120 protein-coding genes, 4 tRNA genes, 3 pseudogenes and 1 CRISPR repeat array (1 of these 128 running past the window's edge) are annotated in these 113,843 nt (G+C 52.2%); of the genes and pseudogenes, 109 read left to right on the top strand and 18 right to left on the bottom strand.

The features are described from left to right. The 6 genes from C1713_RS03080 to C1713_RS03055 all read right to left on the bottom strand — a co-directional run. Nucleotides 1-804: the 5' portion of a DNA methyltransferase gene (locus tag C1713_RS03080; protein ID WP_102493010.1), read on the bottom strand. Its footprint begins 354 nt before the window's first position; the window shows 804 of its 1,158 coding nt (coding positions 1-804); its start codon is at nucleotides 802-804; its stop codon lies beyond the left edge, outside the window. An 86-nt stretch (nucleotides 805-890) separates the two neighbouring features. Further along, nucleotides 891-1,943: a 4Fe-4S binding protein gene (locus C1713_RS03075; protein ID WP_102493009.1), complete on the bottom strand. Its 1,053-nt coding sequence runs from the start codon at nucleotides 1,941-1,943 to the stop codon at nucleotides 891-893. After that, a complete protein-coding gene (locus tag C1713_RS03070; RefSeq protein ID WP_102493008.1) occupies nucleotides 1,930-3,645 on the bottom strand; it encodes a hypothetical protein in 1,716 nt (571 codons plus the stop codon). Before C1713_RS03070 ends, C1713_RS03075 begins: the two co-directional genes overlap by 14 nt. 146 nt (nucleotides 3,646-3,791) lie before the next feature. Further along, on the bottom strand, nucleotides 3,792-6,074 hold the full coding sequence (locus C1713_RS03065) for an AAA family ATPase (RefSeq protein ID WP_102493007.1): 2,283 nt from the start codon (nucleotides 6,072-6,074) through the stop codon (nucleotides 3,792-3,794). Nucleotides 6,075-6,090: 16 nt separating this feature from the next. Then, nucleotides 6,091-6,735, bottom strand: a complete 645-nt coding sequence (locus C1713_RS03060) for a hypothetical protein (RefSeq protein WP_102493006.1) — start codon at nucleotides 6,733-6,735, stop codon at nucleotides 6,091-6,093. 8 nt (nucleotides 6,736-6,743) lie between these two features. Continuing rightward, nucleotides 6,744-7,301 carry a hypothetical protein gene (locus tag C1713_RS03055; RefSeq protein ID WP_102493005.1) on the bottom strand — a complete coding sequence of 186 codons (558 nt, stop codon included), beginning with the start codon at nucleotides 7,299-7,301 and terminating at the stop codon, nucleotides 6,744-6,746. A 444-nt stretch (nucleotides 7,302-7,745) separates the two neighbouring features. Here C1713_RS03055 and C1713_RS03050 point away from each other — a divergent pair, with 444 nt between their 5' ends. The 14 genes from C1713_RS03050 (at nucleotide 7,746) to C1713_RS02985 (ending at nucleotide 19,152) form a co-directional block, all read left to right on the top strand. Next, the gene (locus tag C1713_RS03050) at nucleotides 7,746-8,402 is read left to right on the top strand and encodes an RNA polymerase sigma factor (protein WP_102493004.1); all 657 of its coding nucleotides are present in this window, start codon (nucleotides 7,746-7,748) and stop codon (nucleotides 8,400-8,402) included. An 86-nt stretch (nucleotides 8,403-8,488) separates the two neighbouring features. Next, nucleotides 8,489-8,785 (top strand): NAD-dependent DNA ligase, encoded by a 297-nt coding sequence (locus C1713_RS03045; protein WP_102493003.1) that lies wholly within the window; start codon nucleotides 8,489-8,491, stop codon nucleotides 8,783-8,785. Further along, on the top strand, nucleotides 8,775-9,899 hold the full coding sequence (locus tag C1713_RS03040; RefSeq protein ID WP_102493002.1) for a DUF2800 domain-containing protein: 1,125 nt from the start codon (nucleotides 8,775-8,777) through the stop codon (nucleotides 9,897-9,899). The genes C1713_RS03045 and C1713_RS03040 overlap by 11 nt, the downstream gene beginning before the upstream one ends. A 12-nt stretch (nucleotides 9,900-9,911) precedes the next feature. Continuing rightward, nucleotides 9,912-10,472 (top strand): DUF2815 family protein, encoded by a 561-nt coding sequence (locus C1713_RS03035; protein WP_102493001.1) that lies wholly within the window; start codon nucleotides 9,912-9,914, stop codon nucleotides 10,470-10,472. 68 nt (nucleotides 10,473-10,540) lie between these two features. Further along, entirely contained in the window at nucleotides 10,541-12,466 is a 1,926-nt protein-coding gene (locus tag C1713_RS03030) for a DNA polymerase (RefSeq protein ID WP_102493000.1), read from the top strand. Nucleotides 12,467-12,572: 106 nt separating this feature from the next. Continuing rightward, nucleotides 12,573-12,776 (top strand): hypothetical protein, encoded by a 204-nt coding sequence (locus tag C1713_RS03025; RefSeq protein WP_006696234.1) that lies wholly within the window; start codon nucleotides 12,573-12,575, stop codon nucleotides 12,774-12,776. Continuing rightward, complete coding sequence (locus tag C1713_RS03020; protein ID WP_102492999.1) at nucleotides 12,773-13,171, top strand: DUF7768 domain-containing protein; 399 nt, start codon at nucleotides 12,773-12,775, stop codon at nucleotides 13,169-13,171. The genes C1713_RS03025 and C1713_RS03020 overlap by 4 nt, the downstream gene beginning before the upstream one ends. Then, a complete protein-coding gene (locus C1713_RS03015) occupies nucleotides 13,168-15,477 on the top strand; it encodes a virulence-associated E family protein (RefSeq protein ID WP_102492998.1) in 2,310 nt (769 codons plus the stop codon). The genes C1713_RS03020 and C1713_RS03015 overlap by 4 nt, the downstream gene beginning before the upstream one ends. 241 nt (nucleotides 15,478-15,718) lie before the next feature. Continuing rightward, a complete protein-coding gene (locus C1713_RS03010) occupies nucleotides 15,719-16,000 on the top strand; it encodes a VRR-NUC domain-containing protein (RefSeq protein ID WP_102492997.1) in 282 nt (93 codons plus the stop codon). Next, a complete protein-coding gene (locus C1713_RS03005; RefSeq protein WP_102492996.1) occupies nucleotides 15,993-16,670 on the top strand; it encodes an ORF6N domain-containing protein in 678 nt (225 codons plus the stop codon). Before C1713_RS03010 ends, C1713_RS03005 begins: the two co-directional genes overlap by 8 nt. Nucleotides 16,671-16,701: 31 nt before the next feature. Further along, nucleotides 16,702-18,045 (top strand): DEAD/DEAH box helicase, encoded by a 1,344-nt coding sequence (locus C1713_RS03000; protein WP_102492995.1) that lies wholly within the window; start codon nucleotides 16,702-16,704, stop codon nucleotides 18,043-18,045. Then, the gene (locus tag C1713_RS02995; protein ID WP_102492994.1) at nucleotides 18,042-18,254 is read left to right on the top strand and encodes a hypothetical protein; all 213 of its coding nucleotides are present in this window, start codon (nucleotides 18,042-18,044) and stop codon (nucleotides 18,252-18,254) included. Before C1713_RS03000 ends, C1713_RS02995 begins: the two co-directional genes overlap by 4 nt. After that, nucleotides 18,251-18,691, top strand: coding sequence for a hypothetical protein (locus tag C1713_RS02990; protein WP_245870947.1), 441 nt, complete (start codon nucleotides 18,251-18,253; stop codon nucleotides 18,689-18,691). The genes C1713_RS02995 and C1713_RS02990 overlap by 4 nt, the downstream gene beginning before the upstream one ends. Before the next feature lie 107 nt (nucleotides 18,692-18,798). Continuing rightward, complete coding sequence (locus C1713_RS02985; RefSeq protein ID WP_102492993.1) at nucleotides 18,799-19,152, top strand: HNH endonuclease; 354 nt, start codon at nucleotides 18,799-18,801, stop codon at nucleotides 19,150-19,152. Nucleotides 19,153-19,174: 22 nt separating this feature from the next. Here C1713_RS02985 and C1713_RS02980 read toward each other — a convergent pair whose 3' ends face one another. Together C1713_RS02980 and C1713_RS02975 are read right to left on the bottom strand one after the other, a co-directional pair. Further along, nucleotides 19,175-19,447 (bottom strand): type II toxin-antitoxin system RelE/ParE family toxin, encoded by a 273-nt coding sequence (locus C1713_RS02980; RefSeq protein WP_102492992.1) that lies wholly within the window; start codon nucleotides 19,445-19,447, stop codon nucleotides 19,175-19,177. Then, nucleotides 19,440-19,733 (bottom strand): type II toxin-antitoxin system RelB/DinJ family antitoxin, encoded by a 294-nt coding sequence (locus tag C1713_RS02975; RefSeq protein ID WP_006696279.1) that lies wholly within the window; start codon nucleotides 19,731-19,733, stop codon nucleotides 19,440-19,442. Before C1713_RS02975 ends, C1713_RS02980 begins: the two co-directional genes overlap by 8 nt. Nucleotides 19,734-19,903: 170 nt before the next feature. Between C1713_RS02975 and C1713_RS02970 the strand changes: the two genes are divergently transcribed. The 30 genes from C1713_RS02970 (at nucleotide 19,904) to C1713_RS02825 (ending at nucleotide 43,650) form a co-directional block, all read left to right on the top strand. After that, nucleotides 19,904-20,464 (top strand): P27 family phage terminase small subunit, encoded by a 561-nt coding sequence (locus C1713_RS02970; protein WP_102492991.1) that lies wholly within the window; start codon nucleotides 19,904-19,906, stop codon nucleotides 20,462-20,464. Nucleotides 20,465-20,477: 13 nt separating this feature from the next. Beyond that, nucleotides 20,478-21,743, top strand: a complete 1,266-nt coding sequence (locus C1713_RS02965) for a site-specific DNA-methyltransferase (RefSeq protein ID WP_102492990.1) — start codon at nucleotides 20,478-20,480, stop codon at nucleotides 21,741-21,743. Then, complete coding sequence (locus tag C1713_RS02960; protein WP_102492989.1) at nucleotides 21,743-22,282, top strand: N-acetylmuramoyl-L-alanine amidase family protein; 540 nt, start codon at nucleotides 21,743-21,745, stop codon at nucleotides 22,280-22,282. The genes C1713_RS02965 and C1713_RS02960 overlap by 1 nt, the downstream gene beginning before the upstream one ends. Before the next feature lie 2 nt (nucleotides 22,283-22,284). After that, the gene (locus tag C1713_RS02955) at nucleotides 22,285-22,566 is read left to right on the top strand and encodes a prevent-host-death protein (protein WP_102492988.1); all 282 of its coding nucleotides are present in this window, start codon (nucleotides 22,285-22,287) and stop codon (nucleotides 22,564-22,566) included. Between the two features lie 119 nt (nucleotides 22,567-22,685). Further along, a complete protein-coding gene (locus tag C1713_RS02950) occupies nucleotides 22,686-23,495 on the top strand; it encodes a virulence protein (protein ID WP_102492987.1) in 810 nt (269 codons plus the stop codon). Then, nucleotides 23,479-23,715, top strand: coding sequence for a DUF4314 domain-containing protein (locus tag C1713_RS02945; RefSeq protein WP_102492986.1), 237 nt, complete (start codon nucleotides 23,479-23,481; stop codon nucleotides 23,713-23,715). The genes C1713_RS02950 and C1713_RS02945 overlap by 17 nt, the downstream gene beginning before the upstream one ends. Continuing rightward, entirely contained in the window at nucleotides 23,712-23,888 is a 177-nt protein-coding gene (locus C1713_RS02940; protein ID WP_102492985.1) for a DUF5049 domain-containing protein, read from the top strand. Before C1713_RS02945 ends, C1713_RS02940 begins: the two co-directional genes overlap by 4 nt. Nucleotides 23,889-24,047: 159 nt before the next feature. Then, nucleotides 24,048-24,326, top strand: a complete 279-nt coding sequence (locus tag C1713_RS02935; protein WP_102492984.1) for an Nmad4 family putative nucleotide modification protein — start codon at nucleotides 24,048-24,050, stop codon at nucleotides 24,324-24,326. A gap of 95 nt (nucleotides 24,327-24,421) precedes the next feature. After that, nucleotides 24,422-26,530 carry a terminase TerL endonuclease subunit gene (locus C1713_RS02930; RefSeq protein ID WP_102492983.1) on the top strand — a complete coding sequence of 703 codons (2,109 nt, stop codon included), beginning with the start codon at nucleotides 24,422-24,424 and terminating at the stop codon, nucleotides 26,528-26,530. A 115-nt stretch (nucleotides 26,531-26,645) separates the two neighbouring features. Beyond that, nucleotides 26,646-26,972 carry a hypothetical protein gene (locus C1713_RS02925; RefSeq protein ID WP_102492982.1) on the top strand — a complete coding sequence of 109 codons (327 nt, stop codon included), beginning with the start codon at nucleotides 26,646-26,648 and terminating at the stop codon, nucleotides 26,970-26,972. A 98-nt stretch (nucleotides 26,973-27,070) separates the two neighbouring features. Beyond that, the gene (locus C1713_RS02920) at nucleotides 27,071-28,321 is read left to right on the top strand and encodes a phage portal protein (protein ID WP_102492981.1); all 1,251 of its coding nucleotides are present in this window, start codon (nucleotides 27,071-27,073) and stop codon (nucleotides 28,319-28,321) included. After that, a complete protein-coding gene (locus C1713_RS02915) occupies nucleotides 28,311-29,006 on the top strand; it encodes a head maturation protease, ClpP-related (RefSeq protein ID WP_102492980.1) in 696 nt (231 codons plus the stop codon). The genes C1713_RS02920 and C1713_RS02915 overlap by 11 nt, the downstream gene beginning before the upstream one ends. Nucleotides 29,007-29,022: 16 nt before the next feature. Continuing rightward, nucleotides 29,023-30,198, top strand: a complete 1,176-nt coding sequence (locus C1713_RS02910; protein ID WP_102492979.1) for a phage major capsid protein — start codon at nucleotides 29,023-29,025, stop codon at nucleotides 30,196-30,198. A 34-nt stretch (nucleotides 30,199-30,232) separates the two neighbouring features. Then, a complete protein-coding gene (locus C1713_RS02905) occupies nucleotides 30,233-30,508 on the top strand; it encodes a head-tail connector protein (RefSeq protein WP_006306686.1) in 276 nt (91 codons plus the stop codon). Further along, nucleotides 30,509-30,847 carry a head-tail adaptor protein gene (locus C1713_RS02900; RefSeq protein WP_102492978.1) on the top strand — a complete coding sequence of 113 codons (339 nt, stop codon included), beginning with the start codon at nucleotides 30,509-30,511 and terminating at the stop codon, nucleotides 30,845-30,847. It begins immediately after the preceding gene. Then, a complete protein-coding gene (locus C1713_RS02895) occupies nucleotides 30,840-31,238 on the top strand; it encodes an HK97 gp10 family phage protein (protein ID WP_102492977.1) in 399 nt (132 codons plus the stop codon). Before C1713_RS02900 ends, C1713_RS02895 begins: the two co-directional genes overlap by 8 nt. Next, nucleotides 31,235-31,597, top strand: coding sequence for a tail completion protein gp17 (gene gp17 / locus C1713_RS02890; RefSeq protein ID WP_102492976.1), 363 nt, complete (start codon nucleotides 31,235-31,237; stop codon nucleotides 31,595-31,597). The genes C1713_RS02895 and gp17 overlap by 4 nt, the downstream gene beginning before the upstream one ends. Nucleotide 31,598: 1 nt before the next feature. Beyond that, entirely contained in the window at nucleotides 31,599-32,198 is a 600-nt protein-coding gene (locus C1713_RS02885) for a major tail protein (RefSeq protein WP_102492975.1), read from the top strand. An 11-nt stretch (nucleotides 32,199-32,209) separates the two neighbouring features. Then, complete coding sequence (locus tag C1713_RS02880) at nucleotides 32,210-32,524, top strand: hypothetical protein (protein WP_102492974.1); 315 nt, start codon at nucleotides 32,210-32,212, stop codon at nucleotides 32,522-32,524. Between the two features lie 186 nt (nucleotides 32,525-32,710). Continuing rightward, on the top strand, nucleotides 32,711-35,251 hold the full coding sequence (locus tag C1713_RS02875; protein WP_102492973.1) for a hypothetical protein: 2,541 nt from the start codon (nucleotides 32,711-32,713) through the stop codon (nucleotides 35,249-35,251). After that, nucleotides 35,223-35,564 carry a phosphoribosylformylglycinamidine cyclo-ligase gene (locus tag C1713_RS02870; RefSeq protein ID WP_420852647.1) on the top strand — a complete coding sequence of 114 codons (342 nt, stop codon included), beginning with the start codon at nucleotides 35,223-35,225 and terminating at the stop codon, nucleotides 35,562-35,564. The genes C1713_RS02875 and C1713_RS02870 overlap by 29 nt, the downstream gene beginning before the upstream one ends. A 2-nt stretch (nucleotides 35,565-35,566) precedes the next feature. Next, nucleotides 35,567-35,980, top strand: a complete 414-nt coding sequence (locus tag C1713_RS02865; RefSeq protein ID WP_102492972.1) for a hypothetical protein — start codon at nucleotides 35,567-35,569, stop codon at nucleotides 35,978-35,980. A gap of 10 nt (nucleotides 35,981-35,990) precedes the next feature. Further along, nucleotides 35,991-36,899, top strand: coding sequence for a hypothetical protein (locus C1713_RS02860; RefSeq protein WP_102492971.1), 909 nt, complete (start codon nucleotides 35,991-35,993; stop codon nucleotides 36,897-36,899). After that, nucleotides 36,896-38,587 (top strand): hypothetical protein, encoded by a 1,692-nt coding sequence (locus C1713_RS02855; protein WP_102492970.1) that lies wholly within the window; start codon nucleotides 36,896-36,898, stop codon nucleotides 38,585-38,587. Before C1713_RS02860 ends, C1713_RS02855 begins: the two co-directional genes overlap by 4 nt. Continuing rightward, entirely contained in the window at nucleotides 38,584-38,805 is a 222-nt protein-coding gene (locus C1713_RS12315) for a hypothetical protein (RefSeq protein WP_102492969.1), read from the top strand. Before C1713_RS02855 ends, C1713_RS12315 begins: the two co-directional genes overlap by 4 nt. Nucleotides 38,806-38,810: 5 nt before the next feature. Next, nucleotides 38,811-39,884: a hypothetical protein gene (locus C1713_RS02845; RefSeq protein ID WP_102493141.1), complete on the top strand. Its 1,074-nt coding sequence runs from the start codon at nucleotides 38,811-38,813 to the stop codon at nucleotides 39,882-39,884. Nucleotide 39,885: 1 nt separating this feature from the next. Continuing rightward, nucleotides 39,886-40,278, top strand: coding sequence for a phage holin family protein (locus tag C1713_RS02840; RefSeq protein WP_102492968.1), 393 nt, complete (start codon nucleotides 39,886-39,888; stop codon nucleotides 40,276-40,278). A 108-nt stretch (nucleotides 40,279-40,386) separates the two neighbouring features. Then, nucleotides 40,387-40,572: an SHOCT domain-containing protein gene (locus C1713_RS02835; RefSeq protein WP_009438368.1), complete on the top strand. Its 186-nt coding sequence runs from the start codon at nucleotides 40,387-40,389 to the stop codon at nucleotides 40,570-40,572. Nucleotides 40,573-40,606: 34 nt separating this feature from the next. Beyond that, nucleotides 40,607-42,106, top strand: coding sequence for a recombinase family protein (locus C1713_RS02830; protein ID WP_102492967.1), 1,500 nt, complete (start codon nucleotides 40,607-40,609; stop codon nucleotides 42,104-42,106). Beyond that, nucleotides 42,085-43,650 carry a recombinase family protein gene (locus C1713_RS02825; RefSeq protein WP_102492966.1) on the top strand — a complete coding sequence of 522 codons (1,566 nt, stop codon included), beginning with the start codon at nucleotides 42,085-42,087 and terminating at the stop codon, nucleotides 43,648-43,650. The genes C1713_RS02830 and C1713_RS02825 overlap by 22 nt, the downstream gene beginning before the upstream one ends. Before the next feature lie 164 nt (nucleotides 43,651-43,814). Here C1713_RS02825 and C1713_RS02820 read toward each other — a convergent pair whose 3' ends face one another. After that, entirely contained in the window at nucleotides 43,815-44,234 is a 420-nt protein-coding gene (locus C1713_RS02820) for a pyridoxamine 5'-phosphate oxidase family protein (RefSeq protein WP_102492965.1), read from the bottom strand. A gap of 82 nt (nucleotides 44,235-44,316) precedes the next feature. Between C1713_RS02820 and C1713_RS02815 the strand changes: the two genes are divergently transcribed. Beyond that, nucleotides 44,317-45,255 (top strand): helix-turn-helix transcriptional regulator, encoded by a 939-nt coding sequence (locus tag C1713_RS02815; protein ID WP_102492964.1) that lies wholly within the window; start codon nucleotides 44,317-44,319, stop codon nucleotides 45,253-45,255. Here C1713_RS02815 and C1713_RS02810 read toward each other — a convergent pair whose 3' ends face one another. Further along, nucleotides 45,256-46,053: an SDR family NAD(P)-dependent oxidoreductase gene (locus C1713_RS02810; RefSeq protein WP_102492963.1), complete on the bottom strand. Its 798-nt coding sequence runs from the start codon at nucleotides 46,051-46,053 to the stop codon at nucleotides 45,256-45,258. 66 nt (nucleotides 46,054-46,119) lie between these two features. Between C1713_RS02810 and C1713_RS02805 the strand changes: the two genes are divergently transcribed. From C1713_RS02805 to C1713_RS02790, 4 genes and pseudogenes are all read left to right on the top strand, one after another. Beyond that, entirely contained in the window at nucleotides 46,120-46,491 is a 372-nt protein-coding gene (locus tag C1713_RS02805) for a MerR family transcriptional regulator (protein ID WP_102492962.1), read from the top strand. A gap of 151 nt (nucleotides 46,492-46,642) precedes the next feature. Next, nucleotides 46,643-47,653: a hypothetical protein gene (locus C1713_RS02800; protein ID WP_102492961.1), complete on the top strand. Its 1,011-nt coding sequence runs from the start codon at nucleotides 46,643-46,645 to the stop codon at nucleotides 47,651-47,653. A gap of 136 nt (nucleotides 47,654-47,789) precedes the next feature. Next, nucleotides 47,790-48,224 (top strand): annotated as a pseudogene (locus tag C1713_RS02795) (magnesium chelatase domain-containing protein); the annotation flags it as partial. Between the two features lie 122 nt (nucleotides 48,225-48,346). After that, nucleotides 48,347-48,865: pseudogene (locus C1713_RS02790) on the top strand (recombinase family protein); the annotation flags it as partial. Nucleotides 48,866-48,990: 125 nt separating this feature from the next. On the opposite strand, the gene C1713_RS02785 reads toward C1713_RS02790, so the two are convergent. Continuing rightward, a complete protein-coding gene (locus C1713_RS02785; protein WP_009442089.1) occupies nucleotides 48,991-49,599 on the bottom strand; it encodes an SAP domain-containing protein in 609 nt (202 codons plus the stop codon). A 144-nt stretch (nucleotides 49,600-49,743) separates the two neighbouring features. On the opposite strand from C1713_RS02785, the gene C1713_RS02780 reads away from it, so the two are divergent. The 6 genes from C1713_RS02780 to tadA all read left to right on the top strand — a co-directional run bounded on the left by C1713_RS02780 (nucleotide 49,744) and on the right by tadA (nucleotide 53,237). Next, entirely contained in the window at nucleotides 49,744-50,082 is a 339-nt protein-coding gene (locus C1713_RS02780) for a transposase (RefSeq protein WP_006696190.1), read from the top strand. Then, nucleotides 50,079-50,987 carry an IS3 family transposase gene (locus C1713_RS02775; protein WP_006696189.1) on the top strand — a complete coding sequence of 303 codons (909 nt, stop codon included), beginning with the start codon at nucleotides 50,079-50,081 and terminating at the stop codon, nucleotides 50,985-50,987. Before C1713_RS02780 ends, C1713_RS02775 begins: the two co-directional genes overlap by 4 nt. Before the next feature lie 150 nt (nucleotides 50,988-51,137). After that, nucleotides 51,138-51,611, top strand: a complete 474-nt coding sequence (tnpA, locus tag C1713_RS02770) for an IS200/IS605 family transposase (RefSeq protein ID WP_050342360.1) — start codon at nucleotides 51,138-51,140, stop codon at nucleotides 51,609-51,611. Nucleotides 51,612-51,832: 221 nt separating this feature from the next. Continuing rightward, nucleotides 51,833-52,204, top strand: coding sequence for a hypothetical protein (locus C1713_RS02765; RefSeq protein ID WP_102492960.1), 372 nt, complete (start codon nucleotides 51,833-51,835; stop codon nucleotides 52,202-52,204). Between the two features lie 303 nt (nucleotides 52,205-52,507). Further along, complete coding sequence (locus tag C1713_RS02760; RefSeq protein ID WP_009442475.1) at nucleotides 52,508-52,786, top strand: hypothetical protein; 279 nt, start codon at nucleotides 52,508-52,510, stop codon at nucleotides 52,784-52,786. Further along, nucleotides 52,776-53,237 carry a tRNA adenosine(34) deaminase TadA gene (gene tadA, locus C1713_RS02755; protein ID WP_009442474.1) on the top strand — a complete coding sequence of 154 codons (462 nt, stop codon included), beginning with the start codon at nucleotides 52,776-52,778 and terminating at the stop codon, nucleotides 53,235-53,237. Before C1713_RS02760 ends, tadA begins: the two co-directional genes overlap by 11 nt. 74 nt (nucleotides 53,238-53,311) lie before the next feature. On the opposite strand, the pseudogene C1713_RS02750 reads toward tadA, so the two are convergent. Beyond that, a pseudogene (locus C1713_RS02750) lies at nucleotides 53,312-54,383 on the bottom strand (IS30 family transposase). A 170-nt stretch (nucleotides 54,384-54,553) separates the two neighbouring features. Here C1713_RS02750 and C1713_RS02745 point away from each other — a divergent pair. From C1713_RS02745 to C1713_RS02590, 32 genes are all read left to right on the top strand, one after another. Beyond that, nucleotides 54,554-54,630, top strand: a tRNA-Pro gene (locus tag C1713_RS02745). A 67-nt stretch (nucleotides 54,631-54,697) separates the two neighbouring features. Then, nucleotides 54,698-55,981 carry a M18 family aminopeptidase gene (locus C1713_RS02740; RefSeq protein ID WP_102492958.1) on the top strand — a complete coding sequence of 428 codons (1,284 nt, stop codon included), beginning with the start codon at nucleotides 54,698-54,700 and terminating at the stop codon, nucleotides 55,979-55,981. Nucleotides 55,982-56,057: 76 nt separating this feature from the next. Next, nucleotides 56,058-56,501 carry a D-aminoacyl-tRNA deacylase gene (gene dtd, locus C1713_RS02735; protein ID WP_039981473.1) on the top strand — a complete coding sequence of 148 codons (444 nt, stop codon included), beginning with the start codon at nucleotides 56,058-56,060 and terminating at the stop codon, nucleotides 56,499-56,501. Nucleotide 56,502: 1 nt separating this feature from the next. After that, nucleotides 56,503-57,735 carry an aminopeptidase gene (locus tag C1713_RS02730; RefSeq protein ID WP_102492957.1) on the top strand — a complete coding sequence of 411 codons (1,233 nt, stop codon included), beginning with the start codon at nucleotides 56,503-56,505 and terminating at the stop codon, nucleotides 57,733-57,735. A 25-nt stretch (nucleotides 57,736-57,760) separates the two neighbouring features. Continuing rightward, nucleotides 57,761-58,423: a hypothetical protein gene (locus tag C1713_RS02725; RefSeq protein ID WP_102492956.1), complete on the top strand. Its 663-nt coding sequence runs from the start codon at nucleotides 57,761-57,763 to the stop codon at nucleotides 58,421-58,423. Beyond that, entirely contained in the window at nucleotides 58,420-59,340 is a 921-nt protein-coding gene (locus C1713_RS02720; protein ID WP_006689568.1) for a YitT family protein, read from the top strand. The genes C1713_RS02725 and C1713_RS02720 overlap by 4 nt, the downstream gene beginning before the upstream one ends. A 6-nt stretch (nucleotides 59,341-59,346) precedes the next feature. Continuing rightward, nucleotides 59,347-60,063, top strand: a complete 717-nt coding sequence (locus C1713_RS02715) for an MBL fold metallo-hydrolase (protein ID WP_170950755.1) — start codon at nucleotides 59,347-59,349, stop codon at nucleotides 60,061-60,063. A 23-nt stretch (nucleotides 60,064-60,086) separates the two neighbouring features. Continuing rightward, nucleotides 60,087-60,695, top strand: coding sequence for a peptidylprolyl isomerase (locus C1713_RS02710; RefSeq protein WP_102492954.1), 609 nt, complete (start codon nucleotides 60,087-60,089; stop codon nucleotides 60,693-60,695). Beyond that, on the top strand, nucleotides 60,692-60,988 hold the full coding sequence (locus C1713_RS02705; RefSeq protein ID WP_102492953.1) for a GIY-YIG nuclease family protein: 297 nt from the start codon (nucleotides 60,692-60,694) through the stop codon (nucleotides 60,986-60,988). The genes C1713_RS02710 and C1713_RS02705 overlap by 4 nt, the downstream gene beginning before the upstream one ends. A gap of 13 nt (nucleotides 60,989-61,001) precedes the next feature. Further along, nucleotides 61,002-61,472: a transcription elongation factor GreA gene (gene greA, locus C1713_RS02700; RefSeq protein ID WP_009441980.1), complete on the top strand. Its 471-nt coding sequence runs from the start codon at nucleotides 61,002-61,004 to the stop codon at nucleotides 61,470-61,472. Nucleotides 61,473-61,483: 11 nt separating this feature from the next. Further along, nucleotides 61,484-62,989 (top strand): lysine--tRNA ligase, encoded by a 1,506-nt coding sequence (lysS, locus tag C1713_RS02695; protein WP_102492952.1) that lies wholly within the window; start codon nucleotides 61,484-61,486, stop codon nucleotides 62,987-62,989. A 56-nt stretch (nucleotides 62,990-63,045) separates the two neighbouring features. After that, nucleotides 63,046-63,131 (top strand) — tRNA-Tyr (locus C1713_RS02690). Between the two features lie 2 nt (nucleotides 63,132-63,133). After that, a tRNA-Met gene (locus tag C1713_RS02685) sits at nucleotides 63,134-63,210 on the top strand. A 156-nt stretch (nucleotides 63,211-63,366) separates the two neighbouring features. Continuing rightward, the gene (locus C1713_RS02680; protein ID WP_102492951.1) at nucleotides 63,367-65,805 is read left to right on the top strand and encodes a CRISPR-associated helicase/endonuclease Cas3; all 2,439 of its coding nucleotides are present in this window, start codon (nucleotides 63,367-63,369) and stop codon (nucleotides 65,803-65,805) included. Between the two features lie 12 nt (nucleotides 65,806-65,817). Continuing rightward, entirely contained in the window at nucleotides 65,818-66,537 is a 720-nt protein-coding gene (gene cas5c, locus C1713_RS02675) for a type I-C CRISPR-associated protein Cas5c (RefSeq protein ID WP_102492950.1), read from the top strand. Continuing rightward, nucleotides 66,534-68,393 carry a type I-C CRISPR-associated protein Cas8c/Csd1 gene (gene cas8c / locus C1713_RS02670; RefSeq protein ID WP_102492949.1) on the top strand — a complete coding sequence of 620 codons (1,860 nt, stop codon included), beginning with the start codon at nucleotides 66,534-66,536 and terminating at the stop codon, nucleotides 68,391-68,393. Before cas5c ends, cas8c begins: the two co-directional genes overlap by 4 nt. Beyond that, nucleotides 68,393-69,358: a type I-C CRISPR-associated protein Cas7/Csd2 gene (gene cas7c, locus C1713_RS02665; RefSeq protein ID WP_102492948.1), complete on the top strand. Its 966-nt coding sequence runs from the start codon at nucleotides 68,393-68,395 to the stop codon at nucleotides 69,356-69,358. The genes cas8c and cas7c overlap by 1 nt, the downstream gene beginning before the upstream one ends. 1 nt (nucleotide 69,359) lies before the next feature. After that, a complete protein-coding gene (gene cas4 / locus C1713_RS02660) occupies nucleotides 69,360-70,019 on the top strand; it encodes a CRISPR-associated protein Cas4 (RefSeq protein ID WP_102492947.1) in 660 nt (219 codons plus the stop codon). Continuing rightward, nucleotides 70,016-71,044: a type I-C CRISPR-associated endonuclease Cas1c gene (gene cas1c / locus C1713_RS02655; protein WP_102492946.1), complete on the top strand. Its 1,029-nt coding sequence runs from the start codon at nucleotides 70,016-70,018 to the stop codon at nucleotides 71,042-71,044. The genes cas4 and cas1c overlap by 4 nt, the downstream gene beginning before the upstream one ends. A gap of 9 nt (nucleotides 71,045-71,053) precedes the next feature. Then, nucleotides 71,054-71,344: a CRISPR-associated endonuclease Cas2 gene (gene cas2 / locus C1713_RS02650; RefSeq protein WP_102492945.1), complete on the top strand. Its 291-nt coding sequence runs from the start codon at nucleotides 71,054-71,056 to the stop codon at nucleotides 71,342-71,344. 173 nt (nucleotides 71,345-71,517) lie between these two features. Then, a CRISPR array of direct repeats spans nucleotides 71,518-74,011; the repeat unit is 33 nt; unit sequence GTCGCGCCCCGCATGGGGCGCGTGGATTGAAAC. 209 nt (nucleotides 74,012-74,220) lie between these two features. Further along, nucleotides 74,221-75,168: a hypothetical protein gene (locus tag C1713_RS02645; RefSeq protein ID WP_102492944.1), complete on the top strand. Its 948-nt coding sequence runs from the start codon at nucleotides 74,221-74,223 to the stop codon at nucleotides 75,166-75,168. A gap of 297 nt (nucleotides 75,169-75,465) precedes the next feature. Further along, on the top strand, nucleotides 75,466-76,416 hold the full coding sequence (locus tag C1713_RS02640; RefSeq protein ID WP_009441983.1) for a malate dehydrogenase: 951 nt from the start codon (nucleotides 75,466-75,468) through the stop codon (nucleotides 76,414-76,416). Between the two features lie 136 nt (nucleotides 76,417-76,552). Continuing rightward, nucleotides 76,553-76,628 (top strand) — tRNA-Lys (locus tag C1713_RS02635). A gap of 79 nt (nucleotides 76,629-76,707) precedes the next feature. Continuing rightward, nucleotides 76,708-77,469: a 5'/3'-nucleotidase SurE gene (gene surE / locus C1713_RS02630; RefSeq protein ID WP_009441984.1), complete on the top strand. Its 762-nt coding sequence runs from the start codon at nucleotides 76,708-76,710 to the stop codon at nucleotides 77,467-77,469. A gap of 140 nt (nucleotides 77,470-77,609) precedes the next feature. Next, nucleotides 77,610-78,272 carry a precorrin-2 dehydrogenase/sirohydrochlorin ferrochelatase family protein gene (locus C1713_RS02625; protein WP_006689389.1) on the top strand — a complete coding sequence of 221 codons (663 nt, stop codon included), beginning with the start codon at nucleotides 77,610-77,612 and terminating at the stop codon, nucleotides 78,270-78,272. Continuing rightward, nucleotides 78,226-79,587 carry a glutamyl-tRNA reductase gene (gene hemA, locus C1713_RS02620; RefSeq protein ID WP_050343690.1) on the top strand — a complete coding sequence of 454 codons (1,362 nt, stop codon included), beginning with the start codon at nucleotides 78,226-78,228 and terminating at the stop codon, nucleotides 79,585-79,587. The genes C1713_RS02625 and hemA overlap by 47 nt, the downstream gene beginning before the upstream one ends. Further along, a complete protein-coding gene (gene hemC, locus C1713_RS02615) occupies nucleotides 79,505-80,440 on the top strand; it encodes a hydroxymethylbilane synthase (RefSeq protein ID WP_102492943.1) in 936 nt (311 codons plus the stop codon). The genes hemA and hemC overlap by 83 nt, the downstream gene beginning before the upstream one ends. After that, nucleotides 80,437-81,957 carry a uroporphyrinogen-III C-methyltransferase gene (gene cobA / locus C1713_RS02610; RefSeq protein WP_102492942.1) on the top strand — a complete coding sequence of 507 codons (1,521 nt, stop codon included), beginning with the start codon at nucleotides 80,437-80,439 and terminating at the stop codon, nucleotides 81,955-81,957. The genes hemC and cobA overlap by 4 nt, the downstream gene beginning before the upstream one ends. Continuing rightward, nucleotides 81,954-82,925 (top strand): porphobilinogen synthase, encoded by a 972-nt coding sequence (gene hemB / locus C1713_RS02605; RefSeq protein ID WP_102492941.1) that lies wholly within the window; start codon nucleotides 81,954-81,956, stop codon nucleotides 82,923-82,925. Before cobA ends, hemB begins: the two co-directional genes overlap by 4 nt. A gap of 12 nt (nucleotides 82,926-82,937) precedes the next feature. Next, nucleotides 82,938-84,257, top strand: a complete 1,320-nt coding sequence (hemL, locus tag C1713_RS02600; RefSeq protein ID WP_102492940.1) for a glutamate-1-semialdehyde 2,1-aminomutase — start codon at nucleotides 82,938-82,940, stop codon at nucleotides 84,255-84,257. Nucleotides 84,258-84,404: 147 nt separating this feature from the next. After that, nucleotides 84,405-86,060, top strand: coding sequence for a putative polysaccharide biosynthesis protein (locus C1713_RS02595; RefSeq protein ID WP_039980707.1), 1,656 nt, complete (start codon nucleotides 84,405-84,407; stop codon nucleotides 86,058-86,060). After that, nucleotides 86,057-86,941 (top strand): diacylglycerol/lipid kinase family protein, encoded by an 885-nt coding sequence (locus C1713_RS02590; protein WP_102492939.1) that lies wholly within the window; start codon nucleotides 86,057-86,059, stop codon nucleotides 86,939-86,941. Before C1713_RS02595 ends, C1713_RS02590 begins: the two co-directional genes overlap by 4 nt. Nucleotides 86,942-86,952: 11 nt before the next feature. Here C1713_RS02590 and C1713_RS02585 read toward each other — a convergent pair whose 3' ends face one another. Together C1713_RS02585 and C1713_RS02580 are read right to left on the bottom strand one after the other, a co-directional pair. Continuing rightward, nucleotides 86,953-88,191 carry an ATP-binding protein gene (locus C1713_RS02585; RefSeq protein ID WP_170950754.1) on the bottom strand — a complete coding sequence of 413 codons (1,239 nt, stop codon included), beginning with the start codon at nucleotides 88,189-88,191 and terminating at the stop codon, nucleotides 86,953-86,955. A 22-nt stretch (nucleotides 88,192-88,213) separates the two neighbouring features. Further along, a complete protein-coding gene (locus C1713_RS02580; protein WP_102492937.1) occupies nucleotides 88,214-89,461 on the bottom strand; it encodes a tRNA(Met) cytidine acetate ligase in 1,248 nt (415 codons plus the stop codon). Nucleotides 89,462-89,608: 147 nt separating this feature from the next. Here C1713_RS02580 and mnmA point away from each other — a divergent pair, with 147 nt between their 5' ends. The 22 genes from mnmA (at nucleotide 89,609) to C1713_RS02470 (ending at nucleotide 112,020) form a co-directional block, all read left to right on the top strand. Beyond that, the gene (mnmA, locus tag C1713_RS02575) at nucleotides 89,609-90,694 is read left to right on the top strand and encodes a tRNA 2-thiouridine(34) synthase MnmA (RefSeq protein WP_170950753.1); all 1,086 of its coding nucleotides are present in this window, start codon (nucleotides 89,609-89,611) and stop codon (nucleotides 90,692-90,694) included. A 28-nt stretch (nucleotides 90,695-90,722) separates the two neighbouring features. Then, nucleotides 90,723-91,772 (top strand): hypothetical protein, encoded by a 1,050-nt coding sequence (locus C1713_RS02570; protein WP_061943301.1) that lies wholly within the window; start codon nucleotides 90,723-90,725, stop codon nucleotides 91,770-91,772. A gap of 11 nt (nucleotides 91,773-91,783) precedes the next feature. Next, nucleotides 91,784-92,665 carry an NYN domain-containing protein gene (locus C1713_RS02565; protein WP_102492936.1) on the top strand — a complete coding sequence of 294 codons (882 nt, stop codon included), beginning with the start codon at nucleotides 91,784-91,786 and terminating at the stop codon, nucleotides 92,663-92,665. A gap of 13 nt (nucleotides 92,666-92,678) precedes the next feature. Then, nucleotides 92,679-93,080, top strand: a complete 402-nt coding sequence (locus tag C1713_RS02560; protein WP_061943295.1) for a DUF3783 domain-containing protein — start codon at nucleotides 92,679-92,681, stop codon at nucleotides 93,078-93,080. Further along, nucleotides 93,077-94,018 (top strand): ABC transporter substrate-binding protein, encoded by a 942-nt coding sequence (locus tag C1713_RS02555; RefSeq protein WP_102492935.1) that lies wholly within the window; start codon nucleotides 93,077-93,079, stop codon nucleotides 94,016-94,018. Before C1713_RS02560 ends, C1713_RS02555 begins: the two co-directional genes overlap by 4 nt. After that, nucleotides 94,018-95,472 carry an aminotransferase class I/II-fold pyridoxal phosphate-dependent enzyme gene (locus C1713_RS02550; RefSeq protein ID WP_102492934.1) on the top strand — a complete coding sequence of 485 codons (1,455 nt, stop codon included), beginning with the start codon at nucleotides 94,018-94,020 and terminating at the stop codon, nucleotides 95,470-95,472. The genes C1713_RS02555 and C1713_RS02550 overlap by 1 nt, the downstream gene beginning before the upstream one ends. 3 nt (nucleotides 95,473-95,475) lie before the next feature. Next, a complete protein-coding gene (gene speE, locus C1713_RS02545; RefSeq protein WP_006689405.1) occupies nucleotides 95,476-96,336 on the top strand; it encodes a polyamine aminopropyltransferase in 861 nt (286 codons plus the stop codon). Then, a complete protein-coding gene (speB, locus tag C1713_RS02540) occupies nucleotides 96,317-97,198 on the top strand; it encodes an agmatinase (RefSeq protein ID WP_061943286.1) in 882 nt (293 codons plus the stop codon). Before speE ends, speB begins: the two co-directional genes overlap by 20 nt. 144 nt (nucleotides 97,199-97,342) lie before the next feature. Next, nucleotides 97,343-97,633 (top strand): Asp-tRNA(Asn)/Glu-tRNA(Gln) amidotransferase subunit GatC, encoded by a 291-nt coding sequence (gene gatC, locus C1713_RS02535; protein ID WP_061943283.1) that lies wholly within the window; start codon nucleotides 97,343-97,345, stop codon nucleotides 97,631-97,633. 12 nt (nucleotides 97,634-97,645) lie between these two features. Next, complete coding sequence (gene gatA, locus C1713_RS02530; protein WP_102492933.1) at nucleotides 97,646-99,112, top strand: Asp-tRNA(Asn)/Glu-tRNA(Gln) amidotransferase subunit GatA; 1,467 nt, start codon at nucleotides 97,646-97,648, stop codon at nucleotides 99,110-99,112. Then, nucleotides 99,109-100,548 (top strand): Asp-tRNA(Asn)/Glu-tRNA(Gln) amidotransferase subunit GatB, encoded by a 1,440-nt coding sequence (gene gatB / locus C1713_RS02525; protein WP_102492932.1) that lies wholly within the window; start codon nucleotides 99,109-99,111, stop codon nucleotides 100,546-100,548. The genes gatA and gatB overlap by 4 nt, the downstream gene beginning before the upstream one ends. 59 nt (nucleotides 100,549-100,607) lie before the next feature. Continuing rightward, entirely contained in the window at nucleotides 100,608-101,276 is a 669-nt protein-coding gene (locus C1713_RS02520; protein ID WP_102492931.1) for an HAD family hydrolase, read from the top strand. Then, nucleotides 101,273-102,682 (top strand): 23S rRNA (uracil(1939)-C(5))-methyltransferase RlmD, encoded by a 1,410-nt coding sequence (gene rlmD / locus C1713_RS02515; RefSeq protein WP_102492930.1) that lies wholly within the window; start codon nucleotides 101,273-101,275, stop codon nucleotides 102,680-102,682. The genes C1713_RS02520 and rlmD overlap by 4 nt, the downstream gene beginning before the upstream one ends. Nucleotides 102,683-102,770: 88 nt before the next feature. Beyond that, entirely contained in the window at nucleotides 102,771-103,826 is a 1,056-nt protein-coding gene (locus C1713_RS02510; RefSeq protein ID WP_102492929.1) for an ABC transporter substrate-binding protein, read from the top strand. 19 nt (nucleotides 103,827-103,845) lie between these two features. Further along, the gene (gene rimO / locus C1713_RS02505; RefSeq protein ID WP_009442010.1) at nucleotides 103,846-105,174 is read left to right on the top strand and encodes a 30S ribosomal protein S12 methylthiotransferase RimO; all 1,329 of its coding nucleotides are present in this window, start codon (nucleotides 103,846-103,848) and stop codon (nucleotides 105,172-105,174) included. Then, nucleotides 105,174-105,665, top strand: a complete 492-nt coding sequence (locus C1713_RS02500; RefSeq protein ID WP_102492928.1) for a CinA family protein — start codon at nucleotides 105,174-105,176, stop codon at nucleotides 105,663-105,665. The genes rimO and C1713_RS02500 overlap by 1 nt, the downstream gene beginning before the upstream one ends. Then, the gene (locus C1713_RS02495; protein ID WP_102492927.1) at nucleotides 105,662-106,312 is read left to right on the top strand and encodes a hypothetical protein; all 651 of its coding nucleotides are present in this window, start codon (nucleotides 105,662-105,664) and stop codon (nucleotides 106,310-106,312) included. Before C1713_RS02500 ends, C1713_RS02495 begins: the two co-directional genes overlap by 4 nt. A gap of 37 nt (nucleotides 106,313-106,349) precedes the next feature. Next, a complete protein-coding gene (locus C1713_RS02490; protein ID WP_009442013.1) occupies nucleotides 106,350-107,450 on the top strand; it encodes a hypothetical protein in 1,101 nt (366 codons plus the stop codon). Between the two features lie 37 nt (nucleotides 107,451-107,487). After that, nucleotides 107,488-108,552 (top strand): tartrate dehydrogenase, encoded by a 1,065-nt coding sequence (locus tag C1713_RS02485; RefSeq protein WP_009442014.1) that lies wholly within the window; start codon nucleotides 107,488-107,490, stop codon nucleotides 108,550-108,552. A 66-nt stretch (nucleotides 108,553-108,618) separates the two neighbouring features. Continuing rightward, complete coding sequence (galU, locus tag C1713_RS02480) at nucleotides 108,619-109,494, top strand: UTP--glucose-1-phosphate uridylyltransferase GalU (RefSeq protein ID WP_102492926.1); 876 nt, start codon at nucleotides 108,619-108,621, stop codon at nucleotides 109,492-109,494. Between the two features lie 10 nt (nucleotides 109,495-109,504). Then, complete coding sequence (locus C1713_RS02475; RefSeq protein WP_102492925.1) at nucleotides 109,505-110,734, top strand: DUF445 domain-containing protein; 1,230 nt, start codon at nucleotides 109,505-109,507, stop codon at nucleotides 110,732-110,734. After that, complete coding sequence (locus C1713_RS02470) at nucleotides 110,734-112,020, top strand: DUF445 domain-containing protein (RefSeq protein ID WP_009442017.1); 1,287 nt, start codon at nucleotides 110,734-110,736, stop codon at nucleotides 112,018-112,020. The genes C1713_RS02475 and C1713_RS02470 overlap by 1 nt, the downstream gene beginning before the upstream one ends. Here C1713_RS02470 and C1713_RS02465 read toward each other — a convergent pair. The 4 genes from C1713_RS02465 to C1713_RS02450 form a co-directional block, all read right to left on the bottom strand. Further along, nucleotides 112,013-112,456 carry an RrF2 family transcriptional regulator gene (locus C1713_RS02465; protein ID WP_039980717.1) on the bottom strand — a complete coding sequence of 148 codons (444 nt, stop codon included), beginning with the start codon at nucleotides 112,454-112,456 and terminating at the stop codon, nucleotides 112,013-112,015. The two genes, C1713_RS02470 and C1713_RS02465, sit on opposite strands and share 8 nt — an antisense overlap. A gap of 117 nt (nucleotides 112,457-112,573) precedes the next feature. After that, a complete protein-coding gene (gene rpsI / locus C1713_RS02460) occupies nucleotides 112,574-112,966 on the bottom strand; it encodes a 30S ribosomal protein S9 (protein WP_006689594.1) in 393 nt (130 codons plus the stop codon). Between the two features lie 26 nt (nucleotides 112,967-112,992). Further along, nucleotides 112,993-113,418, bottom strand: a complete 426-nt coding sequence (gene rplM, locus C1713_RS02455) for a 50S ribosomal protein L13 (RefSeq protein ID WP_009442019.1) — start codon at nucleotides 113,416-113,418, stop codon at nucleotides 112,993-112,995. A gap of 221 nt (nucleotides 113,419-113,639) precedes the next feature. Further along, a partial coding sequence (locus C1713_RS02450) for an IS30 family transposase (protein WP_138774471.1) occupies nucleotides 113,640-113,843 on the bottom strand: 204 nt, incomplete at its 5' end.

The raw sequence follows: 113,843 nt of genomic DNA, 5'->3' as shown, positions 1-113,843 counted from the left end.
AGTAGCTAAGTTGTTCGCTAAGCGCTCTTTTTTTACTTTGTAGTCGGCTTTTTTATTTAGTATTGACCAATAAGGCGGGCTAGTTACCATAAAATCGAACGAACAGGCATCTAGTTTTTTTAGCTCTGCTCGAGTATCTCCAAGAATAAAAGTATGATTTTTAGATGTACTTGTACCTATTTCTACTTCAAGACGCTCAAGTGCTAATTTATGCCATTTCTTTTGTAGTTCAATACTTGTGCATATACGTCCTTCTAGCGCACAAGCTTTTGCGGTCGAACCAACTCCACCAAAGGGATCAAGTACCTTCATTCCTTTTTTTGTAAAGAAGGAAATAAGGTGTGTAATATCTTGAAATGAGAAGGGGGCAGGATGCTGGCGTTCAATTTGTGCATGTGGATGTTTAGCACCAAGTCCTTTCTGATAAAAGAAACTTTTTGTTTCAGGAAGCCATTGTGAACCATTTAAATCATTTAATGTATTTCTTGGATCTACTGGTTTATTATCAAAAAGAGAGTCAGTTATTTCGGCAACATCAGTTTTTCTAAGCGTAGCCCCGGAGGGCGGGGGCTCCACTATTTCTTCTGATTCCGTACTGAATCGCATCTGATATGGATTTTGCGGAGCAATAATACCACGACTTTTTTCTCTATACTCCTCCAGTTGTTTTACAGAGAATCTTCGCTGTCCTCCAGGTGTTTTTGAAGGTTGAAGAATTCCTTGATCCACCATTCTATAAATAGTTGAAGTGCTGATCCCAAGCAGTTCTGCTGCCTGTTTTGTTCCTACTATGTTTTTAGACATACAGTTTCGCCTTTCTGCGTAATAATAACTATTCCACATGATACTCTAAAAGGCAATACTTATCAAGACTATTCAACACTTGAACTTTATTTCATGGGCTCCATAATTCCCAGTGCTTTGTCACTCAATGGAATACCATCACAATAACTTTGAACACATAGAATTTCCCGTAAATTTCTATTGTCGTAGTCTATGTAGTATCGATCATTTTCAGGCTCAAATTTGCAGCCATTCCACAAAAGATACATCAAAGCGCCGATGGTAATAGTTCCGATCTTGATTCCGACTACATTTTTTATATCTTTTACGACTTGCCAATATCCCTGTCGTATATTTGGCAATTGTAGACAAATCACGATAGGCTTATTATTGTGCTTATTTACTCCATATCTACTGTTGAGTACGGCTATATCATCAAGAATCCCTCTGGATGCATCCAAGGTATCTTTTCCAAACTCTATTTCTACGACACCAAATGAACCGGACGGAGAACAGTATATAGCATCCATGCGTGTATATACGTCACCCATTCTTGGCATTGAACATTTGCAGCCCAATGCAATAAGTAAGTTTCTTCCAATAATATTATGATAATTACTTTTGATATGCCGAAGTTTTTTATAGATAATTTTGAATAGCTCATCAGATATTTTTTGTGATACTCCGAATCGTTGAACCTTTAACAACTGCTCGATTTGATGAGCGTGCTTAATCTGTATCAAGTCGTTAAGTTTTTTATATTCAACAATATCGCTTTGCGTGGTATCGACCATCAAACTCTCATGACTTGAAAAGTAGAGCGCACCAACGGGGCAACGGCTAACACAGATTCCGCATAGGATACATTTTTTTGAATCAATTATAGGAGTATGGCTTAAATCATCCCATGTGATAGCTTCCACAGGACAAACATTAACTGACTTATCGTTTGCAAATGTTCCATTGCAATTACACTCTGTTTCATCCTCAAAAAAATACATACATCTTGGATTTAGACATCCAATACAACCAATATGATCTTTTTTTTCATTTTTGAAATGAGCAGTAGCGGAGGTTCCATGATCTATTTCAAATGCAGTAGGTATTTCTTCGAGGATGAGAACACTCTGTCTGTTCACTTTTTCTTTAAATATTTGCACTTGCTAATCCCTCCAATTTATATAGTTTTTCTTTATCAAATCCCTTTTTATCTACGAGAATGCTTATTGCAAGTGAGAGTAAGGTCTTTAAGTCAATTATTCCGACGTTAAATCCATACGTATCCTTAAAGTACGAAATCAATCTAACCACCTCAGCACGCTCGTTGGGCATATAATATCCTACAGCTAAAGTGGAAACATCAGGTGTGGTTATGTGCGTCTTGCGGGACAAAAGGATAATTTTATTTTCGAGTGCCTGTCTCACTGCTTTGATGGAGAGGTGTTGTTCTTCGGTTGGTGATTTTATTTCAATGGGAATGCTTCTCGTAGGATCGTCAATAATTGCATCCCAGCGAGCGCCGTTGTCACCTTGTCTGGAGGAAGAGCAATTAAATCCCATAATTTTAAATAATGTAGCTACTAAAGGATAAAAAGTCTCCTGTGTAGCATTGAGGTAATCATCAAAAAGAATGTTTACAATCATGCGACTGTTTTTTCCTGCTCCAAGCATCTGATTAATTCGCTGTAAGAAATCTCGATCCTCGGATGCCTTAAGTAGATACTTGGCTGCACTATCTGGAATGCTAAGCTTCCAAACTTGTGTGTTATTTAGGCGCTCACGTTCTTTGACGGTACTTTCAAATGCATCAATATGGTACTGAGAATCAATACCTAGTCCAAGCTTTAAATCAAGGGCCTCCTCAATCTGACTGCGTCGAATCGTTTGGGCAGGAGAGAAAAGGAGTTCTTTATCGCCTATTATTTCTTGGCATTGAACTTTGTCAGATTCCATTAAGTGTAGAACGTCTGACATATCATAGCCTGACCGCATTAACATGGAGTATGTCCCCAGACGAATCATGGAGTGTTGTGTATGGGGATCCAAATCTATGTACTGATCAAGTCGTAGATCATACATATCTTTTATGTGTTCATAAGTTTCAATTCCGTGGTTTGTTATTTTTAAACAATCCAAGGATTTTCCGTATAAAGATTTATCTCGAATGGATTCAATCCAACTACAGCTTTTCATGAAGGCAATAGGGAGCCTTGTGCAATTGTCAACGGGTGTTGGCTTCATACCAAGAGTTGAAGCTAAATCTTCAAAGGCTTTCTTTAATCTTTTATGATCACCTCTCAAGGATTTTATACACTGAATCATGCTTTGATATTCTCGTTCGTCCTCATCATTGATGCTCATAGGGCCAAGACAGAGTTCATGCTTATACATAATACCATCTAAGTCGATAAAAGAACGTAATGCACATTTAAAAAAACGCAGCTTTTCACTGTATCGCATTTTTCCACTTAACTGTGTTGGGGTGTTTATACCAAGAACACATTGCTCGTAGAGCCTAGAGCATTCTCCTTTTGATAGGGCTATGTGAATACCAATGTAGGTAAATACTAGAGGATATGACGATTTTTCGCTGTAAGGTGTTACCCAGCCAAGCATACGAAAAACTTCGGCATACATCTTTGCGTTCATTAAAGCTGAATTCATACTTTCTTGATCTGTATTGCTTAAGCGGAGAGCATCATCGCCTGCGTATCCATAAGCTGTCATTAATCGACCTTGTGCAATTACGACAGCCATATCTTCAAGGGTGAAATAAGTTTGATGGTGTAGAGCTTTATATAGTTGTCTGATAACTTGAATTTGTGTTGTATACTGTGTTCCAGGATTTCTAAATCTTATCATGATAAGCTCCTTTTTCTATGTGGTTCAATTTGGGGATCACTGATAAAATGAAGTCCATTAGATTGATACAGATTTTTGTTCTGTCGTCGATAAATGGTCGAAAAAGATATACCAACAATTATTTGGATGCCTTTTTTGCGGATTTCTTAATTACCAACTCCTGTCATCATCTCAAAATGTTGCTCCTGTCCCATGTGCCGGAAGATCATTCTGAATGTATCGCGACACATATCGGTGTCAGAGCAATCATCCACATAATGCATATCATCATTGATGCCACGTGCTGTGCTTGAAATATAGGACAGCATGGAAGAAGCCATATCGAATTTCGTGTAATCATCATCGCATATGAAATCTTCCTTATGATCCTCGAGAATGCGCTTTCGCAGAGATTCTCCTTCATATCCGCAAAGCTGAAGGAAGTAATACTCCAAAATTCGACGGATGATATTCATCAACGGGATGGGGGAGGAGACCTCTTTGTATTCGTCCCACAATGCTGCATAGGAATTTTTGACCGGGTTTACATTCATCTGCTCTGAAGGGCAGTTGGGATTTTGGCATTCACACAGACGGATGGCTGATTTTCCGTCCCGCTTCTGAATGAGATAGAAGGATACGAAGGCATAATGCTTCACATGAGAGTAGGAGACCTCCCTGTGAAAATAGGCATTATGCGTGAGTATAAAGATTTGTTTGATGAAATTACCCGTAACAAGGGCATTCCTGTTATCCGCATTGTTTCGGCAAATCTCGATCATCTTTCTGACCAGTGCGCCCACGACAAACAGAGCCTTGCTGTCCATACTGGAAACGGGATCATCAATAACAACGATCTTATCCTTGAACTCTCCGTCCGCATTGGAACTACCGAATACGAGTTGCTGAAAATACAGGAAGGCAATGAAGTTCTTCTCTCCTTCACTGAGACTCTCTGCAATTTCGCCAGTATCGGTGCGGATGACCTCATAATTGATGGTTGCCTTATTGGCTTCCTTATGGGGGCGCACTTCAAATCCTTGGAAGCCGGTATCACGGAGCATCATATTGATGGTGTTCATGGCGGTTTCGGTTTCCACGGTCTTGCTGCTGAGCGTTCGATATTCTGTTCGCAGGTCTCGCAGAACGGCTTGCTGTTCGTCAATAATTTTTTCCTGTTTTTTCAGCTCAAGATCAAGGTTTTTCTCGCTTCTGACATATGCTTCAAGGACATCTTTGAGGATAAAGGAAATATGCTCAAAGACGGCTTTTGTGCAGTCTGCCTTCTTTTGGGGACCTGCAGCAACAAGTTCATTATTTGCATCTATGAGTTTGTTGTAGCCTTGAATGATTTCCGATAATTCACGGAGCAGGGGAGCTGTTTCTTCAAGAGTAACGATCAAGGAGGGGGATTCTATTTTCTCTTTGATCTTGTCAATGTTTGATTGAATCCTCGCTTGTATAACTGAGAGCTTCTCATTATAGGGCTTTATATCAATCGAAGGATATACTTCGGTCGGCAACGAACTTAATGGTACGAAGAGTTCCTTTGCGGACTCCCTGTATGCCGATAAGAAGGTGCTCAGCTTTGAGAGGCTTTCGTTGTATTGGTCATCAAAACTTGCGGACAGCAGCTCTTCAAAATTTGCGGGAAGTTCCTGCATACAATAGGGGCAACATCCCTCGGCTGCCGCATGATATTCATCATGTCCCTGACGAACCCACTGTATGGAACCTACCTTTTTCAGAAACTCTGCAAATTTTGTATTTGATGTGTTTACAATGGCTTGGCTGAGAATTTCACATCCCGTTACAGAATCGAGGACAGCAGGATCATTGACCTCTTTGAAGCGTTCATATTTCTTTGCGGATGCCGAAAACACAGATTTATACATTCGCCTCATCTCATCAATATCATGCTCGACTGGAGAATGTGTTTTTACGGCATCGGTGAACAGTTTTGCTTTTTTCTTTCCTTCCTGTGTCTTTTCAAAAGAGGTTCGAAGCTCTGCTGTTTTTTTCCAACAATCCTTATGCAGCCGAGTGATTAGCTCATCTTTTTGCTTGGTATATTCCTCTTTCTTTTTTGCAGCAGTAGAAATGAGATCGTTTGCGGCAGTTTGTTTTTTTGTATTTTGATCGAGCTGCTGTTGTATTTCAACATTGATTTCATTGATCGTGAAAACGCCCGGAAGGTTATGGTAGAGATTCATATTTTTGTTGATGAAGTTCTGGTCAAACACATAGGTCGTATAATCAGAGGAATCCCTTCCGGCTCTGTAAGAGAGACCGCGTCCTTTTCCGATTACATCCGCAAGCGTAGATTTTCCCGTTCCGTTGTTGCCAAAAAAGTAGTTGATATATGTGGGAACAACCTCTACCTTTGTCCCTTTGTAGCTCGCATCATCCAACACTATTTTGGTAATCTCACATGGAAGTTTCGTTGACATAACTCTTCCTCCCTCATCAATACGGTCTCGGCATATTTGAAAGATTGGCGATAGCAAATGCTTCAAAAAGATTGACCTTGTGGACTGACCACGCACTGTGATTCAGATCTGTAATGGCACATTCCATATTAAGATCAAAGTAAACAGATGTACTCTTTTTGCAGAGCTTATGTTGGGGAAATACAGCTATGGGACAAAATGATATTTTGATATTTCTGCCTTCTTTTTTTATTCGTTTGATATAGCTGTATATGGCATGTTGTTTGTCATCTGTCAGACCGTGGTAGTCTGTGTTTTGGTTGCATATCAGAGCCGGGAATGTTTTTAATTCATCAATGCCAGTCTCGGATAAGGATGAACAGCGGTCATATATTTCTGAAGGAGCGTGGTTTTGTGTCAAAGCTTGGTCGATGGGAATGATGACTTCGTTGCTCGTAAAAATATCTTCTGCCACTGTGACAATCAACTGATAGTAATCTTTGCTGAAGTTTTGTATGGCAATGAGCTGCTCCGTATTATGCTCTGGAAGCTGTAACGGAGCTGGGGATACAAGATTAATCACACCATCGGCATGATTGAATATATTGATGTTTTTATCACCGGGTTGGTTCACGTTATAGGAAATCTGTTGCACGGGAGAAATGCGTGACAGTTCGTTCATAGACAACCTCACAGATTAAAAGTCATCGTACCGTTATTTGTCAGATTGATATTGTTGGTTCCGCTTTGAACCACATTTGTCTGATGATGAATGACGGTTATTTTATTGTCCCAATCATCCAGAATAGTTGTCTTTCCGTTATTCGAAGTTTCTTTCTGCTCTTCAGAGATTTGTCTCCGAGGGGCTTTTCTTTTTGTTGAGGCTTCTACTCGGAGAATATCGGCAAACAGGGAAGAAAGTTCTTTGTCAATAGTGAAGGGGGTTGCATCGGGGAGTATATCCAAGAACTCTTTGCACAAAGTCTCTCTCAATGCATCCGAGGGAAGATCTGCGATGAAGCTGGCAAATACCTCCGGTTCAATGTAAGGTGCGAGCTCCTTCGCAAAATTGCCGATGGATCTATTTCCGTTGAAATACGACTTATAGGCATCATTTTTATATTTTTTGAGGAGCTCATCAGCCTCCTCTGTAGTGATGGCATCAAGTATGGATCTTGTAAATGCAACAGTGTTCTCGCCTCCTCCAATAATGCCATGAAGGCGATTTACGAATTCTGAAAACGTCATATTCGAGCCTTTCTGCCGAAGCGTACCATAGCGTCCCCGCTTGTACCGAGCGCATTGTTTATACTTGAGGCAACTCAAGAGCAGTTGATGTCTAAATTATAACACGAGCAAGAGTTTCTTTTCTCGCTTTTGTGAGAAAAAACCAGAAAAATTTCTAATCAAGCAAGAAATTCGGTGACCAAATCGGATGTATGTGTCCGCTTCGATGTAGAGAAAGATTTTTAAGGTGGTGGTAGGAAGAGACAAATTCGGTTTCCCTAGGTAAGTCAATCTGTTGTCCAAGATGGCCATAGGACGGCGGGATGCGAATAGGGATACTGACAGGTAACGAGCTTGTCAGTATCTCTATGCTCCCACCGTGCTTCTTTATGCCCATTTTCGGACTGAAGCCCGTGCGTAGTTTTGCATCCCGCCGTTCGGCAAGAACGAAAGGAACGCAAAACTATGAAAATCCAGCTTAACGGTATCATCAAAGACTACTCTGCGCAGGAGGTCAAGGCTCTCCAACAGCAAGGGCATCGTTTTCAGCTCAGTAAGAAGCTGGGCGTGTATGTCCCCGTCCCGATTCAGATCCACGAAAACGGAAGAATCCGGGATACGGGCATGGATGAACTCGTCCGGCGGAAAACTGCCGGAGAAAAGTTCCTCAAGGCGTCGGGGCGGGCAATTTATGCACCTGTCGATGCTAATCAATACTCCGTCGTCATGTGCCCAATCTGGCGGGAGGATAAGCGGGAAAAGCGCGAGCAGCACTGTATGTATGAAGGAAAGCCCTGCTGCGCCAACCGCAGCTGTGATGGATGCTCACATCCCGTGTATCGGACAATCTCTTTGGAACGTGCGGTGGATGTCAATGACCCGGCACTTCCCGTCCACGAGGATGTTGCCGACACTGCAGCACGCGAGGAGCGTAATCGCAGGCTGTACGAGGCTCTCTCCAAACTCGATCCCATCGACCATGAAATTCTTATCCGCAGGGCTTCGGGACAGTCGGAGCGTGCCATTGCCGCCGCTGTCGGTTTCAAATCTAAGGAAAGCATCCGCAAGCGCATGAATAAGTTCATGCCCGGGCTTCAAGCACAGCTCAAAGATTTTATGTAAAAATTGGTGACCAAAACATACGGCGGTGTCCTCTTCTTTATAGGAAGGTGAAAATCCCCGCAGTCAATTGAAAGGAAGTGATCTCCATGCGGGAGGAAAACGAAGCAATAGCCGAGCTTATCGGCGTTCTTCACCGATTGGTCGATGTCTTGGAGGAATTCGTGCAGAGCACTCCAAGCGATGAGCAGTCGAAGGTGTCGGAATCGGAGGAAGCCTCACCGACACTTGAAGAAGTACGCACCGTGCTTGCACGACTCTCTGTCGAAGGGCACAGCGCAGCAGTCAAGTCTCTGATCTCCAAGTTCGGCGTAGACAAACTCAGCGAGCTTGCGCCGGAGCACTATGCGACACTCCTGAAGGAGGCTGAGAAGATTGGCTCGTAAACACGCCATCCTCTCGGCATCCTCTGCTGCACGTTGGATCGCCTGCCCGCCGTCAGCTCGCCTCAATGCGGAAAAGTCTGATGCGCCAAGCGAGTATGCCGCCCAAGGGACAGATGCGCACACGCTCTGTGAGTACAAACTCCGCAAGGCACTTGGTGAGCGAGTGCGCGATCCGACCAAGAAGCTGTCCTCCTATGACAGTGAGATGGAAGAGTGTGCAGACTTTTATGCCCAGTTCGTTATGGGGCTTGTGTCGCAGTTCCGCGAGGAGTCGAAGGATACGATGGTGTCCGTGGAGCAGCGTGTGGACTTCTCGGACTTTGTACCCGATGGGTTCGGCACAGCCGACACGCTCATCATCTCCGGCAAGACTGTCTGCATCGTGGACTACAAGCACGGAAAGGGCATTGAGGTCAGTGCTGAGCGCAATCCGCAGATGATGTGCTACGCGCTCGGCTGCATCCAGATGTTCGACGGACTGTACGACATCGAGTCGATCTGGATGATTATCTTCCAGCCGAGACTCAGCAATATCTCGGAGTATACCATCTCGAAAACTGACCTTCTGGCGTGGGCGCAAGACACGCTTGTACCCGCAGCAAAACTGGCACACGAAGGAGAAGGAGAGTTCTGCGCCGGAGCACACTGCCAGTTCTGCAGGATTAAGGCAACGTGCCGCAAGCGGGCAGAGTACAATCTGGAACTGGCTCGGTATGACTTTGAGATGCCTCCGACATTGGAAGATGCCGAGGTGGAAGCGGTGCTTGCAAAAGCCGATATGCTCGCCGCATGGGTCAGCGACATCAAGGAATACGCCCTGCAGCGGGCAATCCAAGGAAAACAGTGGACGGACTGGAAACTGGTGGAAGGCCGCTCGAATCGGAAATACACCGACGAGGCGGCGGTCGCCAAAACAGTCAAAGAAGCGGGCTATGAGCCATATGAGCAGAAACTGCTCGGGATTACGGCAATGACCAGTCTGCTCGGAAAAAATAAGCTTGAGGAACTGCTCGGAGGCTTCATCGTAAAACCGCAGGGGAAACCAACCCTCGCTCCCATGAGCGACAAGCGGCCTGCGATGAATACCGCAGCAGAAGATTTTGAAGAAAGTTGAGGAAAACACATCATGGCAAAAGTTATCAATCCGACAAAAGTGATCACGGGTGTCAAGACACGTTGGAGCTACGCCAACGTCTGGCAGCCAAAGTCCATCAACGGCGGTACGCCGAAGTTCAGCGTCTCGCTCATCATCCCGAAGTCCGACACCAAGACCGTGACCGCAGTCAAGAACGCCATTCAGACGGCATACGAGGAAGGGCAGTCGAAGCTCAAGGGCAGCAGCAAGTCCGTGCCCGCACTCTCGGCGATTAAGAACCCGCTCCGTGACGGAGACGTGGAACGCCCGGACGATGCGGCGTATCAGGACAGTTACTTTATCAATGCAAACTCTGCGACGGCTCCCGGCATCGTGGATGCTGCCCGCAATCCGATCATCGAGCACTCGGAGGTCTACTCCGGCGTTTACGGACGCGCAAGCATCAACTTCTACGCATTCAACTCGAACGGCAACAAGGGCATAGCTTGCGGGCTGAACAACCTGCAGAAGATTTCCGACGGTGAGCCGCTCGGCGGCAAGACCCGTGCCGAGGATGACTTCGCGGATGAGGACGAGGACTTTCTCAGCTAAATAACGGCTGACAGACATGGGCAGTGGGGATTCTTCCTCGCTGCTTTTGTCACGGAAGGAGAAGTGACATGAAATCATTGTCCGTTGATCTCGAAACGCGGAGCAGTGTGGATATTGGGAAAAGCGGCGTATATCGTTACACCGAGGCAGAGGATTTCGCGATCCTGCTCTTTGGATATTCCGTGGACGGAGGCGCGGTGCAGGTCATTGACCTCGTGCGTGGTGAGCGGATTCCGCAGGAAATTCTGGATGCGCTGGCGGATGATAGCGTCATCAAGTGGGCATTCAACGCCAACTTTGAGCGTGTGTGCTTGTCGCGATACTTGTCGGACTTGGGGATGCTTCACACTACCGAGCGCGCTTGTTTCCTCAGTCCCCACAGCTGGCGATGCACGATGGTCTGGTCTGCCTACATGGGACTTCCGCTCTCACTTGCCGCCGTCGGACGGGTGTTGGGATTGGAAGAGCAGAAAATGAACGAGGGCAAGGCACTCATCCGCTATTTTTCAACGCCTCCGTTCCACGAACCCACGGGAGCGAAGTGGGAACTCTTCAAGTCCTACAATCGCCGTGATGTCGAAGTGGAGATGGCAATTCAACAGCGTCTGTCCAAATATCCTGTGCCTCCGTCGGTATGGGAGGAGTATGTGCTAGACCAGGAGATCAATGACCGTGGGATACGTCTGGATATGCCCTTGGTGGAGAATGCCGTCCAGATTGACGAGATTACGAAAAATCAACTGTTGGACAGGATGAAGTCTCTGACGGGGCTTGAGAATCCGAATAGCGTGATGCAGATGAAGGCATGGCTCAAGGAGCAGGGCGTTGAAACCGAGTCGCTCGACAAGAAGTCCGTGACTGCCCTCCTTGCCAATGTTCCCACTCCGCTGAGGGAAGTGCTGGAACTTCGGCAGCAGCTTGCAAAGTCCTCGGTGAAGAAATATCAGGCAATGCAGAATACCGTTTGCTCGGATGATAGAGCGCGCGGGATGTTTCAGTTTTACGGTGCGAACCGCACCGGGAGATTTTCGGGACGGCACATTCAATTGCAAAATCTTCCAAGAAATTATCTCATCGACCTTGAGTGTGCCCGTGACCTCGTGCGCCAAGGGAATTATGCGGCACTCGAAATGCTCTATGAATCCGTGTCGGATGTCCTGTCACAGCTTATCCGTACTGCTTTTATCCCCAAGGAGGGCAGAAAATTCATTGTCGCGGACTTCTCTGCCATTGAAGCACGGGTACTGTCATGGCTTGCCAAGGAACGATGGCGTATGGACGTTTTTGCAAATGATGGCGACATCTACTGCGCTACAGCGGGCAGGATGTTCCATTGCAATGTGGTCAAGCATGGAGAGAACGGGCATCTCAGGCAGTACGGTAAATTAGCAGAATTGTCGAGTGGATACGGCGGCTCCGTTGGTGCGCTGAAAGCATTCGGTGCATTGGAGTCCGGGATGAAGGAAGAGGAGCTGAAACCGCTCGTGGATGCATGGCGTGCAGCAAATCCGAACATCGTGGACTTCTGGTGGGCGGTGGATCGCGCCGCGAAGGACTGTATCAAGGAGCGCAGCACAAAGGTCACACACGGCATCCGGTTCATCTATCGGGGCAGCATGATGTTCATCGAGCTTCCGAGCAGTCGCAGGCTCGCCTATGTGAAGCCGCGCATCGGGGAGAATCGGTTTGGCGGCGAATCCATCACCTATATGGGACTCGACCTATCGAAAAAGTGGGCGCGGATCGAATCCTACGGCCCGAAGCTCGTGGAAAACATCACGCAGGCAATCAGCCGTGACATTCTCTGTTATGCCATGCAGACGCTGCGAACGATGGACATTGTCGCGCACGTCCATGACGAACTCATCATCGAATGCGACGAGCGAGTCTCTCTTGTTGCCGTGTGTGAGCAGATGGCGCGAACTCCGCCTTGGGCAGAGGGGCTTCTGCTCCACGCCGACGGTTTCGAGTGCCAATTCTATCAGAAAGAGTAATTTCCATCCTCCCAGAAAATTGGGAGGATTTTTGGTGACCAAAACCTCCCTGTTCGTCCTCTTACTGATGAGAGGAACTAATCAGTTTTCAAAGGGAGGAAATCTTATGTTCTATGTTAAGGAAAACATCAATGACACTCTGGAGGTCACGGTGGAAATCAATGACGAGAATGTCTTCTGCCGCTGTCCGCGCTGCGGAGCGGAAGTGCCCGTCGATTTCAACGAGTTCTTCGGCGATGCGGAGTTTGACCTCTTTGGTACGGCGATCTGCTGCACGGAATGCAGCAGGAAGATGAGGTGCGAGAAATGATTGAGAGAAGAAACCACGAGGGCTACGCCGACCCAACGGCGTATGCCGCTCTTACCAGGGTATTCCGACAAAATCAGTTTACCTATATCTGCTCTCCCTATCGGGACAATCCGCGCGTCAACGTCATGCGGGCGCGGCAGTACTGCAAGTTTGCTGTGGGCAGGGGGCGGATACCACTCGCGCCGCATCTGTACTTTCCTCAGTTTCTGTCGGAGGTAGATGAGCGGGAGAAAGCGATGGATATGAATTTCGAGCTTCTGAGGCTGTGCGGCGAGGTCTGGGTGTTCGGCGAGAAGATCACCGAGGGCATGGAAACGGAGATTGCTCATGCCGGGAGACTGCGGAAGAACATCCGTTATTTCACAACCAAATGCGAGGAGGTGCTTGCTCCATGAAAATCGCGGTCTGTAATCGTAATACCGAGAAGCGGTACAAAAACAAAGAAATGAGCTGGGAGGACATCAAAGAGCGCAACCGTCATCCCATCCGTACCTCGGAAACCGTGGAAGAGTATCCGAAACTGCCGAAGGCACAGCGGGATATTGCCAAAGACCAGGGTGGCTTTGTCGGCGGCTGGCTGAGAGGCGGCATTCGGAAGAAAGGTCATGTCATCAGCAGGGAGTGCGGTGCGCTCGATGCTGATCACATTCCCGACGGGGAGGATTTTCTCGGTAAAGCAAAAGAAGTCCTCGCGGGCGTACGTTTCTTCATCTACTCCACCCACAGTCATGCGCCACAACATCAGCGGTATCGTCTCGTGATGCCGTTCTCCCGCGAAGTCAGTGAGGAAGAATATGCACCATTCATGCGTATGGTCGCAAAACAGATCGGCATGGAGTATTTCGATGACTCCACCTATCAGGCAAACCGCATGATGTACTGGGCTTCCTGCCCGTCCAACGGCGAGTTCATATTTGAGGAGCAGGACGGTGATCCGCTGGATGTGGATGCCTATCTCGCAAAATACGATGACTGGCGGGATGTGACACAATGGCCGGTATCTTCCCGCCAGTCCGAAGCCGTAAAGCACAGTGTCAGCACACAGGCAGATCCACTTCAGAAAAGTGGCATCGTCGGAGCCTTCTGCCGTGCCTACAGCATCGAGGAAGTCATTGAGAAACATCTCTCCGATGTCTATACACCGTCGGCGGTAGATGGGCGTTATGACTACATCCCCGGCGAAGGAACGGCGGGTGTGGTCGTCTATGACGGCAAATTCGCATACTCGCATCATGCAACCGATCCTGCCTCCGAAAAACTCCTGAACGCATTTGACCTCGTTCGAATCCATAAGTTCGGTGACGATGACTCCAAGAAGTCCTTTGCGGCGATGGCAGAACTTGCCAGTCGCGATGAACTCGTTTCCTCCTTGCTCCTCGCCGAGCGGAGGGAGACGGCGGCACAGGATTTTGAGGGCAGTGATTGGGAGACGGCACTCGTTCGTGACAAGAACGGCGTACTGGTCAACTCCCTGCGCAATTTGAAACTCATCATGGAGCATGATTCGGTCTTGAAGGGGATCGTATTCAACCAACTGGCGGACAATATGGAAATTCGGGGAGAAGTCCCGTGGAAGCATCCGGGGAGGTTCTGGCGGGATGCAGATGACGCGCAGCTCATCTGCTATGTAGACGATCACTATGGAACGTTCTCGGCACGAAACTATGAGATTGGTGTGACCAAGGTCGCCGACGACCGATCCTATCATCCCATCCGTGAGTTTTTAGACAGTCTGCCGCCGTGGGATAAAGTCCCGCGTCTGGACACCCTGCTCATTGATTATCTTGGAGCGCCGGATAATGCCTATGTACGTGCAGTCACGAGAAAGACACTCTGCGCCGCTGTTGCAAGAGTGCGGAAACCCGGCATCAAGTTTGACAACATTCTCGTTCTGAACGGACCGCAGGGTATCGGAAAGTCCACGATTGTGGCACTTCTGGGCGGCGAGTGGTATTCCGACAGCCTGTCTCTGACCGACATGAACGACAAGACCGCAGCCGAAAAACTCCAAGGCTACTGGATCATGGAAATCGGAGAACTTGCGGGAATGCGGAAAGCCGACATCGACAAGGTCAAGGCGTTCATTTCGCGGCAGGATGATAAATACAGAGCCAGTTTCGGGCGGCGTGTTACCCCGCATCCGAGACAGTGCATCTTCTTTGGCACGACCAACTGCGAGGGTGCATATCTCCGTGACGGTACAGGAAATCGCCGCTTTTGGACAGTCAAGACACCGGGCGGGAAAAGGAAGCCGTGGGATCTCTCTTTGGAGGAGATCAAGCAGATCTGGGCAGAGGCAGTCGCAAGATACGATGCCGGGGAATCCCTCTACCTTGACGCAGAGTTGGAGTCCGTGGCGAAAGCCGAGCAGGATGCCGTTACGGAGCAGGATGAGCGTGAAGGATTGGTGCGGCTCTATCTGGATGAACTTCTGCCTGCCAACTGGAATCAGATGGGGCTTTATGAACGGCGGGACTTCCTGAGCGGCGACGATCTTTCCGCACGAGGGACAGAAAAGCGGCAGACCGTCAGCAATATGGAGATCTGGTGTGAATGTTTTGGCAGACGGAAAGAGGATCTGCGTCCCATCGACAGCTATGCCATCGCTGCCATTATGGCAAAGATCCCCGAATGGCAGAAACTGCCCGAGCCGAGACGCATCCCGATCTATGGCAAGCAGAGAATTTACAGCCGCTTGTGACTTGTGCCGCAGTTGTTCCACGTTCAAAGCTTTGCTGTATAAGGCTTCGGTACAAGGGAACAATATTTATATATTAAATAAAATATATAAAAAATAAATAGTGAGCGCGCGGGTATACACATACGCGCGTAAAGCAAAATTTCCTGTGCAGTGTTGTTCCGAAAACTATCGGAAGCCTTGCTATGACTGGATGAAAGGATGGAACAAGCACATGGAACGGAGTGCGGAACAGGAGAACAAGATGCGGGAGAAGGACATTGAGAAGGAACTTGCAGCAAGAACCAGAGCGATGGGCGGCATCGCACCAAAGTTTACCTCACCGGGATTCGATGGAATGCCCGACCGACTGGTACTTTTGCCCGGCGGCAGAATGGGTTTTGTGGAACTGAAAGCACCGGGGAAGAAGCCGAGAGCCTTGCAGCTGGCACGGCACAGGCTGCTTCAGCGGCTTGGATTCAAGGTGTATGTGATTGACGGCATCGAGCAGATTGACGGCGTATTGGAGGAAATCGACCATGAATGAACTTACGGTATTGGAACACAACAGCATCCGTGTCATGACCACGGAGCAGCTTGCCGAGGCGTATGGATGCAGGGCAATTCATATCCAGCAGAATTTTAAGAACAACAGGGAGCGATTCGTTGAGGGGAAGCATTACTTCAAACTTGAAGGTGCTGATCTCAAGGCTTTCAAGGACTCACTCGAAAATATCGAGTCAGTTGTCGGGAGTCGCGCACCGTCTCTGATTCTTTGGACGAAACAAGGGGCGGCGCGCCACAGCAAGATGCTGGGAACCGAGCGGGCATGGGATGTTTTCGATGAGCTGGAAGAAAGCTACTTCAACCCTATGAGGAACATGACCCCCGAGGAATTCCTGCTCTACAGTGCACAGCGAATGGTGGAACAGGCGAAGGCAATCAAGGCGGCAAATGCACGGATTGACAAGGTGGACGAGCGGCTTCTTGAGGTCGAGTCCAAGCAGATGACCATCGATGAGCACCACTACACCATCATCGGCTATGCAAACCTCACGGGAGTTCGTGGCGTTGGTCGGGATGTCGCCGCAAGACTCGGACGCAAAGCCTCGGCAATGTCCAGAAAGCAGGGCTACCACATCGGCAAGGAGTACGATGCCAAATATGGCATGGTGAATACCTATCATGTGGATGTGCTGCAGGAAGTGTTTCGGTAATGAATTCCGTTGAGATTGGAGGTGATGCCCCATGAAGTTCATACCGCATGATTACCAGCAGTACGCCATCGACTTTATCGCAAGCCATAAAACTGCCGCCGTACTCCTCGATATGGGACTTGGAAAGACGGTAATTACGCTTACAGCCCTCAATGACTTGCTCTTTGACCATTTTGAGATTTCTCGCGTTCTCGTTATCGCACCGCTTCGTGTGGCACGGAACACATGGCCGCAGGAGATCGGTAAGTGGGAGCATCTGAACCATATCCGTTATTCCGTTGCAGTCGGAACGGAGAAAGAGCGTCGGGATGCGCTTCGCAAGCAAGCCTCCCTCTACATCATCAACCGCGAGAACGTGCCGTGGCTCGTGGAGAAAACGGACTTCTCCTACGATGCCATCGTGATTGACGAACTCTCGTCCTTCAAGAATTGGAGCAGTAAACGCTTCAAGGCACTCATGAAGATTCGCCCTCTGGCAAAGAGAGTCATCGGGCTGACGGGAACGCCGTCCGGCAACGGCTTGATGGACTTGTTCGCAGAGTTCAAGGTGCTCGACATGGGACAGCGTTTGGGGCGGTTCATTACGACGTACCGGCAAGATTACTTCGTGCCGGACAAGCGAAACGGACAGGTGGTCTTCTCCTACGCTCCCTTGCCCGGAGCCGAGGAGCGGATTTACGAGAAGATTGCCGACATCACCATCTCCATGAAAGCCGCCGACCATCTGAGAATGCCGGAGCTGATCGAGAGCGAATACAGTGTTCGCATGAATGAGGAAGAGAAGAAAATGTATGCCGAGATGTGCGAGCAGTTGGTTTTGCAGATGAAGGGCGACGAGGTGACGGCGGCAAATGCCGGAGTCCTGTCCGGGAAACTCGCGCAGATGGCAAACGGTGCAGTCTATACGGACGATGGAACTACCCTGCATATCCATGACCGCAAACTTGATGCCTTGGAGGACATCGTCGAGAGCATGAACGGCAAGCCTCTTCTCGTGACATATTGGTTTCGGCATGATGCGGAGCGCATCGAAAAGCGCGTGCCGTGCGTCCGACTGGATACGGATGACGCAATCGCCCGATGGAATCGCGGAGAGATCCCCGTTGCTCTCATCCATCCGGCGAGCGCAGGTCACGGGCTGAACCTTCAGAGCGGCGGTTCGAGCTTGGTGTGGTTTGGCATCACATGGAGTTTGGAATTCTATCAACAGACCGTGGCGCGGCTCTATCGGCAGGGACAGAACTCAAACACTGTGGTGGTGCAGCACATCATCGCCGAGGGCACGATTGACGAGAGAATCCTTCGCGCTTTGAAGCAGAAGGACAAGACACAGGCGGCTCTGATTGCTGCCGTCAAAGCGGAGGTAACATCATGAACTATGAAATTCTGGCAAACGCCATCGTCGAACAGGCGGCGAAAGACTATCGGTGGGCACGAACGACTCTTGCCAAAGACGCAGGGAATGTTGCAGCGGCAGCGATGCGCAGCGAAACTGAGCGGTTCTTTCGTTCCGCATGGTTTGGTCAGTTGACGAGTATAAACGGAGAGTGGCTTCTCCAACAGTTAGAGGGGGAATTTGTGTGACAGCAAAGGAATATCTCAGTCAGGCATGGAACATTGACAATGAAATCCAGAGTATGTTGGAGGAGGTCTCAGTTCTTCGCAGTATGGCAGAAAAGACTACCGCCGTGATTACGGGAATGCCGAGCAATGCAACGAGGAACACGTCGCAGCTTTCCGACACCATTGCAAAAATCATCGAGCGTGAAGAGAAGATCGACGCTGAGATTGATCGGCTTGTCGATCTGCGCTCCGAAATCTACGAAACGATACAGCAGGTGGAGGACAAAGAGGCACGGCGTGTCCTGTATCTCCGTTATATGGGTTACCGCTCGTGGGCAGAGATTGCGACGGAGATGAAACTTGGTCTTCGTCAAATCTACCGTCTGCATGGCGTTGGACTGAAAAATATTTCTCCGATGTCACTAAATGTCACTAAATGGCAGTCGATGTCGTCTTGATGTCACTACATTGACAGTGATATGATATACTCAGCGAAAATAGGATATGGAATCAGCCTTCTTGGAGAAGCAATTCTCCGTGAGGGCTTTTTTGATGGAGAAACGCAATGCCGAGAAAACCAAAGCGCCCTTGTCGAATGACAGGCTGTCCGAATCTTACAGACCGGAAAAGCTGTTACTGTGAGGAGCACGAGAAAGTCATGCAGCGACATTACGACCACTTCACGCGCGGCTATGATCAGCACGAGAGGTATGGCAGCGCGTGGCGCAGGATTCGCGACCGTCACTTGTCAGCGCATCCGCTGTGTGAGTGTTGCAAGGAGCGAGGCAGATACGTTCTCGCGACGCTTGTGCATCATATTCGACCTCTCGCCGACGGCGGCACGCACGATGAGAGCAATTTGATGTCGCTCTGCGTGTCTTGTCATGAGCGGATTCATCAACGGAAAGCACCAAAATAAAAAGCCGACTCCAATGAATCGGCTAGAAGAGATCGCTATGTGAACCCGTGCGGGAAGCGGTCAGAATCAGTTTTCCTTTGTCGATGGCATATACGAGTAGCCAGTCCGGCATGATGTGGCATTCGCGAAAACCAATGTAATCACCAACGAGTGCGTGATCCCGATACCTTTCGGGCAGTTGTTTTTCCGCGCAGAGCATTTTCAGAACATCATCCAGCTTTTGTATATCTGCCCCACGTTTGCGCAGTTTCTTTAAATCCTTGCGGAACTGCGTGGTGGTGACGAGATCAAGCATGGGCATCCTCCGCATCCAGATCATCCATCAGTGCGGACAGCGACGGATAACGCTTCGGCTCAATTTTACCATCCATGATGTCGCGTGCTTCCTGCATGGCAAGAAGTGTTTCCCTATTATAACGGGGCTGTTTCGGTTGGAAGGGAAAGCCTCCCTCCATGATGGATGCGTGCAGGAAGATGTTAATGGCGTCGGTCACGGAGATACCGAAACTGGAAAAAACGGTTTCAGCTTGCGCTTTGATTGTCGGTTCGATGCGCATATTGATTGTTGCGGTCTTGGACATGATGCATAACCTCCTTTTGGTTATTGTAACGCGAAAGTGAAGCAAATGCAATACGCTAGACCCCCTAGGGGCGGTCAAATCTCTAAAACCGCGCCGTTAGTGGACCGGGGAGGGGGCGCACGCACAAAAACGTCGGTTCAAACGGGGTATTAAAGGAAGGGGGCGGGAAGATGGCGCGTGACGGTACAAATCGCGGCGGACGGCGCATCCGGGCGGGAGACAAACCCGAAGCACTCGCAGATAAAATCGCGGGCGGGCGCACAGCACACATGATGGAGTTCCCGATGATGGAACTGGACGGCACAGACCTTGTGGATGCCGCCGACCTCTACGGCGAGGAGATGCCGAATCCGAGCGAGTACCTGTCGGCGCGTCAGCGGAATGGAAAGCCGCTCGGTGCAGACGAGATTTTCCGCGAGACGTGGCTGTGGCTCAAGGAGCGCGGCTGTGAGCGTCTCGTGAATCCTCGCCTCATTGAAAGCTACGCGCAGGCATTTGCCCGCTTCATCCAGTGTGAGGAAGCAATGAGTCAATACGGGCTCATTGGCAAGCATCCGACGACAGGTGGAGCGATTGCAAGCCCCTTTGTTCAAATGGGACAGGCGTTTCAGAAGCAGTCCAATCTGCTCTGGTATGAGATATTTGACATCGTAAAGCAGAACTGCACCACCACATTCAGCGGATCGCCGCAGGAGGATCGGATGGAGCGGCTGTTGCGCTCGAGGAAGTAAGGAGGGAAGTCATTTGAACAAAACAACATCGGAGATGAAGCTCGTTCCAATTGAGAGACTCGTTCCGTATGCCAACAACGCACGGACGCATTCGCCCGAACAGATCAACAAGCTGCGCGGCAGTCTGCGTGAGTTTGGATTCGTCAGTCCCGTCATCATTGACAAGGACTACGGCATCCTCGCAGGACATGGGCGCGTTATGGCCGCACGGGCAGAGAACATCGAGCAAGTTCCGTGCGTATTCGTCGACCATCTGACCGAGGCGCAGAAGAAGGCATACATCCTCGCAGACAACCGTTTTGCACTAGATGCAGGATGGGATGAAGATATGCTGCGCGTTGAGATGGAAGCGTTGCAGGGGATGGACTTCGACATCTCACTCACGGGCTTTGACGAATTCGAGATTGCCGACCTGCTCTCACTGGATGATGGGGAGGTGCAGGAAGATGACTTTGATGTGGATACAGAACTCGTAAAGCCTTGTGTCGCACGGTCGGGCGATGTATGGCATCTTGGTAAGCACCGTGTCATCTGCGGAGATTCCACACTGCCGGAGACATACGAGCGTCTGCTTGGCGGCGAGAAGGTCAACCTCGTATGCACGGATCCCCCATACATGATCCAGCTTGAAAGCACATCGGGGAAAATCAAGAACGACGATCTGAATGACAAGGATGCCTACGAGTTCCTGAAATCCGCCTTTACCGCCTTCCACTCGGCGATGGCAACGGACGCTTCCATCTACATTTTCTACGCAACAGCAAAAGCCCGCATCTTTCATGACGCTTATGAGGATGCGGGCTTTAAAGTTGGCGCAGGTCTGGTGTGGAAGAAAGACCGCCTCGTCCTCACACGGACGGACTGGAAGTACATCCACGAGCCGATTATCTGGGGATGGAGAAAGGATGGGCGGCACAGATGGTACGGCGATCAGAAGCAGACTACGGTGTTCTCTTTTGATCGTATCAAGGACTCGAAGAAGGACGGCTGCGGTCATCCGTCCTCGAAGCCCGTGCCGCTTATCGCGTATCTCGTCAAGCAGTGTACGCAGACGAATGGTATCGTTCTCGACGGATTCCTTGGCTCGGCATCAACGCTGATCGCCTGCGACCAGTTGGGGCGTATCTGCTATGGTGTGGAACTTGAGCCGAAGTTCGTGGATGTCGCTGTTGAGCGGTACATCCAGAGCAAGGACGGCAATGCAGAAGATGTATTTTTGGAACGTGATGGTGAGCGCATTCCGTATGCGGATGTACCGAAACCAAAGGAGGAAGCATAATGCGTGTGTTTTTGAATCCGGGTCATGCCCCGGACGGGAATCCCGACCCCGGCGCGTGCGGCTATGGGCTGCGAGAATGTGATGTGGCAAAGAATGTCGCTGACCTTGTTGCAGGCTATCTCACTGCCGCAGGTGTTGAGGTGGTCGGAAAATTGCAGTCCGACAGTCTCCGTGAAGTTGTCTCAGCTTCCAACTCTGCGGATGCCGATGTGTTTATCTCCATCCACTGCAATGCGTGCAACGGCATGGCGCAGGGGACGGAGGTTTGGCACTACTACGGAAGCGGCGCAGGGGAGAAGCTGGCACAGTGCATCCAGAATCAGATTGTGGATGCGCTCGGAACTGTGGATCGCGGCACAAAGGGCGCAAAGCCCGGTGTCAACGGTTTGTACGTTCTGAGCAACACCGATGCGGTCGCTGTGCTCGTGGAGCTTGCGTTTATTGACCATGCGGGCGATGCAGAATTGCTCCGCAGCCGGCAGGATGGATTTGCCCGCGCCATTGCGCGTGGGGTAACGGATTATGAAGGAGCGTGTTGAAGATGAAACTGGAACACATTCAAAACGAGCTGAAGAACCATGTAGGGGACTTTGTGCGCACGGAAGCGAAGGAAGCGACCGTTCTCTGGCTGCATGAGAAGGGGCTTCCTGTGGCGCGTGAAGTGTCGGCGGCGTATACGGCGGCACTGAAAGAGAGTGCCGAGAAGGAGTCAGGATGGTGCAGATTCCGTGACCGCATCTTCCTGCCGCTTGTCATTGACGGGGCGATCTGGATGACGGGCAAGATGCTCGAGCGGATGACTGCTCCTCATTCTGTGAAATGATGACGCTCTGCGGTTTATCTCTCTAGATGGCTATGGTGTATACAACAGATTCTGCTTGCTAATTCTTCCCATACGAGTGATGAATGTAATGACCAAAGTACATGAAGGAGGAAACCACCATGAAGGTCAATTACAACATCCAAAAGGAAGAGCGCAAGGCGATGGTCGCGGCAGTCAGCAAGGCAGTCGGCGAAAAGCCCGTCTATTGTGGCGCACCGAGCTTTTCCTACAAGATCGGAGCATTCGAGATCACGAAGGACGGCGGTCTTTGCTTCGACGATGCCACCGACGAAGCGACACTTGCGCGTGTGCGCACGGCACTGCGCGAGGAGGGCTTCATGTCCGAGGGCGGGGAGAACGAGGGCATCTGCGCAGACACAGGGGCGAAGGAGCCGAGCACAACGGAATCCGCGACGAGCGAGACTCCTTGCGAGGACACGGCGCAGAACGATTCCACCCCGACGGAAACGGCAGATGCAGAAGCTGACTCCTCCGAAGATACCCTTTCCATCAGTCTCCCACGCAGCCTTTTCACCGAGACGGCACTGCAGAATCTGGACGCGCTCCTCCTGAGCAAGGGGCGGCTCATTCGGCACGCCTTTGACATTCGCGAGGCGACCTACACGCTGACCGATGACCGCATCACCTTCGCATGGCTGCACGGCACGATCACCGATGAGACAGCAAAGGCATATGCCGAGTTCATCAGCAAACTCTGCCTGATGGCACGGACGCAAAAGCGTGTCACGGCAAAGGAGAAGATCGTGGACAACGAGAAATATGCATTCCGCTGCTTCCTCCTGCGCCTTGGCATGATCGGGAGTGCCTACAAAGAGTCGCGCAAGATTCTCCTGCAGAACCTCACGGGCAGCAGCGCGTTTAAGAGCGGACATCGGAAAGGAGATGAGCGTCATGCATTTTCCGAGTAGGGAGCAGATCGCTGCACTTCAGCGGCAGTACCAACGCGGGACAAAGGTGGAACTCCTCGGCATGGACGATCCGCAAGCCCCAACGGTGGGAACGAGGGGCGAGGTCCTGGGCATTGATGACGCGGGACAGCTTCTCGTCCGATGGGCGACAGGCTCCTCGCTCAGTTTGATCCCCGGCGTGGACTCCTTCCGCATCGTGCAGAAAGGCGGTCAATCATGAACGAGAAGGTTGTTTCCCAAATCATGGATATCCGTGATTCGGGGCAGGTGAATATGTTCGATGTTCCTGCGGTTCAGCGGATAGCGTTTGAGAAGGGATTCTACGAGCTGGTCTGTTACATCGAGGAGGACCGCGCAGCGTATGTGCGCTTCATCCTCACGGGTGAACAATAGGCGATAGTTTCAGCGACTCAGCACAGCCTTTCGGGGCTGTGTTTCTCTCGAAAAATAAGTGTAGTTTATCCGAAATATGACTTGCTATATTCTGTGTTTAGAGGCATATATACACATGACGAAGGGAACAACCTACACACAGAAAGCGAGGAACACAAAATGAAAAGCGTAGAAGCAAGATGGCCGAAGACCACCACGATGGAGCACCTTGATGAGATGCGGTTCGGGACGAGCGGCGCGATCCTGCGGTACGGCGAGCAGATCCTTGTCGTCGGGATGGAATGTTGGGGCTTCCACGCAGCCGTCTACGAGATGGTCGAAACGCCGGAGGAGACGGGATTCGCGGACATTGAATGCCGCTTGAACCTTGTCGAAGCCGCCACCGAGCTTTTCGAGGACGGCGGGCACGCGATGGCTTGGTGCATGAAGCGCATCTAAGCCACGCCGAACAACAAAACAGCCCTTCGGGGCTGCTTCTCGTTACAGATATTTCGAGTCGCTGACAGCGGCTCTTTTTTGATGGGGAGGATTGCTTGCGAAAACTTACGGACTACAAGCCGACAAAGTTTATGGCAGAGAACGCGCATTATGACAAAGCCGCTGCGGACTATGCCGTGGGATTTATTGAGTGCCTGTGCCATACGAAGGGGACGTGGGCAGGAAAGCCCTTCGAGCTGATCGACTGGCAGGAGCGCATTATCCGAGACATTTTCGGAATTCTGAAGCCGAACGGCTATCGTCAGTTCAACACGGCATATGTGGAGATTCCCAAGAAACAGGGAAAACAGCTTGCTCTCGATACGAAAATCCCGACACCGAACGGATTCACTACGATGGGCGATATTCGCGTCGGAGATACCGTTTTTGACGAAAACGGGCAGCCCTGCCGTGTTGTTGCCAAGAGTGATGTGGATGATACCGAGCAAGCCTATCGGCTGACTTTTCGTGACGGCTCGTCCATCGTCGCAGGGGAACGGCATCTCTGGAATGTGGAGCACATCATCGGCGAGCCGCGATCCATGCTTTGGACAACGGGTGAAATCTACAGCCGAACGATGAGGTACAGAGAAAAATATCGGGATAACGATAAAGAGGCACGCCGCTCCATCATTCGTATCCCTGCGGCAAAGACGCTGCAGATCGAGGGAAGGAACCTGCCCGTTGCTCGCTCCTGTTTTCATTATCTGACAGACATCGTGCTGCTCTCAGAGAGAGTCCCCATGCAGTGCATTCAAGTGGACAGCAGGAGTCATTGTTATCTGGTAGGGGAATCCTTCATTCCAACCCACAACAGTGAACTTGCCGCCGCTGTTGCACTCCTCCTTTGCTGCGGCGATGGGGAGGAACGCGCCGAGGTGTATGGCTGTGCCGCTGACCGTCAGCAAGCGAGCATCGTATTCGAGGTCGCAGCAGATATGGTCCGTATGTGTCCTGCACTCAGCAAGCGAGTGAAGCTCCTCGCCTCCCAGAAGCGGATGGTGTATCTGCCGACGAACAGCTTCTATCAGGTGCTTTCGGCAGAGGCGTATTCAAAGCATGGCTTCAATATTCATGGCGTTGTGTTTGATGAGCTGCACACGCAGCCGAACCGCAAGCTCTTTGACGTTATGACGAAAGGCTCCGGCGATGCGCGAATGCAGCCGCTTTACTTCCTCATCACCACGGCGGGGACGGATACACAGTCCATCTGCTACGAGACGCACCAGAAAGCGAAAGACATTCTGGAAGGTCGAAAGATTGACCCGACCTTCTATCCCGTGATCTATGGAGCGAAGGAAGATGAGGATTGGACAGATCCCGAGGTCTGGAAACGGTCGAATCCGTCCCTCGGCATCACGGTCGGCATCGACAAGGTACAGGCGGCGTGTGACTCTGCACGGCAGAATCCCGCCGAGGAGAACAGCTTCCGTCAGCTGCGTTTGAATCAGTGGGTGAAGCAGTCTGTACGGTGGATGCCGATGGATAAGTGGGATGCGTGCGCCACACCTGTGGATGCCGAGTCCTTGGAGGGGCGCGTCTGCTACGGCGGTCTTGACCTTTCCTCCACGATGGATATTACGGCATTTGTTCTTGTATTCCCTCCGACGGAGGAAAATGAGCCGTTTGCCGTGCTTCCGTATTTCTGGATTCCCGAGGAGAACATTGACCTGCGTGTGCGGCGTGATCATGTGCCGTATGACGTGTGGGAGAGGCAAGGTTTCCTGCAAACGACAGAGGGAAATGTGGTTCACTACGGATTCATCGAGATGTTCATCGAGAAACTGGGTGAGAAGTACAATATCCGCGAGATTGCCTTCGACCGATGGGGCGCGGTGCAGATGGTGCAGAACCTTGAGGGCATGGGATTCACCGTTGTTCCATTCGGGCAGGGCTTCAAGGATATGAGCCCGCCGACCAAGGAACTGATGAAGCTGACCTTGGAAAAGACAATAGCGCACGGCGGGCATCCCGTCATGCGCTGGATGGCAGACAACATCTTCATTCGCACCGACCCTGCGGGGAACATCAAGGCAGATAAGGAGAAATCTATGGAGAAGATCGACGGTGTGATCGCACTTATCATGGCACTGGATCGTGCGATCCGTTGCGGGAATGATACGTCGGAATCGGTGTATGAGAGCCGTGGTGTGTGGGTGTTTTAGGGCGATCGTATACACTCTTTATCTTCACATATGGCCTTGCTATTTTGCCGATAGTACGGGAATATACACATACCGAAAGGGAAAACCGAAGAACCAAGAAACGGAGGAAAAGAAAATGACGAAGAAGGAAATTGCCGAGATCATCGAGAGCAAGGCTGCCGAGTACGGACTCAAGCTGCAGGAAAACACGATGGGCTGGGCAAACGAGAGCAACCACGACACCTGCATCCGCATCGAGGTTCGCAAAGAGAGGGATTATGACAAGACGGATTGGGAAGCCCGCAAGGTTTTCTGGGACATCAAAGCCAACGCCGGCATTTGCCAGATGGGCGGAGATCCAACGCCGGAGGAACTTTTGAAAGCCGCCGACGAGATTGCGCGGGGCGCGAAATTCACAGCCGACATCAACAGCATGGAGCTTTCCTGCATCGAAATTTTCTAAGCTGAAACGACGGAGCACCGCTCGAAAGGGCGGTGCTCTTGCTCTCATCATCTTCTGTGGTAAGGCTTTTTCATACCGTTTTGGAAATGGAGGTTTCCATGAACCTATTCAGCAAACTCTTCCGTTCGCGGGACAAGCCCATGAATCATCTCGGCGGCTTGTCCTTTTTGTTTGGTCAGACGGCAGCGGGCAAGCCGGTCAATGAGCGTACTGCAATGCAGACGACGGCAGTCTATGCCTGTGTGCGTATCCTCGCGGAATCTATCGCAGGGCTGCCGCTTCACGTCTACGTCTACCAAGGGCAGGGCAAGGAGCGCGTGCCGGAGCACCCGTTGTATTTTCTGCTCCACGATGCGCCGAATTCCGAAATGACGAGTTTCGTCTTTCGTGAGACGCTTATGGCGCATCTCCTCCTGTGGGGGAATGCTTACGCACAAATTTTGCGGGATGGCAGGGGGCGTGTCCTTGGACTCTATCCGCTTCTCCCGGACAAGATGGAGGTCAGCCGTGACAGCCGCACGGGCGAACTCTATTACACCTACACGAGAAGCACGGAGGAGAATCCGAATTTTGCGGACAAGGGGCAGATTCGTCTGCGACGTGAGGATGTGCTGCATATTCCGGGGCTTGGATTTGACGGACTTGTCGGCTATAGCCCAATCGCTATGGCGAAGAACGCTATCGGTATTGCTCTTGCAACGGAAGAATACGGCGCGGCGTTCTTCAAGAATGGTGCGCGTCCGGGCGGCGTTTTGGAGCATCCCGGTGTGCTCAAAGACCCGTCGAAGCTCCGTGAGAGCTGGCACGCCGTCTACGGTGGTACGATGAACACGGGCAGGATCGCCGTCCTCGAGGAGGGGGTGAAGTATCAGCAGATTGCCATACCGCCGGAGGAGGCGCAGTTCCTTGAAACGAGGAAGTTCCAGATTGACGAGATTGCACGGCTCTACCGTGTGCCGCCGCATATGGTCGGTGATCTGGAAAAGTCGAGTTTCTCGAATATCGAGCAGCAGTCCTTGGAGTTCGTCAAGTACACGCTAAATCCGTGGGTAATGCGATGGGAGCAGTCGCTGCAGAAAGCACTTCTGACGGACAAGGAGCGGAAGGATTACTTCATCCGCTTCAACGTGGACGGACTTCTGCGTGGGGATTATAAGAGCCGCATGGAGGGATATGCCATCGGGCGACAGAACGGATGGCTATCGGCGAACGACATCCGCAGTCTCGAGGACATGAATCCGATTGAATCTATCGAGGGCGGCGATCTCTATCTCATCAACGGGAATATGACGAAGCTAAAGGATGCAGGTTTATTCGCCAACAAGAAAGGAGACGGCGATGAAACGTAAATTTTGGAACTGGGTACGGAACGAGGGAGAGAAGCGAACTCTGCTTCTGGACGGTGAAATCTCGGATGAAACGTGGTGGGGCGATGAGATCACACCTCAGATGTTCCGCTCCGAACTTCACGCCGCCGAGGGAGATATTGACCTCTGGATCAACTCACCAGGCGGGGACTGCTATGCGGCGGCGCAGATTTACAATATGCTCATGGAGTATAAGGGGCATGTCGCTGTCAAGATTGATGGGATTGCCGCTTCTGCCGCATCTGTCGTCGCAATGGCAGGATCAACCGTGGAGATTTCTCCCTTGGGGATGTTGATGATCCACAACCCGATGACTGTTTCCATCGGAGACACACATGAGATGGAGCGGACGATTACCTTCCTTGCCGAAATCAAGGAGAGTATCATCAACGCCTACGAACTCAAGACGGGACTTTCCCGTGCAAAGATTTCACGGCTGATGGATGCCGAGACGTGGATGAATGCAAAGAAAGCAGTGGAACTTGGATTTGCAGATGCCGTTCTCTATGCGGACGCACAGCGCCCTGTGACCGATACGGCAGACGGGCTGATCTTCTCCCGTGCCGCCGTCACGAACTCTCTGCTCTCGAAATTCGGGCAGGGAACACCATCAAACAATGTCGATGTAGAGCCTCTGAAAAGACGGCTCTTTTCTATTTCACACTAACGGAGGGAAAAAGATCATGGATAAGATAATGGCAATGCGCGAGAAGCGTGCAGAAATGTGGGAACAGGCAAAGCAGTTTCTGGATTCTCACGAAAAGGACGGGCATCTCACAGCCGAAGATGCCAAGGCGTATGAGCAGATGGAGAACGAGGTGCTTGCGCTCGGGAAGGACATCGAGCGCATGGAACGTCAGGCGATTCTCGACGCGCAGCTCGCAAAGCCTGTGACAGCGGCGATCACCAACACTCCGGGGGCAGGATTGTCTTCTGAAAAGACGGGACGTGCAAGCGAGGCATACCGTGCGGCAATGCTCAAGGCACTGCGTACGAATTTCCGGCAGGTGGAGAACGTCCTGCAGGAAGGCGTGGATGCAAACGGCGGCTATCTCGTACCCGAGGAATACGATCAGCGTCTCATTGACGTTCTGAATGAGGAGAACGTCCTGCGCCCGCTTGCGACGGTAATCACCACGAGCGGGGAGCACAAGATCAACATCGCCGCCACGAAGCCTGCGGCATCGTGGATTGAGGAAGGCGCGCCGCTCACCTTCGGGGACGCGACCTTTGCCCAGATCGTTCTCGATGCGCACAAACTCCATGTCGCGGTCAAGGTGACGGAGGAACTCCTCTACGACAACGCCTTCAACCTTGAGAGCTATCTCATCGAGCAGTTCGGCAAGGCACTGGGCAACGCAGAGGAGGACGCATTCCTGAACGGCGACGGGACTCATAAGCCCAAGGGACTTCTTGCCTCCGCAAAGACATCCGTTACCACGGCGGCGGCAGACCTCAAGGCGGATGAACTCGTGACACTCGTCTACAGTCTCAAGCGTCCATACCGGAAGAATGCGGCATTCATCGTCAATGACCAGACCCTTGCAAGCATCCGAAAGCTCAAGGATGCCAACGGTGCGTATTTCTGGCAGCCGTCCTACCAGATGGGCGAACCCGACCGTCTGCTCGGCTATCCCGTCTATTCCTCGACGTATATGCCCGCTGTCGAGGCGGGAAAGATCGTCATTGCATTCGGCGATTACTCCTATTACAACATCGGCGACCGTGGGACACGTTCCCTGCAGGAACTCAAGGAACTCTTCGCGGGCAACGGCATGGTCGGCTACGTCATGAAGGAGCGCGTGGACGGCAAGCTCGTACTCGAAGAGGCTGTGCAGACGCTCAAGATGAAGGGCTGATTTGGTATATGCGGCAAAGAAGGGAGGTGGTTCTATGCTTGTGCCGCTTGCAGCAGTCAAGCAGTATCTTAGGATTGACGGCGATGAGGAGGACGATCTCCTCACGCACTTTACGGAAACGGCAGAACAAATCTGTACAGCGTTACTGCGCGTGAAGAAGCTGTCCAAGGTCGAAGATCAGGCGATTGTGCGCGTTGCAATTCTCTACGCCGTGTCCTATCTCTATGAACATCGGGAGGAAGCGGATCACAGAGGGCTTGCCTTGACACTGCGGTCGCTTCTCTTCGGCGTTCGGAAGGAGGTCTTTTAGATGCAGGTGTCTATGAGCGAACTGCGTCATCGAATCACCATTCTGCGCCCCGTGATGGATACGGACGATGAGGGGAATATCCTCGCACAAACAACGCAGGAAGTCGGTAAAGCCTGGGCCCTCGTTCTGCCCTTTGCGGCGAAAATCTCCGACGGCTATGCGGAGAAGGTGCAGGAGGTGGATTACCGCATCGTTGTTCGTTACCGCACAGATGTACAAGTGACGGATTGTATCCGTTGGGGCAATAAAACGCTCACGCCGATTGCGCCGCCGTATCCGCTTGGCGGGAAGAAACGGTGGCTTGTTCTGGAATGCAGGGAGTTGGTGGAAGATGGCTAGATATCGAGGATTCGTCTCTGCCGAGAAGATCCTCTCGGAGCTTGGTGCAGAGGCGACGGCTGTGGCAAAGGAAGCCCTCGCACACGGTGCGGACGATGTGGTCGCAGAGGCAAAGAACCGCTGTCCCGTCTATACGGGAACAGATAAGCGTGTAGTGAAGGGCGCACTCCGTGACTCCATCCATAAGCGACTGCGCAGAAAGGACGGCTCTGTTTGGAGGATTGCGGCAAATGCGGAATCGCAGGATGGCGTATTCTACGGTGTGCTCGTTGAGTTCAGCCCACGCATCAACCGTCCGTTTCTCTATCCTGCCCTTGATGCCAGGAGGGACAGTATCCGTTCTGCCATCGTCGATGCCGTCCGTATGGCAATACGGAGGAGAGGGAAATGAGTATTGCGAAGATGGTGTACCAATCTCTTGTATGCTCTAAGGAGCTGACGCAGCTTCTCGTACATGGGAGAAAGGGCATCTACCACGGGCGCAGTCCCAATGCGGGGACATACCCCATTCTCGTCTACTCTGTCATTTCCGACGTTCCTGCGCTCTCGGCAGACGGTGCGGAACTGGAACGCCGAATCACGGTGCGTATCCATATTCTGACGAAGGATGGACGTTTTCGAGAGATTCACAGAGCAGTGCAGAATGTGCTTCTGCCGCTCGGCTTTGTCCGTGTGCAGACACAGGAACTGACAGAGAAAGATATATTCGTAGAAATCACAGACTATAAAACAGCAATGGAGGGAGAATAATATGCCAAGTCCAACACCGGCAGCAAAGCCCGCAGGGAATCTTACGAGCGGGCAGTTCATCAACATCCAGAAACTTCATATCGCCAAGATGCTCACCGATGAGGCGGACGGTACGGCGAGCTACGAGAAGCCGATTCCGCTCGGAAAACTGCTCCGCAAGGTGGACATCAAGCCGCAGACGAATCAGGCGGAGCTTTTCGCCGATGGGCAGTCCGTAGATACGGCATCGAATACCGCATCCTACGACCTCACCTTCGATACTGCCGCGCTTCCTTTGGAATACACAGCCTATCTTTTGGGACATAGTATCGAGAACGGCGTGATGAAGGCGGGCAAGGACGATGTCGCTCCGTACTTCGCCGTGCTCTTTCAGTCGGATAAGCGCAACGGCAAGAAGAGATACACCAAATTCTACAAAGTCCAATTCACGGAACCCTCGGAGAGCGGCAACTCGAAGCAGGAGAGCATTCAGTTCGACACGCCGACGCTGACGGCAAAGGCGATCTACCGACTCTCGGACGGGCTGTCCTACGCCAAGGCAGATGAGGAGGCGGCGGGCTTTGCCGCTGAGACTGGAACGAAGTGGTACGAGCAGGTCTGAGGGAGGTCACAATGAAAACACCAATACTGCATATTGCGGGCAGGGAGATCACGCCGCATCCTCCGAAGATGAAGGTATGGCGCGAGTTCCTTGCTTTTTTTGATGCAGAGAAACAGGACATGGATCTTGAGACGTTCTTGGACGAGCACGTCCGACTGATCGTCCTCGGCTTCGGACGGGAGGAAGTGACGAAGGAAGTCATCGACGAAAACGTAGAAGTTGCGGACATTGTGCCGCTCACCCGTGCGCTTTTCCGATGGATTCAGTCGCTGACGTTTTCCAAACTGGTGAACCTCCCAAACGAGGAGACGGGGAAAGAGGCGTAGTTCTTTCTCCGTACCGGAACTTACTGCGTTACTACGAGCGGCTGCAGTCCGCCTATGGGTGGACGATGCAGGAGATTGACGGGCACGAGATTGCATTTCTGCTCGATCAGCTTGTTGTAAAGGCGATCTGCGAAGAAAGATTGTCCGAGCGATTTATTGACGACGTGATGTAGGGAGGGAGATGGAGTGGCAAAGCGCGGACAGAAGATTGATGAACTCTATCTCGACATCGGTCTCAACATCGCACAGCTGCAACTAGATTTCGACACGGCGGGCAAGACCGTCTCAGATTCCATCGCACGCCTGAACAACAAGGCAAACAACATCCATCTGAAACTGGATGCCGATCTTGCCAAACTCGACGGTGTGGGGACGGAACTGGATAAGATCAAGGTGCGTCATCAGGCGATTAACCGAGAACTCGACATTCAGCGGCAAAAGGAACAGATTCTTGCCGCTGTCCTCCAATCCGCAAAGAAGAATGACGGCGTGGATAGTGCGTCCTATCGGCGTGCCGAGAACAATCTCCTGCGTCAGCAGAGAACCGTTGCCCAGACAGAAGCGGAAGTCCGAAAGCTCAACACGCGCCTCAAGGAGAGTGCGGTTCTCTCCGGCACGCTTGGCGGGCACATTTCCGCAGGAATGACGGCGGCACAGGCGGGAGTCAGGAATCTCACGAGTGGATTCAACGTCCTCTCTGCAAAGATGGCCGCTGTTATGGCTGTTGCGGCAACAGGTGCAGGACTGTTCAACATCACGAAAGATGCGATGCTTGCGGGCGAGAACGTCTATAAACTTACACAGCGGCTTCATGTGTCCGCGGGAGAGGCGGCGACGCTCAATCGGGTGTTTCAGCTTGCGGATACGGACATCAAGAGCATTATTCCACTGATCGCTCGTTTGGACAAACAGGTGGGATCTGCGGGAGAGAGCGGCAACGATACCGTCCGCGCCCTTTCACGTTTCGGAATTGAGCTCAAAGACCAGCAGGGCAATCTCCTGCCTCTGAACGAGCAGCTGGCGCAGCTTGCCAAGGGATACAAGACGGCAAGCGAAGCGGGAATGGAGGAAGCGTATACCGCCGAGGTGCTCGGTGCGCGTGGTGCGGCTCTCATCCCGATTCTAGAGCAGTATGACGATCTGATGACTATTTCTTCTCGCGTCAAGACCACGGGACTGCTTGACCCAGAGCAGGCGCATGAGACCTATCTCAAGTGGCGTGCGATGGAGATGGAAGCGGGACAGCTGAAACTTGCGCTTGGTGCGGCACTGCTTCCTGTCGCCGAGGAACTCATGCCCGAGATCAATGACGGCTTTGAATCTCTGGTTGAAATGATCCGCGACAACAAGGACGAGATCAAGGATGCCGTGCTCGGATGGGGCGAAGCTCTCAAGACCGTCGCAGAGCTCGCGGGCTTTGTCGGAGAACAGATTCACAAGGTCAATAAACACGCCGAGGCAAACAGCTGGCTTGTGAAAAATCACCCCGTGGCATCTCCGCTGATTGCTGTTCCGTTCCTCGGCGGCAGCGTTCTCGATGCTCTCTACGGGGACGAATACAAGCAATACCAAGAACAGCAGAAAATCGCCAAAGAGAAAGCGGCGGCAGAGGAGAAGGCGCGTGCCGAAGCGGAGAAGAATGCCAAGGCACAGGAGCAGAATGCCAAAGCTGCAAAAATCCGTGCGGCGGCAGAGAAAGATGCCGTGAAAACGGTCAGCGAATCTGCAAAGGCGACCGCACAACTGACGGACAGTTTATATACACTGACGCATACGGACATCCAGAACAGCCTTCACAGTCTGGATCGCGAATCCTTCGATTTCTTCCAGAAAGGCGCAGATCCGCATCTGATCGACGAATACCGTCTGGCGAAGGAAGCGAAGATATATTCCGACTTTCAGCGCGACGTTGTGGACAAGGCGAATGCGCTCTACAAGACCGATTTGCAAAACAAACTGGACTCCATCGCCCGTGAAGCCGATGCCTTCCACCAAAAGGGCTTGGACGAACTCCAAACACAGGCGTGGCTCAGTGAGAGCAAGGCGCGTGTCATGGAGCAGTGGGAGCGAGACGTTGCTTCCAATATTGACTCCATCTGGAAAACCGAGCTTGAAAACCGCCTTGCAGAGATAGAGCGCGAGAAGGATGCGTGGGTACAGAAGGGACTGGACGAGGTCGAGGCAACACGCTGGGCGGAGAAGCAGAAGCTCGATGCCAAACGCAACGCTGCTCTGGAAGTCCTCCGCTCCCAGAAAGAGGAACTGCAGGTGTTCAAGAAATCCGGGCAAGTTGGGTTGATGGAGTACCTTCGCAAGAAGAACAAGTTTACGGCAGAGGATCTGGGGCTGACACCGGAGCTTCTCCAACAGTTTCAGTCCGGGCGCAAATGGGCGATGGAGAATCTCCTGCCGAATTTCGCTCCCGAGAAGCGTGAGGACAGCTCCCGCATCCGTGTGAATGGGCAGGAGTTCTCCTATGCGGGGATGATGTCGGAACTCGGGCGGCAGGTGCAAGGCGTTTCTTCCGCATCTGACGCGCGGAACAGCGGTCAGACTGCTCCATCCATGACAGACAACCGTCAGATTCACATACAGGTGCAAATCGAGAACGCCGTCACGGAGGACAACGAGGGAATGCGTATGCTTGCCGATCACGTCGCCGACCGCATTCGCCCCGCCGTTGAAAATGCCCTTGGAGGTGATTCCAATTCATATTCACATTGGTGAGGTACGGACATTATCCGTTGAAAACTGGCAGACCGTTCCCGACGATCGTCAGCAAATCATCGAAATTGTCGGCGGCGCGGTCGTGCAGGATTTCGGACACATCACGGAGGGCGACCGTATTTCCTGTACGGTCACAATCACTGCCGCCGACTGGGAAAAGATCAAGAGCTACTGGGACAGCCGGGCAAGGGTGTCCGTGACCGATGAGGGCGGGAACATCCTGCCCTCTATGCGTGTCGTGGTGAAATCCTACGAGTATATGGCTCATTTTCCGAAGGTATATAAACTGTCTCTGGAATTTTGGAGGGTGTGATAATGGCAGAACTGCTGCATATCTATATGAACAATCCGACTGAGGGCGGCAAGGACGGGACGGAGGTGAGCTCAGGCACGGAACTTGCACCGATCTCCGTTTTGCTCGATGCGGGCAAGGGCGAAGAGAAAGCCGTCAAATGTGCAGTACGCTGCGAGAGCGGCTTCCATATCGACGGAACACTTACGGTCAAGTTCGTCGGTGATCATGCGGACAAGTGGAAAGCCGCGACGGATAACAAATACACTGCCGAAACGGCATTGGAGTCTGCCGAGTGGAAAGACAGTATCTCATTATCCAATATTGCCGATAAGAATACGATTTTCTGGGTCAAGGCTCTGAGTACGACAGATGAGCCGCCACAGCAGGATTCGAGTGTGGACATTCAGGCAGAGGGGCTGCTTGTGTCGGACTGAGGAGGTTCGTATGGCTTTCAAATACATCAATCCAGGCTATGCGGAGCTGCTCTCAGTTCGTGGCGGCACGACGGTAACAGGGGAGCAGTACAGCAAAACAGGCATATCCTTCTGGCAGCCGACCAGTGACAAAGGGCTGACGATTTCAGAATTCCCTGCAGAGCTTTACGGGAAACTGGATCTGTACTTCAAAGCACCGGAGAATGCAGACCGTGCCAAACTTACCCTTGCAATTGGTGGCTACATCATCGTTAGTGCGGAAACGTCCTGGAGCAGGTGGCGCATGAAGGGAGACAACAATAACGATACCATTGCCACTTCCGACAGCATTCGCGTAAATGCAGTCAATACCTTGTGGTTCCACGTCAAACCGGGGCAGAACAATGACGGTATCTTTCGGGCACTCCTGAACGAACGCGAGGTTTATAACAAGCAGGACTGCTCTTTTTGGTACGCCTACAGTTCCAGTGAAAAGACCATTACGGTTTACAGTAGAACCGAGGACATTCTCGTCTCGAACCTCATCCTCTCGGATGAGGAAATCAGCCCACGGGAGCAGGTTATCATGCTGCCCGTCCAAGCGACACAGACGGATATGACCGATTGCGGTGATGGAAGCTATGAGGCGACGGCTACGAATCAGGAGATTCTGCAATCTGTGGATACCGCATCACTTATTACGCAGTATGGCGCAGACTCGCGTGTGACGGGGATTTCCCTCATCGGGAATCCTGCCTACCGCACGGCAGAAGGGCTGTGTGCTTTGACGGCGATTGAAAAGAGCGGTGGGACGGTCACTGAATATGGAAGGCATATCGTCGAGCAGAATCTAACTTCCACCGTTATGGACACGCGCACTGTCTCCATGACGATTGCAGAACTCACGGGGCGGCAGTTCGGATGGAGAGCGGGAACATGAGCATCAAGCTGAAACCTGGCATTTGTATTGCGTGGCTGCCGTTCGGGCGCATTCACATCAAGTCTGTTATATATGCCACGGTGATTCCCGTATTTCGTCAGCCCGTGCAGGTCAGCGGAGATACGTCATGTGAAGTCACGTCATCCTGTTCTGTTCATGCAGATACCCTGCGCGATATTCGGATCGTCAAGAAAATTACGGTAACGAGCGACACAGAGCGGCGCATTGGTCGCTGTGGTACGGTTCTCGTAGATACGAAGCGAACTCTTGTCAAACAGTCGCGGATTCTTGCAGATACGAGGATAGAGATTCCTCATACACTGACCTATGCAGAGTTCAGAGAGCGCGGCATTCGCGCCTTCTCCGTGACGCTCGGCGAACTCAGTCTCTCGGATAACATTCAACTCGAAACGGTGAATCCTCTCTCCATTGGCGCGACTGTAGAGGGGCGGGTGATGGACTATGCCTTTCGCTTTCTCGTGGAGGAAACGAGTCAGCGCGGAATCGTGCAGTCTGTCAAGGGAACGTACAGTAAAGACACACTCCTCTACACGCCCATCCATATCTACGTCGAGCGGGCGAAGGTCTCGCGCTATGCGGCGGAAATTGCATCGGCACTCGGGCTTCGGCTTCATCGTCTGACCGATGATTTCACACCGTCGCAGAACTTCGAGGGGAGTGGAATGACGTATCATGACTTTATCTCCGCACTCTTCGGATGGACGGCAAAACTGCCGCAGTGTCAGATCAATGTGTTCATACGGGGCGACACGCTCCATATCATTCAGCGTGGCATGGAGGAATCCGTGGTGGATATTACGAACTGGCCGCACGCGCAGCCGACCATCGAGCGGAAACTCGTGCGCTCTATCTGGCACAGCTCTCACAACGATTCTAGCGGAGCGCACAACGAGGAGGACAGCGTGCCTGTTCCTTTCACCGGCACGATTTCCTTCAAAGAGATCAGCCGAACCTACTCCAACGGCTTTCTCATGCGCGAGACGAATGAGAACGGCTACAGCACCTATTCCTATGATGGGGAATATCTCGCCGAAAAGCGCACGCACAACGTGGACGGTTCGACAAGCCGCACGGATTACGCATACGCCTCCACGGGGCGCGACGTGTATCTCTTTAAGGAATGGGAGCGTACAACAGAATCCGTCAATGATGGAAAGAAGCACACGGAATATGACTGGGAGGATTGGAGCAACGAGAAGGGAACGGAGCGCATTACCTACCACGCGCCGCTCGGCTATGGCTGGTATGCAACCACGGTTTATGTCGATGGCGCATTGGAGGGGAGCAACTTGTCGCAGGGGAAGCCCGGCGGCAAGGCAAGTCAGTTCACCGTCGAGCAGTCGAATCTCAGCCTTGGTGCTCATTACGCCAGTGACGATGAGCTTCCGTACTCCTCGCTCATTGACACTGAGTTTCCCGTTGTGGGCGCAGATTATCTGCGTGTCTTGACACGAGAGATCGAATGGCTCAATCGCAAGACGCAGGAGACGGTCACGGTGGAGATTCGCGCACGGATTCGTAGCGGCGTTCCGGATATTGACCACATTGTCGATTTCACCGAGCGCATCCGTTTTGAGGGATACGAGTATTTCCTTCAGTCCAATACGGTGGAACTCACGCCGCGTCTTTTGCGGCAGACAATCAAGATGGTGAGGTGGTACGGATGAACGGTGTTCTGGGGCTTGCAGCGGCGATACGGGCAGGGATAAAGAACTCGAAGGTGGCTGAATCACAGGCACAAAGGGGAATTATCCGTAACGGGCGCGTCCATATCGGGGAGCGGTCGTATCCTTTCCGTGCGGTAGTGGACTGTAACACCAGTGACGGCAGTCTTGTGTGGGTGCAGATTTCAAAGGGTGGTACCGCTGTAATCGTGGGAGCGTGATGTATATGCACAGGGCGAGGGTGAAAGCTGTGAGCGGGAATCGGGTGCTTGCGGATGGCGTATGGCTTACCTGCATTGGGAACCGCTCCGTTCAGGAAGGAGAATGGATCTGGACGGACGGGCGCTGCGTCTACGGGCATGAAGCTGAGGGTGGCAGCAGCTACATTCCAACGAATGCACTTTCCGGCATACCGCTCCTCCAAATAAAGTGGAAGGATCATAAAAACCAGATGCTCCATTTGTACTACACAAAAGGAAAGATTCATCCGCTCGGCTTTTCCCAAGAGGACATATGGATGGTCAACAGCAGCCGCTACTTCGCGTATGTCTCGGGCTATGGAATGCTTGATGCCGAAATGGATGAGCAAGGGAATCTCTATACCCTCGAAGCAGTGAATGTTCTCGTGTTCCCGCTCATCGGGGCAGATCAGCGTGACAGTGTTCTTTCTGTCAAACGCAACGGAGAGATCATCGCCGCATACGATCTTGTGCCGATGTTTGGTGCTCCCGCCGTATCTGGTCCCACTGACCTCTATAGCTGCCAAACCGTAGGCGGACGGGTGGATAAAGCTGGGAACTTCAAAGTGATGATATGGCACTCTATATCAGAGCATGGGGGAGACGGAAGCCGTGTCAGCACAGACCGTTATGTGTTCTTCGACGGTCAGAACATGGAACCTTGGATGGAGAAAACCAAAACAACGTCAAGAGACACTGTTACAGGGGAATCCCATACTTCGGAAAGCAGATGGAGCGCACCGGATTACAGCATCCGCTATCCAATCCATGACGGAATGTATATGCGCTTTCCTGCAAATCTTGATTATCTTACCCTTGGGAAAAAGTACATTTCAAAGATTTACAGTGCAAAGGATGAGCTGCTCATGGAACTGGAAACGAATCCGACTGCCCGTACAAGCCTCTGCCCACTGGGACAGGGGAAATATCTTGTCAGCACAGGCTCGCCCTTATATTTATGGAAAGACGGTCAGCTTACAGAGCTTCTGCGCGGATGCTATAACTACCGTCTGCGCAGGATGAGCAATCTCAATAAATGGAAGAAAGCAGGGGGTGTCTGATATGGATCAGATTTTAACCATACGTCTGTATGCGGCGGGCATTGGCATCGTGGTCGGGGAGTTCCTCGGCAGCTTTGACGATCTGCTCTATGCCCTCGTCGCATTTGTTGCGACGGACTACATCACGGGAGTTCTCCGTGCGATTGTGGAAAAGAAACTGTCGAGCGCCATCGGCTTTAAGGGGATCTGCAAGAAGGTCTGCATCTTTACTCTTGTGGGTGTGGCGAATGTCCTCGATACCCACATTATCGGCAGCGGATGCGTCCTGCGCTCTGCCGTGATCTTCTTCTACATCTCGAATGAAGGAATCTCCATCATCGAGAACGCAGCGCGGATGGGGCTTCCCGTCCCACAGAAATTGCAGGATATGATGCACAGCCTCAGAGATAAATAACTGCTTTAACCTCAATGCCCGGCGGCTTATCGTCGGGTTATTTTTATGCCCCAAAAGGTGACCACAAGAGCCGTTTTTGTCCGCTGTTCCATGAAGGGAGATGTTGAAATGAGCAAGGAAGAAGGACTTCGGGAAATGACGTATCAGATGGTGATGCGTGCTTCATGGAAAATGCTGCAGAGCGGGCTTTTGTCAGAGGACGAGTATCTTGCGTTTGAAGCGAAAATGCGCGAGAAATATCGTCCCGTCATCGGGCTTCTATTTTCAGATATTGACTTGCTATCGTGCGGATAGTACGGGAATATGGGAGTGGAAAGGAGGGACTAGCATGAAGATACGACGGGTTCAACCAAGCACTGTATTGCAGAAAAAGCTGCGTGTGGCTGCTTATGCGCGCGTTTCTGTGGATACGCTTCACCACTCCCTTGCGGCGCAGGTCAGTTACTACAGTGCTCTCATCCAAAACAATCCTGCGTGGGAATATGCCGGCGTGTACGCAGACGAAGGAATCACAGGGACAAGCACTACACACCGAGATGAGTTCAAGCGACTGATCGCCGACTGCAACGCCGGGAAGATTGATTTGGTGCTCGTCAAAAGCATCAGCCGTTTTGCCAGAGATACCGTGGATTGCCTTCATACCGTTCGACGACTGAAAGAGAAGGGGATTGCCGTCCGCTTTGAGCGCGAGAACATTGATTCCACATCCGAGGACGGAGAACTCCTCTTGACGCTGCTCGCATCTTTTGCGCAGGAAGAGAGCAGAAGCATTGGTGACAACATTCGGTGGGGCGTGCGGCGACGGTTCGCAGAGGGGATTCCGAACGGACATAAAGCACCGTACGGCTACACATGGGACGGAGAGATGTTTCGCATTGTTCCTGCCGAGGGCAAGGTCGTCAAGGAGATTTACCGAAGATACCTTGCCGGGGAATCTGCCTATGCCATCGCAAATAGTCTCGCAGAGCATGGAATTATGGGACGGCAGGGGAGACCCATCGAGCAGACCACGGTAAAGGACATCCTCTCAAATTGCTCCTACACGGGCACGATGGCGTTGCAGAAGAACTACATCACAGAAGGTCATATCCGCAAGCGGAATAAAGGGGAACTTCCCATGTATCTGGTGGAGGGGACGTTCGAGCCTCTGGTGTCAAAGACAGACTTCGATAAGGCGCAGGAGATACGGAAACGGAGAGCCGAACGGGCTGTGAATCGGAATCCTGTACGGATGCCATTCTCGGGAATAGTAAAATGCGGATGCTGCGGAGGCGGCTTCAGCAGAAGAACCGCCGGGAAGTACAGACGATGGGGCTGCAACACAAGAGAGCGGAAAGGTAGCACTGCTTGCGATAGCCGTCCGATCAAGGAAGAGGAGCTTGTGGCTGCGGTTAGAACCGTCATGGAGAAGGATGATTTCGATACCGCTGAACTCAGGCGCAAAGTCTCTAAGATCGTCATTCACAATGACTGTGTGGAATTTCACCTAATCAACGGTCACATAAAAAAGACTGCTCGCATCTACAACGGGCAGCGTGGCAGCAATCCATTCACGAATAAAGTGTACTGCGCTTCCTGCGGCAGCAAGTGTGAGCGCGATACATGGACGAAGGGAGCAAAAGTATGGTCTTGCAGTCAGCCACGCACGAAATGCCAACTGAGGAGATTGCCAGAATCCAAACTAAAGGAAGCGGCAGAATCCTTGCTCGGCGATGGCTACGAGGGCAAGATTGTGCAGAACGTCGAGCGGATTGTCATATCCGATGATGAGGTCATATTTCAACTCAAAGAAGGAGGCGCGTACCGATGGCAAAGACAGTGCGGGTAATCCCTGCAAGTCCTAAAATCTTTCGGTCGGAGGTTACGGCAGAACCAAGGCGGCGCAGAACAGCAGGGTATGCCAGAGTTTCGACCGACCATGAAGAACAGGCTTCCAGTTATGAAATGCAGATGGCACACTACAAGAACTACATCGAGAGCCGTGCAGACTGGGATTTCGTCGGCATGTATTCGGATGAGGGGATAAGTGGAACCAACACAAAGAAGCGTGACGGCTTCAACCAGATGATCGAGGATGCCCTTGCCGGCAAGATTGACCTCATCATCACCAAGTCCGTCAGCCGCTTTGCGCGGAATACCGTGGATTCTCTGCAGAATGTCCGCAAACTCAAGGAAAACGGTGTAGAGATTTACTTTGAAAAAGAGAACATATGGACATTTGATTCGCGTGGAGAACTCCTTATCACGATTATGTCGAGCCTAGCGCAGGAGGAGAGCCGCAGCATCTCGGAAAACACCACATGGGGCAAGCGCAAGCAGTTCGCCGAGGGCAAGACCAGTGTGGGCTACAGTGCCTTTCTCGGCTATGACAAGGATTTCAAAATCAACGAGGAACAGGCGCAAGTGGTGAAGCTCATCTACAAGCTATTCGTCGGTGGACGCTCCTTCTACGCCATTACCAAGGAACTGGAGAAGCGCGGCCTCAAATCCCCATCGGGAAAGGACAAGTGGTACATTTCCACAGTGCGCTCCATCCTCACCAACGAGAAGTACCGTGGCGATGCGCTGATCCAGAAAGAGTATACGGCGGACTTCCTCGATAAGACGCGACGGAAGAATACGGGTGAGATTCCGCAGTACTATGTGGAGGAACATCACGAGGCGATTATTCCGCCGGACTTGTTTGATTTCGTCCAGTCGGAGATAAAGCGTAGAGAGCAGAACGGCAAACATAGCGGCGTGAGCATCTTCGCGAATAAAATCAAATGCGGCAGCTGCGGCGGGTACTACGGTGCGAAGGTCTGGCACTCCACGGACAAGTACCGCAGGGTGATCTATCGCTGCAACAAGAAATATGCCCACAAAGGGAAGCCATGCAGTACGAGGCATCTGACGGAGGAGGAAATCAAACGAATTTTCGTCAAGGCACTGAATTCCTTGGTGGAAGTCAAAGAGAACGTGATTGCGGAACTTCAAGCCCTGATCGACAGCGTTTGGCAGACAGAGGAGATGATAGAGGAGCGTGGTAGGGTAGAGCAGGAACTCGCTGTTTTGGCAGAACGCCTTGAAACACTGATTCGAGAGAATGCACGGGTGGCACAGGATCAGACAGTGTATCTGAAACAGGAAAATGAGATTCGCGCACGCTACATGGAAAAGCAGGCGTATTTGGAGAGGTTGGATGACCAAATTGCCGAGAGGGAGAGCAAGAGGAACATCTTGGAGGGCATGATTCAAGCGGTATGTGGTATTAGTGGGGAGCAGGTTGAGTTCGATGAGGAGCTATGGTGCGGACTGCTCGATCACATTGTGGTTAAGGAGGGCGGAGCGGCAGTCGTTGTTTTCAAGGGCGGGATTGAGACTGCAGTTTAGGGATGAAGATATAAATTCAAGAGATCACCTTTCACGCAAAAGATTCCATCACGCAGAAGATTCTATTTACCAGAATCAGCCTCGCAACAGACGCAGCAAAAAGGACGACCTTTCAGTCGCCCTAAGAAAGATGCCCTTCAATCATCAGTATGGGGCAGCAAGACTCAAATCGTCACCGTTCCACTGTGTTCCATATCGACGGTCACTGTCGCAGTGGGAAATGTGATCTCGTAGACAATGAGTGCGTCACCGACCGCAGCAATTGTTTCGTCGTAGCCCGGAATCTTTGCTGTGAAGGTATCGGCGAGGTCGAAGATACTGCGCTTGCTCTTCGCGGCAGTGCCAACGGCACGGACGTGTGCCGTTCCCCCGTCATGAGGGATCGTGGTGAACGAAACTGTATGGTTTGCGTCGATTTCACCAACCTTTGCATTGTCTGGAAAGGTTGCGAAGTAGACGAGCTTTTTCTCCTCTGCATAGACAAAATTAACAATGCGCACATGGGGTGTATTGTCCACCGATGTTGCAAGTGCGAGGTCTTGATGTGCTGCCATCAGGCGCAGAAATTCGTTACTCAGGTTCATATTCATACTCCTTTTCTTTGTGTAATAGTTGTAGTATAGTATAAAAAGGTGTCAATTTGCGGCACCTTTATGGAGGATGTATATGAATAAATCCGAGCGTCTGAACGATATGATACGTTATCTTTCGGGAAAGAACTCTTTTCGACTGCGTGATCTGATGGAGCGATACAGTATTTCGCGCAGCTCCGCTCTGCGCGATGTGCGTGCACTTGAGGAGTTGGGACTGCCAATTTTCACACGCGTAGGACGCGGTGGGTCATATGGGATTCTACCGAATCATCTACTTACGCCGATCCTTTTTACAGTAGATGAAATGTATGCGCTCTACGTTGCCATGCGTACGCTCGACTCATATCAGACCACACCGTTTCATCTGGATGTGGTGCGTCTGCGGGAGAAATTTGAGGAGTGCGCCCCTCTCCACAGGACATCCCTGCATCGTATCGCGGATATTTTACGCCTTGATGTAACGAAGCACGCGAATGAGAGTGCATGTTTGCGGGATATTTTACAGTTTGCTGTAAAGGAGCAGCCCTGCGTGATTTATTATCAAAAGAAAGAACTGCGCCGCTATACAGTGCAGTTCTTCGAGATTCGCGCAGCGTATGGGCAGTGGTATGGGACGGCACACGATTTCGAGATGGGGCAGGCGCGTGTCTTTCGGTGTGACCGCATCACTGCGGTGGAGGAGTGTATGGATGTGGCGGGGATGCCTCTCTCGTCCTTTGCACGCCCCTCAGAGGAACTTTATCGCCGTGCAGATGCTCTCTCCTTTGTTGTCGAAATTACAGCAAAAGGACGAGATTTTTTTTATAAAGAACACTATCCGTCCATGCGACTTGTGGAGGAGAATGGGCGGTACTATATCCATGGATTTTACAATGTGGGCGAGGAGGAGTTTATCGCGGATTACTTTATCCACTATGGAGATGAAGTTCAAACGGTCAAGTCTATGGCACTCAGAGAGGTGATCCGTACACGGCTACGTACGTTGACGATGCATTATAAGGAGATGGCTTAATTACTCATCGACTTCATTTTGATTATGTGCAGAACCTCCCGCATAGGGAAACTGTGGCAGGCACAAACGAAATGCGAAGGTCTCGCGATCAACGATACCGATTGTCTGGTCGCTATCGTATAGGGCGAGAAGGAACTCTGCCATTTGGTTGCTTGTGTGATAGGTGCCGAACGCCTTGTCATAGTCATAGGCGGCGTTGTTGTTCGCGACTGCGCCGAACTCGGTCTGCGTTGCAGCGGGGGCAAGGAGCTTTGCACGGAGCTTCGCGCCGCGTGCTATGAGTTCATGTGCGAGTCCCTCGGTGAATGCACTGACATAGAATTTTGTCGCGCAGTAGGTGACAGCAGTTGGGACAATGGTGTAGCCGCCGACGGAGGAAATGTTGATCAGCTGCGTATCTTCTATCTCAGCGAAGTCTCGTACGAAGAGTGTGGAAAAGACGGTCAGTGCCTCGATGTTTAGATGAAGCATTTGTCTGATTTTGTCAAGGTCGGATGTGTCGACTGCGCCATAGCTTCCAAAGCCCGCATTGTTGATCCATGTCCCAATAGGTAAGGCTTTTATTGTATCATAGACTTGTGTGACGTTCTCGACAGAAGAGAGATCGGCAGTTTTGATAACGATGTCCAGTGCCGGATGTGCGGCAAGAATCTCTTCCTTTAGGGCATTTAGTCGCTCTGTGCGCCGTGCAATAAGGATGAGGTTGTGTCCGCGCTCAGCGAATGCTTTTGCTGTCGCCGCTCCGATGCCGGAGCTTGCTCCTGTGATGACGGTGTATCTGTTGTTTTGTTTGCTCATGATGAAATCCTCCTTCTGGCACTACTTTATAATGTAGAGTATACTCTATGTCAAGGAGGAGATTTTATGGAATATAGCATTGGTGAATTCTCCCGGAAAACGGGTCTTGGCATTCATACACTGCGCTACTATGAGCATGAGGGACTGCTCCTGCCGGAGCGTACGGTGGCGAATCGGCGGTGCTACTCTGAACGAGATGTTGCGTGGGCAGCATTCATCCTGCGACTCAAGGAGACGGGGATGCCAATTCGGGAGATTCGGCGCTATGCCGCATTGCGGGCAGAGGGCGATGGCACCCTTTCGGTGCGGATGGAAATGCTCACAGCGCATCGCGCCAATCTTGCGGCAGAGGTGGAGAAGCTGCACGCACATATGGAGGCACTCGATAATAAGATTGCATTTTATCGCGCGGAAATTGCGGAGCGTGGTAAAGGATGATTTGATGCGGAGTGATCTATGTTATACAATCTGTACCAAAAATGTTACAGTGATACATGGTTAGCCTAATACGTTTTTGAAAAAGCTTTGGTAAAGACATATTTTCTGTGTTATGTCTTTTTAAGGAAGTTAGTCATGAGGGGGAAGCGAAATGCTTATAGCGTATTTAGATATTTTAGGATTTTCCAGACTCATAAAGCAAGATATGGCTAAGGTTAATGATGTATTATGTATAGTTCAGGATAGAATGAAAACAGCGTTTATGGACGATAAACTCCATCCTCAAGAGGAGTTTGAAAAACATAATCCGAAAGAAAGTTGGGCGCTTTCAGAAAGAAGTAGATTTAGTACATTTGACTATTTCATTAGCGCCAGTGATTCGATTGTGATTATTTCCAAAAACGATACTCCTTTGTTCATGAGAAATCTCTCATATTTTATGGCTACAGTATTTATGTTATCCGCTAAGTCTTTTCAAAAAAAATTTTTAGATATGGAGTGCGTGGATTCAGAGCGTTTTATTGATTATGATGGAATTGATTTTCACCCGCATAAAGCTGAACCTATTTTATTTCGAGGAGGCATTGCACAAGGTGAACGCGAGAATATATGTATTTCTGAGATAAGAAATATTATTGACAAAAAACTAGAAAGAGCTTGGAATATAAGTGGCGAAACTTTTCTTAAAGCTGTTAAAGCGGAATCAAGAGGGAAGGGACCACGCCTGTTTTGTGATAAAAGCATAACGGAATGGGTAAACAAGCTGCCAACTCATGAGACAGAAGATTTACGGAAAATACTTCGTAGAGTAGGAGAGGGGGATGAAGAGTCCTGTGAATTAGTCTGGACAATAGATGCTTGTGAATCAAATTTTGGTTCAACGAGGGGAACGTCTATTAGTAATCTTGAAGATAATGCTACTAGAGCTATAAGGGATAATCTATTCCCACCTGCAAAAAACTTATGTGAGGCGGCTCGTAAGCTTTATGATGAGGAGGTTTTTATACACTATAAGGAGTTTATGTATTTAACCGTGAATGGAATACTGCAGTATTCTAAAAAAAATAATTTGACTAATATTAAAGAGGTAGAAAAAAATCTACTTAAAGAAATGGAAAATATTGGCTTAAAACTAGAAAAATATATCTTCATGAGTGAATAATGCCTCATTAATGAGAAGATTCCATTCGCCCTACTTAGCGTTTGGAATCTCTTTTTTCTTTGCAAAGAATCATTAGGCAACATACCCTCTCTTGTGTTATAATTTTCTTATATTTGAAACGTAGGAGGGAATGCCGTTGTTTGCAAAGACTTATGGTGCGACGACCCTCGGGATAGATGGACGGATTATCGACGTTGAGGTGGATGTGTCACCGGGGCTGCCGGGGTTTGAGCTGGTGGGGCTTCCCGATACGTCGGTGAAGGAGTCGAAGGAGCGTGTACGCACTGCAATCCGCAACTCGGGCATCCAGCTGCGGCAGGAGAGGGTGACGGTGAATCTTGCACCCGCCGATGTGCGAAAGGACAGTTCGGGGCTTGATCTGCCGATTGCGGTTGGACTCCTTGCATCCTACGGCATGGTTCCCGAGGCGGCGGTGCAGAGAGCACTTTTCTCTGCAGAGCTTTCTCTCGATGGAAACTGCCGTCCGATCAGTGGTATTCTCCCAATGGCGATTACGGCGCGGGAGCATGGGCTGACGGAGTTCTACGTTGCTCCGTCCATTGCGGTGGAGAATTTCATCTGACAACATTTCTATTTTTGTATACTTCCTAGACATGACGAATCCCTACTGTTGTAATTTTTATTTTACAACAGTAGGGATCTTTTTTACTGTCCGTTCTCTAGAGAGCTGTCCACTTGACCGAGGAGGAAATGAAACAGATTTTCGTCAAGGCACTGAACTCCTTGATGGAAGTCAAAGAGAACGTGATCGCAGAACTCCGTTCCCTGATTGATAGCGTTTGCCAGATGGAGGAGCTGATAGAGGAGCGCAGTATGGTAGAGCAAGACTTAGGCAATTTGGCAGAAAGGATTGAAAAACTGATTCGCGAGAATGCACTGGTGGCACAGGACCAGACGGCATATCTGAAACAGGAAAATGAGATTCGCGCACTCTATGTGGAAAAGCAGGGACATTTGGAGCAGTTGGACGAGCAAATTACCGAGAGGGAGAGTAAGAGAAACGCTTTGGAGAGCATGATTCAAGTGCTATGTGGTATCAACGAGGAGCAGGTTGCGTTTGACGAGGAGCTATGGGGCGGGGTGCTCGATCACATTATGGTCAAGGAGGATGGTGTGGCAGTTGTTGTTTTCAAGGGTGGGATTGAGAGCGGCGTTGATGGATGTAGAGGTTTGTTCTATTTAAGGAAATAAAGCGGATGAAGATCGGTACTCTATAGGGGGACATTGGCAGGGAAAAGATGCGCTGAGAGAAGTTGGACTACAGTTATCAGCGTTTCTTACAATACAGTCAACAAATTAATTAAGAAGTGTTATCCTTAAAGCTTTTCGAGTTGTTTTAAATGATCTTGCACTAATGTGTGTGAATACATTTTAGGTTGATCGGAATCACGAACAATTCGCCATAGGATAGCAGCTGCCTTTAATTTTGATTTGAACTTGTCATTTATGGGATCAGCGCAGAAATCTTTTAAGAAGCGGTTCCATTCGCATACAGAAGAATCATACTTTGCATACGTCGATATCCCCTTATATACATTCAACATGTCCTGTATAGTAAACGATGTGTCGTGATCCGCTTTCACCTTTCGCCATGCGGTCGCCATATCTGCTGTAAATTTAAAGGGAGAAACCCTCGTCAGATTTGAGAAATATGTTCTAAACTTTGTGTTGAACGAAAAGTTGCAAGCAAGTAATGGTGTGTCCAAGGAAATCGCTCCAGATGACATCATCTGCTCTTTTTGGGGAGTGGCTTTGACTATGTTCCCTTTAAAGTATTCTGCAATGTTGTGATTGAGATCTTTTTTTACCCCCCTGTGTGCAATTCCAAGCTTTTTGCAAATCTCTACGAGTTCTGTTCGATACCAATAATATTTTATAAACTCCTCATATGAGCGAATCTCATCAAATGCAGGACGCTGTGTCATAATGACATCTCCTCGTAAATAGCAGGTCAGACGAATAGATGTCTATCATTATATCACATTTATGGTATGATGTTGTATAAATAAAGTTGACAACTTCTCTGCAAGGATTTTAGATAAAGTCAAAGAGGAGAAGGAGAGATCAAAATGGCAACAAACAGACAATACGATCACGAATTTAAGGTGCAGGCAATCAAGCTGGCGCAGGAAATCGGTCAGGCGAAAGCCGCCAAAGAGCTGGGAATTTCCAAGAACACAATGTATACATGGATGCGTGCTCATCGGCTTGGATATTTGGATCTTGGGTGTGGCACGCAAACACCGCAGAGTGCCCTAAGTCTGCACGAGGAACTCGTACAGCTTCGTGCACAACTCAAAGCACAGGAGAAGGAAATTCGACGGCTAAAGAAAGAGAATGACTTTCTGGAGGAAGCAAGCGCTTTTTTCGCCGCGAGCCGTCTGAAGTCAACAAAAACGAACGCATGAAGTTGATTGCGTTCAAGACCTCAGATGGCGCCCTCAAAGGAAATATCAGCTTCTGCTGCAAGATGCTCCATGTCACGAGACAGGGATTTTATCAGTATTTGACGAGCAAAGACCGCCCATGGAAATATCAGGAACTTGCCGACGCCATGATGCAGATTCATGCAGAGGACGAATGCAACGACACCTACGGAAGAATCCGCATGTATCAGGCACTCAAGATCAAACAGCCGGAAGGCGTCCGTATTCCGAGTGAACGAACTGTTTACCGTGTTATGGAAGAGATTGGCTTAAGTCATCGCCCCAATCATAGACCGAACGGTATCACCAAAACAGATCATAAGGCACAGATGTCAGAGGATCTCATGGGGCGCGATTTTACTGCCGACACACCTCTTTCCAAGTGTGTCACTGACATGACAAAGATTCCGGCGTATGACGGAAAACTCTACATTTCAGCACTCTTTGACTGTTATGATGCCAGCGTGCTCGGACTGTCTATGGACACGAACATGAAGGCTTCTCTATGCGTAAGGATGCTGGATAACGCTATGCTCTCCTACCCAAAGCTCAGGGGAGCAATCCTGCACTCGGATCGCGGCAGCCAGTATACGAGTCAGCTGTATCGGGAGGCAATTCATACCTATGGGATTCGTCAAAGCATGAACAGTGCCGGTGGACGCTGTCATGACAATGCGCGCTGTGAGAGTATGTGGGCGCGCATGAAGTCCGAGCTGCTCTATGGACGCTATGACACAAAGAAGATGACAATCGAAGAGTTGAAGGTACTGGTTTGGCGATACTTCATGAGCTATTGGAACAACCGTCGGATTTGTTCAACAAACGGGGGGCTTCCTCCGATGGTGAAGCGGCGTCAGTTCTATGACTCTATTGCCGCAGCTACTTAAGCGTTCATTCCCTTGTGAGAAATTTGTCAACTGTTCTTGACAATATCATGGAAAGAGCTTAAGCGGTGAACAGAAAATCCCCAGTGTGCTAAACTATGCGTAAGCCTGCCAGCCTAAAAATAGTAAAGACACTAGGGAGGAAACAGCATTATGTCGAAACAACAAAATGCCGATACGCATAGTTTAGCACACACAAAGTGGAATTGTAAGTATCACGTTGTGTTTGCACCGAAGTATCGGCGAAAAGTATTCTACGAAGGGAAACGGCTGGAAATCCGGGAGATCCTAAGAAAGCTGTGCGCGTGGAAAGGAGTAGAAATCATAGAAGGAGAAATCTGTCCGGATCATATCCACTTGCTGTTAAGTATCCCGCCGAAGATCAGCATATCGAGCTTTATGGGGTATCTAAAGGGCAAGAGCAGCCTAATGATATTCCAGAAGTATGGAAATATGAAATTTGCCTACCGGAATCGAGAATTTTGGTGCAAAGGGTATTATGTCGATACCGTAGGAAAGAACACCAAGGCGATTAAGGAGTACATAGCTGATCAGCTGAAGAAGGACCGGGAACAGGATCAACTGAGCTTGTTTGACCCGAGAGACCCATTTATGGGTGGCAAGTAACCTGTGCATAGCTGGCAGGCCAATAAAAGGCGTACTTGTACGCCGCCAATTACATAAGGGCTATGTCCGAAAATGAAAAACCACCCGCTATGCGGGTGGATATTTATTATGGGATAAGGAGAGATCGGGCAGATATGGGAAAGATAGAAAAGGGGAGGCGCGCGCCTAAGAACGTGCGCCCTTTCCATGCAGGAAGGGAGTAATATGAAGTGGAGGTTTTTATGTTACACGTACTTCAAAAATTGCAAGATGCATGGGGTGTCAAACTGTCTGTTACCTGCGCTCTGTCTATTGCGTACGAGGAGCACGCACAGATTTTCGGTGCATTCTGTATCCTCGTATTTGCTGACCTCTTCACGAAGTGGCTGTTTCTCTCACGCAAGCGTCTGATTGAACAGGGAATTGCAACGCCGACGATTTTTGCGGCTGCGTATGGGATTCGTGGGGCGATACAGGATGGCTATATCACAAGCAAGGACATGTTAAAAGGGTTCGTGCGTAAAATCCTGACCTATATCGGGATTGTCATCTCAGCGGTGGTACTTGACTTTATGCTGTGCGCGACGGTAATGTATAACGTCGCGGAGTGGTAATGGCGTAAACGACAAGAGGGACAGCGTAACGTGTGCCGTCACTCTACTTTTTTGTTGTCTACAGCTTGTCTACAAAATACCATAATTCGCCCTCTATACTGCTATTTCGTCTTTGTGTGAGAATCTCTGTGTTATTCTTGCGATATCTTGTCATTGTTGGCTTGCTGGAGCGTTACAGTGTTTGATGAATCACTCCTTTGGACGGACGAAATGCCTTTTCTGTTTAAGGTTTACATCGAAATGTCGATATTAAAGGTGAGATCGTAAATAACATCCATTCTGGAATGTAAGGAGGTGTCAGCAATGGTAGAACGAGTTGAACGTGTCATGCGCATTAAGCGCGTCCGCTTCAATAACGATGAGCTCTTTGAGCGCAGAAAAGGGTTTGAAGAGCGAGAAAAGGATGAATCCTTTTCCTCTATCTTTGAAGATGAGGTAGAAAAGAAGAAAAAGAGACAGATGAAGCAGGAGGATTCCGAGACGGCATATCATCTGGAGATCGGGCGTGCAACGCAGTCCCTGTTTTATCAGGGAAAGGCTGACATTTCCGATGCAAAGAGAAAACTGCCTCATGCCGGATGATCTTCATGGCATGCGCCTCGCCTTGGAAGAGGCGAGGCGTGCCTATCAATGCGGAGAGGTCCCCATCGGTGCAGTCATCCTCGATGATGTAGGCAGTGTCATTTCGAGCGGATACAATCTACGTGAGACGGAGCACGATGCCACAGCACATGCAGAGCTGATTGCGATCCGCCGTGCCTGTAAGGCACTAGGGCGTTGGCGACTGACGGGGATGACGCTCTATGTCACCATTGAGCCGTGTCCCATGTGTGCCGGTGCAATCGTGATGAGCCGCATCAGCCGTGTCGTCTACGGGAGCACAGACAGCAAAGCAGGGGCGTGTGAATCCCTGTTCAATATCACAGGATGTCCGGGACTGAACCATCAACCGGATGTGTGTGCCGGGGTATTGGCCGAGGAGTGTGCCGCTCTGCTCAAGAACTTCTTTCGAGAGCGGCGGAAAAGGGGTTGATTGCGTGCTTGGCAGACAAGCTGAGGCAAATTGCAAGTTTAATTGTCGCAAGGTCTCGTTAAACTTTTAGCGAGTTATATCATCGCAGCATACATATCATTTGCTGACTTATATCCGAAAATCTTGCGCGGATAGTTGTTAACCCAATCTTCGATCCGCTGCAGTTCCTTCGGCTTCAATTTGCTGAAGTCCGTTCCCTTGGGAAGAAACCTGCGCAGCATCCGATTTCCGTTTTCGTTGCTTCCACGCTCCCAGCTGCTGTACGGATGCGCGTAATATNACCTCGCCGCATTTGGCGGCACGCTTCATTCCTTCGCCATCCAAAAACTCTGACCCGTTGTCTGCCGTGATACTCTTGAATACGTGCGTAAAGTCTCCTTTGACGCGCCGCTGCAACCGACGAAGTGCTTGCAGCACCTCTTTTTGGCTCTTGTTCTTTATCAGAACATAGAGTGATTTCCTCGTCTGCCGTTCGACCAATGTTAAAATTACCGGCTTTGTCCCTTTGCGACCGACGACCAAGTCAATCTCCCAATGTCCGAACTCCTCTCTCCGATTCACCGGCTCAGGGCGCTCGTCGATGCTTTTCCCGTCCCGGTTATTCCACGCAACACCGCGCCTGCTGTTTTCTGTCTGTTTACCCTGATTCTTTTTGTATAGGAGGTCGTCGTTTGTGAGTTCGAAAAACAGCTGCTGATCGATATAGTTATACAGGGTCTTGACACAAATGCGGACATCATAGCTCCAGCCGCGTTGACAGAGCTCACCGATAACTGCCGCAGGAGACCATTTTTCTGTTTTGATCTTATGTTCAATGTGTCGAGCAAGCGCGTGGTCTTTATCGATTTTCAGCCCCCGCCCTTTACGAGCAGCGTTTTCCTCGTGTCGTCTTTGTGCTACATCGGCAAGATACACCCACTGCACCTGCAGGTCTCCGCAGGTCTTGATATTCTTCGTCGCAGGTTTGAGCTGTACTGTCATTCCAAGACGCCGCTCCCGCTCAATCGTACGCTTGGAGCAGCCAATGTATGCGGCGATTTCCTGCGGCTTCAACCCGGCCTGGAAATAGGCTTCGATTTTGTACCGATCCCGCTCCGTCAGCTGTTTCCATTTCCCTGTTTTTGTAGTACAATGATTCTGTTCCATTTTGCAGTCTCACTTTCAGTTTCTTTTTGTGTTGTGACTAAAAGTTTAACTGAACCGTTTGCAAAATGGAACTTTTTGCGTCAATTTATTTTACAACTTACGTTGGCAGACAAGCTGAAAAAATAATGCTTGCATTTTCCGATGAAACTTGCTAGAATACATATCGTTGTCGGGATGTGGCGCAGTTTGGTAGCGCGCATCGTTCGGGACGATGAGGCCGCAGGTTCGAACCCTGTCATCCCGACCATTTTTTGTTTAGTGAAGACCAGCCGGTGGGCGGGTCTTTTTCTGTTTATGGGGCGGAGGGCTTTCACGTGACCTACGAAGAGATGAAATGTGCCGAGGAATTGATTGACTTTATTGATACGGCGACTTCGCCATATCATGTGGCAGGCAGGACGTGCAATGCACTGCTCGGGGCACATCTGTCTCCTGAGGAAGGAATTTCTGCGGGGCACAGCTATTATTTTCCCCTGTTTGATACGGGCGGCGTTGTCGTTTCGATTGGCGAGAATGTGCACGGTCCGCTGCGCATTGTCTGTGCCCATACGGATTTTCCATGTCTGCGCGTCAAGCCGCATGCGGTGATGCATGAGCACGGCTATGGCAAGCTCAATGTGGAGGTATACGGCGGGATGATCCGCAGTACGTGGATGGATCGTCCCCTTTCCCTCGCAGGGGCTGTGGCTGTGCGTAGTGCAGATCCTCTTGCTCCGCAGATGCACTGTGTCGATTTTCGCCGCCCGCTGATGATCGTTCCGAATCTTGCGATACACATGAACCGTAAAGTGAATGAGGGAGTGGAGCTGAAGCCGCAGAAGGATCTCCTGCCGCTGCTCTTCCTTGACGGTCGTGAAGAAGGCTCTGACGAGGATAGACTGACTGCACTTCTCGCCGAGGAGCTGAATGCTCCCCCGGAGGAGATCCTGTCCTATGATCTGAATGCCTATCCCTGTGAGTGCGGCTGCCTGCTGGGAGCGGACAATGCGTTTCTGTCGGCGCCGCGCCTCGATAATCTGTCCTCGGTCAAGGCATGTCTCGATGCTGTGAATGACTGGAATGGCACAGAGGGGATCCGTGTCACAGCGCTCTTTGACAATGAGGAGGTCGGCAGCCGTACGAAGCAGGGCGCAGGCTCGGCTGTGTTGGGGATGATCTTGGAGCAGGTCTATACGGCCCTCGGATGCTCACGTGAGGAGTATCTTGAGACGATTCTGCAAGGATTCTGTCTCTCGGTGGATGTTGCTCATGCACTCCATCCCAATGTACCAGAGAAGGCAGATCCGACGAATCAGCCCGTGCTGAATGGAGGCGTCGTCCTGAAAGTGGCGGCGAATCAATCCTATGCAGGGGATGCCTACGGGCGTGCTGTCATAAGGACACTGTGCGAGGACGAGGAGATCCCCTATCAGGTGTTTACGAATCATTCGGATGCGCCGGGCGGGGCGACACTTGGCTCGATTCTCTCGGCACAGCTGCCAATGCGGACGGTGGATATCGGCGTCCCTGTTCTTGGGATGCACTCTGCACGCGAGACCATGGGGGCAGAGGATCAGACGGCACTTACGCGGCTTCTTTCGTCTTTTTTCTCCGCATAGGAAAGACATCCGCGGCAAGGCGTGTTATAATAGAGAACATTATGTAAAGGAATCACTGATAAAACGAGGTGATGTGTTGCGAGCAGTAGTCACGCGTGTTAAGGAGGCATCCGTCCATATTGATGGGATGCTGCATGGGCAGATCGGAACGGGCTATCTTGTTTTGCTTGGTATTGCGCCGGAGGATACGGACGCCGATGCAGCGCATCTGGCGGAAAAGATCGTTCATCTGCGCGTGTTCTCTGATGATGCGGGGAAGATGAACCGTGCGCTCTCTGAGGTGAACGGTGCAGTATTGGTGATCTCGCAGTTTACGCTCTTTGCGGATCTCAAAAAGCGCCGTCCGGGATTTTCCAAGGCGGCAAAGCCGGATGTGGCAATTCCTATGTATGAGGCGTTTATGACGCATCTAAGGGAACACGGCGTTTCTGTCGCACATGGAGAATTCGGTGCGGATATGCGGGTGGCATCAGTCAACGACGGTCCCGTGACGCTCCTCTTTGATACGGATGAGGTATAGAATGAATACGAATTTGCTTCGTAAATATGCCGCTCTTGTGGTACGTGTCGGCGTGAATCTTCAGGAAGACCAACCGCTCGTTATTCATGCGCCGATCACTTGTGCAGATTTTGTCCATGCGCTTGCGGCGGAGGGCTACAATGCGGGTGCGCATGATGTCACTGTGAACTGGAGTGATGAGGAGTTCTCACACATCCGCTTTCGCCAGGCGCCTGCGGCACGGTTCCGTGAGTTTCCCGCATGGCGGAAGGCCTTCTATGATGAAAGTGCGGCGCAGGGAGCTGCGTTTATCTCCATCGCGGCGGAAAATCCGGATCTCTTCTCCGATGTCGACCCGAAGCGTCTGACGGAGGCGGGGCAGACAGCAGGCAAGGCTCTGCAGGACTATCGTGCGCGGCTGATGAGCAATCAGAATACGTGGTGTGTTGTCTCTGCTCCTACGCCTGCGTGGGCGTGCAAGGTATTCCCACATGAGACAGAAGAGACGGCGGTCGCGCGTCTCTGGACGGAGATTCTGCGTGCCGTGCGCGTGTCGGAGGAGTCTGACCCCGTTGCGGCGTGGAAGGAGCACGTGTCCGCTCTGCAGAAGACGGCAGATTTTCTGAATGCACATGATTTTTCGGAACTTCACTATCGGAACGGTCTGGGCACGAATCTCCATGTGGAGCTGCCCAAGGGGCATATCTGGATGGGCGGTGCGGAATGGGCGGCATCGGGGACGATGTTTGTCGCGAATATTCCCACGGAGGAAGTCTACACACTGCCGAAGCGAGACGGTGTGAACGGTGTTGTTGTTGCGTCGAAGCCCCTGCACTATAACGGAAATCTGATCTCTGGTTTTTCGCTGACATTCCGTGCGGGGAAGGTAACGGACTACCATGCGGAGAGCGGGGAGGAGCATCTGCGCGAGCTCTTGCAGACAGATGAGGGGGCACCCTTCCTTGGCGAGGTGGCTCTCGTGCCGCACGCGTCGCCCATCTCTGCGAGCGGTATCCTCTTTTACAATACGCTCTTTGATGAGAATGCGTCCTGTCATTTGGCCTTGGGTAAGGCGTATCCGACGTGCATCAGGGGAGGCGATGGCATGACGGAGGAGGAGCTTCTCCGTCATGGAGTCAATCATTCCCTTGTTCACGAGGACTTTATGATCGGAACGGCAGATCTATCCGTCATCGGCAGGACGCGGGCGGGAGAGGAGATCACGATCATGGAGCATGGCAGCTTTTCCTTTTGAGAACGTCCCTATCTGATTGCTTCCGATGGTTGAGGTGAAGAATATGCGGAACAATACGCAGAGCATCCTCTTTTTTCTTTCCTGTATGCTGGCATTCTGTGTTCTCTTTGCAAGAGGAGAAGCGGCGGGGCAGATACAGGACACGGACTTTTCCTATCGTGGCATTTCCCTCGGGGATGCAGAGCAGTCACTCAAACAGGCCTGGGGTGAGGAGAATACAGAGGGGACGCAGATGGTTCATGGGATTCATCTCCGTACGTTCACATACGGGGATGTTGTCGTCTCGACCACTGTCGCAGGAAAGAAGGTGGTGGACATCAGCCTCATGGGAGAAGCGTACCGTCTGCGGCAAGATGTACGCTATGGTGCGACGAGCAGCTACATCTTTCGTGTGTTTGGAAAAGCACAGCGGCAGTTCAGGGATGATCATACCTGCTATGTTTATGACGATCCGATGAATGTGCACCGCCATCTCGTGTTGAATCTGGATGCCGAGCACGGAGCACTGCTTTCCGCGCGGATGACCATGCTGCCGCTGACCGAGGAGGAGACAGAGGAACTTGCACGTTCTCCATACAGCCCCTTTTGTGTGCAGGATTTTGCGCGTGATTTCATCGAACAGAAGGAGATAGATGTGACTGCCTTGCCGTCTGCTGCTCCTGTTCGTCTGGGAGGATACGGAACATGACGCATCATCTGCACATGCGTATACTGGGGCATCGCGTCATGCGCTATGCCGGCATTGCGCTGGGATGTCTCATCGCGAGCAGTGCGATCAATCTCTTCCTCGTCCCGGCTCATCTGCTCACGGGCGGTGCAACCGGAATTGCGATGATTGTCTACTATCTGTTTGGACTGCCGATCGGTCTGCAGACGTTCGTCTATAACATTCCGCTGCTCTTCATGGCGTGGAAGCTGATGGGACGTGCGTATACGGTTGATATTATCATCGGTACGGCGATTTTTTCCTTTCTGCTTGATCTCACACGCCCGTTCAATGCCTATGCGCCGGTGAACGATATGATGCTGACAACGGTGTACGGCGGTGTATTCGCAGGACTAGGCTACGGCATTGTATTCCGCATGAACGGCAGCACGGGCGGATTCGACATCCTTGCGGCGATCGTGCGAAAGTACTATGATCTGCACATGGGCGGCGTGCTTTTCTCGCTCAACTGTCTCATCATGCTGATTGCTGCATTCCTGTTTGGCATGGCGCCGGCGATGTTCACGCTGATCTATATGTTCATCAATGCGACGATGGTGGATAAGATTGTCGCTGGCTTCAATCAGCGCAAGGCCGTGCTGATCGTCTCCGATCGTCATCGGGAAATCGCGGAGAGTATCATCGACAACATGCACCGCGGTGTCACATTCCTGCATGGACAGGGAGCATATACACGCCGTGAGCGCAACGTTGTCTTCGTTTGCGTCGGGACAACGCAGGTCGGAAAACTGAAATTTATCGTCCATAATGTCGATCCTCATGCCTTCGTCATCATTATGTCGGCCAATGAGGTTATGGGGCGCGGATTCGGGCGAATCAATCAAAACGATGCCGCAGCATCCGATGAAAATACGGAAGATGAAAACGAAAGGAGATGAGTGCTCGTGGAAGCGACCTATTTGTTGAACAGTGGATTTCTCATCCGTGTGGGAGAGATTCTGCTCGTGTTTGATGCATTTGATGATCCTGCCGGCGTGCTGCCGAAGCAGATTGGGGCCCATGGGGATGCGCCGTTGTATTTTTTTGCGTCACATGCACATTTTGACCACTTTAACCCGATGATTGCCGATTTTTCGGCGCAAACCACACGCTATATCCTCAGTGAGGATATTCGTGAAAATGCAGGAGCAGCACGGATTCCGCAGGATAAGACCACGTGGATCGGCTGCTACGATGCATGGAAGGATGAGTGCATATCCGTGACATCGTTCTCCTCTACGGACGAGGGAACATCGTTCCTCGTCGAGGCGGACGGAAAGCGTATCTTTCATGCCGGCGATTTCAACTGGTGGGACTGGACTGGGGACACCGAGGTGAACCGCAAGTTTGCCGAGAACGGCTTTCGGAAACAGATGAAACGGCTGGCGGGGCTTTCGTGTGACGTCGCATTTTTCCCTGTGGACGGGCGTCTTGGTCCATCCATGGAACGCGGTGCGAAGGTGTTCTGCGCCGAGACGAATCCGCGCGCACTCGTTGCGATGCATTCCGTTGGCTATCCCGCATGGCAGCCCTCCGCAGATTTCTTTGCCAAGGGGCGTGAAATTCCTGTGTGGTCCCCCTGCACGGCGGGAGAGCGGCATAAATTTTCCAATTTTGGTTGAAATATAGGAGAGCATTCGGTAGAATGGGAAAGAAATTTTCTGTCCTTGCGCTCGTTTTTTTCGTTGTGGCTGCCGTGCTTTGCATCGTGCACAGCGGGAACGCAGGGATGTCACTCAATATGCTGTCGCAGAATCAAAAAGGAGAACAACACACCGTGGCAAATCACATCGCAGTTTTTACAACGAATAAGGGAACATTTGAGGTCGAGCTGTTTGAGGACAAGGCGCCGATCACGACGAAAAATTTCATTGATCTCGTGGAGAAGGGGTTCTATGACGGGCTGATTTTTCATCGCGTCATTGACGGATTCATGATCCAGGGCGGAGATCCGAACGGGAATGGCACGGGTGGTCCGGGCTACAGTATTCCCGATGAGTTCGACCCGTCACTCCGTCACGATGATGAGGGCATCCTCTCCATGGCAAATGCGGGTCCCAATACGGGCGGAAGTCAGTTCTTCATTACGCTTGCCGCGACGCCGTGGCTGGACGATCATCATGCCGTTTTCGGAAAGGTGATCGAGGGGATGGATGTCGTACGCGACATTGGACACACGCAGACCGGTTATGCAGACCGCCCCGTGCATGATGTCGTGATCGAGAAGATCACGATCAAGTCTGCGGACGAATGAACTACACCTACCTCCTGCGGTGCGCGGACGGGAGCCTTTACGCGGGCTGGACAAACGACCTTGAGCGGCGGCTTCGTGCGCATTATGACGGCAGCGGGGCAAAGTACACGCGTGCGCACCGCCCCGTTTTCCTCGCCTATGTCGAGTCCTTTTCGACGAAGGAGGAGGCGCAGCGGAGGGAATGTCAGATCAAAAAACTCCGGCATGCACAAAGAGAAGCATTAGTCCTGTCAGGCGGTGAGGAACTCACCGCACTGCTGGATGAAATCAATAAAAAAGTACACATAGAGTGAAGGAGATCATTTCATGGCAGAGAAAAAGGTCATGCTGACCGAAGATGGGTACAACAAGCTCGTTGAGAAACTCAACTATCTCAAAAGCGTTCGACGCATCGAGATCGCAGAGCGTCTAAAGGCCGCCATTGCTCTCGGTGATCTCTCCGAGAACTCTGAGTACGATGATGCGAAGAATGAGCAGGCATTTCTCGAGGGCGAGATTCAGGAGCTCGAGAACAAGATTCGCAACTCCGACATCATCAAGGCGGGCGACGGCAAGACTGTGACGATGGGCAGCCGTGTGATGGTTAAGGATTTGGAGTTTGACGAGGAGGAGACGTTCCTCATCGTCGGTTCGACGGAGGCGGATCCCGATGAGGGAAAGATCTCGAATGAGTCCCCGCTCGGCGAGGCGCTCCTCGGACAGAAAATCGGGCGCACCATCAATGTGAATGCCCCCGCGGGTGTCATCCAGTACAAGATTATCGATATCAAGAAGTGAAAGGAACATTGATGGCTGAAGAACATGCATCCGTTGCTCAGGAACAGGATCTGAATGAAATGATGCGCGTCCGTCGGGAAAAGATGGATGCGTTCCGCGCCATGGGGATTGCCCCGTTTGGACATCGCTATGAGGTCACGGACTATGCGGCGGATCTGAAAAAGGAATACGATCATCTCGCCGAGGATGAGGAGGGAAAGGAAGTCCGCATTGCAGGGCGTCTGATGGCGATTCGCGGGCATGGCAAGGCGTCCTTCTCCACGCTGAATGACCGCACAGGGAACATTCAGGTATACTTTAAGCTTGACGTGCTCGGCGAGCAGAAGTACAAAGAGGAGTTCAAACGGCTCGATATCGGCGACATCATCGGCATTCGCGGTGTCGTCTTTAAGACGCGGCGCGGTGAGGTGACTGTGCGTGTCGAGGACTTTGACCTCCTCGCCAAGGCGCTTCGTCCTCTGCCTGAGAAGTTCCACGGACTGAAGGACGTGGATACACGCTATCGTCAGCGCTATCTTGATCTCATGGTCAATCAGGAGGTGCGTGAGACATTCCGCAAGCGCACAGCAATCCTCCAATCGATTCGCCGCTATCTCGATGCGCGCGACTTCCTAGAGGTTGAGACGCCCGTGCTTTCCACACTCGCGGGTGGGGCAGCGGCGCGTCCCTTTGTCACACATCACAACGCGCTCGACATTGACCTCTATCTGCGTATTGCGACCGAGCTCAGTCTAAAGCGTCTGATCGTCGGCGGACTGGATCGCGTCTACGAGATGGGGCGCGTCTTCCGCAACGAGGGGATGGACGTACGGCATAACCCTGAGTTTACCTCCATTGAGATCTATCAGGCATTTGCTGATCATCGCGATCTCATGGCGATCACGGAGGGTATTGTCCGTCAGGCGGCAGAGGATGTACTGGGGACGACGAAGATCACGTATCAGGGGGTTGAGATCGACCTTGAACAGGTGCGTACCATCAGTATGAATGATGCTGTCCGTGAGGCGACGGGGAAGGACTTCCTCTCCTGCCGTACAGTGGACGAGGCACGCGCCATGGCGCGCGAGATTCACGTCCCGTTCGAGGAGCGTCATGGCATCGGCGGAATTCTCAATGCGGCATTTGAGGAGAAGGTCGAGGAGTCTCTGATGCAGCCGACCTTCATTACGGGACATCCGACGGAGATCTCGCCGCTCGCCAAGCGCAACGCGGACGACCCGCGAATCACAGATCGCTTCGAGTTCTTCATCTATGGGCGTGAGCTCGCCAATGGCTTTACGGAGCTGAACGATCCCATCGATCAGGAACAGCGCTTCCTGGATCAGCTCGCACAGCGCGAGGCAGGGGATGCCGAGGCACATGTCATGGATCATGACTATGTGACGGCACTTGAGTACGGACTTCCGCCGACAGGCGGACTTGGCATCGGCATCGACCGCCTCGTCATGCTCCTGACGGACAGCCCGTCCATCCGCGATGTGCTGCTGTTCCCGACGATGAAACCGCTTGCTGAATAACGGGAAAAACTCCTTGACAAAGGAGCGCCTTATCGCATATACTTGTCAAAGTTTTTGGGTAGGTGGCCGAGTGGTTAAAGGCAACAGACTGTAAATCTGTCATCTTCGGATTACGATGGTTCGAATCCATCCCTGCCCACCATCGGCGGCATAGCTCAGTTGGCTAGAGCATGCGGTTCATACCCGCAGTGTCCGGAGTTCAAATCTCTGTGCCGCCACCAAATGAACATATATCCTCTCGTCTGATGATTTTCGGACGAGGGGATTTTTTAATGTCATGTCTATACATGAAAGGGTATAAAATTTTTTGATTAGAATAAATAGTTAAAGGAATTAATAAAATAAAATAGAATTATAACCTTAGGAGTGAGATGAAGATGAAACAGTATCTTGCACATATTCGGCGCGATGGCTCGAAAGAACAGTCGATGGAGGATCATCTTCTTCGTGTGGGCAATTTGATGAAAGAAGATGCGGCGAGGATCGGACTCTCGTCGCTTGCTTATCTGATCGGCGTGCTGCATGATCTTGGGAAATGTTCGAAGGATTTTGCAGAGTATCTTGACTGGTGCCGCAAGAATCCTGGGAATTACAGCCGTGCAGGTGATGTGGATCACTCGACGGCGGGCGGTCAGTTTCTGTTGGTACAGTATGGAAGAAAGAATGCAGATTATAGGTTTGTTGCAGAAATCGCATCGCTTGTGATTTTTTCACATCATACTGGCTTACTGAATTATTATGGACAAGATGGAAAAGATGAATCTTCTGATTTTCTTCGCCGTAACGATAAGGCGGATATACTCTCTCGGGTCGATCTCAAATATTTTTTCAGTGAAGTGATTGCGGAGGAAGAACTTAATGGAATATTTGAACAGTCGATTTATGAGATTGCCGATTTGGATGCGAAAATTGCGCGTGCCGTACATTGCCCGGATGACGAGATGAATGAAGCATATTGTTTTTACTGGGGCATGGTACACAAACTCCTGCTTAGTATGCTGGTTGACGCAGATCGCTTGGACAGCGCGGAATTTGAGCTGGATAGACCACTGACAGATAAATGGGAAACTGCTGAGATATGGGCGGATTTCTCTGATAAATTGGAGTGTAAACTTGCGGGTTTTTCTCTGCCGAAGGAACCAAAAGCAAAGAAGATTGCACAGTTGCGCAAAAAAATCAGCGATGATTGTTTGAAAGCTGCGGAGGAGGAGCCGGGAATTTTCAGGCTTTGTGTTCCCACGGGCGGAGGGAAAACGCTGGCAAGCATGCGTTTTGCCCTACAGCATGCACAGAGATATCAAAAGAAACGAATCATTGTCGTCATACCCTACACCTCGATCATCGACCAGAACGTCAAAGAAATTCGCGATATTTTCCGCGTGGATGAAGCAATTCTGGAGCATCATTCCAATGTCATTACCGAGGCGGACGGAGAAGACACAGAGAGTATGGACTGGCGTCGTATCCTGACAGAACGATGGGATGTGCCCATCATCTTTACAACACAGGTGCAGTTTCTCAACACACTTTTTGCTGGCGGGAACAGTTCCATTCGCAGGATGAATTCTCTGCAGGACAGCATTGTAATCTTTGACGAGATACAGACTCTTCCTGTACGATGTACTTTTCTTTTCAATGCAGCTATGAATTTTCTTAAAGATTTCTGCCGCATTACAGCGGTTCTGTGTACGGCAACCCAGCCACCTTTGGAGAAGCTAGATGTTTCAATCAATCTCAGTGACAACGCAGCCATGACCTCTGATATTAAAAAGACATTTGAAGGATTCGAAAGGGTAGATGTTGAAAATTGTTATCGTGATGGCGGGTGGTCTGCGGAGGAGATTGCCTCAGAAATCTGCAAAAGCGTGGAAGAAATCGGGGATGTACTCTGTATTGTGAATCTCACGAAAAAAGCGAAGGAAATCTATCAGGCTGTTTCGGAAAAGATACAGCCTTCAGATAAAGAGATACAAATTGTGCACCTTAGCACGAAGATGTGCTCGGCACATCGTAAAGCAACCTTAAAAGAACTTCGAAGGGCGCTTGCTGAGCGTAAAAATCATCCGGAGAAAAGACTTGTTTGCATCAGTACACAGCTGATTGAAGCGGGGGTTGATGTGTCTTTTCCCGTGGTTTATCGTGCTCTAGCAGGATTCTCCTCCATCGCGCAGGCTGCAGGGCGGTGTAATCGGCACGGGGAAATGGAGAAGGGGATAGTTCGGGTTTTTGAATGTGCCGATGAAAATCTTGATCACTTGAAAGACATTCGTCACGGGAAAAATATTGCCCGCGTTATGCTTTATGATCGAGCGGCAAATACAATTTTAAGTCCCTCAGTCATGCAGGAGTACTTTCGCAGGTTTTATGCTGGGCGTACTGGGAAAGAAATGCGCTATCCTCTAAATACTCAAAATACAATATTTGACTTATTAAGCGCTAATAGCGCAGGCGTGCAGGCTCGTATGGGACGCGGGGATAGGATCTCTTCTTATTTTAGGCAGGCATTTCGGGATGCGGGGCGTGCCTTTATCGTCATTGATTCACATACCGAAGCCGTACTTGTTCCCTATGCGGGCGGGAAGGATATGATTGTCGCGTTTGATGACAGGATTTTCGACAGGAAATCAATCGGAAAGCAGATGAAATCAGCGCAGCAATATATGGTTAACCTCTTTTCGTATGAGATAAAAGAACTCGCAGGACTTGGTGCAGTCTGGCGGACGGAGAGCGGGGTGATGGCACTGCGCGAGGAATACTACAATGAGGCATTCGGTGTGCAGACAGAAGAGCAGGGGAATGCTTACTGCATGATTTAAGGAGGTGAACATATGAGAAATACGATTGAGTTTCAGGTCTATGGGAGGATGGCACTCTTTACCGATCCGATTACGAAGATTGGTGGCGAGCGATCCTCTTACTCGATACCGACCTATCAGGCACTGAAGGGGATTACCGAAAGTTTGTATTGGAAACCTACGTTCTACTGGGTGATCGACGAGGTGCGTGTCATGAATCGAATCACAACGCAGTCGCGTGGTGTGAAGCCGATGAAGTATAGCGGTGGTCGCAACGAACTCTCCATCTATACATATCTGAGTGATGTGTGCTATCAGGTGCGTGCGCATTTCGAGTTCAATCTGCATCGAAAGGAGCTGGCAGCGGACAGGGATGAGCATAAGCATCACAATATCGCAAAGAGGATGGTGGAGCGCGGCGGACGGCGCGACATCTTCCTCGGCACGCGCGAGTGTCAGGGCTATGTCGAGCCTGTGAACTACGGAGAGGGCGTCGGATACTACGATAAAGCAGGTGAGATGCCGCTCGGCACGATGTTCCACGGATTCAACTACGTTGATGAAACGGGTGGAAATATGCTACAGGTGCGCCTTTGGCAGCCGGTAATGGAAGACGGTGTGATTCGTTTCCCGCGCCCGGAGGAATGCCGTCTTGTGCGCGACATTCGCAAGGTGAAGAGCAAGCTCTTCGATAAGAACAGCGTTACCTTTGCTGCAGATGAATGGGAGGAATTGGAAGGGGGGAGATTATGAGCTGGATGGAACAGCTGGTGCAGACCTATGATGAGAACGAGCGCTTTGCCGGCAGGGATGATGTTGAGGGTATGAAGGTTGCTTTATCTCCGATAGGGTATAGCATACATGATGCATGGATCGAAGTAGTATTGAGAGAAAACGGAGAATTTATTGATGCATTTGAACTTCCTAAGGAAGAACGGGCGACCCCTATGCCTTGTACGCCATACCCAAGAACATCAAAAGCAGTGCCGCATCCGTTATTTGATAAAATAGCATATGTATCTAAAGATTACCATAAATTTATTGAAAACCCAAAAAAGAAAGATATGGAGTCTTATAGGGCATATAAAAAGCTTCTCACAAAGTGGGTGCAGCAAGAAGATTCTCCATTGATTGTGCGAGCAGTTTATGCATATATCAGTCAGCATGACCTAATTCATGATTTGCTTGAAAGGAAGATTGCGACAAAAGGAAAAATAACATCAAAGTTATCATCGGTCGTTCGTTTTAGGATAGAGGGGCGTATTGATCCTTGGCGAGACAAAGAGGTACAAGACTCCTATAAAAAAATATATAGTAGTTTATTCTATGAGAATGCATCCAAGTCTCTTTGTTATGGATCAGGCAAGATGATGGTAACTATTGAGAAACCTGATACCAGAGGAATTCGAACGCATGGAGATGGGACAAGGCTTATTTCTTCCAATGATGAAGACAATTTTACTTTTCGTGGACGGTTTGTTTTAGGAAAGGAATGTCTTTCAATTGGAGAAGAAACCGTTCAAAAGTCTATGAATGCATTGCGATGGCTTGTTGAGAATCAAGGAAAAAACGTTGATGGGCGTGTGTTCCTTGCATGGGGTAGAAACTCCGTGTCGATTCCTTCGGTCTTTGATGATACGGAGGGATTGATACACAAGCGCAGACCTATGGAGGCGGCGCAGCCGGATACTCTGAAAATGTGGGCTCAGAATCTGCATAAAGCGTTGGATGGCTATCGGCATGATTTTCGGCGTGCAAAGACGAGTCAGGTTAATGTCATAATCCTAGACGCAGTGACTGATAAGGGGCGGCTTTCTATCTGCTATTACGGCGAGATGGCGGGCGAGGACTTTATCGAACGAATCGAAAAATGGCATACAGCTGGTCAGTGGTATCAGCGAAATCAAGATACAAGGGACAAGAAAAATCCAGGTTGGTATCCATCTTACTTTGGAGTTCCTAGTCCACGAAAGCTGGTTTATGCATATCGTGGTGATAACATCAGTGATAAGCAGATGAAGATGGAACTTCATAGAATATTCTTCTCTATTGTCCAAGGCGTTCCATTGCCTGCAGATATGGAGCGAATGGCGTTTAGCCGAGTGGTAAAAAGGGCAATATGTGATCCATTGGAAAAATGGGAGCATCTGATTTTAGAACCTGCTTGCTCTATTATCTGCAATCGGTTGAATCGTAAAAAGGAGGTATATACTGTGGCATTGAATGAGAGAAAGACGAATCGATCATATCTGTTTGGCAGGCTGTTGGCTGTTGCCGATCAGATGGAGCGTGAAACATTCACTGCAGAGGAAAAGGGGAGTCGTATCACCAACGCAATGCGTTATATGAATATCTTTTCCTCGCGGCCGGTTTCGACATGGGAAACCATACAAAAAAAGCTTCTTCCTTATCAGGCAAAACGGGAAAAGTATGGAGGAAAAGAAATAGCGCTTATCGATGAAATTATCTCTATGTTTGATGATGGGGACTTTTGCTCGAATGCACCGTTAGAGGTTGAATTCCTTTTGGGATTATCCTGCCAACGTCATGCGTTGAGAAAAGAGCGAGAAGAGAATAAGAAGGATGCAATGAGAGAGGAGAATAAATGATGGCTACTTTGGAAAAGAAAATTGATTTTATTGGATTTATCATTGTGGATCACTCGAATCCGAATGGAGATCCGTTGAATGGGAATCAGCCTCGTACAGACTACGATGGCTATGGGGAAATGTCCGATGTATGCATTAAGCGTAAAATACGGAATCGCCTGCAGGATGCAGGAGAGAGAATTCTTATCCAGGCAGATGAACGTTCTGACGATGGCTGTGATAGTATTCGTTCTCGTGTAGAAAAACATCCAAAAGTTGGATTGATATTGGCGCAGATGAATAAGGGCAAAGGAAAAGGTCAAGGTGTGGAAAACAAAAGAGAAATGCGGCTGGAATTTGAAAGAGAAGTATGCAGAGCATGGATAGATGTTCGAACTTTTGGTCAGGTTTTTGCGTTAAAAAAGCAGGATAAGAGAAAAAACAAAGAAGAGGAATCTGAATCAACAGATACTGATGGCGTATCCGTCGGCGTGCGGGGCCCCGTAACTCTCCATACGGCAGTCAGCCTCGATCCTGTCACCATCACGGGTATACAGATCACGAAGAGTGTCAACAATGAGCCAGGCGATAAGAAAGGCTCGGATACGATGGGCATGAAGTATCGCGTAGACTTTGGCGTGTATAAATTCCAGGGCAGTATTAACGTCCAGCTGGCGGAAAAGACGGGGTTCAGCGAGGGGGATGCCGAAAAGATCAAGGAGGCTCTCTGTACAATTTTCGAGAATGATGCATCGTCCGCCCGCCCTGAGGGAAGCATGGAGATGAGCCGTTTCTATTGGATTGAGCATGCCAATAAAACCGGCTGCGCACCGAGTGCGAAGATCCACCGCAGCGTTTCGGCACAGAAAAAGGATGGAGTAGAGACACCATCACATTTGGATGACTACATCATTGACGATAGTGCGCTCTACGCTATTGACGGCATTCACATTGAGAAATATGTTGAGGGAAGCTTGGTCGATTGATATGGGGTATGCTGAGGAAGAGTATATCATGCTCTCGGAGATTCAGCACTATGTCTTTTGTCCTCGTCAATGGGGGCTGATTCATCTCGAGCAGCATTGGCAGGAAAATATTCTGACCGTCGAGGGGAATGCCCTGCACGAAAGGGCGCACGATGAGAACATCAAGGAGAAGCGCGGCAATAAGATCATTGTACGTGGAATGCGCGTAGCATCCCCTCGGATTGGAATTTCCGGGGCCTGCGATGTTGTCGAATTCCAGGCGGATCCTACAGGAGTAAGTATTCCCTCCTATCAGGGCAGTTATCGCGTCGTCCCAATAGAGTATAAGAGAGGAAGGCCCAAGGAGGGGGCGGAGGATGTACTCCAACTGACCCTGCAGGCACTCTGCCTCGAGGATATGCTCATGACAGATATTCCCTTCGGCTATTTGTATTATGGGGAGATTCGCCGTCGGGTTAAGTTCATATTTTCGGACGAACTGAAAGCGCGGATCCCGGTTCTGGTGCAGGAAATGCGGCAGTATATCCGGAGTGGACATACCCCGCGCGTGAAGCGCCGAAAAGGCTGCAAGAACTGCTCTCTCAACAATATCTGTATGCCGAAATTGAATCGGCTCGGATCTGCCAAACATTATCTTGAGAGGAGGCTGGCAGAGGGATGAAGCCTCTTTTGAACACACTTTTTGTCAATCAGGATGAGGCGTACTTGGCGTTGGACGGCGGCAATGTCGTGGTCGTTCGGGAGGAGAAGGAACTAGCTCGTTTTCCGCTTCATAACTTTGAGCAGATTACAACCTTTGGCTACACGGGAGCGAGCCCCGCTCTCATGCGGAAATGCGCTGAGGAGAATATTGCACTGACCTTTATGAGTCCGGAGGGAAGATTTCAGGCGCGCGTTATCGGTAAGATGAACGGCAATGTCCTCCTGCGCAGGGAGCAGTATCGTCGTGCAGATGATGAGACTGCCAGTCTTGCACTTGCGAAGAACTTCATCCTTGGCAAGATCTATAATGCGCGCTGGATAATCGAGCGGACGCGCAGAGACTATGCCATGCGAATTGATGAGGAGGAATTTCAGAGTGTCAGTGACTTCCTCCAGACATCCTGTCATGAGGCAACGTGTGCATCTGATTTGGAGGAACTCCGCGGCGTCGAGGGTAAGGCTGCCGTCAGCTATTTCTCTGTGTTTGATGATATGATACTCAAACAAAAAGGAGAGTTCTTTTTTACTGAGCGTAACCGCAGACCACCGCTCGACAATATGAACTGTCTCTTATCTTTCCTCTATGCCCTCCTCATGAATGATGTAGGGGCGGCACTTGAAGGGGGGGGATTGGACTCCTATGTCGGCTTTCTGCATCGTGATCGCCCGGGCAGACAGTCACTCGCACTTGATCTCATGGAGGAACTGCGCCCAATGGCGGATCGTACGGCATTTTCCATGGTCAATACCAAGAAGATCAGCGGCAAGGATTTTCGCCTAGAAGAGGGCGGCGCCGTATATCTGACCGATGATGGGCGTAAAAAGATTCTGGAGGCATGGCATGCTCACAAAGAGGGGATGATGACACATCCTTTTTTGGAGGAAAAAATCAAATGGGGGCTTGTTCCTCATGTGCAGGCAATGCTGCTTGCACGCCATCTGCGTGGGGATCTTGATGCCTACCCGCCATTTTTGTGGAAGTAGGTACTTGCTATGTATGTTTTGATCACCTATGATATTAGTACAGTTGACGCCGATGGGCGCAGGAGGCTGCGCCAGGTCGCACGAAAATGCAGAGCCTATGGGCAGCGCGTGCAGAACTCTGTCTTTGAGTGTAAGGTGGATCCAACCCAATGTAAGCAATTGGAACTTGCGCTGTTGGATATCATTGACCTGCAGGAAGACAGCCTGCGATTTTACTACCTTGGAAAGGATAAAGGACCGAAAGTAACGCATTATGGTGTTAAAGAGTCCTATGACTTGGAGGCGGTCATCATCATCTGAGCATTCATTACTGAGTGCGAAGGTGAAGTGAACAGAAAACAGAATGTAAAAATATAGGTGCGAGAATCATGCCGCAGGAGGGGCGTGGGACTTAGGTGCCGAGAAAATCGTATTTGTGGAGGGGAATGCCCATAAATACGTGGCAAAAGGGGGAAGTCGTGACTCCAGTTGCCGTCGCGCCCCGCATGGGGCGCGTGGATTGAAACATTTTCCCTCACCTCCTTTCAGTGCAGAAAGTTGTCGCGCCCCGCATGGGGCGCGTGGATTGAAACGTGTAGAGCTCGTCAAATCCGTTTTCGGGACATAGTCGCGCCCCGCATGGGGCGCGTGGATTGAAACCGAAAGATACATCTCAAATCCACGGGCAAACCGCTGTCGCGCCCCGCATGGGGCGCGTGGATTGAAACTTTTTTGCCTTCTTGAGCCACTCCTTATACCGTTGTCGCGCCCCGCATGGGGCGCGTGGATTGAAACACTGTATGGACTTGCCACTCAGCAAGCAACGGGGTCGCGCCCCGCATGGGGCGCGTGGATTGAAACCCCGAAATAAGACACAAAGTTAAAGGGCTGGTTGTCGCGCCCCGCATGGGGCGCGTGGATTGAAACCCCGAAATAAGACACAAAGTTAAAGGGCTGGTTGTCGCGCCCCGCATGGGGCGCGTGGATTGAAACACGGTGTAGCCATCAGGGGCACTCTCGGGCAGCAGTCGCGCCCCGCATGGGGCGCGTGGATTGAAACCATGACCGTAGACAAAAAGCCTCCGCGCAGCTTTGTCGCGCCCCGCATGGGGCGCGTGGATTGAAACACGAGCACGGCGATTGCCTGCGACACAAACGCGGGTCGCGCCCCGCATGGGGCGCGTGGATTGAAACATCCGTATCGAGGAGGAATGGAATACGCCCGAGGTCGCGCCCCGCATGGGGCGCGTGGATTGAAACCGATTATGCAGATGATCGACCGCATGAGTTCGGGTCGCGCCCCGCATGGGGCGCGTGGATTGAAACAAAGCGAAATGGATTCACACAAGATCATGGACGCGTCGCGCCCCGCATGGGGCGCGTGGATTGAAACACCGCCTGCCCCGTTATACGGGCAAGTTAAAGGGTCGCGCCCCGCATGGGGCGCGTGGATTGAAACTTCGCGACGATCTTGGGAAAAATCCACTCAGCAGTCGCGCCCCGCATGGGGCGCGTGGATTGAAACAAAGGTGCAGGGCAGATTCGTCTAAACCGGATGGGTCGCGCCCCGCATGGGGCGCGTGGATTGAAACGCATCCAGCACGACGGGGATCGTATCCTCGACCGTCGCGCCCCGCATGGGGCGCGTGGATTGAAACAAGTTAAAGCTCGCCCGCATCTTGCCGAGAAGGGTCGCGCCCCGCATGGGGCGCGTGGATTGAAACACGGCTGTCTGCCTCAAGGTACAGAATTTTTTAAGTCGCGCCCCACACGGGGCGCGTGGATTGAAACACTGATAACTTAAATCGTTTGTTACGAGAACGCGGTCGCGCCCCACACGGGGCGCGTGGATTGAAACTTGTCGATAATCCCGCATCGTCCATCAAGGAATGTCGCGCCCCACACGGGGCGCGTGGATTGAAACTCTTTAACCGCCTGTTCCAAATACAGAATGGAGGTCGCGCCCCACACGGGGCGCGTGGATTGAAACCGTTATTACGATCACTGGGTGCACGCTGTATGCAGTCGCGCCCCACACGGGGCGCGTGGATTGAAACCAATACGACGTTGGAAAGAAGCAAGAAAAGGACTGTCGCGCCCCACACGGGGCGCGTGGATTGAAACAAGTGCCACGATGCGGCTCTGCATGTCGACCATGGTCGCGCCCCACACGGGGCGCGTGGATTGAAACCAATGACACAGGCACCGTTTACGGACTCGTTCGGGTCGCGCCCCACACGGGGCGCGTGGATTGAAACATGAATCACGTCCGCAGCACCATCGCCGCCGGCAGTCGCGCCCCACACGGGGCGCGTGGATTGAAACTTGTCGATAATCCCGCATCGTCCATCAAGGAATGTCGCGCCCCACACGGGGCGCGTGGATTGAAACTCTTTAAGGAGGTGCAGACGTTTACGGGACTTTCGTCGCGCCCCGCATGGGGCGCGTGGATTGAAACAGTCATGCTATCACCTCCCTATTGCAAGATACGCGTCGCGCCCCGCATGGGGCGCGTGGATTGAAACACGTGGAAGGCAGGGCTTTCGGTCGGCGATATTGTCGCGCCCCGCATGGGACGCGTGGATTGAAACATCCGTCCCGCATAGATACTGCCGGGGCGTTTAGTCGCGCCCCGCATGGGGCGCGTGGATTGAAACCTATATCCATCAACGCCGGTGATCGCACCGGAGGTCGCGCCCCGCATGGGGCGCGTGGATTGAAACGCTCTGTGTTCGGCGGTGTCGCATGCCGGCAAGGTCGTGCCCCGCATGGGGCGCGTGGATTGAAACACGTGGAAGGCAGGGCTTTCGGTCGGCGATATTGTCGCGCCCCGCATGGGGCGCGTGGATTGAAACATCTCCATACTAGAAAACATGCGCTCTTCGGGGGTCGCGCCCCGCATGGGGCGCGTGGATTGAACCCCCCATTCGACCGGAAACGCCTAGGGAACTCCCTGTCGCGCCCCGCACGGGGCGCGTGGATTGAAACTGAAAAATTAGGGGAGCGAATTGTCAAGTCAAGTGCAACTTTTCCTTATAGGATACTTTTTTCACTTGGAATTGAAAAAACTACTGCCTTGTGTCAAAATTGGGTGAGAGTATAGCAATGCAGGGAGGAGTGCAGCAATGACAAATTGGGGTCGGTTAGAGGAAATCGAGGAATAAGCTATGGCAAACTGACTGGTGGGAGGTGTCTGCATGAATTCGGCAGAGAAAGATCTTATTGAATTTCGTTTAACAAGTTACTGCTACGGACCGGATAAATTTCCCACACTAACTGTGGAAATATATATTAATGGCGAGAATTTTCGTGATAAAGTCCGTGACGTAGAACGTCCTTTTGCTGAGGCTGAAGGTAATCCAGGCATAGCAGGTCATGCCACAATAACCCCAAAAGGACTATATGAATCCTTGCATAATGACTATTTGGAATTTGACAGCGTATCTATTTTTGGATGCGGCTGCGGAGTCGTTGACTGTTGGCCGCTTGATGTAGCAGTAGATGTTGGGATAAAGACGGTTACATGGTATGGTTTTAATATGTACCATCGAGAAAAATGGGACTACGCCGAATTAGGAAAATTTGTTTTTGATAAACAGCAATATTTCCGAGAAGTAGATAAGCTATTGATTTTTGAAAAACAAGGCTTGGATATATACAAAAATTTTCAAGTGGCATTTGAGCCCCAAAAATATGGTTGGATCAAGATGTATATGAGTTTGGAAGGAACAAGATGTGTCGCTAACTTATCTTACTTATTTTCGCCATTTGATGGATTATTGAATTTGCTAAAACGTCTGGAATCGGGCAATTCCTCTGAGGAGCTTAACATTGACGAAGAAGGTAGCTGTACGAACATAAAGATCGAAACAACTGAAGCGAATGATATATTGAATGTAATGGTCATACAGGAAAACGCTGATGATACGCCAGGAGAATGTTATAGTTGTCAATCGTCAAGAGCAAACTTCATACAAGCATTTAAAATGGCTTTTCGGATATTAGAGGATGAAGGTTTTGATCCGAATTTCTGGGATGAACATGAACCTGATTACATTTACGATGATGAAGATGACGTCAATCCTCATGATGTAATGGAATCATTTTGGAATGATCCTTGGTTTCAATTTTTGCGTGAGCAATAAAAGCCACGGAAGTTCTTTGAAAAAACTTTGTATATATGAGCGTCCCTGTTATCATGATCGGTCCGTCGCCGTGATTTATGACCAAATTCTTCCAAAAATGAAGAAAGTATTATCCAACAATAGAATTTTGTATTTATTTTCCATAACTGTGACATTGAGTACGGAAAAGTAATTGATTTTTCTGAATGGAGATGTTATAATGATTTCATAGTTCAGATCTATTGGTATACCTTGTTTTAATTGTGTTGTTTATTGTGAAACAAGCAGCACAAGAGCTTTACTAAGGAGGAAATACGTATGAAGGTAACTGTTGTTGGTGCAGGTAACGTAGGTGCTACCGTAGCAAACGTCGTTGCGCTCAAGAAGTTTGCGAGTGAGGTTGTCCTTATCGACATCAAAGAGGGTGTCTCCGAGGGCAAGGCAATGGACATGATGCAGTGCTCGCATGCGCTCGGCTTTGACACGACGGTCAAGGGTGTTACGAATGACTACGCTGCGACGGCAAATTCCGATGTTATCGTCGTTACCTCCGGTCTTCCGCGTAAGCCGGGCATGACGCGTGAGGAGCTTGTCGGCGTCAATGCAAAGATCGTCAAGAGTGTTGTGGAGCAGGCGCTGAAGCATTCCCCGAATGCGATCTTCATCATCATCTCCAACCCGATGGATGCGATGACCTATCTTGCACTCAAGTCCACGGGACTTCCGCGCAACCGCATCATCGGCATGGGCGGTATGCTCGACAGCAGCCGTTTCCGTTATTATCTCTCTGAGGCACTCAACAAGGCAGGGCATCCTGCAACCCCGACCGATGTGGACGGTATGGTCATTGGCGGACACAATGACAAGACGATGGTTCCGCTCGTCAGCATTGCAACGCTCCGCGGCATTCCTGTCACGCAGCTCCTCTCGAAGGATGTCCTTGCTGATGTTGTCCAGAAGACGAAGGTCGGCGGCGCAACGCTGACGGGGCTTCTTGGTACGTCTGCGTGGTATGCGCCGGGCGCATCTGCTGCAACGCTGGTTGAGGCGATTGCGCTCGATTCGAAGAAGGTTATTCCTTGCTGCGTCTACCTCGAAGGCGAGTATGGCGAGAAGGAACTCTGCGTCGGTGTTCCTATTGTCCTCGGCAAGGGCGGCTTTGAGAAAGTTGTCGATGTCAAGCTCGAGGGCGAGGAGAAGGTGAAGTTCGAGGAGAGTGTCGAAGCTGCACGTGCTGTCAATGCACAGCTCGCTGATGCACTGAAGTAATCTTTTCTCCGTGAAGGAATAAAAAAGGATCTCTTCGGAGATCCTTTTTTGTACGCGTGATTATGGAAAACACGCGAAGGGGATTGACAGGCATGTATTGTTCCTCTATAATAACTATGCACCGCAAGGTGCAGACGACTCACTAGCTCAACTGGCAGAGCAACTGACTCTTAATCAGTAGGTTCACGGTTCGATTCCGTGGTGGGTCACCATGAATGTTGCCCGCATATGCGGTTTTAGGCAGGTTGGCATACCAACCTGCCTTTCGTGTATCAAGCAAATGAGAGGAAGATGCCTTTGAATATCCTGATATCAAATGACGACGGGATTGCTGCAGAGGGGATTCATGTACTTGCGCGCCGCCTGTCTGGAGCACATCATGTGACGGTTGCAGCTCCTATGCATCAGCAGAGTGGTACGTCTCACGCGCTGACGATCGGGCGTGCGATTGAGGTGCGTGAGGATGAGAATTTCGATGCAGAGTGTCATGTCGCGGCGTGGGCGATCGACGGCACACCGACGGACTGTGCGAAGCTCTACCTGGATGCGATTGCAGAGGAACGTCCAAATGTTGTGCTTTCAGGGATCAACCACGGGTCAAATCTCGGTACGGATGTGATCTACTCGGGAACGGTTGGTGCCGCTTTTGAGGGATATTTCCATGGAATTTCATCGTTTGCACTCTCGCTTCTTGATGGCAGCAGTCTTTCATTTGCCGATGCGGCAGATTGTTTTGTACCATTCATGGAACAAGTTCTTACTGCTGCAGATCAGCCATTTTTGTTGAACATCAACTTCCCGAAGGATCTGGCGGGGGATGAGCCGCGATTTGTGTTCTGCCGCCAGGGTGGACGCGATTACGTGAATGCATTTGAGCGTATTGAGATGGAAGAGGGGCGTGTGCATTACAAGGTAGCAGGCGAGGTGTCTGATACGGATAAGGGAATTGGAACGGATATCTATGCGGTGGAGCATGGGCTGATCGCGGTGACTCCACTGGGCGTGGATATGACGGACTATCCGCTGCTGCGCCAACTGGGTGATGCGCTATAACCACATTGATAATCACTATAAAGAGAGGAGATTCGGCCTTCTCCTCTTTTTTTTCATTCCTGTATGCGGTATAATATTGAATATGAATGGGGTTCATGTTTCTTTAGTTAAAATTCGCGCGGTGAAGAGGAGTGAGTTGTGTGCTGTATCCGCTGAATGTCGATCTGAGCGGACGTTCTCTTATCCTTGTCGGCGGCGGCAGGGTGGCAGAGCGTAAAGCATGCAGCATTCTCTCTGCTGGGACGGAGGCATCCATCTGTGTTATCGCACCAAAAGTCACTTCTGTGCTGCAGGAGCATGCCGCGGCAGGCAGGCTGTGCTGGAAGCAGACATGCTATGCGGACGGAATGCTCGAAGGTGCGTTTCTCGCCTATGCGGCGACGAATCTGCGCGAGGTCAACGCGGCCGTGGCGTCGGAGGCAAAACGCAGAGGGATTCCTGTCAATGTCATTGATGATCCTGCGGCATCTACTTTTCAGGTACCTGCCTCGATACGCCGCGGCGAGCTGATGCTGTCCGTCTCGACCGCAGGCGGCAGTCCGGCGCTCTCGCGTGCGATACGGATGGAACTGGAGGAGATGTATCCGCCCGCCTTCGGAGTGTGGCTGGAGCGTGTATCATCCCTGCGGGTGGAACTACAGGAGAGTGTCTCATCGAGCAGTGCACGCACGCGCTTTTGGCATACGGCACTGCGCCCTGATATTTTGACCATGGTTCGTCATGGTGCGATGGAGAAAGCAGAGGTTGAACTACGGAATGCGGCTCTTGACTTTGGGGCTCAATCATCGGACTGCACCGATTGATGTACGTGAGCGGGTTTCGTTCTCGCGCGAGGAACTGCGCACGGGGCTCCAGAACCTAGGCGATTACGACGGAGTGAGCGGGCTTGTGGTTCTGTCTACCTGCAACCGAACGGAGCTTTACGCTGCTGTGGAGGAGCTCGCGGAGGGGGAGCGCTCCGTGCGGCAGTTCCTGTGCGATCTGGCGCAGGGCGGCGATGATCTGGATGCATATCTCTATACGTACACTGACGGTGCGGCGATTGAGCATCTCTTCCGCGTGGCGTCGAGTCTCGACTCGCTTGTACTCGGTGAGGGGCAGATTCTCTCACAGGTGAAGGGGGCGTATGCGTTGGCACGAGAGGCAGGCGTGACCGGGACGATCCTCAATTTGCTTTTTCACCGTGCTATTGCTACGGGAAAACGCGTACGGACGGAAACGCGCATCGCTTATCGTTCTGTGTCAGTAAGCTATGCTGCTGTCGAGCTTGCTGCTGCGTCTCTGGGAGGGCTTGGCGGCTGCGGAGCATTGATCTTCGGTGCAGGGAAGATGGCGGAATTGACGGCAGAACATCTGCGTGCGCATGGGATTGAGACGATCTATGTTGCCAACCGTCATATTGAGCGCGCACGGGGGCTTGCCGAGCGGATCGGCGGAGAGGCCATTCCGTTTGATCGTGCCATGGACTATGCGACAAATGTTGATGTTGTCGTTACATCGACTGGGGCACCGCATTATGTAATCAAGGCGTGGGAGGCGCGCCGCCTCATGACGCGTCGTCAGGGACGCAAAATCTTCTTTATCGATATTGCCGTTCCGCGTGATGTTGACCCCGATGTTGCGGGGATCAAGGGAATTGAGCTCTATAATATTGACGCACTCGAGGCAGTGGTGGATGAGCACCTGGGAGAACGGCAGGCGGAGGCGGTCAAGGCACAGAAAATTGTGGAGGAGGAAGTTGCCGCCCTTCAGGAACGCTTCAAGTATCTTTCCTTTCAGCCGCTTATGGCACTGCTCTCAGGACGATGTGAGCGCATTCGCGCGCGTGAGATCAAGCGTGTGAGCGCGAAGCTGCCCGATCTCTCGGAAGAGGAAGGCCGTCAGGTTGAGCACATGAGCCGCATGATTGTGCGAAAGATACTGCGCATCCCGATGATGAAGCTGCGGTCATCTGCGGGAACCAAGGATGAGGCATTTTACATCGAAGCAATGCGTTCTCTTTTTAAGTTAGATGCGATGGGAGAGACAGGAACCAGTGAACAGCGGCACAATCACTATCGGTACACGAGCGAGCAAGTTGGCTCTGTGGCAGGCGAACTATGTGGCGGAGGCCATTAAAAAGGAACATCCGTCCTGCTGTGTGGAGCTGCGTAAGCTGACGACGAAGGGAGATCGCATCCTGGATGCACCGCTCGCTAAAATCGGCGGCAAGGGGCTCTTTACGAAGGAACTTGAGCAGGCGATGCTGGATGATGCGGTCGATCTTGCCGTGCATAGTCTGAAGGATATGCCGACGGAGGTTCCCGACGGACTGGTCATCGGTGCGATTACAACACGGCTCGACCCCGGTGATGCCTTTGTCAGTGCACACTACGCTGCAGTGGAGGATCTTCCTGTCAGGGCACGCGTGGGTACGTCGAGTCTGCGCCGCCGCGCACAGCTTCTCGCCGTGCGCCCCGATTTAACGATCTGTGATCTGCGCGGAAATGTCAATACGCGTCTTGCCAAGCTCGACGCAGGGGAGTTCGATGCGATTGTGCTTGCGGCGGCAGGACTAAAGCGACTCGGTTTTGAACGTCGTATCCGCACCATTTTGCCGCGCTCTGTGATGCTTCCTGCGGTTGGGCAGGGAGCTCTTGCCATTGAATGCCGTGCTGGGGATGCCGCAATTCTTTCCGCCATTGAGTTTCTGCGTGATGCGGGTATGACGACGGCGGCACAGGCAGAGCGCGCGTTCCTGCGTCGTGTTGAGGGCGGCTGTCAGATCCCTGTCGGGGTTTATGCTGAGGTCGATGCTAATGGTCAGATTTCCATTGATGCTATGATTGCTTCGGTCGATGGACAGCGTATCTGCCGTTCTGATGCACACGGAGCAGGCGAGCAGGCTGAGGCTCTGGGAACTGCTCTTGCCGAGGAGCTCCTCGATGCCGGCGGACGTGAGATTTTGAAAGAGATTGGAATTACAGCATGAAGAACGGAATGGTGTTTCTTGTTGGCGCGGGTCCCGGAGATCCGCGCCTTTTGACCGTGGGGGCGATGCAGTGCCTGAAACAGGCGGATGTTGTTGTCTATGACCATCTTGCCGATGAGAGTATTCTCTCCTATGTGCCTGAGGCAGCAGAGCGGATCTATGTCGGCAAGCAGTCCTGCCATCATACAATGCGGCAGGAGGAGATCAATGTCCTGCTCGCAGACAAGGCGAAGGAGGGAAAGACGGTCGTTCGTCTGAAGGGCGGAGATCCGTTCGTCTTTGGCCGCGGCGGGGAAGAGGCTCTCGTTTTGCTGGAACGTGGAGTACCCTTTGAGATCCTGCCCGGTGTCACCTCTGCGATCAGCGTGCCGGCCTATGCCGGTATTCCTGTAACACATCGAGGTGTGGCGGTTTCCTTTGCCGTGATTACGGGTCATGAGGATCCGACGAAACCCGAGTCTCATGTCCGCTGGCAGCATCTCGCAACAGGTGTGGATACACTGATCTTTCTGATGGGCGTGGCAAATCTTACTGAGATCACGAAGCATTTGATCGAGAATGGGCGTCCCGCAGATACCCCGGCAGCACTTATTCGATGGGGGACACGTGCCGATCAGGAGACGTACGTGACGACGGTCGGTGAGGCGGCTGAGATGGTACGTCGTGATGGGATACGCCCGCCCGCGATTTTTATTGTGGGAGATGTGGTGCGCCTGCGAGACCGTCTGCGCTGGTTCGACCGCAGAGAGTTCCGTCCTCTTTTTGGGAAGCGCGTTCTTGTCACACGTGCGCGTGCTCAGGCCTCGGCATTGACGGAGAAACTGACGGCACTCGGTGCATCCTGCGTCGAGGCACCGGTGATTCGCATTGTTCCGCCGTCCGATTCGTACGCAGGCCTGGATTCTGCCATCGGAAAACTGCAGGACTATCACTGGGTGATCTTTACCAGTGTCAACGGTGTGGAGCATTTCTTTGCACGGCTTCATCACGCAGGAAAGGATGCACGAGCACTCGGCTATGCTAAAATTGCTGCCATCGGTACGGCGACACGGGATCGTCTGCGCACCTACGGGATCGAGGCAGATCTTGTGCCGCAGGAGTTCCGCGCAGAGGCAGTCGTGGATGCGCTCCGTCCGATTCTGCCGCCGCGTGCCCATATCCTCCTGCCGCGCGCACAGGAGGCTCGCGACGTTCTTCCTGAGTCCTTGGGTGCACATGGGGCGGTCGTGGATGTTGCCGCAGCCTATGAGACGGTACCCGAGACAGAACATGGGGAAGAGCTCGCCGCCCAGATGATGGACGGTGCGTTTGACTACGTTACATTTACCAGCTCCTCTACCGTCAAGAATCTCGTGCGCATGCTCGGCAATATTACGCCGCTGCAGCATACGAAGATTGCCTGCATTGGACCGGTAACGGCAGAAACCGTAGAGAGTTATGCGCTGATGTCTGCCATGACAGCCAGAACTTATACGATTGATGGATTGGTAGATTGCATAAGGGAGAATATAGAATGAGTATGATTCAGCGTCCGCGCCGTCTGCGCATCTCGTCCGGGATGCGCGATCTTGTGCGTGAGACAGAGCTGTCGGTGCGCGATTTTGTCTATCCGATCTTTGTCGTTCCTGGAGAGAAGATCAAAGAAGAGATCCCGAGTATGCCGGGGTGTTTCCACTACTCTGTGGATCAGGTCGCAGCACTCGCATACGAGATCGCAGCGCGTGGGATTCGCGCCGTCGAGGTGTTCGGCCTTCCTGCTTATAAGGATGAGGACGGCAGCTCTGCATGGGATATGGAGAGTCCTGTCCAGCGCGCGATCGCTGCGATCAAGGATGCCGTTCCTGAGCTGCTGGTTGTCGGTGATGTATGTCTCTGTCAGTATACGACGCATGGACACTGTGGGCATCTCACGGGACACTATGTCGATAATGACAGGACGCTCGCACTCCTGCAGAAGGTTGCCGTAAGTCAGGCAAAGGCGGGGGCAGACATCGTTGCGCCGTCCGATATGATGGATGGACGCATCGCCGCCATTCGCGAGGCACTTGACGAAAATAAATTTGAGAACACCTCCATCATGAGCTACGCAGTAAAGTATGCCTCGGGATACTATGGCCCTTTTCGCGATGCGGCAGACAGCATGCCCGCTTTCGGCGACCGCAGGCAGTATCAGATGGACCCGTCGAATGTCCGTGAGGCACTGAAAGAGACTGCACTGGATGTGGAAGAGGGCGCTGACATCATCATGGTTAAGCCGGCTCTTGCCTATCTCGACGTGGTACGCCGTGTCTATGAGGTGACAGATCGCCCCATTGCCGTCTACAATGTCAGCGGCGAGTACGCCATGGTCAAAGCGGCGGCAGCAAATGGCTGGATTGATGAGCAGCGAATTGTTCTGGAGACGCTGACGGGCATGAAGCGCGCCGGTGCAAAGATCATCATCACCTATCATGCCTTGGATGCTGCTGACTGGATGAACGGATAAGGAGAGAGCTATATGCGCCATACCGAAAAATCAAAGGCTGCCTTTGATGAGGCAAAACAGTATATGCCCGGCGGGGTCAACAGTCCCGTCCGTTCGTTCGCCAATGTGGGGGGGAACCCTCTCTTTATTGCACGAGCGGAGGGGTCGTATATCTACGATATTGACGGGAACTCTTACATCGACTACGTGGGATCATGGGGGCCGATGATCGTCGGGCACGCACATCCGCAGGTGGTGAAGGCTCTGCAGGAGGCTGTGGCGCGTGGGACGAGCTACGGTGCACCGACGCTCATGGAGACGGAGCTGGCCAAGCTTGTTCAGTCGGTCTATCCAACCATTGAATCCATCCGCATGGTCAACTCGGGTACCGAGGCGACGATGAGTGCACTGCGACTGGCACGCGGCTATACCGGACGGGATAAAATCGTCAAGTTCATCGGATGTTACCACGGGCATAACGACAGCCTCCTCGTCAGCGCAGGCTCAGGCATGGCGACCTTCGGCGTTCCGAGTTCTCCCGGTGTGACGAAGGGGACGGCGGCGGATACGATTGCTGTTCCGTACAACGATGAGGACGCCATCCGCGATGTGATGGAGCGCGAGGGCGATCATATTGCCGCCGTCATCGTTGAGCCGGTCGCGGGAAATATGGGGCTGGTGCTGCCGCGTCAGGGCTATCTTTCTCTGCTGCGCGAGCTGACCGAGCAGCACGGCACGCTTCTCCTCTTTGATGAGGTGATGTGCGGCTTCCGTGCGTCCTTGGGCGGTGCACAGGCTGCCTATGGCATTCGCCCCGATCTCACCTGTCTCGGCAAGATCATCGGCGGAGGCCTGCCCGTTGCGGCATACGGTGGACGCCGTGAGATCATGGAGCAGATTTCGCCCTCGGGTCCCGTCTATCAGGCGGGCACACTCTCGGGCAATCCGCTTGCCATGACGGCGGGCATTGAGACGCTGAAGCTCATCACGGCAGACCCCGAAGAAGGCAAAGCGGATTACAGCCGTGAACTGACCATCAAGACGAAGAATCTCCTGCTTGGCTGGCAGCGTACGGCGAAGGAGGCAGGCGTGCCGATATGCGCGCATCAGGCTGGCTCGATGTTCGGCATCTTCTTTATTGATCGTGATGTCTATAACTATGAGGATGCCGCTGCCGCTGATCAGGATGCCTTCCGCATCTGGTTCGAGACGATGCTCGACGAGGGTGTGTATCTTGCCCCGTCCCAGTTTGAAACGGTATTCATGTCGGGAGCGCATACAGACAAAGACATTGAGCATACGATTGCCGCATCGGAGAAGGCGTTTGCCGCAGTCAAAAAAGCACGAAAATAATTTTCCTCAAAGACCTCATGCGACTGTATCGTGTGAGGTCTTTTTGTGGTTTGAAACATCTGTCCGTGTGAGTGAAGTCCATTGATAGTGGAGGCAGTTCATGATATAATTCAATCGATATTATTCTCATAATTAGCAGTTGAGGCGGTGTTTCTCATTAGTGAGATGAATGTTGCGGAAGGGAAGAATAGCAAAGGAGAATCCTTTCTCAAGGGTACTTTTGTTCTGACCATCGCAGGTTTTGTGGTTAAGGTGATCGGGTCGCTGAACTGGATCTTCGTCTCCCGTATTCTGGGCGGCGAAGGTATTGGTCTCTACCAGATGGCGTTCCCCATTTATTTTTTTGCCATGACAGTTTCGCAGGCTGGTGTCCCGGTAGCGATTTCGATTATTACGGCGGAACGCGTCGCACTCAAGGATATCTACGGAGCGAAGCGTGTGTTTCGCATCTCTATGATGCTCATGGTGCTGACAGGACTGCTCTTTTCGATTTTGACCTATTTGGCGGCAGACTGGCTGATCGAGTGGCAGCTGATTCGTGATGCGCGTGCCTACAAGGCTGTGGTGGTGCTTGCCCCGACGGTCTTTTTCGTGACCCTGCTCGCCAGTTCACGCGGGTATTTGCAGGGATGGCAGCGCATGACGCCGACGGCGGTGTCGCAGATCGTAGAGCAGATTTTCCGCGTGGTGACCATGATTGTCCTTGCGAGTCTTCTCATGCCATGGGGGCTGGACTACGCAGCTGCCGGCGCGTCACTCGGGGCTTTCGCAGGAGCGGTGACGGGGCTCATTGTTCTCGTCTACTTCCATATCAAACTGGAGCGGGATATTGCTCGTGATTACGGGACGGAGCTGAAACCGCTGCCGAATGTTCCTTACGAGACGCGGTTTTCGATCATTCATCGTATTTTTAAGCTGGCACTTCCAGTCTCGGCGGCGAGCATTATGCTGCCCGTGGTCTCGAATCTAGATCTGATGATTGTTCCGCAGCGTCTTGAGGCAGCAGGCTATAGCATCAGTGAGGCGACGGAGCTTTTCGGTTATCTGAACGGCATGGCCGTCCCGCTCGTCAATCTGGCGACGATCCTGACTGCATCCATGGCGATGAGTATTGTGCCTGCCATCTCGGAGTCACGCGTGCTTGGCGATCAGGCGCGCGTCTACGATCAGACAGCAGCGTCCGTGCGCATTTCAAATTTCGTCTGTTTTCCCGCCTTTGTCATTGTGTTTATTTTGGCGACGCCAATTTCTTCGCTGATCTACAATGCACCGGGCGCGGGGCCTGCGGTCATGATCTCGGCGGTGAGCATCATCCTGCTCGGTCTGCATCAAGTCTCAACGGGAATTTTGCAGGGACTTGGTCATCCGACCATCCCCATGGTGAACATGGTGCTCGCAGCGGCGGCAAAGATTTTTCTAAACTGGCATCTGACGGCGATCCCATGGCTCGGCATCATGGGCGCTGCATGGGCAACGGCGGCAGATATGGGTGTCGCGGCGATCATCAATCTTTACTTTATCTACCGTTTTATTGGCTATCGTATCGAGCTCCTCCAGCTCATCAAGACGATATGTTCTGCCGGGATTATGGCATGTGCTGTCCACTTTTTCTACGCATGGACACTGGCATGGTGGGGGATTGCTGCGATTTCTACCTTCGGTGCGGTGTTCTTCGGCTGCTTTGTCTATGTGGCAGCGATGATCCTGCTGCGCGGCCTGATCGAGGAGGATCTGCATCGTCTGCCGATGGTCGGCGCGGTCGGCATCCGATTTTTACAGCGGATTGGAGTGTATAAGTCATGAAGAAAATGGCATTGATCTACAATCCGGTCTCGGGACATGCTCTCTTCAAGGGGAAGCTGGATATGCTGATTGAGCTTTTTCAGCGTCACGACATCATGCTTTGCCCCTATCGCACGCGTGGGAATGGGCAGGATCAGCTCAGCCAGTTCCTCTGTGAGATTGCCCCTGCTGGCGTACTGGCGGCAGGCGGTGATGGAACGGTGCACGCAGTAGTGAATGCACTGCAGGATGCAAAGATCGACCTACCACTCGGTATCTTAGGCAGCGGAACATCAAATGATTTTGCTACGCACCTTGGGATCGGCGGAGATTGGGAGTCCTATGTGGAGCGCATCGCGGCGGATGAGTCGCGGCGCGTCGATCTGGGAGTTCTGGAAGGGCAGGGGCGTTATTTTGTTAACGTCCTCAGTGCCGGTGTTATGACGGGGATCGCCCATGAGGTGAAGTCGGCCTACAAGAATGCGCTTGGCAGAATCGCCTACTATCTGAAGGGAATCGGAGAGCTTCCGCGCCTGCATTCATTTCCGGTGCGCATTACGGCGGATGGTGAGCACTATGAGGAAGAAATTTTTCTGTTCGTCATCGCCAACAGCCCTGTGGTGGCCGGGATGAAGCAGATCGGCAGCGGTATTGCGATCAATGACGGGATGCTCGATCTCCTTGCCGTAAAAAAAACAGGCCTGCCGCAGTTTATGTCTGTGGCGGCAGACCTGTTTGCCGGAAAACCGGTATCGGAGCGGGACAATATCCTGCACATACGTGCACGGACATTTGAGCTAACAGCGGATGCACCGCTTTTTAGTGATGTGGACGGGGAATGCGGACCACGTCTTCCGCTGTGTGTGAGGACCGTCCCGCTGGCACTCTCCGTGTATTGCTGAGTTTGTTCATATTATTCGTTGTTTCCCAAATAATAGGCGACGAATTGCTGTGCCGTGCGACCACTGCGCCCGCTGTGCGTCATCTCCCAACGAAGCCCCGCAATGCGCAGCTCCTCAGGTGTCAGGTGGATGCCTTTTTGTGTGAGCATATGGTCGATGATTGCCAGATATTCTTCCTGATCCGGTGTATGGTACTGAATGATGAGACCAAAGCGATCCGAGAGAGAAATCGCTTCGTTGATACTGTCATCGCGATGGACCTCATCCTGCTCGCGCTCACGCCATGTCTCACGGATGAGGTGACGGCGATTGGACGTCGCATAGATGCGTACATTGGAGGGGCAGGATGATACACTGCCCTCGATTGCGGACTTGACCGCCTTGAACTCGGCATCCGAGTCCTCAAAGGACAGATCATCCAGGAAAATGATAAATTTTCGCCCCGCATAACGGCGCAGTTCGTTCATGATCGTGCTAAGTTCACGCAGCTGTTCCTTGGTGACCTGTACAAGACGCAGACCGTTCTCTTCGTATTCGCTGACCAGAGCTTTGACGGCGGAGGATTTTCCTGTCCCGCGTGTCCCAACGAGGAGTACGTGGTTGGACGGCTTGCCGAGGACGAAGGCGCGCGTGTTGCGGATAAGCTGCTCCTTCTGGTGCTGATAGCCGATGATATCCTTCATACGAGGGCACTCAAAGTGGTCGATGCCGCAGATCTGGTGTGCTGCGCTGTCCCAACGGAATACGGAATAGGACGCCATATCTCCATAGCCATAACGTGCGTAGAACGTTAATAGTGCCTCGGCGTAGTCCTCCGTCGTCTTTGCCGCATCGAGCAGCGGGAGAAGAAAATCCTCTGTCTTATCGTAGATGTTTTTCGTGGGCTCGTAGTTGTCCAGCAGCTCAGCCTTTAGAAATGCACTGGTAGGAAGTGCGAAGATTGGATGCAGCAGGGCGATATCCTGATAGAAGATATGGCGCAGGCTGTTTCCGGGCGGCAGCCCCGTGCGTTCCATTGTTTCCGAGACGATATTCGGTGTGTGCGTAATGATGTGGAGGAGGTAGCGCGGCAGCAGATTTCCGCGCAGACCGAGATTCTCTGCAGCGGCGATCAGTGCTGCACAGCATTCACTGCGCTCCTCTTCGCCCTCATCTCCGTACATCATGGCATCTTCCAGTGCGGCGAGGACAGGATCCATGCGTAAATTATGCAGGGTGAGCAGGCTGGAAAGATTGACTTGTGGTGCCATAGAACATAGTCCTTTCTGTAACTCATTCATGATAGATCGGCGAGGAGAGAAAATCTGTGCCGCATGTGCCGTCATGTGGCTGTGGCAGTGTCAACGTACGCAGCTCTGTGGCACGTGTATCGAAGGCGAGCATTTGCTGCAGCAGAGACAGCTTCGCTGGGGAGCGCGCACGCGCATCACTCGTCAACGTTTCTGCGGTACGTACAATAATTGGGAGAGGACAATTTTTTTTAATGTGCCGCAGCAGCGTTCTGCCTCTTCCATTAAATGCCAAGGGGCGGATGTAGAGACAGCCGGCGCGGTCAAAGTCCTCTGCCTGTATTTTTTGCAGCCGCAGCAGGAGGTGGATGGCGAGACGTCCGATGCGGCTCTTTGGATAGCGCTTGGATGATGCATGTGTCAGCAGCTCTTCGTAGGTCTCTGCCATACGCAGTGCACGCACCAGACGGTTTTCGATCCCCTCGGATATACCGTAGATGCTGTGGAGCTCTGTGTCCGTCATGGTGAGGATCTCATAGCGCAGGAGACGCAGGAGTTCTCCGTGAGAGGGGAGTGCGTGCGGATGGGTACGGCGCAGATCACCAAGCACGTTTGGCAGGACACACGCTGCGATGTGCTCCCATGAGGGGACGTCCCGTTCCAGTACTGTGCGGATGGAGGATGCACTGGTGATGCCGCTGCGCAGTCGTGCCTCTCCGTGCGCCGCTGTTTTGCGCGGCAGGGCAAGCGGAGTGATGTCTGCATCCTTGGCGTGGAGTGCGCGCAGGTACTCCATGCCGAGGATATTGTTCGGCGTACGCAGGATGCGTGCTTCGATGCCAAGCTGCTCCGCTAGGGCAGAGGAGAGTGCCGCTGCGTAGGACAGTCCCATGGAGAGTCCATGCGCAATCCTGTGCTGGATTTTTTCTGTGTCGATCTCCCGTGCAGCTCTTTCGAGCGGGGCAATGTCCGCAGCCTCTGTGCCGAAGGCAAGGTGACTGACGACGCCGAGCTGCATGAGGAGGGAGACGCCGCCGCGTGCAAAGTCCTGTGCACTACGGCAGGCAAAGACAAAAGGGAGCTCAAGTACGAGGTCAGCACCACCGTCGACAGCGTGACCTGCCCGTGTCCACTTGTCAAGAACGGCGGGCGTTCCGCGCTGCGTTATGCTGCCGCTCATGACGACGATGACGCCGTCCGTAGAGGGGAATCTTCGGCGCAGTTCACGAAGCTGCCAGGCATGACCGTAATGGAATGGATTGTATTCGGCGATTACCCCGATGACGTCCATAGTTCACCTCCCCTTTTTTCTTTTTAATTTTATCAAAAAAGAATACGTTTGTGTAGTCCTTCGTTCACAAATACAATATCTTGTATTTTCGGAATGCGAATGCTATACTAAATTCACATTTGATTGAATTTCATAGTGGAGCAAAGGATGGAGAAACAACGTGTTGTCGTCGCGATGAGTGGAGGTGTGGACAGCTCGGTCACGGCGGCACTTCTTCAGGAGCAGGGATATGAAGTCGTCGGTGTGACGATGCGTCTCTCGGAGGAGGCGCGCGACGCCGACCTCGATGGGCGCAGCTGTTGCTCTCTCTCGAGTGTGGACGATGCGCGCCGTGTCGCAGATATCTTGGGGATTCCACACTATGTGATGGACTTCACCGATCCATTTCAGCGGCTGGTGATTGACTATTTTACGCAGGAGTACGCGCGTGGGCGCACGCCGAATCCGTGTATTGCGTGCAACCGCTATATTAAGTTTGAAGGGCTGCTGGAGAAAACACGGGCGCTTGGTGCACAGTATATTGCCACAGGGCATTATGCTCGGATCACGCATACGGAAGATGGAACCTACCATCTGCGAAAGGGCATTGATGCGGCGAAGGATCAGTCCTACGTGCTCTATCATCTGACACAGGAGATGATGGATCATGTTCTCTTTCCGCTCGGGGATTATCGCAAGGACGAGATTCGGCGTATGGCGGAGGACTATGGGCTTCCCGTTGCCCACAAGGCGGAGAGTCAAGAGATCTGCTTTGTCCCCCGTGACGACTATAAGTCCTACCTGCGTACGCACGCACCGCAGACGATGCAGACGGGGGCGATCACGGATCGTACGGGACATGTCCTCGGCACACATGAAGGCATTGCCTTTTATACCATTGGGCAGCGCAGGGGGCTCGGGATTGCGGCAGAGCATCCGCTCTACGTGACGGCGTTGGATGCGTCTGAAAACCGTGTGATTGTCGGTGCATCTGATGAGGTCTTTGCACACGCACTGACGGCGTCCGATCTGAGTTGGACACTGTCGCGGCCACCACACAAACCTCGTCGTGTGCGGGCAAAAATACGCTATGGAAAACGCGAGGCAGATGCGTGGATGGAGCCACAGGGCGATGGTACTGTGGCGGTACATTTTTCCGAGCCACAGCGTGCTGTGACACCGGGGCAGTCCATTGTATTCTATGAGGGCGATGCCGTACTGGGCGGCGGCAGCATCGACCATGTGATACCATGAGCCGCTATGATGGAGAGAGGGAACAACGATGATGAGCCATGCCATGAAAATAAAGGCCGCATGTGCCGCACTGCTCTGTGTGCTGCTGGTGCTTGCAGGGCTCTTTTGGTATTTTCGCGTCTATACGAAGACGCCGGAGTATGCGCTTCGCTCAATTGAGCGCGCCTTTGAGACGCGGGATGAGACGCTTTTTTTGCGTTATGTGCGTCTGGATGATGTCCTTGACATGGGCTATGATGACTTCATGGCCGGGACGATGGATACGGAGTTCGGTGGAGCGCATGATACGTCTGCGGCTCTGGCGGATTTTTCAAAGATGCTCAAGCCGGCGTTTATCAAAATGCTGAATGATGCGGTTCATACGTATCTGACGGAGGGCGATTGGCCGCCGGCGGATGCTGCAAAGGACGGTTCGGACGCAGAGAATATCCTGTCCCGTATCGGCCTGCGTGACCTCTCGTTCCGTGAGACGACAAATCTGACGGTGGATCAGGCAGCACGTACGGCGGTGGTCGATGTCGTTGCGCATCAGGACGAAGCAGATGCGGATTTCACGTTTCAGGTTTGCCTTGCTCCTTCGGATGATGGGGATTGGCAGGTCGTATCAATACGGAATCTGTATGATTATGCAGCCTTCTTGGGCAATGCGCGCCGCCTGCGGGTTCAGCAGTATCTTGAGGAGACGGATGCCATTATTCGGCGGCATGATCAGAGCGTCAGTGCGGCACAGATGCGTCTCTATCGTGTGCTCGGCGCAGGCGCACTGGGGAATCAGACAACACGGGACATGGCACGCCAGATCATGGAGCAGGATGTCCTCGCGGACTGGCAGGAACGGCGCGAAGAGCTGAGTGCTGTTTCCGTTCCCCGTACGATGCAGAGTCTCCAGCAGCTGCGTATCAAGATCTGCGATCTCCATATCGCCTACGCGGAGGGATATGCAGCGTGGATGACGGATAAGAACGCAGCGACGATCCGCTCTGCCGAGACGAATCTGCGGCAGGCAGATGTGCTCGAGGGAGAGGCAACCTTCCTGGCACAACGCGCACGGCGTCTGTTTTTCGATGCGGAAGAGTGAGGAGAGATAGGATGCTCGATTCGAGCAATGATACCGTGGCGATCCTCTACGACATAGAGAATGCGCCGATTGAAATGCTTCAGTATACCATTGATATTGCACAGCGTTACCAGCCATGCCGCATGATCGTCGTCTCGGATTGGGAGGCACATCCCGATCAGAAGCGTTGGGATCGGCTCATGGAGTCCCCGGACTTTACCTTTCGACAGATCAGCCGTACCTTTCTGGGAAAAAATTCCCTGGATTCTGCCCTCTATGACTCGGCGCAGATCCTCTATCAAGAGGGGGTGCGCAAGTACTTTATCATAACAACGGATTCTGACTTCGTACGTATTGCTGAGTCGCTGAACGCTGAGGATCCATCGTACATTATCGGCATTGGAACAAAGCAGGCAAGTGAGGACTTGCGCAACGCATACAACGAGTTCTTCGTATACCCGCCGCCGATGGAGAAAGAGAAGAAGGCAGCACGGAAAAAGAAGGAGAAGAAAACGGAGGAAAACGTGGCAAAGAAGAAAGCAGCAGAAGAAAAGACGACGAAGAATAATGCAAAAGTAAACGCAGAAACAGCGGGGAAGGCACGCGAGCAGAAAAAACGCACGACAGCTGCGGCGAAGAAGAAAGACGCGGCAGAACACACGGCAGAGGCACCAACACAAAAGGCACCTGCCCCCAAGGAGACAAAGAAGACGACATCCAAGGCAAAAGCGGCGCCTGCGGCAAAGGAAGCAACGCCGAAGAATGAGGCGGGCAACGCTGTCATGAATGGATTTCTCACTGTTCGTCTGCCCAAGAGCCTGCGTGCATCCCTCGACCGCAAGGTGCTTGAAGAGGAAGTCTCTCTGGACGAACTTGTGACGTATCTCCTCATGCGCGGTCTCTCAGCAAAATGATGGAGGGCTTGCCATGGCGAACAGCAAGGAGCGTGTTCTGCTCTATCAGTTTCCCGCAGATCAGGCGGAGTTGATTACGGGTGCACTGCGTCCGATGGGAGTGGGCGTTCAGATCCTTTCGCCGGATGCATGGCGTGAGAAGGTCGGCTATCTCCTTGGCCGCAAGGGTTTTTTGAAGCAAACGGCGCAGGAGGGGGATGTGTTCTCATTTCCGCATCGTGTGATGCTGCTGGATGGGGTGAAGGGGAAGCGCCTGACACAGGTTCTCCATGCCGTGGAGGATGCGGGCGTTCCACATATCACCTACAAATCATCCATTACGCCGTACAATACGCTGTGGACACTGCGCTATCTGTGTGAGCACATGGCGAAGGAACACGGCGGCAGAGTGCCTATAGAAGGGAATATAGAATGAGGAAAATTCTTGCCTGCCTATTTTGTCTGACGTTGTTCCTTGTGGGAGGCTGTGGGGCTCCTGTGCAGGAGAAAAGTGAGCCGCTCCCGAAGCTGACCATCGGGCTGATGCCCGATACGGACTCTATTCCGTTCATTATTGCAGCGGAACGCGGCTACTTTGCCGAGGAAGGCGTTGAGGTAGAGTTGCAGCCGTTCAAGAGTGCAATGGATCGTGATGCGGCACTGCAAAGCGGAAATCTCGATGGAGCGGTGTCTGACCTTCTGGCTGTGATTTTCGCCCGTTCCGGCGGATTTGATGTCCGTGCTGTTTCCTATACGGACGGCAATTACAATCTCGTTGCATCCGATGGTGCGGGGATTGCCTCCCCTGCTGATCTGCGTGGCAAGGAGATCGCCGTTTCCAAGAACACGATCATCGAGTATGTGACGGACGAGATTCTCGCTGCCAACGGAATGCGTGAAGAGGATGTCGCAAAGGTCGTTATCCCGCAGATCCCGGTACGCCTTGAGATGCTCCGCAGCGGAAATCTCGGAGCGGCAGTTCTGCCTGAGCCGATGGCGAGCGTCGCGGCGGCATCGGGCAGTCACTATGTGATCGGCTCGGGTGATCTCGGTATCAATCCGGGGGTAATCGTCTTTTCCAAATCCGCCCTTCAGGATAAGGAGAAATCCGTTCGGGCGATGTACCGCGCCTACAATAAAGCAGTCGACGATCTGAACAATACGCCGCAGTCGGAGTATCTGGATCTCGTCGTGGAGCGGAGTGGATTCCCGCCTGCGGCGCGGGATGTTCTCGTACTGCCGTCCTATCGCTATGCAGGAAGTCCGGCAGAGTCGGATGTGACGGAGGCTGTGCGCTGGGTGACGAGTAAGGGAAATGCGGCCGCCTACGGCTATGATGATCTGGTCTCCCGCCTCCTGTCGGAGGAGAAGTAATGCCCTATCTCTCCCAGACGAATGCGCCCATTGAGGAGGCGCTTGTGCGGATGAAGCGGGCACGCCTCGTTCCGTTCGATGTGCCGGGGCACAAACGTGGCCGCGGCAATCCGGAGCTGGCTGAGTTCCTCGGGACTGCGTGTCTTGATGTCGATGTAAACTCGATGAAGATGCTCGACAATCTCTGCCATCCAGTCTCCGTGATCCGTGATGCAGAGCGTCTGGCAGCAGAAGCATTCCGTGCCGCCCATGCTTTTTTCATGGTCAGCGGGACAACGGGCTCGGTGCAGGCAATGATCCTATCGACGGTAGGACGCGGCGACAAGATCATCATGCCGCGCAATGTTCATCGCAGTGCCATCAATGCACTGATTCTCTGCGGCGCTGTGCCGATCTATGTCAATCCAGGCATCGAGGATACGCTTGGGATTGCGCTCGGGATGCGCACGGACGATGTCGCAGACGCGATGGAGCGCCATCCGGACGCCAAGGCGGTATTTGTCAACAATCCGACCTATTACGGAATATGCTCGGATCTGCGTGCCATTACGGAGAAAGCGCATGCCCGCGGGATGAAGGTATTGGTCGATGAGGCACACGGTACGCACCTCTATTTCAGTGATCGGCTTCCAACGGCGGCGATGGATGCAGGCGCGGATATGGCCGCGATCAGCATGCACAAGTCCGGCGGCTCGCTGACGCAGAGCTCCATTCTTCTCTGTGCGGATACGATGCCGCTCGGATATGTCCATCAGATCATCAATATCACACAGACGACGAGTGCCTCATATCTGCTCCTCGCAAGTCTCGATATCAGCCGCCGCAATTTGGCACTGCGCGGCCGTGAAGTGATCGACCGCATCATCGGACTTGTCGCCTATGCCCGTGATGAGATCAACGCCATCGGAGACTACTATGCCTATGGGCGTGAGCTGATCGACGGTGATGCCGTGTATGACTTCGATACGACGAAGCTGTCCATCTTTACATGTGCAACAGGGCTCGCCGGCATTGAGGTCTATGACATCCTGCGCGATGATTATGACATCCAGACCGAGTTCGGGGATATCGCAAACTTGCTTGCCTATGTTTCCGTTGGCGACCGTCCGAAGGATATTGAGCGGCTTGTCGCGGCACTGGCGGAGATCCGTCGGAACTATCGCAAGGATCCCTCCAAGACGCTCAAGATGGAGTATATCGACCCCGTGGTCGTCTGCGGTCCGCAGGATGCGTTCTACGCGGAGAAGGAGTCCCTGCCCATCCAAGAGACCAAGGGACGTATCTGTGCCGAGTTTGTCATGTGCTATCCTCCCGGTATCCCGATCCTTGCACCGGGGGAGGAGATCACGGACGAGATTCTGACCTACATCCGCTATGCGAAGAAAAAGGGCTGTCAGATCACAGGGCCGGAGGATATGAGTATACAACGTCTCAATGTAATGACGGAGAGATAGACCATGGAATTTTGGTATACGGAAGAACATACACCGAACGTGCGGTTCTCCATCCGTGTAGATCGTCAGCTCTACAGCGGGCAGAGCGAGTTCCAGCGCATTGACGTATTCGAGTCGCCCGAGTTCGGGCGATTTTTGACGCTTGACGGCTATATGATGCTCACAGAGAAGGATGAGTTCATCTATCATGAGATGATCACCCATGTACCGATGTGTGTGCATCCGGAGGCAGAGAACATCCTCGTGATCGGCGGCGGGGACGGAGGGACGGTACGGGAGCTGCTGCGCTACCCGTCGGTGCGGCATATCGATCTCGTGGAGATCGATGCGATGGTGATCGATGTCTGCCGTGAATATCTGCCGTCGACGGCGGCAGGACTGGATGATCCGCGGGTGAGCATCCACTGTGAAGACGGGCTGCGCTTTGTGCGCCGACCGGTCGATGTCTACGATCTCATTATCGTGGACTCGACGGATCCGTTCGGACCAGGAGAGGGACTGTTCACCAAAGAGTTTTATGGCAACTGCTTCAAGGCGCTCAAAGCTGACGGCATCATGATCAACCAGCATGAAAGCCCCTTTTATGAGCAGGACGCCTATGCCATGCAGCGGATGCACAAGCGCATTGTTCATTCGTTCCCATACAGCCGCGTCTATCAGGTGCATATTCCGACGTATCCGTCGGGGCATTGGCTGTTTGGCTTCTCATCCAAGAACCGCCGCCCCGTGGAGGGCGTCGATTTTGCACGATGGAAGGCACTCGGCATTCGGACGCGCTACTACAATACGCAGCTTCATGCAGCAGCATTTGCTCTGCCGAACTATGTGGAGGAGATACTCGAAGATGTGGAACCGCAACGTTGAAACATTTCTCGGCTGCGATAACACCTATGAGGAGAGCCATATCGTCCTCGTTGGTGCGCCGTTTGACTCGACGACCTCCTATCGTCCGGGTACGCGGTTTGCTGCCCGTACAATGCGGGCGGAGTCATACGGACTGGAGACGTACAGCCCGTATCAGGAACTCGATCTCGAGGATGCACGCGTCTTTGACGGGGGGAATTTGGAGCTGCCCTTTGGCGATACCGAACGAGCACTGGCGATGATCAGGGAGCGCGCAGAGGCGATCCTGCACAGCGGAAAGCTGCCCTTTCTGATCGGCGGGGAGCATCTGGTCAGCCTCCCCGCAATCGAAGCTGCGGCGAAGCGATATCCCGATCTCTCTGTCATTCACTTCGATGCACATACTGATCTGCGCGAAGAATATCTCGGCAACAAACTCTCCCATGCGACCGTTATCCGCCGTGCGTGGGATCTGCTCGGCGATGGGCGCATCCATCAGTTTGGGATACGCAGCGGCGAATGTGCGGAATGGCAGTGGGCACGGGCAGGGCATACGGATCTCCATCCATTTACCTTTGCAGGGCTCTCGGATGTGATTGCCGGCCTCCACGGACGTCCTGTCTATCTGACGATTGACCTCGACGTCCTCGATCCCTCCGTCTTCCCCGGTACGGGAACGCCGGAGGCAGGCGGTGTCACGTTCATCGAACTGATGAAGGCGGCACTCTCCGTTGTGCGTGGATGCAGGGTTGTCGCATGCGACATGGTGGAGCTCTCGCCGCCGCTTGACGCCAGCGGTACATCGACGGCAACGGCACTCAAGCTCCTGCGGGAGATTCTGCTCGCACTTTCAGCAGATTTTATCCGTCCGCCGCAGGTGTAGTGATTTCCGTTTGATACCGATGAAGTGATTTGTTATAATAGCGAGGAAACTGCGACTAAGGGAATCGCTGATAAAACGAGGTGTGCCGGATGGTCGTACCGCATTTATCAGTGCTTCCCGAAGCATGGAAAGATGGTGGAGTCTATGAAGGTAACGGAACAGGATCTCAGGGTAACCGCGCATCTCTCGCGTCTTTCGATTCCGACCGAGGAAAAGGAAGAGGCACTGGCGTCTCTGGGAGACTTTCTCTCATACGTGGATAATCTCTCGCGTGTTGATACGGAAGATGTGGAGCCGACGACGTATGCACTGCCCATCGAGAATGTCTTTCGCGCAGACGAGGTGCGCTCGTCCCTTTCCAACGAGGCGGCGCTTTCGAATGCACCGCTGCAGGAGGACGGGTATTTCAAAGTGCCGAAGGTACTCGAAGGGTAAGGAGGGGCTGTTTTGAGTCTATATGAAAAACCGGCGCATGTCCTGCACGATATGCTCGCGCGCAGCGAGATCAGCGCCCGTGAACTGACCGAGGATGTGCTTTCGCGCATGGATGCCGTGGAGGGCGATGTTGGCGCATACCTTCTGGAAACACGCGAGGGTGCGCTTGCTCAGGCAGATGCCGTGGATGCAAAACGTGCCGCAGGAGAGAAGATTCCGTTCCTCGCAGGGATTCCGGGTGCTATTAAGGATAATATCTGTACCATCGGTGTACGCACGACAGCCGCGTCCAAGATCTTGGAGCACTTTGTTCCGCCCTATGATGCGACGGTCATGACGAAGCTGCATGCAGAGGACGCCGTCATTCTCGGAAAGACGAATCTCGATGAGTTTGCCATGGGTGGCTCGACGGAACACTCCGCCTTTCACCCGACGCACAACCCTTGGGACACGGCACGTGTTCCCGGTGGGTCATCGGGCGGCAGTGCCGCTGCCGTGGCATCGGGAACGGCGATTTGGGCGCTCGGCAGCGATACAGGCGGGTCAATTCGTCAGCCCGCATCATTCTGTGGTATTGTCGGACTGAAGCCAACCTATGGGCGTGTGTCTCGTTATGGTCTGATGGCGTATGCGTCGTCGCTCGATCAGATCGGACCGCTTACGCGTGATGTCACGGATGCAGCCCATCTCCTAAACGTAATTGCAGGGCATGATCCGATGGACTCGACGGCCAGCCGCGCCAATGTTCCCGACTATACACAGGCACTCCGTGCAGATGTCAAGGGGCTGAAGATCGGACTCCCGAAGGAATATTTTATCGACGGAATGGATCAGGAGGTTGAGGCATCCGTCCGCAAGGCGATTGCGGATATGGAGGCGATGGGGGCAGAGGTTCGTGAAATCTCCCTGCCGCATACGGACTATGCCGTCTCCACCTATTATCTGATTGCACCTGCAGAGGCTGCGACGAATCTGGAACGCTATGACGGGGTCAGTTATGGCGCACGGGTGGACGGAGAGGATCTCGTCGATATGATGACGCGGACGCGCACGGAGAAATTCGGCGCGGAGGTAAAACGGCGCATCCTCATCGGCAACTATGCACTCTCCGCCGGATATTACGATGCGTACTACCTCAAGGCACTGAAGGTACGGACACTCATTCAGCAGGACTTTACGCGAGCCTTTGAGCAGGTGGATGTCGTCATGACACCGACAGCACCGACACCGGCGTATCGCATCGGTGAAATGACGAGCCCCCTACAGATGTATCTGCAGGATATTTCGACCGTTCCACTGAATCTCGCGGGGCTCCCCGGGATCTCCGTCCCTTGCGGCTTCACTGCGGCGGGACTTCCGATCGGACTTCAGATCATCGGTCGTCCGCTGGCGGAGGAGACGATCCTGCGTGCGGCGTTTGCCTATGAGCAGGGGCATGATTTCCATACGAAAATGGCGCCGATTGGAGGAAGGGCATGAAATACGAAACCGTCATCGGCCTTGAGATTCACTGCGAGCTCAAGACAAAGACCAAGATCTTCTGCGGCTGTGCTACGGGGTTCGGAGCCCCGCAGAACACACATGTCTGTCCCGTCTGCCTCGGTCTGCCCGGCGTTCTCCCTGTCGTCAACCGTGAGGTCGTCCATTTCGCCATCAAGGCGGGGCTGGCGACGAACTGCACGATTAACGGATACAGCAAGTTTGACCGCAAGAATTACTACTATCCGGATTTGCCGAAGAACTTCCAAACCTCGCAGTACGACCTGCCTATCGCCGAACATGGCTGGGTGGATATCGATACGGAAGAGGGGAAGAAGCGCATTCGCCTGACGCGCATCCACATGGAGGAGGACGCAGGAAAACTCGTTCACTCCGGTACGACGATTAAGGATTCTGCTTCGTCCAATGTGGACTACAACCGCACCGGCGTTCCTCTGCTTGAGATTGTCTCCGAGCCCGATATGTCCTCAGCCGAGGAAGCACGTGCCTACATGGAGAAGATCAAGTCGATCATGGAGTATATCGACGTCTCGAACTGCCGCATGGAGGAGGGAAATCTCCGCGCGGACATCAACGTGTCCCTGCGTCCTGTCGGCTCAGATCAGCTCGGTATACGGACGGAGATGAAAAACATCAACTCCTTCAAAGCGTTGGAAGATGCGATCAACTATGAGATCGAGCGTCAGACAGAGGTGCTCGAGGACGGCGGACACATTGTGCAGGAGACACGCACGTGGGATCCAGAGCGTGGTATGACACTCTCCATGCGCAGCAAAGAGGAGGCGCATGACTACCGTTATATGCCGGAGCCCGATCTTCCGCCCATCGTGACGAGTGAAGAGGAAATTGAGGCGGTGCGGCGTGAGCTGCCGGAGCTGCCGGACGCCCGTCGCATGCGTCTGATGGACGAGGCAGGACTCTCCGCATACGATGCGGGCATCATCACGAGCTCGCGTGCGATGGCTGAGTACTATGATGCCATTGTTGCAACAGGAGCGGATGCAAAACTGGCGGCAAACTGGCTGATGGGCGATCTCTCCAAGAACCTGAACGCAGAAGGGAAAACGATCGAGGACTCTCCTGTCGATGCAAAGCGCCTCGGCGAGATGATTCTCCTCATCGCAAAGGGGACGATTTCTTCTAAGATCGGCAAAACCGTGTTCAAGGCAATGTGGACATCTCCTGATGCTCCCGAGAAGATCGTCAAGGACAAGGGGCTCATCCAGATTACGGACACCAAGGAGATCGAAGGCATCGTCGATCAAGTCATCGCTGCCAATGCAAAGGCGGTAGAGGACTACAAGGGCGGCAATAAAAAGGCGATTGGTGCCTTGGTCGGACAAGTGATGAAACAGTCCAAGGGCAAGGCAAACCCGCAGATGGTCAATGAACTTTTGGCAAAAAAACTTGGCTGAGAAAGCAAGCAGTCTTTTCCGCAGGGGAAAGGCTGTTTTTCTCAAAAGGAGAGACTGCCATGCAGTATAAGGCTGCGATTTTCGATTTGGACGGCACGTTGATCAATTCGCTTGAAGATTTGGCGGACAGTGCCAATGCTGTCCTGTCAGCATATCATTTTCCGACATATACAGCGGAGAAGTATCGATTTTTTGTCGGAAATGGAACACAGAAACTGATTGAACGGATTCTGCCGCCGCATCAGGCGGAGGACGCCGCATTTGTTCATCGTTTTATGGCAGAGTACAAAGAACGCTATGCTGAAAACCTCCTGCATAAGACCGTTCCCTATGACGGTATTATGGAGATGCTGGAGGAGCTTTGCCGTCGAGGTATTCCATTGGCTGTCTGCACGAATAAGCATCAAAGTGCGGCAGAACGCATCATCACGGCACTGTTTCCTCCGCATATGTTTCGGGAGATCATCGGTGATCGGGAGGGACTTCCGCGAAAACCGGATCCAACGAAAGTGCTGCACATCATGAAAGAGTTTAGCGTTACGGGGCAGGAAACAGCGTACTTCGGAGACAGCTCGGTCGACATGGACACCGCAAGCAATGCAGAAACGCTTGCGGTGGGTGTTCTCTGGGGATTTCGCACGGAGCAGGAGCTTCGGGAACACGGCGCGGATGTGCTCCTCAATACTCCGATGGAACTATTTGAAAAGGTGACGTTTCGAGAGGCATGAAAAAAACACAAAAGGCGCAGACACGCGTACAGATGGTTCCCGTACGTCGAGGGGGAGTCTATGAGATTTGCATTGACCGGCTCGGAACGAGCGGCGAGGGCGTCGGGCGATATGATAACTTTACCGTATTTGTCCCTAATGCACTTCCCGGCGAACGGGTCACGGTACGCATTGAGGAGGTAAAAACCTCCTATGCCCGTGGACGTTTGGCGGAAATTCTTCAGCAGAGCAATGATCGCATCACACCTTTATGCAGCCTTTATGACGAGTGCGGCGGCTGTCAGCTCCAGCATCTCTCCTATGCGGCACAACTGCGCGCGAAGCGTCAGCAGGTGATTGATGCACTGTCCCATATCGGCAAACTTCCTCATGTCTTGGTCAGAGAGACACTCGCGGCACAGTCACCGTGGAACTATCGCAATAAAATGCAGTTTCCCGTCGGCCTCACAAAGGGAAGGATCGTCGTTGGCTGTTTCGCACAGGGAAGCCATACCATCATCGATACAGAGAACTGCCATATTCAGCGTGAGCCGAATAATGCGCTTGCCAATACCGTACGCGCTATTGTCGCGCAGCTTCGCATTCCTGTCTACAATGAGGACACACATAAGGGCATCCTGCGTCACATCGTTGGGCGTGTCGGGCAGAATGGCGACCTTATGGCGGTGATCGTCACAGCGACCAAGCAGCTGCCGCGTGCAAAGGATTTTATTCGACTGCTGCGAGAGCGATTGCCGAACCTCGTCAGTGTACATCAAAACATCCAGACCTATCGGAACAATGTCATCATGGGACGCGACACTGTGCTCCTCTGGGGAAAGCCGACCATCCTCGATGCGCTCGGACGGCTGCATTTTCACATTTCACCGCGATCCTTTTTTCAGGTCAATACGCAGCAGGCTGAACGCCTCTATGAACAGGCACTTGCCTATGCGGATCTCCATGGGACAGAGACCGTCATTGATGCCTACTGCGGCACAGGGACAATCACCCTTTTTCTTGCCCAGAGAGCACGTAAGGTCTACGGCATCGAAATCGTGCAGCCTGCCATTCTCGATGCACGAAAGAATGCCCGCGATAACCATGTCAAAAATGCAGAATTTATCGTCGGCGATGCGACAAAAATCATGCCGGCACTCTACAAACAGGGGATTCGTCCGGATGTTGTTGTCGTTGACCCGCCGCGTGCGGGCTGTACGCCGACCGTCCTCAAAACCTTCGCCGATATGAAGCCGCAGCGCATCGTCTACGTCTCGTGCAATCCCGCCACTCTCGCACGCGACCTCGCCATACTGAAAGAATTTGGTTATCATGCGCAGGAAGTACAGCCGGTCGATCTGTTTCCACAGACTTCGCACGTGGAGACCATCACGAAATTGTCACGAGACATTCCAGCAGCCAAATGAATGGGATAGATGTAATATCTCTTGTAGATTCCAAGGGAATTGTTTATAATAGTAACAGTGTATCTTCTTCTATTCGAGAGGTTTTTTCATGAAGCGGTTTCCGCTCTTTATTCTGATGATCGCGACGCTGTTTCTCGTGGCTGCCACGGGGGCGGCGTATCTGTCCGTCGGACGGCAGAGTACGGCACTTGCACGCCGCCCTCTGCAGGAGATTGTGGCATATACGACGCTGCCGACGGAGGCTGCCGCGGCACTGTCGGAGGCGTACGAGAAGGAGTATAATATCCGTGTCAGTTTCGTTCCTCTATCCACAGAGCAGATACAGAAGCGACTGGAGGAGCAGGCAGCGAGCGGCGTGAGTACGCCGGCAGCGCTTGTCCTCGCAGACCGCGAGGTGCTCGACCGCGCGGCGGCGGCAGGGTATCTTGTGCCCTATCAGTCCGAGAGGAGCGATCAGGTCGCCGATCAATTTCGTCAGCCCGATGGGTATTGGACGGGTGTGTGGTATGATCCGATCGTCTTTGCAATAAATCAAGACTATCTACGCACGCATCTCGATCTTCCTGACTCGTGGCAATTGTTGGCGCAGCAGAAGGATATACGCATCGGTACGACGGATTTTATGGCGGCTGATGCCTCGTCGAATCTTCTTTACAGCATGATTGCTGAGTACGGTGAACAACGTACCTTCGCTATTTGGCGCAGGATTCAGCCGCAGATCATGCAGTATTCCCGCTATCTGCATACGCCCGTACGGCAGGCGGGGATGGGGGAGGTCGATGTCTCGGTTGCTGTTCTCAGTGAGACGCTCCGCTATATTCACGATGACTATCCCATCCGTGTGCTTTATCCGACGGACGGGACGGCGGCGGTGATTTACGGTAGAGGGGTTGCATTCCGCGCGAGCGAGCACGATGTGCAGGCGGCAGAGGATTTTGCCGACTGGCTGCTGACGGATGAGGCGCAGTTGGCACTGGCACGGCAGCATATCTATTTTTTGACGACCAACCCCGTGACGCTGTCCTATCGGATGTTTGCGGGAAAGAATATCAATATTTTTAAGAGTAAGCCGTATTATAGCCCGGCGGAGAAGAAGATACTTCTCGATCGCTGGGTCAAAGAGGTGCGGTTCTATGAAGAGTAGTTGTGGGGGAATGTAACCAGTGAAAGCAGGTTTTATCAGCCTTGGCTGTGCAAAGAATCTGGTCGATACAGAAGTCATGCTCGGAATTATGCGTGAGCATGGCATCGATATTACCAATGATCCGTCAGAGGCAGATATCCTGATTGTCAATACGTGTGCCTTTATTCAGTCGGCAAAAGAGGAGTCGATCACGACGGTGCTCGGGATGGCGGACTACAAGGAGACGGGGCGCTGCCGCAGTCTCATCGTAGCGGGCTGTCTTGGACAGCGGTATGGGCAGCAGCTTCTCGATGAGATCCCGGAGGCGGATGCCATCATCGGGACGGGGGCGTGGAGCCGTATCATGGAGGTGATCGAGGCGACGCTCAAGGGGCGTCGCCTGCTCATCGCGGGGAAGGATGATACGATCTACGATGCCAAGACACCGCGCCTGCGGACGACACCGAACTATACGGCGTATGTCAAGATTGCGGAGGGGTGCGATCATCGCTGTGCGTTCTGTGCGATTCCGCTCATACGCGGGAGCTTCCGCAGCCGTCCAATGGAGGATATCGTAGCGGAGGGACGTGAGCTCGCCGCTGCCGGTGTTCGCGAGCTGGTTCTCATCGCGCAGGACAGCGCAAACTATGGGCTGGATTGCTATCAAAAGCCGATGCTGCCGACGCTTCTGCGCGAGCTTGCAAAGATCGACGGAATTGCGTGGATTCGTGTGCTATACAGCTATCCAAAGTATTTTACCGATGAGCTGATCGAGGTCTTTGCCACTGAGCCAAAGGTGGTCAAGTATGTCGATCTGCCTCTGCAGCATGCGCATGATGCCGTGCTGCGTTCGATGAATCGTCCCGATACACGGGCGGGGATGGAGGAGCTGATCGCAAAGCTGCGGGCACGCATCCCGGGAGTCGCGATTCGCTCGACATTCATCGTTGGCTTCCCTGGGGAGACCGACGCCCAGTATCAGACACTGCGTCGCTTTGTGGAGAAGCAGCGATTCGATAAGGTGGGAATCTTTACCTACTCCGAGGAGGAGGACACTGCCGCGGCGGCAATGGGGAAGAAAGTTTCCGAAGAGGTGATGCAGGAGCGTTACCATGACCTCATGAGTCTCCAGAGTAAGATCTCCGAGGAGATCAATATCGGGCTGGAGCATCAGGAGTTGGATGTTCTCATCGAGGGACATGACGCAGAGCAGTCGGGGATTGCCGTAGGGCGTTCCTACCGCGAGGCACCTGAGGTGGATGGCCAGATCTATATCGAAGGTGATGCAGAGGGTGCACCGGGCGAGATTGTCCGCGTGCGTCTCCTTCAGGGCTTTACATACGATATTGTCGGAGAGAGGGTGCAGTGATGCCGGAGAGAGAACGTCTGCCGGATATTGTTGGGCAAATGCTCTGTGCAAAAGGCTATACGATCTCCTGTGCGGAGTCTTGTACGGGCGGGCTGCTCACGAGTACGCTCACAGACGTGCCCGGCAGTTCTGCGTACGTCATGGGGAGTGTCGTATCATACTCAAACGACGTGAAGTCCCGTATCCTGCACGTGGCGGAGGAAACGCTTGTCGCGCACGGTGCTGTCTCTCCGGAGACGGCGCGGGCAATGGCAGAGGGGGTACGCGACCTCATGCAGACAGATGTCGGCGTCGGCATCACGGGGATCGCCGGTCCCGGCGGCGGTTCTCCCGAAAAGCCGGTCGGACTGGTCTACATTGCTGTATCTGCTCCGGGAAAGACTTCGGTGGAAAAAAATGTATTTTCTGGCGTACGCGCCGAGATTAAGCGTGCCGCCGTCAATAAAGCTCTTGCCATGGTGCAGGAGATGATTAGGGAGATGGATAAATGAAACGCTATCAGAAACTCGTCGCTGCTCTTTCGCTCTCAGCGCTGCTCTGCGGCAGTTCCTATGCTGCAGCGGCTGATGTGCCAGCGGGGACAGAATCAGCGACACCGGCGGCCACACAGACGATTGCCCCCGATGCGCTGACATACTCCTATGAGAGCAAGACATACGGCTACCGCATCATGTGCCCGCAGAAACCCGTCGGAGTGATTCCAGCGTCAGCACTCTATGACGACCGCGAGGGCGAGATTCTCATTTTTGACAATGAGGAGTACAATATCAAGTATGCGTGGGCGGTTTTTGTCAATGCATTCTCTGATACGTCCGTACCGAATCTCAACACGATCAATCCAGAGGATGCGGTGAACCTGCTGGAACGTATTCAGCACAGCAATGGATACGAGGGGATCATGCTGATCAATCTCTCGGATACCAACAAGGCGATCTTTGCCATGACGGCAAAGGAAGTCGATATTGACGAGGATGGCGATGGCGTCGTCGATGCGACGGCGAAGGCGGACAATCAGACGGCAGTGATGTTCTTCCGTGGGGCAAACGGACAGCGGTATGGGCTCGAGCTCATTGATAATCCGACGCTCCGTGCGAAGTCCGTAGCAACGTTTATGGCGGGCGCGCGTACCATGCAGTAAGTGACGTGGCCGAGAGAGAAAGAAGGAGAACAGACTCATGAAGATGTCATCCAAAAACACAATGCTGACGGCGGCAGTACTTGTCGCACTGACCTCCGGTACAACGTATGCGGCGACCCCCGGGACGGTGGACTCGCAGGATCTCTTCCATGCAAATCGACTGGTGACGGATCGTGCCAATGCACCGGCGGTAGAGGAACGTGCTGATGCTGACCACTATGAGGCATCGATCTCCAGGCAGCAGAAGGATGCTGCTGTTCGTCCGCTCGGCACGGCACCTGCCAAGAATACACCGCAGGTGACACGCCTCCGCTGGGAGACGGTGGATGAGGGGATCGCAGAGCGCAATAAGGAGCAGCCTTCGTTCACACTCGCTGCGCAGAAGGCGCAGCCCGTTATCATTACAGCAGCAGATGTCAAACGTGAGCAGAAGCTCGCCGCGAAGGAAGGCCGCCCACCGCAGGAGCTTGTCGGTGATGTAAATCTGAAGCGCGGCCCGATGCCCGTTGCAGTGCGTCAGGAATCATCACCCGCGCCGCAGCAAGCACCGATGCAGACACCTCCTCCCCAGGAGCGTGTCGTTCCGATGCCGCCGCCCGCCGCTCCAGCCGCTGTGCAGGCACAGCTTCCGCCTCAGCCAGCAGATGCTGAAGGCAGACCCGAGCGTCCCCGGTATCAGCAGCTGCCGCGTGAGTTCGCGCTGAATGCACCCGCTACCTCACCCGCCGTACCACAGCAGCCGCAGGAGTTTTCCACTGTGGGAGAGACGGAGTCGCATCTTGCACCGCCGATCACGGAGGACATGTCCCCCGCGCCCGAGTACACGGTACGTCCTGACGGCGTTCCCGCATTCTCGTCAGCAGCGCCTGTGTCGCCTGCCGCAGAGAGTCTGGATGGAATCTCGGATGAGGTGCGCCGGCATATCCTTGCGGGACAGCTCGCGATGCAGGTACAGCTGAAGCGCGATGCGAGCATCACGGGGGTGCAGGCCCTGACGCGTGCGCTGCGTGAGAGCACGAAACTCACGCGAATGCAGAAGGTGGACTTCCTCATTGGCTTTGGCCGAGCCCTGCATCAGAGCGGTCTGCCGCGTCAGCAGGAGTCGTTGCTCATCAAGACGATTGCAGAGGCATTCTAATACGCCTATTCTATGGGATATTCGGTGGGGGAGCTAGATGAAACAGTTTCATATTGCGGTGATTGCAGGAGACGGGATCGGCCCTGAGGTCATTGCTGAGGGGAAAAAGGTATTTTCGGGAATTGCACAGATGGACGGGACGTTCTCTGTCACATTTGAGGACTTTCCATGGGGATGTGAGTACTACCTGAAGTCCGGCGAGATGATGCCGGAAAACGGGCTCGATCTCCTGCGCGGTTACGATGCAATCTATCTGGGGGCTGTGGGCTATCCAGGTGTACCGGACCATGTGTCTCTCGGTGATCTCCTGCTTTGCATCCGCCGTGGTTTTGATGAATACATCAATTTACGTCCTGTACGCCTCCTGCACGGTGCTCCCTGCCCGCTCGCGGATATTTCTCCACGTGATATCGATATGATCGTGGTGCGCGAGAACAGTGAAGGGGAGTACGCGAATGTTGGTGCACGGCTCTATCCCGGGACACCGCGTGAGACGGCACTCCAGACGGGGGTATTCTCACGGCACGGATGTGAGCGCGTCATCCGTTATGCCTACGAGCTGGCGCGACGTGAGAAGCGCACGCTTACCTCGATTTCCAAGGGGAATGCACTGCGATACTCGATGGTGTTCTGGGATGAGATCTTTGCCGAGATTGGGAAGGAGTATCCCGATGTTGAGACACATAGCTTGCTTGTCGATGCGGCAAGCATGTTCTTCGTCAAAGATCCGAAGCGGTTCGGCGTTGTGGTGACGAGCAATCTCTTCGGCGATATTCTCACCGATCTCGGTGCGGCGATTGCGGGCGGGATGGGGCTCGCAGCCGGGGCGAATCTCAACCCTGAGCGACGCTATCCGTCGATGTTCGAGCCGATTCATGGGAGTGCTCCTGATATTGCAGGGCAGGGGATCGCGAATCCATTAGCCTCGATCTGGTCAGTTGCACAGATGCTCGACTTTCTTGGTGAAACAGAGTGGTCAGAGCGCGTGCTCCGTGCCATCGAGACGCTGCTCGTGGAGAAAAAGACGCTGACGCCGGATCTTGGCGGAACGGCACGTACATCAGACATTGGACATGCAGTACTCGATGTTCTGGCACGCTGAATCATACAGAATATGCGGGGGGTTCAAGCGCCCTCCGCTCTATTTATATGGATGGAGTGTATAGTCATGGCACAGCAAATACGAAAAGCGGTTATTCCGGCAGCAGGATATGGAACACGATTCCTTCCTGCGACGAAAGCGACACCGAAGGAGATGCTGCCCATTGTCGATAAGCCGACCATCCAGTATATTGTGGAGGAAGCCCTTGCAAGCGGTATCGAGGATATTCTGATTATCAGCGGTCATGGGAAACGCGCCATCGAGGATCATTTTGACTCCGCGCCGACACTCGAGCACGAGCTCATGCGCAAGGGGCGGCAGGACCTTCTCAACGTCCTGCGTGAGACGACGGATGTCAATGTTCACTATGTCCGTCAGAAGTATATGCGCGGTCTGGGGGATGCGATTCTGTGCGCCCGCACCTTCGTCGGCGATGAGCCGTTCGCTGTTCTCCTCGGCGATGATGTCGTTTACCATCCGCAGCGTCCTGCGCTGCGTCAGCTGATCGATGTCTATGAGGAGACGGGGGGCTCTGTTCTCGGCTGTCAGATTGTCGCTGATGCACAGGTTTCCTCCTATGGTATCGTTGCAGGAGCGATGCAGAATGAGCGCCTGATGCATGTCTCCGATATGATCGAAAAACCTGCACTTGCTGAGGCACCAAGCCGTATGGCTGTGCTCGGTCGATACATCATCCGCCCCGAGATTTTCTCTATCTTGCAGAATACAGAGCCCGGCAAAGGGGGAGAGATTCAGCTGACGGATGCACTCAAGGTACTCGCCCAGCGGGACACGGTCTATGCCTATAATTTTGAGGGACGTCGCTATGACCTTGGAGATAAGCTCGGGTTCTTGGAGGCGACGGTGGAGTTTGCTCTGCGTCGCAGTGATCTTGGCGACTCGTTCCGTGCGTATCTCAAACAGTTAGCGGAAACACTGTGAGGCGGTTGGATTGCAGAAGGAACATCAGGCAAATCTGGCTCTCGCGCTCAGTGTTTTCGGTGCTGTTGGGACGGCAGGACAGGGGAGCAGTCTTCTCCTATCAACGATTCATCATGGATTTATCGCGGCGACGATCGGCGGACTAGCAGACTGGTTCGCCATCAAGGCGATTTTCGGCCGACCGCTCGGCATCTCGCACCGTACTGATATTCTGCGTCGGAATCGTGGGCGGATTATGGAGTCCATCGTTGCGTTCTCCTCGGAGGATCTCCTCAGCAAGAAGAATATTATGGCAGTCATTGAGCGCGAGAATATGGGGGCAATGCTCGCAGACTATTTGCTGCATCGCGGTGGGGAGGAACGCCTGACGGACACTGCCATCGATGTCCTCCGCTATGTGGCAGCGGATCTTGACAGTACGCGCATTTCACATGAGCTGACGCCATACGTGAAACAGGCACTCTATCAGCTGCCGCTTGAAGATCACGCAGGAGACTTGATGGCGCTCTTTACGGAGCAGCATCATACAGAGCGGATTTTTCAGGTACTTGTCCGCGTCGGTATCCAGCTAGTGCAGACTCAGCTCTTTCAAGAGATCCTCCATGACAATATAGCCTCTATTCGTGAGAAATATGAGGGCGATGGGATGATCCGTGCCCTCGTTCTCTCATTCGTAGACGATACGATGATTGCATCGTGGATCACAGAACGGTTGCAAGAGATTCTGTCGGCGGCATTGGAGATGGAGAATCCGCGTCACCGCGAAGGCGTGCAGGCACTCTCTTCGTTCTTTGCATCGCTCAGCGATCATGATGATTTTCGCACGACGATGCGTCGAGCGAAGGAGCATCTGATTGAGGACATTGACATGGAGTCCATTTTGTCGGATTTCATCGAGAGCCGAATGAAGGGGAATCATCCGTTTTGGATTCCCTATGTGCGAGAGCTCCTGCATCAGAAAATCGAAGCATACGCCCATTCTATCCCGTGGCAAAGTCGTGTTGACCGATGGATGAAATCGCTCGCGGCGGGAGAGGTCGAGAAACACCATGAAATGATTGCCCGCTTTGTGCGTGAGTACCTGAATCAAAAGTCGGACGATGAACTCGTTTCATTTGTGGAAGGGAAGGTGCGCACCGATCTTCAGATGATCCGCATCAACGGTGCTGTGGTTGGCGCAGCCGTTGGTATGGCACTTTCCCTCATCGTCTGCATGACGGAAAGGATGTGGGGGCTTTAATGCGTACGTGGAATAAAGCAGAGGCCGCACTGCTGCTCTCGGCAGTCCTCTTTCTGTGTGCCCTTTTCCTTCATATCAGATTTGCGGATTTTCTCTGGGTGCGTGCGTTGCTCGCAGTAAGCGAAGCGGCACTGGTCGGTGGAGTTGCGGACTGGTTTGCAGTAACTGCGATCTTTCGGAAGCCGCTCGGATTTCCCTATCATACAGCGCTGTTGCCGCGTCGCCGTGACAGCTTTGTTCAAGCGATTGTCACGATGGTTCAGAAGGAGTTCTTCTCCAAGCGCAAGATTTTCCACCACATGGAGCAGATGCACCTCTTTCCAATGATAGAAAACTATCTGCGCCGTCCGACAACGGAGGAACAGCTGACCGGAATGATCCTGCACTTTATTCGTGCATCCTTTCTGCGTCGGAGGAATTCGCAGATCGTTTCCTATCTCTCGTCGCGCCTGAGGGATTTACTCCTGAAGGAGGATCCTGCCGTGCTGATGCAACGACTCGACGAGCTCCTGCGCGAGAAGGGATGGGATAAAAAAGCCCTGACAAGTATCTCGCGGATACTTGTCAGGGAGGCGGCGACGGAGGAGACGTATGCCTCCATAAGGAATGCACTGGAGCAGCTGGAGCGGGAAAAGATCGGCGACGGATTTCTATCGCGTATTCTCACCGCGACGAATACCATCAATCTGGATGAGGGGGCAGAACTGATTCAGCAGCACACATGTCATGTCATCGAAGAGCTCGGACGGGATAACTCGCCGCTGCAAAATCATGCGGCAAATCTGATCCATGATGCGCTCTCTGACCTCGAACGGGATGAGGAACTCACCACACTCGTGCGTGAGCTGCAAAAGCGATTGGCAGAGACGCTGCCAATCGCTGCGTCGATTGAGCGCATTCTGAGTGGCCTGCGGACACATGTGCAGGCTGATCTGCAGCGTGATGTGGATCCGATGGAGGAGCACATGCCGGCCTTTTATCAGCAGTTGCGCAGCATACTCCATGCAGAATATCAGCGGATGCTGACGCTCCTCACAGAGCACAGTGATCTGCAGCAAATCATGACACGCCTGATGTATGATCTCATCGCACGGTCGGCTCTCCATGCACAGGCATTGGTCGGTATCGTTGTCTCCGATGCACTTATGCGTCTCACGGATGAGGAGCTAAATCGTCTTGTCTATGACAAGGTAGAGCAGGACTTTCTCTGGATCCGTGTCAACGGCTCGCTCGTCGGTGGCTGCATCGGTCTGCTTCTCTTCCTCGGAGCACAGATGTTTAGATAAAATACATCAGTGTCTCGCTGTTCTCCTCGCGTTTCCACGCAGTAAGGAGATCCTCAAGTGTTACGGCATTGAGTGTATCGTGAATGTTTTGGTCGAGTACGCCGAAGAGGTCGCGTGCGAGAACGAGGTCTAGTTTTTCCATCTTCTCACAGGAACTGCCTGTCTTTTCAATCAGTGCGATCTCAATGGCAGAGAGAATGTCATAGGCAGTGATGTCGTGTGGGGGGCGAGCAAGCTGGTAGCCGCCCTGTGAACCCTTGATCGAGTTGACGAGTTTGCTCCGCTTGAGCAGTGCAAAGACTTGTTCGAGGTAGATCTTAGAGATGCCGAGATGCTCTGAGATACTGATGATGGTGACGGGGGAGGAGGTGTCGTAGCTGCGTGCCAAAAAGACCATGGATGCGATGCCATAGCGCCCCTTCGCTGAGATTTTCATATCGATGCTTCCTTCTAAAAACATATTTTTTATAGCTATATAATATGTTAATATGCAGCGAATGTCAAATAAAAATCCCCTCATCCAAATGGAAGAGGGGATTTTCGTATGCGTATCTTAGCGCTTCGAGAACTGGGAAGCCTTACGTGCTTTCTTGAGACCGTACTTGCGACGTTCCTTCTCACGCGGGTCACGCGTGACGAAGCCTGCCTTCTTGAGTGCAGGGCGCAGCTCTGCATCCATCTCAATCAGTGCGCGTGTGATGCCGTGACGGATCGCACCTGCCTGACCGGATGCACCACCGCCGGCTACGTTAGCGATGACATCATATTTATCGACGGTTTCCGTCAGGTTTAGCGGCTGGCGAACAATCAGCTCAAGCGTCTTGAGGCCGAAATACTCTGCCATCTCGCGGCCATTGATGGTAACCTTGCCGTCGCCGGGAACGAGGCGAACACGGGCAACCGAGGTCTTGCGGCGACCCGTTCCGTAGTAAGTGACTTGTGCCATTGAACAGATTCCTCCTTATACAAAACTCAGCGAATATCAAACTTCAGCGGTTCGGGCTTCTGTGCTGCATGGGGATGCTCCGGACCGGCGTAGACGTTGAGCTTGCGGAAAATCTGTGCGCCGAGACTGTTCTTCGGAAGCATGCCCTTGACCGCGTGTTCAATGACACGGACAGGGAAGCGATCGAGCATCTGGCCGGCCGTTGTGAAGGTCGTGCCGCCCTGATAGCCGGAGTGACGGAAGTAGGTCTTGTCCGTCAGCTTCTTTCCCGTGAACTTTACCTTCTCAGCATTGATGACGATGACGTAGTCGCCGGTATCAACATGCGGCGTGTAGATGGGCTTGTTCTTGCCGCGCAGGACCTTTGCGATCTCCGTTGCAAGACGGCCGACCGTCTGGTTCTCTGCATCTACGACATACCACTTGCGCTCAATATCGGCTGCTTTTGCCATAACCGTGGTTTTCACGTAATTCCCCCCTAGAGAGTAAGAGTTTTCAATATTGGTTGATGCGATATACACTCACGCTTCCGGGGCTAATGGATACATGGAAAATATCACACGTCGCTATTCTAAAAAATTTTTACGCGAATGTCAAGAAATTTTCTCCATAGCACGCTTTACGGCAAATTGCAAGTTTAATTGTCGCAAGGTCTCGTTAAACTTTTAGCGAGTTATATCATCGCAGCATACATATCATTTGCTGACTTATATCCGAAAATCTTGCGCGGATAGTTGTTAACCCAATCTTCGATCCGCTGCAGTTCCTTCGGCTTCAATTTGCTGAAGTCCGTTCCCTTGGGAAGAAACCTGCGCAGCATCCGATTTCCGTTTTCGTTGCTTCCACGCTCCCAGCTGCTGTATGGATGCGCGTAATA

The sequence above is a fragment of the Centipeda felix genome (assembly GCF_900186465.1).
Taxonomy (GTDB): domain Bacteria; phylum Bacillota; class Negativicutes; order Selenomonadales; family Selenomonadaceae; genus Centipeda; species Centipeda felix.
This window is presented reverse-complemented; position numbering and strand designations above follow the sequence as displayed.

Bases quoted from the DNA above. Each gene is read 5' to 3' on its own strand.
- C1713_RS02640 (WP_009441983.1), top strand. From the start codon at position 75,466: ATGAAGGTAACTGTTGTTGGTGCAGGTAACGTAGGTGCTACCGTAGCA.
- C1713_RS03015 (WP_102492998.1), top strand. From the start codon at position 13,168: ATGAAAATCGCGGTCTGTAATCGTAATACCGAGAAGCGGTACAAAAAC.
- C1713_RS02705 (WP_102492953.1), top strand. From the start codon at position 60,692: ATGAACTACACCTACCTCCTGCGGTGCGCGGACGGGAGCCTTTACGCG.
- C1713_RS02970 (WP_102492991.1), top strand. From the start codon at position 19,904: ATGGCGCGTGACGGTACAAATCGCGGCGGACGGCGCATCCGGGCGGGA.
- C1713_RS03070 (WP_102493008.1), bottom strand. From the start codon at position 3,645: ATGATAAGATTTAGAAATCCTGGAACACAGTATACAACACAAATTCAA.
- C1713_RS02580 (WP_102492937.1), bottom strand. From the start codon at position 89,461: ATGGACGTCATCGGGGTAATCGCCGAATACAATCCATTCCATTACGGT.
- C1713_RS03050 (WP_102493004.1), top strand. From the start codon at position 7,746: ATGAAAATCCAGCTTAACGGTATCATCAAAGACTACTCTGCGCAGGAG.
- cas7c (WP_102492948.1), top strand. From the start codon at position 68,393: ATGGCTACTTTGGAAAAGAAAATTGATTTTATTGGATTTATCATTGTG.
- cobA (WP_102492942.1), top strand. From the start codon at position 80,437: ATGAAGAACGGAATGGTGTTTCTTGTTGGCGCGGGTCCCGGAGATCCG.
- C1713_RS02465 (WP_039980717.1), bottom strand. From the start codon at position 112,456: ATGAAAATCTCAGCGAAGGGGCGCTATGGCATCGCATCCATGGTCTTT.
- C1713_RS02490 (WP_009442013.1), top strand. From the start codon at position 106,350: ATGAAGATGTCATCCAAAAACACAATGCTGACGGCGGCAGTACTTGTC.
- C1713_RS02730 (WP_102492957.1), top strand. From the start codon at position 56,503: ATGAATACGAATTTGCTTCGTAAATATGCCGCTCTTGTGGTACGTGTC.
- C1713_RS02860 (WP_102492971.1), top strand. From the start codon at position 35,991: ATGGCTTTCAAATACATCAATCCAGGCTATGCGGAGCTGCTCTCAGTT.
- C1713_RS02585 (WP_170950754.1), bottom strand. From the start codon at position 88,191: ATGGCACCACAAGTCAATCTTTCCAGCCTGCTCACCCTGCATAATTTA.
- C1713_RS02560 (WP_061943295.1), top strand. From the start codon at position 92,679: ATGGCGAACAGCAAGGAGCGTGTTCTGCTCTATCAGTTTCCCGCAGAT.
- hemB (WP_102492941.1), top strand. From the start codon at position 81,954: ATGAGTATGATTCAGCGTCCGCGCCGTCTGCGCATCTCGTCCGGGATG.
- C1713_RS02835 (WP_009438368.1), top strand. From the start codon at position 40,387: ATGAGCAAGGAAGAAGGACTTCGGGAAATGACGTATCAGATGGTGATG.
- C1713_RS03000 (WP_102492995.1), top strand. From the start codon at position 16,702: ATGAAGTTCATACCGCATGATTACCAGCAGTACGCCATCGACTTTATC.
- C1713_RS02815 (WP_102492964.1), top strand. From the start codon at position 44,317: ATGAATAAATCCGAGCGTCTGAACGATATGATACGTTATCTTTCGGGA.
- hemL (WP_102492940.1), top strand. From the start codon at position 82,938: ATGCGCCATACCGAAAAATCAAAGGCTGCCTTTGATGAGGCAAAACAG.
- C1713_RS02510 (WP_102492929.1), top strand. From the start codon at position 102,771: ATGAAGCGGTTTCCGCTCTTTATTCTGATGATCGCGACGCTGTTTCTC.
- C1713_RS02550 (WP_102492934.1), top strand. From the start codon at position 94,018: ATGCCCTATCTCTCCCAGACGAATGCGCCCATTGAGGAGGCGCTTGTG.
- C1713_RS02805 (WP_102492962.1), top strand. From the start codon at position 46,120: ATGGAATATAGCATTGGTGAATTCTCCCGGAAAACGGGTCTTGGCATT.
- tnpA (WP_050342360.1), top strand. From the start codon at position 51,138: ATGTCGAAACAACAAAATGCCGATACGCATAGTTTAGCACACACAAAG.
- C1713_RS03020 (WP_102492999.1), top strand. From the start codon at position 12,773: ATGATTGAGAGAAGAAACCACGAGGGCTACGCCGACCCAACGGCGTAT.
- surE (WP_009441984.1), top strand. From the start codon at position 76,708: ATGCCTTTGAATATCCTGATATCAAATGACGACGGGATTGCTGCAGAG.
- C1713_RS02845 (WP_102493141.1), top strand. From the start codon at position 38,811: ATGCACAGGGCGAGGGTGAAAGCTGTGAGCGGGAATCGGGTGCTTGCG.
- C1713_RS02680 (WP_102492951.1), top strand. From the start codon at position 63,367: ATGAAACAGTATCTTGCACATATTCGGCGCGATGGCTCGAAAGAACAG.
- C1713_RS02820 (WP_102492965.1), bottom strand. From the start codon at position 44,234: ATGAACCTGAGTAACGAATTTCTGCGCCTGATGGCAGCACATCAAGAC.
- C1713_RS02940 (WP_102492985.1), top strand. From the start codon at position 23,712: ATGAACGAGAAGGTTGTTTCCCAAATCATGGATATCCGTGATTCGGGG.
- C1713_RS02840 (WP_102492968.1), top strand. From the start codon at position 39,886: ATGGATCAGATTTTAACCATACGTCTGTATGCGGCGGGCATTGGCATC.
- C1713_RS02760 (WP_009442475.1), top strand. From the start codon at position 52,508: ATGGTAGAACGAGTTGAACGTGTCATGCGCATTAAGCGCGTCCGCTTC.
- C1713_RS02485 (WP_009442014.1), top strand. From the start codon at position 107,488: ATGAAACAGTTTCATATTGCGGTGATTGCAGGAGACGGGATCGGCCCT.
- C1713_RS02975 (WP_006696279.1), bottom strand. From the start codon at position 19,733: ATGTCCAAGACCGCAACAATCAATATGCGCATCGAACCGACAATCAAA.
- C1713_RS02500 (WP_102492928.1), top strand. From the start codon at position 105,174: ATGCCGGAGAGAGAACGTCTGCCGGATATTGTTGGGCAAATGCTCTGT.
- C1713_RS02960 (WP_102492989.1), top strand. From the start codon at position 21,743: ATGCGTGTGTTTTTGAATCCGGGTCATGCCCCGGACGGGAATCCCGAC.
- speE (WP_006689405.1), top strand. From the start codon at position 95,476: ATGGAATTTTGGTATACGGAAGAACATACACCGAACGTGCGGTTCTCC.
- C1713_RS03055 (WP_102493005.1), bottom strand. From the start codon at position 7,301: ATGACGTTTTCAGAATTCGTAAATCGCCTTCATGGCATTATTGGAGGA.
- C1713_RS02945 (WP_102492986.1), top strand. From the start codon at position 23,479: ATGCATTTTCCGAGTAGGGAGCAGATCGCTGCACTTCAGCGGCAGTAC.
- C1713_RS02725 (WP_102492956.1), top strand. From the start codon at position 57,761: ATGGTTGAGGTGAAGAATATGCGGAACAATACGCAGAGCATCCTCTTT.
- galU (WP_102492926.1), top strand. From the start codon at position 108,619: ATGGCACAGCAAATACGAAAAGCGGTTATTCCGGCAGCAGGATATGGA.
- C1713_RS02800 (WP_102492961.1), top strand. From the start codon at position 46,643: ATGCTTATAGCGTATTTAGATATTTTAGGATTTTCCAGACTCATAAAG.
- C1713_RS03025 (WP_006696234.1), top strand. From the start codon at position 12,573: ATGTTCTATGTTAAGGAAAACATCAATGACACTCTGGAGGTCACGGTG.
- rlmD (WP_102492930.1), top strand. From the start codon at position 101,273: ATGAAAAAAACACAAAAGGCGCAGACACGCGTACAGATGGTTCCCGTA.
- C1713_RS02565 (WP_102492936.1), top strand. From the start codon at position 91,784: ATGCTCGATTCGAGCAATGATACCGTGGCGATCCTCTACGACATAGAG.
- C1713_RS02995 (WP_102492994.1), top strand. From the start codon at position 18,042: ATGAACTATGAAATTCTGGCAAACGCCATCGTCGAACAGGCGGCGAAA.
- C1713_RS03010 (WP_102492997.1), top strand. From the start codon at position 15,719: ATGCGGGAGAAGGACATTGAGAAGGAACTTGCAGCAAGAACCAGAGCG.
- C1713_RS02880 (WP_102492974.1), top strand. From the start codon at position 32,210: ATGAAAACACCAATACTGCATATTGCGGGCAGGGAGATCACGCCGCAT.
- C1713_RS02825 (WP_102492966.1), top strand. From the start codon at position 42,085: ATGGCAAAGACAGTGCGGGTAATCCCTGCAAGTCCTAAAATCTTTCGG.
- C1713_RS02915 (WP_102492980.1), top strand. From the start codon at position 28,311: ATGAAACGTAAATTTTGGAACTGGGTACGGAACGAGGGAGAGAAGCGA.
- C1713_RS02985 (WP_102492993.1), top strand. From the start codon at position 18,799: ATGCCGAGAAAACCAAAGCGCCCTTGTCGAATGACAGGCTGTCCGAAT.
- C1713_RS02590 (WP_102492939.1), top strand. From the start codon at position 86,057: ATGAAGAAAATGGCATTGATCTACAATCCGGTCTCGGGACATGCTCTC.
- C1713_RS02470 (WP_009442017.1), top strand. From the start codon at position 110,734: ATGCGTACGTGGAATAAAGCAGAGGCCGCACTGCTGCTCTCGGCAGTC.
- C1713_RS02780 (WP_006696190.1), top strand. From the start codon at position 49,744: ATGGCAACAAACAGACAATACGATCACGAATTTAAGGTGCAGGCAATC.
- cas5c (WP_102492950.1), top strand. From the start codon at position 65,818: ATGAGAAATACGATTGAGTTTCAGGTCTATGGGAGGATGGCACTCTTT.
- C1713_RS02570 (WP_061943301.1), top strand. From the start codon at position 90,723: ATGATGAGCCATGCCATGAAAATAAAGGCCGCATGTGCCGCACTGCTC.
- C1713_RS02775 (WP_006696189.1), top strand. From the start codon at position 50,079: ATGAAGTTGATTGCGTTCAAGACCTCAGATGGCGCCCTCAAAGGAAAT.
- C1713_RS02710 (WP_102492954.1), top strand. From the start codon at position 60,087: ATGGGAAAGAAATTTTCTGTCCTTGCGCTCGTTTTTTTCGTTGTGGCT.
- cas2 (WP_102492945.1), top strand. From the start codon at position 71,054: ATGTATGTTTTGATCACCTATGATATTAGTACAGTTGACGCCGATGGG.
- C1713_RS02720 (WP_006689568.1), top strand. From the start codon at position 58,420: ATGACGCATCATCTGCACATGCGTATACTGGGGCATCGCGTCATGCGC.
- C1713_RS02645 (WP_102492944.1), top strand. From the start codon at position 74,221: ATGAATTCGGCAGAGAAAGATCTTATTGAATTTCGTTTAACAAGTTAC.
- C1713_RS02785 (WP_009442089.1), bottom strand. From the start codon at position 49,599: ATGACACAGCGTCCTGCATTTGATGAGATTCGCTCATATGAGGAGTTT.
- C1713_RS03065 (WP_102493007.1), bottom strand. From the start codon at position 6,074: ATGTCAACGAAACTTCCATGTGAGATTACCAAAATAGTGTTGGATGAT.
- cas1c (WP_102492946.1), top strand. From the start codon at position 70,016: ATGAAGCCTCTTTTGAACACACTTTTTGTCAATCAGGATGAGGCGTAC.
- C1713_RS02980 (WP_102492992.1), bottom strand. From the start codon at position 19,447: ATGCTTGATCTCGTCACCACCACGCAGTTCCGCAAGGATTTAAAGAAA.
- greA (WP_009441980.1), top strand. From the start codon at position 61,002: ATGGCAGAGAAAAAGGTCATGCTGACCGAAGATGGGTACAACAAGCTC.
- cas4 (WP_102492947.1), top strand. From the start codon at position 69,360: ATGGGGTATGCTGAGGAAGAGTATATCATGCTCTCGGAGATTCAGCAC.
- C1713_RS02900 (WP_102492978.1), top strand. From the start codon at position 30,509: ATGCAGGTGTCTATGAGCGAACTGCGTCATCGAATCACCATTCTGCGC.
- cas8c (WP_102492949.1), top strand. From the start codon at position 66,534: ATGAGCTGGATGGAACAGCTGGTGCAGACCTATGATGAGAACGAGCGC.
- gatB (WP_102492932.1), top strand. From the start codon at position 99,109: ATGAAATACGAAACCGTCATCGGCCTTGAGATTCACTGCGAGCTCAAG.
- C1713_RS02855 (WP_102492970.1), top strand. From the start codon at position 36,896: ATGAGCATCAAGCTGAAACCTGGCATTTGTATTGCGTGGCTGCCGTTC.
- C1713_RS02520 (WP_102492931.1), top strand. From the start codon at position 100,608: ATGCAGTATAAGGCTGCGATTTTCGATTTGGACGGCACGTTGATCAAT.
- gp17 (WP_102492976.1), top strand. From the start codon at position 31,235: ATGAGTATTGCGAAGATGGTGTACCAATCTCTTGTATGCTCTAAGGAG.
- C1713_RS02830 (WP_102492967.1), top strand. From the start codon at position 40,607: ATGAAGATACGACGGGTTCAACCAAGCACTGTATTGCAGAAAAAGCTG.
- mnmA (WP_170950753.1), top strand. From the start codon at position 89,609: ATGGAGAAACAACGTGTTGTCGTCGCGATGAGTGGAGGTGTGGACAGC.
- C1713_RS02555 (WP_102492935.1), top strand. From the start codon at position 93,077: ATGAGGAAAATTCTTGCCTGCCTATTTTGTCTGACGTTGTTCCTTGTG.
- lysS (WP_102492952.1), top strand. From the start codon at position 61,484: ATGGCTGAAGAACATGCATCCGTTGCTCAGGAACAGGATCTGAATGAA.
- rpsI (WP_006689594.1), bottom strand. From the start codon at position 112,966: ATGGCACAAGTCACTTACTACGGAACGGGTCGCCGCAAGACCTCGGTT.
- C1713_RS03060 (WP_102493006.1), bottom strand. From the start codon at position 6,735: ATGAACGAACTGTCACGCATTTCTCCCGTGCAACAGATTTCCTATAAC.
- C1713_RS02905 (WP_006306686.1), top strand. From the start codon at position 30,233: ATGCTTGTGCCGCTTGCAGCAGTCAAGCAGTATCTTAGGATTGACGGC.
- C1713_RS02865 (WP_102492972.1), top strand. From the start codon at position 35,567: ATGGCAGAACTGCTGCATATCTATATGAACAATCCGACTGAGGGCGGC.
- C1713_RS02925 (WP_102492982.1), top strand. From the start codon at position 26,646: ATGACGAAGAAGGAAATTGCCGAGATCATCGAGAGCAAGGCTGCCGAG.
- C1713_RS03030 (WP_102493000.1), top strand. From the start codon at position 10,541: ATGAAATCATTGTCCGTTGATCTCGAAACGCGGAGCAGTGTGGATATT.
- C1713_RS12315 (WP_102492969.1), top strand. From the start codon at position 38,584: ATGAACGGTGTTCTGGGGCTTGCAGCGGCGATACGGGCAGGGATAAAG.
- C1713_RS02495 (WP_102492927.1), top strand. From the start codon at position 105,662: ATGAAACGCTATCAGAAACTCGTCGCTGCTCTTTCGCTCTCAGCGCTG.
- hemA (WP_050343690.1), top strand. From the start codon at position 78,226: ATGCGGCTCTTGACTTTGGGGCTCAATCATCGGACTGCACCGATTGAT.
- C1713_RS02910 (WP_102492979.1), top strand. From the start codon at position 29,023: ATGGATAAGATAATGGCAATGCGCGAGAAGCGTGCAGAAATGTGGGAA.
- C1713_RS03005 (WP_102492996.1), top strand. From the start codon at position 15,993: ATGAATGAACTTACGGTATTGGAACACAACAGCATCCGTGTCATGACC.
- rplM (WP_009442019.1), bottom strand. From the start codon at position 113,418: ATGGCAAAAGCAGCCGATATTGAGCGCAAGTGGTATGTCGTAGATGCA.
- C1713_RS02920 (WP_102492981.1), top strand. From the start codon at position 27,071: ATGAACCTATTCAGCAAACTCTTCCGTTCGCGGGACAAGCCCATGAAT.
- C1713_RS03045 (WP_102493003.1), top strand. From the start codon at position 8,489: ATGCGGGAGGAAAACGAAGCAATAGCCGAGCTTATCGGCGTTCTTCAC.
- speB (WP_061943286.1), top strand. From the start codon at position 96,317: ATGTGGAACCGCAACGTTGAAACATTTCTCGGCTGCGATAACACCTAT.
- gatC (WP_061943283.1), top strand. From the start codon at position 97,343: ATGAAGGTAACGGAACAGGATCTCAGGGTAACCGCGCATCTCTCGCGT.
- C1713_RS02765 (WP_102492960.1), top strand. From the start codon at position 51,833: ATGTTACACGTACTTCAAAAATTGCAAGATGCATGGGGTGTCAAACTG.
- C1713_RS02885 (WP_102492975.1), top strand. From the start codon at position 31,599: ATGCCAAGTCCAACACCGGCAGCAAAGCCCGCAGGGAATCTTACGAGC.
- tadA (WP_009442474.1), top strand. From the start codon at position 52,776: ATGCCGGATGATCTTCATGGCATGCGCCTCGCCTTGGAAGAGGCGAGG.
- C1713_RS02955 (WP_102492988.1), top strand. From the start codon at position 22,285: ATGAAACTGGAACACATTCAAAACGAGCTGAAGAACCATGTAGGGGAC.
- C1713_RS02810 (WP_102492963.1), bottom strand. From the start codon at position 46,053: ATGAGCAAACAAAACAACAGATACACCGTCATCACAGGAGCAAGCTCC.
- C1713_RS02935 (WP_102492984.1), top strand. From the start codon at position 24,048: ATGAAAAGCGTAGAAGCAAGATGGCCGAAGACCACCACGATGGAGCAC.
- C1713_RS02950 (WP_102492987.1), top strand. From the start codon at position 22,686: ATGAAGGTCAATTACAACATCCAAAAGGAAGAGCGCAAGGCGATGGTC.
- C1713_RS02895 (WP_102492977.1), top strand. From the start codon at position 30,840: ATGGCTAGATATCGAGGATTCGTCTCTGCCGAGAAGATCCTCTCGGAG.
- C1713_RS03035 (WP_102493001.1), top strand. From the start codon at position 9,912: ATGGCAAAAGTTATCAATCCGACAAAAGTGATCACGGGTGTCAAGACA.